101 protein-coding genes and 2 riboswitches (2 of these 103 only partly in view) are annotated in these 115,343 nt (G+C 36.6%); of the genes, 46 read left to right on the plus strand and 55 right to left on the minus strand.

What is annotated here, in order from left to right; genetic code table 11:
* The 7 genes from DYR29_RS13525 to DYR29_RS13555 form a co-directional block, all read right to left on the minus strand.
* Positions 1–682 carry the 5' portion of a glycosyltransferase family 2 protein gene (locus DYR29_RS13525; protein ID WP_213277290.1) on the minus strand. It extends 320 nt beyond the left edge of the window, so 682 of the gene's 1,002 nt are visible here — the first part of the coding sequence; the start codon lies at positions 680–682; its stop codon lies off the left edge, out of view.
* Between the two features lie 3 nt (positions 683–685).
* Positions 686–1,756 carry a formimidoylglutamase gene (locus DYR29_RS13530; protein WP_213277291.1) on the minus strand — a complete coding sequence of 357 codons (1,071 nt, stop codon included), beginning with the start codon at positions 1,754–1,756 and terminating at the stop codon, positions 686–688.
* A gap of 258 nt (positions 1,757–2,014) precedes the next feature.
* Entirely contained in the window at positions 2,015–2,389 is a 375-nt protein-coding gene (locus DYR29_RS13535; RefSeq protein ID WP_047424833.1) for a hypothetical protein, read from the minus strand.
* A gap of 358 nt (positions 2,390–2,747) precedes the next feature.
* On the minus strand, positions 2,748–5,324 hold the full coding sequence (gene topA / locus DYR29_RS13540; RefSeq protein WP_213277292.1) for a type I DNA topoisomerase: 2,577 nt from the start codon (positions 5,322–5,324) through the stop codon (positions 2,748–2,750).
* Positions 5,325–5,601: 277 nt separating this feature from the next.
* Positions 5,602–9,021, minus strand: coding sequence for a T9SS type A sorting domain-containing protein (locus tag DYR29_RS13545; RefSeq protein WP_213277293.1), 3,420 nt, complete (start codon positions 9,019–9,021; stop codon positions 5,602–5,604).
* A gap of 203 nt (positions 9,022–9,224) precedes the next feature.
* Positions 9,225–10,364, minus strand: coding sequence for an EpsG family protein (locus tag DYR29_RS13550; RefSeq protein ID WP_249413501.1), 1,140 nt, complete (start codon positions 10,362–10,364; stop codon positions 9,225–9,227).
* A gap of 1 nt (position 10,365) precedes the next feature.
* Positions 10,366–11,373, minus strand: a complete 1,008-nt coding sequence (locus DYR29_RS13555) for a hypothetical protein (protein WP_213277294.1) — start codon at positions 11,371–11,373, stop codon at positions 10,366–10,368.
* A gap of 193 nt (positions 11,374–11,566) precedes the next feature.
* Between DYR29_RS13555 and DYR29_RS13560 the strand changes: the two genes are divergently transcribed.
* From DYR29_RS13560 to DYR29_RS13580, 5 genes are read left to right on the plus strand one after another with little or no spacing between them, the layout of a single operon-like run.
* On the plus strand, positions 11,567–15,220 hold the full coding sequence (locus DYR29_RS13560; RefSeq protein ID WP_213277295.1) for an MMPL family transporter: 3,654 nt from the start codon (positions 11,567–11,569) through the stop codon (positions 15,218–15,220).
* A 42-nt stretch (positions 15,221–15,262) separates the two neighbouring features.
* Positions 15,263–16,177, plus strand: coding sequence for a hypothetical protein (locus DYR29_RS13565; RefSeq protein WP_047424827.1), 915 nt, complete (start codon positions 15,263–15,265; stop codon positions 16,175–16,177).
* A 1-nt stretch (position 16,178) separates the two neighbouring features.
* Complete coding sequence (locus DYR29_RS13570) at positions 16,179–17,318, plus strand: beta-ketoacyl-ACP synthase III (RefSeq protein WP_047424825.1); 1,140 nt, start codon at positions 16,179–16,181, stop codon at positions 17,316–17,318.
* A complete protein-coding gene (locus DYR29_RS13575) occupies positions 17,318–17,749 on the plus strand; it encodes a hypothetical protein (protein WP_213277296.1) in 432 nt (143 codons plus the stop codon). Before DYR29_RS13570 ends, DYR29_RS13575 begins: the two co-directional genes overlap by 1 nt.
* A gap of 7 nt (positions 17,750–17,756) precedes the next feature.
* The gene (locus DYR29_RS13580) at positions 17,757–18,200 is read left to right on the plus strand and encodes an ABC transporter permease (protein ID WP_213277297.1); all 444 of its coding nucleotides are present in this window, start codon (positions 17,757–17,759) and stop codon (positions 18,198–18,200) included.
* Between the two features lie 477 nt (positions 18,201–18,677).
* Here the strand turns inward: DYR29_RS13580 and DYR29_RS13585 are convergent, their stop codons facing one another.
* Positions 18,678–18,857, minus strand: coding sequence for a hypothetical protein (locus DYR29_RS13585; protein WP_180564740.1), 180 nt, complete (start codon positions 18,855–18,857; stop codon positions 18,678–18,680).
* A 313-nt stretch (positions 18,858–19,170) separates the two neighbouring features.
* On the opposite strand from DYR29_RS13585, the gene DYR29_RS13590 reads away from it, so the two are divergent.
* The 16 genes from DYR29_RS13590 to DYR29_RS13665 all read left to right on the plus strand — a co-directional run bounded on the left by DYR29_RS13590 (position 19,171) and on the right by DYR29_RS13665 (position 31,759).
* Entirely contained in the window at positions 19,171–19,575 is a 405-nt protein-coding gene (locus DYR29_RS13590; RefSeq protein WP_047424819.1) for a hypothetical protein, read from the plus strand.
* Between the two features lie 59 nt (positions 19,576–19,634).
* The gene (locus DYR29_RS13595; protein ID WP_213277298.1) at positions 19,635–20,630 is read left to right on the plus strand and encodes a BtrH N-terminal domain-containing protein; all 996 of its coding nucleotides are present in this window, start codon (positions 19,635–19,637) and stop codon (positions 20,628–20,630) included.
* 1 nt (position 20,631) lies between these two features.
* Positions 20,632–21,390: an ABC transporter ATP-binding protein gene (locus DYR29_RS13600; protein WP_213277299.1), complete on the plus strand. Its 759-nt coding sequence runs from the start codon at positions 20,632–20,634 to the stop codon at positions 21,388–21,390.
* Positions 21,377–22,645: an ABC transporter permease gene (locus tag DYR29_RS13605; protein ID WP_213277300.1), complete on the plus strand. Its 1,269-nt coding sequence runs from the start codon at positions 21,377–21,379 to the stop codon at positions 22,643–22,645. The genes DYR29_RS13600 and DYR29_RS13605 overlap by 14 nt, the downstream gene beginning before the upstream one ends.
* Positions 22,646–22,721: 76 nt before the next feature.
* Complete coding sequence (locus DYR29_RS13610) at positions 22,722–23,150, plus strand: acyl-CoA thioesterase (RefSeq protein WP_047424884.1); 429 nt, start codon at positions 22,722–22,724, stop codon at positions 23,148–23,150.
* The gene (locus tag DYR29_RS13615) at positions 23,147–24,313 is read left to right on the plus strand and encodes a beta-ketoacyl synthase N-terminal-like domain-containing protein (protein ID WP_213277301.1); all 1,167 of its coding nucleotides are present in this window, start codon (positions 23,147–23,149) and stop codon (positions 24,311–24,313) included. Before DYR29_RS13610 ends, DYR29_RS13615 begins: the two co-directional genes overlap by 4 nt.
* Positions 24,314–24,323: 10 nt before the next feature.
* A complete protein-coding gene (locus DYR29_RS13620) occupies positions 24,324–24,863 on the plus strand; it encodes a 3-oxoacyl-ACP synthase (RefSeq protein WP_213277302.1) in 540 nt (179 codons plus the stop codon).
* A 75-nt stretch (positions 24,864–24,938) separates the two neighbouring features.
* Positions 24,939–25,196, plus strand: coding sequence for a phosphopantetheine-binding protein (locus DYR29_RS13625; protein WP_034692439.1), 258 nt, complete (start codon positions 24,939–24,941; stop codon positions 25,194–25,196).
* An 84-nt stretch (positions 25,197–25,280) separates the two neighbouring features.
* Positions 25,281–26,480, plus strand: coding sequence for a beta-ketoacyl-[acyl-carrier-protein] synthase family protein (locus DYR29_RS13630; RefSeq protein WP_213277303.1), 1,200 nt, complete (start codon positions 25,281–25,283; stop codon positions 26,478–26,480).
* Positions 26,477–27,538: a beta-ketoacyl synthase N-terminal-like domain-containing protein gene (locus DYR29_RS13635; RefSeq protein ID WP_213277304.1), complete on the plus strand. Its 1,062-nt coding sequence runs from the start codon at positions 26,477–26,479 to the stop codon at positions 27,536–27,538. Before DYR29_RS13630 ends, DYR29_RS13635 begins: the two co-directional genes overlap by 4 nt.
* 132 nt (positions 27,539–27,670) lie before the next feature.
* Positions 27,671–28,426 carry a polysaccharide deacetylase family protein gene (locus DYR29_RS13640; RefSeq protein WP_213277305.1) on the plus strand — a complete coding sequence of 252 codons (756 nt, stop codon included), beginning with the start codon at positions 27,671–27,673 and terminating at the stop codon, positions 28,424–28,426.
* Entirely contained in the window at positions 28,419–29,045 is a 627-nt protein-coding gene (locus DYR29_RS13645) for a LolA family protein (RefSeq protein ID WP_213277306.1), read from the plus strand. Before DYR29_RS13640 ends, DYR29_RS13645 begins: the two co-directional genes overlap by 8 nt.
* Positions 29,011–29,646 carry a hypothetical protein gene (locus DYR29_RS13650; protein ID WP_213277307.1) on the plus strand — a complete coding sequence of 212 codons (636 nt, stop codon included), beginning with the start codon at positions 29,011–29,013 and terminating at the stop codon, positions 29,644–29,646. The genes DYR29_RS13645 and DYR29_RS13650 overlap by 35 nt, the downstream gene beginning before the upstream one ends.
* Before the next feature lie 82 nt (positions 29,647–29,728).
* Positions 29,729–30,109, plus strand: a complete 381-nt coding sequence (locus tag DYR29_RS13655) for a 3-hydroxyacyl-ACP dehydratase (RefSeq protein ID WP_142718904.1) — start codon at positions 29,729–29,731, stop codon at positions 30,107–30,109.
* Entirely contained in the window at positions 30,106–30,582 is a 477-nt protein-coding gene (locus DYR29_RS13660; RefSeq protein WP_213277308.1) for a hypothetical protein, read from the plus strand. The genes DYR29_RS13655 and DYR29_RS13660 overlap by 4 nt, the downstream gene beginning before the upstream one ends.
* 4 nt (positions 30,583–30,586) lie before the next feature.
* Positions 30,587–31,759, plus strand: coding sequence for a DUF2062 domain-containing protein (locus DYR29_RS13665; RefSeq protein WP_213277309.1), 1,173 nt, complete (start codon positions 30,587–30,589; stop codon positions 31,757–31,759).
* A gap of 51 nt (positions 31,760–31,810) precedes the next feature.
* On the opposite strand, the gene DYR29_RS13670 is transcribed toward DYR29_RS13665, so the two are convergent.
* From DYR29_RS13670 to DYR29_RS13715, 10 genes are all read right to left on the minus strand, one after another.
* Positions 31,811–34,450 (minus strand): T9SS-dependent M36 family metallopeptidase, encoded by a 2,640-nt coding sequence (locus tag DYR29_RS13670; RefSeq protein ID WP_213277310.1) that lies wholly within the window; start codon positions 34,448–34,450, stop codon positions 31,811–31,813.
* Positions 34,451–34,606: 156 nt separating this feature from the next.
* Complete coding sequence (locus DYR29_RS13675) at positions 34,607–35,863, minus strand: alpha/beta hydrolase (RefSeq protein WP_213277311.1); 1,257 nt, start codon at positions 35,861–35,863, stop codon at positions 34,607–34,609.
* A gap of 7 nt (positions 35,864–35,870) precedes the next feature.
* A complete protein-coding gene (locus tag DYR29_RS13680) occupies positions 35,871–36,236 on the minus strand; it encodes a hypothetical protein (protein ID WP_213277312.1) in 366 nt (121 codons plus the stop codon).
* Positions 36,233–37,921, minus strand: a complete 1,689-nt coding sequence (locus tag DYR29_RS13685) for a C45 family autoproteolytic acyltransferase/hydolase (protein ID WP_249413502.1) — start codon at positions 37,919–37,921, stop codon at positions 36,233–36,235. Before DYR29_RS13685 ends, DYR29_RS13680 begins: the two co-directional genes overlap by 4 nt.
* 2 nt (positions 37,922–37,923) lie before the next feature.
* Positions 37,924–39,450, minus strand: a complete 1,527-nt coding sequence (locus tag DYR29_RS13690; RefSeq protein WP_213277313.1) for a phytoene desaturase family protein — start codon at positions 39,448–39,450, stop codon at positions 37,924–37,926.
* A gap of 175 nt (positions 39,451–39,625) precedes the next feature.
* Positions 39,626–40,510: a lipid A biosynthesis acyltransferase gene (locus tag DYR29_RS13695; protein WP_213277314.1), complete on the minus strand. Its 885-nt coding sequence runs from the start codon at positions 40,508–40,510 to the stop codon at positions 39,626–39,628.
* Positions 40,511–40,631: 121 nt separating this feature from the next.
* Positions 40,632–40,886, minus strand: coding sequence for an acyl carrier protein (locus DYR29_RS13700; RefSeq protein ID WP_047377388.1), 255 nt, complete (start codon positions 40,884–40,886; stop codon positions 40,632–40,634).
* A 4-nt stretch (positions 40,887–40,890) separates the two neighbouring features.
* Entirely contained in the window at positions 40,891–42,111 is a 1,221-nt protein-coding gene (locus DYR29_RS13705) for a beta-ketoacyl-[acyl-carrier-protein] synthase family protein (RefSeq protein ID WP_213277315.1), read from the minus strand.
* Position 42,112: 1 nt separating this feature from the next.
* A complete protein-coding gene (gene fabG, locus DYR29_RS13710; protein WP_142718894.1) occupies positions 42,113–42,844 on the minus strand; it encodes a 3-oxoacyl-ACP reductase FabG in 732 nt (243 codons plus the stop codon).
* A gap of 81 nt (positions 42,845–42,925) precedes the next feature.
* Positions 42,926–44,446 (minus strand): HAL/PAL/TAL family ammonia-lyase, encoded by a 1,521-nt coding sequence (locus tag DYR29_RS13715; RefSeq protein WP_213277316.1) that lies wholly within the window; start codon positions 44,444–44,446, stop codon positions 42,926–42,928.
* A 98-nt stretch (positions 44,447–44,544) separates the two neighbouring features.
* On the opposite strand from DYR29_RS13715, the gene DYR29_RS13720 reads away from it, so the two are divergent.
* The gene (locus DYR29_RS13720; protein WP_213277317.1) at positions 44,545–45,801 is read left to right on the plus strand and encodes an NAD(P)/FAD-dependent oxidoreductase; all 1,257 of its coding nucleotides are present in this window, start codon (positions 44,545–44,547) and stop codon (positions 45,799–45,801) included.
* Positions 45,802–45,833: 32 nt separating this feature from the next.
* Here the strand turns inward: DYR29_RS13720 and DYR29_RS13725 are convergent, their stop codons facing one another.
* The 3 genes from DYR29_RS13725 to DYR29_RS13735 all read right to left on the minus strand — a co-directional run bounded on the left by DYR29_RS13725 (position 45,834) and on the right by DYR29_RS13735 (position 49,582).
* Positions 45,834–46,436 (minus strand): hypothetical protein, encoded by a 603-nt coding sequence (locus tag DYR29_RS13725; protein ID WP_213277318.1) that lies wholly within the window; start codon positions 46,434–46,436, stop codon positions 45,834–45,836.
* A 77-nt stretch (positions 46,437–46,513) separates the two neighbouring features.
* A complete protein-coding gene (locus tag DYR29_RS13730; protein ID WP_213277319.1) occupies positions 46,514–47,806 on the minus strand; it encodes a phenylacetate--CoA ligase family protein in 1,293 nt (430 codons plus the stop codon).
* Between the two features lie 90 nt (positions 47,807–47,896).
* On the minus strand, positions 47,897–49,582 hold the full coding sequence (locus DYR29_RS13735; RefSeq protein WP_213277320.1) for a M23 family metallopeptidase: 1,686 nt from the start codon (positions 49,580–49,582) through the stop codon (positions 47,897–47,899).
* Between the two features lie 226 nt (positions 49,583–49,808).
* Between DYR29_RS13735 and DYR29_RS13740 the strand changes: the two genes are divergently transcribed.
* From DYR29_RS13740 to trpS, 10 genes are all read left to right on the plus strand, one after another.
* On the plus strand, positions 49,809–52,478 hold the full coding sequence (locus DYR29_RS13740; RefSeq protein ID WP_213277321.1) for a hypothetical protein: 2,670 nt from the start codon (positions 49,809–49,811) through the stop codon (positions 52,476–52,478).
* Positions 52,479–52,492: 14 nt separating this feature from the next.
* Positions 52,493–52,816, plus strand: a complete 324-nt coding sequence (locus DYR29_RS13745) for a hypothetical protein (protein WP_213277322.1) — start codon at positions 52,493–52,495, stop codon at positions 52,814–52,816.
* A gap of 495 nt (positions 52,817–53,311) precedes the next feature.
* The gene (locus DYR29_RS13750) at positions 53,312–53,566 is read left to right on the plus strand and encodes a hypothetical protein (RefSeq protein WP_213277323.1); all 255 of its coding nucleotides are present in this window, start codon (positions 53,312–53,314) and stop codon (positions 53,564–53,566) included.
* 236 nt (positions 53,567–53,802) lie between these two features.
* Entirely contained in the window at positions 53,803–57,198 is a 3,396-nt protein-coding gene (ileS, locus tag DYR29_RS13755; protein WP_213277324.1) for an isoleucine--tRNA ligase, read from the plus strand.
* A 58-nt stretch (positions 57,199–57,256) separates the two neighbouring features.
* Positions 57,257–57,637 carry a TraR/DksA family transcriptional regulator gene (locus DYR29_RS13760; protein ID WP_002983772.1) on the plus strand — a complete coding sequence of 127 codons (381 nt, stop codon included), beginning with the start codon at positions 57,257–57,259 and terminating at the stop codon, positions 57,635–57,637.
* Positions 57,638–57,717: 80 nt separating this feature from the next.
* Positions 57,718–57,963, plus strand: coding sequence for a DUF6576 domain-containing protein (locus DYR29_RS13765; protein WP_213277325.1), 246 nt, complete (start codon positions 57,718–57,720; stop codon positions 57,961–57,963).
* Between the two features lie 17 nt (positions 57,964–57,980).
* On the plus strand, positions 57,981–58,175 hold the full coding sequence (locus tag DYR29_RS13770; RefSeq protein WP_142718886.1) for a DUF2683 family protein: 195 nt from the start codon (positions 57,981–57,983) through the stop codon (positions 58,173–58,175).
* Positions 58,175–58,813 carry a lipoprotein signal peptidase gene (locus DYR29_RS13775; protein WP_213277326.1) on the plus strand — a complete coding sequence of 213 codons (639 nt, stop codon included), beginning with the start codon at positions 58,175–58,177 and terminating at the stop codon, positions 58,811–58,813. The genes DYR29_RS13770 and DYR29_RS13775 overlap by 1 nt, the downstream gene beginning before the upstream one ends.
* Positions 58,814–58,827: 14 nt before the next feature.
* Positions 58,828–59,472 carry a SanA/YdcF family protein gene (locus DYR29_RS13780; protein ID WP_213277327.1) on the plus strand — a complete coding sequence of 215 codons (645 nt, stop codon included), beginning with the start codon at positions 58,828–58,830 and terminating at the stop codon, positions 59,470–59,472.
* A gap of 274 nt (positions 59,473–59,746) precedes the next feature.
* Positions 59,747–60,715, plus strand: coding sequence for a tryptophan--tRNA ligase (gene trpS / locus DYR29_RS13785; RefSeq protein WP_047424760.1), 969 nt, complete (start codon positions 59,747–59,749; stop codon positions 60,713–60,715).
* Between the two features lie 178 nt (positions 60,716–60,893).
* Here the strand turns inward: trpS and DYR29_RS13790 are convergent, their stop codons facing one another.
* The 9 genes from DYR29_RS13790 to DYR29_RS13830 form a co-directional block, all read right to left on the minus strand.
* Positions 60,894–62,180 (minus strand): sensor histidine kinase, encoded by a 1,287-nt coding sequence (locus DYR29_RS13790; protein ID WP_213277328.1) that lies wholly within the window; start codon positions 62,178–62,180, stop codon positions 60,894–60,896.
* The gene (locus DYR29_RS13795) at positions 62,180–62,851 is read right to left on the minus strand and encodes a response regulator transcription factor (protein WP_213277329.1); all 672 of its coding nucleotides are present in this window, start codon (positions 62,849–62,851) and stop codon (positions 62,180–62,182) included. The genes DYR29_RS13790 and DYR29_RS13795 overlap by 1 nt, the downstream gene beginning before the upstream one ends.
* Positions 62,852–63,057: 206 nt before the next feature.
* Complete coding sequence (locus DYR29_RS13800) at positions 63,058–63,264, minus strand: PepSY-like domain-containing protein (RefSeq protein ID WP_213277330.1); 207 nt, start codon at positions 63,262–63,264, stop codon at positions 63,058–63,060.
* 35 nt (positions 63,265–63,299) lie between these two features.
* The gene (locus DYR29_RS13805) at positions 63,300–63,749 is read right to left on the minus strand and encodes a PepSY-like domain-containing protein (protein ID WP_213277331.1); all 450 of its coding nucleotides are present in this window, start codon (positions 63,747–63,749) and stop codon (positions 63,300–63,302) included.
* Between the two features lie 222 nt (positions 63,750–63,971).
* Positions 63,972–64,667, minus strand: coding sequence for a YjjG family noncanonical pyrimidine nucleotidase (locus tag DYR29_RS13810; protein ID WP_142718879.1), 696 nt, complete (start codon positions 64,665–64,667; stop codon positions 63,972–63,974).
* Positions 64,668–64,869: 202 nt separating this feature from the next.
* Positions 64,870–65,460: an RNA polymerase sigma factor gene (locus tag DYR29_RS13815; RefSeq protein WP_047377368.1), complete on the minus strand. Its 591-nt coding sequence runs from the start codon at positions 65,458–65,460 to the stop codon at positions 64,870–64,872.
* A 195-nt stretch (positions 65,461–65,655) separates the two neighbouring features.
* The gene (locus tag DYR29_RS13820) at positions 65,656–66,147 is read right to left on the minus strand and encodes a hypothetical protein (protein WP_213277332.1); all 492 of its coding nucleotides are present in this window, start codon (positions 66,145–66,147) and stop codon (positions 65,656–65,658) included.
* 84 nt (positions 66,148–66,231) lie between these two features.
* On the minus strand, positions 66,232–67,512 hold the full coding sequence (gene metK / locus DYR29_RS13825; RefSeq protein WP_047424747.1) for a methionine adenosyltransferase: 1,281 nt from the start codon (positions 67,510–67,512) through the stop codon (positions 66,232–66,234).
* A gap of 237 nt (positions 67,513–67,749) precedes the next feature.
* Positions 67,750–68,700: a LysR substrate-binding domain-containing protein gene (locus tag DYR29_RS13830; RefSeq protein ID WP_047377365.1), complete on the minus strand. Its 951-nt coding sequence runs from the start codon at positions 68,698–68,700 to the stop codon at positions 67,750–67,752.
* A 134-nt stretch (positions 68,701–68,834) separates the two neighbouring features.
* On the opposite strand from DYR29_RS13830, the gene DYR29_RS13835 reads away from it, so the two are divergent.
* From DYR29_RS13835 to DYR29_RS13855, 5 genes are all read left to right on the plus strand, one after another.
* Positions 68,835–70,322 carry a catalase gene (locus tag DYR29_RS13835; protein WP_213277333.1) on the plus strand — a complete coding sequence of 496 codons (1,488 nt, stop codon included), beginning with the start codon at positions 68,835–68,837 and terminating at the stop codon, positions 70,320–70,322.
* Positions 70,323–70,427: 105 nt separating this feature from the next.
* Positions 70,428–71,195 carry an enoyl-CoA hydratase/isomerase family protein gene (locus tag DYR29_RS13840; protein WP_062675984.1) on the plus strand — a complete coding sequence of 256 codons (768 nt, stop codon included), beginning with the start codon at positions 70,428–70,430 and terminating at the stop codon, positions 71,193–71,195.
* A 53-nt stretch (positions 71,196–71,248) separates the two neighbouring features.
* Positions 71,249–71,671 (plus strand): deoxycytidylate deaminase, encoded by a 423-nt coding sequence (locus DYR29_RS13845; RefSeq protein WP_034692520.1) that lies wholly within the window; start codon positions 71,249–71,251, stop codon positions 71,669–71,671.
* A gap of 6 nt (positions 71,672–71,677) precedes the next feature.
* Positions 71,678–72,592: a site-specific tyrosine recombinase XerD gene (xerD, locus tag DYR29_RS13850; RefSeq protein WP_142718876.1), complete on the plus strand. Its 915-nt coding sequence runs from the start codon at positions 71,678–71,680 to the stop codon at positions 72,590–72,592.
* Positions 72,589–73,101 (plus strand): NUDIX hydrolase, encoded by a 513-nt coding sequence (locus tag DYR29_RS13855; RefSeq protein WP_213277334.1) that lies wholly within the window; start codon positions 72,589–72,591, stop codon positions 73,099–73,101. The genes xerD and DYR29_RS13855 overlap by 4 nt, the downstream gene beginning before the upstream one ends.
* A 103-nt stretch (positions 73,102–73,204) precedes the next feature.
* On the opposite strand, the gene DYR29_RS13860 is transcribed toward DYR29_RS13855, so the two are convergent.
* The 9 genes from DYR29_RS13860 to DYR29_RS13900 form a co-directional block, all read right to left on the minus strand.
* On the minus strand, positions 73,205–73,663 hold the full coding sequence (locus DYR29_RS13860) for a heme-binding domain-containing protein (protein WP_052186499.1): 459 nt from the start codon (positions 73,661–73,663) through the stop codon (positions 73,205–73,207).
* A gap of 4 nt (positions 73,664–73,667) precedes the next feature.
* Positions 73,668–75,479, minus strand: coding sequence for an Ig-like domain-containing protein (locus DYR29_RS13865; RefSeq protein WP_213277335.1), 1,812 nt, complete (start codon positions 75,477–75,479; stop codon positions 73,668–73,670).
* Positions 75,480–75,504: 25 nt separating this feature from the next.
* On the minus strand, positions 75,505–76,767 hold the full coding sequence (locus tag DYR29_RS13870; RefSeq protein ID WP_213277336.1) for a serine hydrolase domain-containing protein: 1,263 nt from the start codon (positions 76,765–76,767) through the stop codon (positions 75,505–75,507).
* Positions 76,768–76,912: 145 nt separating this feature from the next.
* Positions 76,913–77,269: a hypothetical protein gene (locus DYR29_RS13875; protein ID WP_249413503.1), complete on the minus strand. Its 357-nt coding sequence runs from the start codon at positions 77,267–77,269 to the stop codon at positions 76,913–76,915.
* Between the two features lie 115 nt (positions 77,270–77,384).
* On the minus strand, positions 77,385–78,314 hold the full coding sequence (locus DYR29_RS13880; protein ID WP_213277337.1) for a 2-hydroxyacid dehydrogenase: 930 nt from the start codon (positions 78,312–78,314) through the stop codon (positions 77,385–77,387).
* A 163-nt stretch (positions 78,315–78,477) separates the two neighbouring features.
* A complete protein-coding gene (locus tag DYR29_RS13885; protein ID WP_105702355.1) occupies positions 78,478–79,020 on the minus strand; it encodes an acyl-CoA thioesterase in 543 nt (180 codons plus the stop codon).
* Complete coding sequence (locus tag DYR29_RS13890; protein ID WP_213277338.1) at positions 79,008–79,760, minus strand: hypothetical protein; 753 nt, start codon at positions 79,758–79,760, stop codon at positions 79,008–79,010. The genes DYR29_RS13885 and DYR29_RS13890 overlap by 13 nt, the downstream gene beginning before the upstream one ends.
* A gap of 203 nt (positions 79,761–79,963) precedes the next feature.
* Positions 79,964–82,081: a TonB-dependent receptor gene (locus tag DYR29_RS13895; RefSeq protein WP_213277339.1), complete on the minus strand. Its 2,118-nt coding sequence runs from the start codon at positions 82,079–82,081 to the stop codon at positions 79,964–79,966.
* A gap of 278 nt (positions 82,082–82,359) precedes the next feature.
* Positions 82,360–83,130 (minus strand): WG repeat-containing protein, encoded by a 771-nt coding sequence (locus tag DYR29_RS13900; RefSeq protein WP_249413504.1) that lies wholly within the window; start codon positions 83,128–83,130, stop codon positions 82,360–82,362.
* A 288-nt stretch (positions 83,131–83,418) separates the two neighbouring features.
* Here DYR29_RS13900 and DYR29_RS13905 point away from each other — a divergent pair, with 288 nt between their 5' ends.
* Both DYR29_RS13905 and DYR29_RS13910 read left to right on the plus strand, forming a co-directional pair.
* On the plus strand, positions 83,419–86,202 hold the full coding sequence (locus DYR29_RS13905) for a bifunctional aconitate hydratase 2/2-methylisocitrate dehydratase (protein ID WP_213277341.1): 2,784 nt from the start codon (positions 83,419–83,421) through the stop codon (positions 86,200–86,202).
* Positions 86,203–86,520: 318 nt separating this feature from the next.
* Entirely contained in the window at positions 86,521–88,788 is a 2,268-nt protein-coding gene (locus tag DYR29_RS13910) for an aconitate hydratase (protein ID WP_213277342.1), read from the plus strand.
* A gap of 140 nt (positions 88,789–88,928) precedes the next feature.
* Here DYR29_RS13910 and DYR29_RS13915 read toward each other — a convergent pair whose 3' ends face one another.
* Together DYR29_RS13915 and DYR29_RS13920 are read right to left on the minus strand one after the other, a co-directional pair.
* A complete protein-coding gene (locus DYR29_RS13915; protein ID WP_213277343.1) occupies positions 88,929–89,606 on the minus strand; it encodes a LytR/AlgR family response regulator transcription factor in 678 nt (225 codons plus the stop codon).
* Positions 89,599–90,618 carry a sensor histidine kinase gene (locus DYR29_RS13920; protein ID WP_213277344.1) on the minus strand — a complete coding sequence of 340 codons (1,020 nt, stop codon included), beginning with the start codon at positions 90,616–90,618 and terminating at the stop codon, positions 89,599–89,601. The genes DYR29_RS13915 and DYR29_RS13920 overlap by 8 nt, the downstream gene beginning before the upstream one ends.
* A gap of 191 nt (positions 90,619–90,809) precedes the next feature.
* Here DYR29_RS13920 and DYR29_RS13925 point away from each other — a divergent pair, with 191 nt between their 5' ends.
* Both DYR29_RS13925 and DYR29_RS13930 read left to right on the plus strand, forming a co-directional pair.
* Complete coding sequence (locus tag DYR29_RS13925) at positions 90,810–92,933, plus strand: outer membrane beta-barrel family protein (RefSeq protein WP_213277345.1); 2,124 nt, start codon at positions 90,810–90,812, stop codon at positions 92,931–92,933.
* A 28-nt stretch (positions 92,934–92,961) separates the two neighbouring features.
* Entirely contained in the window at positions 92,962–93,801 is an 840-nt protein-coding gene (locus tag DYR29_RS13930; protein ID WP_213277346.1) for a DUF5694 domain-containing protein, read from the plus strand.
* Between the two features lie 111 nt (positions 93,802–93,912).
* Here the strand turns inward: DYR29_RS13930 and DYR29_RS13935 are convergent, their stop codons facing one another.
* Positions 93,913–96,657, minus strand: a complete 2,745-nt coding sequence (locus DYR29_RS13935; RefSeq protein ID WP_213277347.1) for a TonB-dependent receptor plug domain-containing protein — start codon at positions 96,655–96,657, stop codon at positions 93,913–93,915.
* Positions 96,658–96,953: 296 nt separating this feature from the next.
* Positions 96,954–97,051: riboswitch (SAM-I-IV-variant riboswitch) on the minus strand.
* 118 nt (positions 97,052–97,169) lie between these two features.
* On the opposite strand from DYR29_RS13935, the gene DYR29_RS13940 reads away from it, so the two are divergent.
* Positions 97,170–99,395: an outer membrane beta-barrel protein gene (locus DYR29_RS13940; RefSeq protein WP_213277348.1), complete on the plus strand. Its 2,226-nt coding sequence runs from the start codon at positions 97,170–97,172 to the stop codon at positions 99,393–99,395.
* Between the two features lie 273 nt (positions 99,396–99,668).
* On the opposite strand, the gene DYR29_RS13945 is transcribed toward DYR29_RS13940, so the two are convergent.
* The 13 genes from DYR29_RS13945 to DYR29_RS14005 form a co-directional block, all read right to left on the minus strand.
* The gene (locus DYR29_RS13945) at positions 99,669–100,379 is read right to left on the minus strand and encodes a HesA/MoeB/ThiF family protein (RefSeq protein ID WP_213277349.1); all 711 of its coding nucleotides are present in this window, start codon (positions 100,377–100,379) and stop codon (positions 99,669–99,671) included.
* Positions 100,380–100,526: 147 nt separating this feature from the next.
* Entirely contained in the window at positions 100,527–101,645 is a 1,119-nt protein-coding gene (gene thiH / locus DYR29_RS13950; RefSeq protein ID WP_213277350.1) for a 2-iminoacetate synthase ThiH, read from the minus strand.
* A gap of 9 nt (positions 101,646–101,654) precedes the next feature.
* Positions 101,655–102,431 (minus strand): thiazole synthase, encoded by a 777-nt coding sequence (locus DYR29_RS13955; RefSeq protein WP_213277351.1) that lies wholly within the window; start codon positions 102,429–102,431, stop codon positions 101,655–101,657.
* On the minus strand, positions 102,428–103,042 hold the full coding sequence (locus DYR29_RS13960) for a thiamine phosphate synthase (RefSeq protein ID WP_213277352.1): 615 nt from the start codon (positions 103,040–103,042) through the stop codon (positions 102,428–102,430). Before DYR29_RS13960 ends, DYR29_RS13955 begins: the two co-directional genes overlap by 4 nt.
* A 5-nt stretch (positions 103,043–103,047) precedes the next feature.
* Complete coding sequence (locus DYR29_RS13965; RefSeq protein WP_213277353.1) at positions 103,048–103,785, minus strand: hydroxymethylpyrimidine/phosphomethylpyrimidine kinase; 738 nt, start codon at positions 103,783–103,785, stop codon at positions 103,048–103,050.
* Positions 103,761–104,348 (minus strand): thiamine phosphate synthase, encoded by a 588-nt coding sequence (locus DYR29_RS13970; protein WP_213277354.1) that lies wholly within the window; start codon positions 104,346–104,348, stop codon positions 103,761–103,763. Before DYR29_RS13970 ends, DYR29_RS13965 begins: the two co-directional genes overlap by 25 nt.
* Complete coding sequence (gene thiC / locus DYR29_RS13975) at positions 104,345–106,156, minus strand: phosphomethylpyrimidine synthase ThiC (protein ID WP_213277355.1); 1,812 nt, start codon at positions 106,154–106,156, stop codon at positions 104,345–104,347. Before thiC ends, DYR29_RS13970 begins: the two co-directional genes overlap by 4 nt.
* Positions 106,157–106,180: 24 nt before the next feature.
* Complete coding sequence (gene thiS, locus DYR29_RS13980) at positions 106,181–106,387, minus strand: sulfur carrier protein ThiS (protein ID WP_047377339.1); 207 nt, start codon at positions 106,385–106,387, stop codon at positions 106,181–106,183.
* Positions 106,388–106,445: 58 nt separating this feature from the next.
* A riboswitch (TPP riboswitch) is annotated at positions 106,446–106,541 on the minus strand.
* A gap of 105 nt (positions 106,542–106,646) precedes the next feature.
* Positions 106,647–107,489 (minus strand): hypothetical protein, encoded by an 843-nt coding sequence (locus tag DYR29_RS13985; RefSeq protein WP_213277356.1) that lies wholly within the window; start codon positions 107,487–107,489, stop codon positions 106,647–106,649.
* A gap of 22 nt (positions 107,490–107,511) precedes the next feature.
* Entirely contained in the window at positions 107,512–108,189 is a 678-nt protein-coding gene (locus DYR29_RS13990) for an RluA family pseudouridine synthase (protein ID WP_213277357.1), read from the minus strand.
* An 11-nt stretch (positions 108,190–108,200) separates the two neighbouring features.
* Entirely contained in the window at positions 108,201–108,515 is a 315-nt protein-coding gene (locus DYR29_RS13995) for a hypothetical protein (protein ID WP_047424697.1), read from the minus strand.
* Between the two features lie 3 nt (positions 108,516–108,518).
* The gene (gene panB / locus DYR29_RS14000; protein ID WP_047381678.1) at positions 108,519–109,334 is read right to left on the minus strand and encodes a 3-methyl-2-oxobutanoate hydroxymethyltransferase; all 816 of its coding nucleotides are present in this window, start codon (positions 109,332–109,334) and stop codon (positions 108,519–108,521) included.
* 61 nt (positions 109,335–109,395) lie between these two features.
* Positions 109,396–110,109 carry a Crp/Fnr family transcriptional regulator gene (locus DYR29_RS14005; RefSeq protein WP_047424695.1) on the minus strand — a complete coding sequence of 238 codons (714 nt, stop codon included), beginning with the start codon at positions 110,107–110,109 and terminating at the stop codon, positions 109,396–109,398.
* An 88-nt stretch (positions 110,110–110,197) separates the two neighbouring features.
* Between DYR29_RS14005 and DYR29_RS14010 the strand changes: the two genes are divergently transcribed.
* The 4 genes from DYR29_RS14010 to DYR29_RS14025 form a co-directional block, all read left to right on the plus strand.
* On the plus strand, positions 110,198–112,576 hold the full coding sequence (locus DYR29_RS14010) for a heavy metal translocating P-type ATPase (RefSeq protein WP_213277358.1): 2,379 nt from the start codon (positions 110,198–110,200) through the stop codon (positions 112,574–112,576).
* Between the two features lie 109 nt (positions 112,577–112,685).
* Positions 112,686–112,898: a cbb3-type cytochrome oxidase assembly protein CcoS gene (ccoS, locus tag DYR29_RS14015; RefSeq protein WP_213277359.1), complete on the plus strand. Its 213-nt coding sequence runs from the start codon at positions 112,686–112,688 to the stop codon at positions 112,896–112,898.
* Between the two features lie 21 nt (positions 112,899–112,919).
* Positions 112,920–115,181: a cytochrome-c oxidase, cbb3-type subunit I gene (ccoN, locus tag DYR29_RS14020; protein WP_213277360.1), complete on the plus strand. Its 2,262-nt coding sequence runs from the start codon at positions 112,920–112,922 to the stop codon at positions 115,179–115,181.
* Between the two features lie 22 nt (positions 115,182–115,203).
* Positions 115,204–115,343, plus strand: partial view of a cbb3-type cytochrome oxidase subunit 3 gene (locus tag DYR29_RS14025; RefSeq protein ID WP_002983870.1) — the 5' portion only. Its footprint extends 61 nt past the window's final position; the window shows 140 of its 201 coding nt (coding positions 1–140); the start codon lies at positions 115,204–115,206; the stop codon falls past the right edge of the window.

A 115,343-nucleotide genomic window follows, 5' to 3' on the forward strand; every position in this document is an offset into this window, starting at 1 on the left:
GCATATCAAGTCCTTTTTCCGTATGAGTTTTTGTAATAGAATCGGTACGTTCAAGATATTGATAATGGAAACTTTGGGTCTGTGCAATGGTATCACATTCCAGTAAAAGTTGTGGAATGAGCTGAATATCTTCAAAATGAACTCCTTTTTTAAATCTTCTCTGATTAAAAAGTTCTTTTTTGAACAGTTTATTGCATGCAAAATAGCTGATATCCGAGAACACTGAAAAATTATTTTCAAGAACTATTTTCTCGGACATATTAGGAAGCTGAGTCAGTTTTTGGGTAATTTTCCCTGTTTCGTCAACTTTCTGAATATTGCAGATCACCATTTTTGCCTGATGCTTCTCGCCTAACAGAAGCATTTCTTCAAACATTGTTTCGGAAACATAGTCATCACTGTCTACGAAACCTATATAATCTCCGGCAGCTCTGTCAATACCAAAATTACGGGCATCGCTTAAACCTCCGTTTTCTTTGGTAAAAGCTTTTATTTTTTCCGGATATCTTTGTGCATATTCTTCAATTATTTTTCCTGAATTATCTTTACTCCCATCATTCACTACAAGAATCTCAATACTGGAAAGACTCTGGTTCACCAAAGAGTCAAGGCATTTTGTCAGATAGTTTTCGACATTGTAAACAGGAACAATAATGGATACTTTTGGGGGAACATTTGTCATACATTAAATTTTCGTCAGCCTTGCATTCAGCCAGCCTTTTTTAGCTTCATCAAAATCCTTTCTGGAACACGGAATGCAGTTCTCTATATTTTCATCATCACCAAAATACCACAAATTACTGAAAGTATCACGCTTGAAAGCATATTGTCTGTCATCTATCAAAACATAAAACAGCTCATAATGTCTTTCCTTCGGATGGGAATGCTGTATATTGATTCCTTCAATCAGATACCATAACATCTGTGCTAAAAGCTGGTGGTTCAACTGATTTTCTGAATAAATATTATAATTAAAAATCCCTACAGATTTCAGGTTTTCACTTAATCCGATTTCTTTCATGTAGGCACAAATCTCTCTTCTGTTTAATCCATTGACCTGTGGATTCATAGAAAAAGGTTCGCTGAAACTTTCCACAGCATCACAATTTAAGGTTACAAGATCTGCTTTTCTGAAGAAAGGTTCTGTTTTTTCTGTAGAATTCATCATTTCAGCAAGACGGACGATGTCAAACTCCACTTCTTTGATCAGTCTTACAGAATCCATTTCATTCAAATGTTTCTGATATCCTAAATGATGGTAATTTTTAATGGAAAAATTCTTGGCACCGAAAATTTTGCCCAGAAAAGTATGTTCGTTAATTGTTTCACCCTGTTGAAGGGAAATAATATTACTGATTTGGGTATAATTGATGTTTTTCTGATGAAAGTTCAAAGCAGAAAATAATGAGAAGGCAAAATCATTTGAGCCGCCCACAATTACCGGAATTGCTCTTTTGTAATGGCATGCCGACAAGACTTCCTGCAAAATATAATGAGTATCCTGAACAGATTTCCCGGACACCAGATCTCCAAGATCTACAACAGGAATTTCAAAATCCATCTGCGAAAGTTTATAAAACTCATTTCTCACCGCTGTAAAATCTTGCACTTCTGCATCTCCGCCCACACCTCTGTAATCAGACACAAACAAAAGAACAATACTGTCTTCTTTGATCTCTTTTGTAATCCGATTTCCTATCTGCCAGTTTTCTGTTTTAAAATTTCTTGGTGAAATGATAAAGTCTTCGAAATCCATATTTGAATATAATAATTTATTAATTGCTTGATATAACAAACATACAAAAAACATAGGAACTGAATAGGGTGTATTCTTTTTGTTCACAAAAAAGCCATCAACATTTGTTAACTGTTTTGTATTTTTTCAGCCTTATTTTTCATCAGCCTTGTCAAAGTTTTAAACATTGACAAGGTTTTATTCATGACACTTGCAAAAACAAATCCGCCTCATACATTGCATGAGACGGACTTTTATTCTAATTCGGTTGTTAACTGATTAGCATTTCCCGAATGACTGACTAATAATCGTTATTCCACCTATAATAATAGTAACTCTGATTCCTGTTGGGATTCCCCAGGTAGTACAGATAGATAAACAAGCCTGGCCAGCTGTTCCATTAGGAATACTTAATGGTATACTGAAACAATATTTCCCGAAACCTAATGGTAGGTTGATACAAACTTTGTTGTTCTCAACAGTAATTGATATACATTCTGCTGTTACAAGAAGATACCCTGCGCTGGCGTTGGCAAGGCTTAAGTCTGAATCCGCCCCGGATGAACGGCGACTTGCCTGACTGTCTTCGTGTGATCTTTTTGCTGCTTCTAATGCATGCGAAATTGCTTCTTCGCTAAATTTAAATTCTGGCATGATTTTATAGTTTTGTTTTCTTACTCGTTTGGCTTTTCAGAATCCGCCTCGTTTTTTAAAGTGGTTTCTGAGCTCCACCGTTTGTAATATTACGATGTAAAACTAAAGAATTAAAACACTGAATATCATAGTCTTATTACTGAATTTTCCATTTGCGTATTTGTACTTAGAGCTAAGTAATCATGGTCATTCGCAAAGTTATTTCTCGATATAGGGAAATTTATTTAACATATTATTCTATCCAGTTTTATTTTTTTTAATGATTTTCAATGAAAATCAAAATCCATAAAACCTGTGTCATGACAAATAAAAAAAGCACAGACCTAAATCTGTGCTTTCCTATTTTATTAAAAAATATTTATTTTTTAGCTGCCGGTTTCTTAGCCGCAGGCTTTTTCGCTGTTGTAGTAGCTTTTTTAGTTGTGGCTGCTTTTTTAGCGGCAGGTTTTTTCTTTTCTGCAAAAGCTTTGGGATCCTGATCTGTAATCCATTTCTTAACCTCATCTAAAGAAAGTTCTTTCAATTCATCAGCTTCGTATTTTGTATCGTCTGCTTTCTTCGGAATTTTGAACATTGCTTTTCCGAATTTGATGAAAGGTCCCCACCTTCCGTTTTCAATGGAAATTTTTTCTTTTTCCCACTGCTGGATATATCGGTTGGCTTCTTTTTCAAGCTTCGCATCAATTAATTCATTGATATCACTCTGAGAAAGATTTTCAAAGTCATATTTCTTTGGAACATTTACGAAAATAGCTTTGTATTTGATAAATGGTCCGAATCTTCCTGTTCCTTTAGTAACGGGCTCTCCTTTATAAGTTGCGATAGGAGCATCAGCAATTTTCTTTTCGTTGATAATTTCCTCCGCACGTTTCTGATCTACAGAAAGAGGGTCTTCTCCTTTCGGAATGCTGATATAAGTTTCTCCCCATTTTACATAAGGTCCAAATCTACCAACTCCTACAGAAACGGACTGTCCATCAACTTCATTTAAATCGAAAGGTAATTTGAATAGCTCCAATGCCTCTTCAAAAGTAATGGTTGCAATATTCTGACCCGTCATTAAGGAAGCAAAAATTGGTTTTTCTTCATCATCAGTTTCTCCAATCTGGATCATCGCTCCAAATCTTCCGATTCTTGCATGAACATTTTTACCTGTTTTTGGATCTACCCCTAATAGTCTGTCTCCAGTTGCACGGTCAGCATTTTCTTCTACATCTTCAATTCTCGGGTGGAATTTTGAGTAGAAATTCGTCATCATCTCCTTCCATTTCTGATCACCACTTGCAATTTCGTCAAAACTTTCTTCTACTCTTGCTGTGAAACCGTAGTCAAGGATTTCTCTGAAGTTATCCGTCAGGAAATCATTTACCACTTCACCTATATCTGTAGGAATGAATTTATTTTTATCGCCTCCGAATTTCTCTTCAAGAACTACTTTTTTGATCTTATCTTTTGTTAAAGACATTTTGATCACTTCACGGGTATGCGGTTCAATCTCTCTCTTATCCACATATTCTCTGTTTTGAATCGTTTGAATCGTCGGAGCATAAGTAGATGGTCTACCAATCCCTAATTCTTCAAGCTTTCTCACCAATCCGGCTTCTGTATATCTTGCACTTGGTCTCGTGAATTTTTCAGTAGCGGTAATGGTTTTATAGTTCAGTATCTCTCCTACAGTTACTTTTGGAAGTAGTTTATCATTGTTCTCCTCATCTTCATCTTCTGTCTTCACAATACCATAAGCTTTCAGGAAACCGTCAAATATGATTACTTCTCCCTGAGCCTCAAAATGATGGGGTAATGATGCATTCCCGATTTCGATCACCGTCTTTTCAATTTTGGCATTAGCCATCTGAGAAGCAAGTGTTCTTCTGTATATTAATTGGTATAACTTATTCAGCTGTGCATCTCCTATGCTTTTCACTCCAAAATCCGTAGGACGGATCGCTTCGTGGGCTTCCTGTGCTGAAGCTGATTTTGTAGTATAATTTCTTGGAGAAGAATATTCTGCTCCGTATTCTGATGTAATTTGTTTTTTAGCTCCTTCAATCGCTTCCTGAGAAAGGTTTACGGAGTCTGTTCTCATATAGGTAATGTATCCTTCTTCATACAGTCTTTGTGCCAGACGCATAGTATTGGTTACATTATATCCAAGTCTTGAGGAAGCTTCCTGCTGTAGTGTGGAAGTGGTAAATGGAGCTGAAGCGGAACGTGTACCCGGCTTGGTTTCAACATTCAGAACTTTAAATTCTGTAGTTTTTGCCTGCTCAAGGAATTTTTCTGCTTCTTCTTCTTTTTCGAAGTCTTTTTTAAGTTTGGCAGCTATTTCCTGCTCTGTTTTATTTAAAAAGATTCCATCAAGTTTAAAGCTTGCTTTTGGTTTAAACTCACGAATCTCCTTTTCTCTTTCAACAATTAATCGTACTGCCACAGATTGTACTCTTCCGGCAGATAATCCCGGTTTTACTTTCTTCCATAAAACGGGTGACATTTCAAAACCAACAATTCTGTCCAGCACTCTTCTTGCCTGCTGGGCATTTACTAAGTTCTGATCTATATCTCTAGGATTGTCAATTGCTTTTAGAATGGCGTTTTTGGTAATCTCATGGAAAACAATTCTTTTTCTGTTTTCAGGCTTCAGCTTCAGTTCATCCGCCAGGTGCCATGCAATAGCCTCCCCTTCGCGGTCCTCATCGGAAGCGAGCCATACCATATCGGCTTTCTTTACTGCAGCCTTTAATTCGGTTACCAATTTCTTCTTTTCTGCGGAAACTTCGTAATCAGGACTGAATGTAGTAAGGTCTATCCCCATTCCTTTTTTAGGAAGGTCCCGGATATGCCCGAAACTAGATTTCACTTCAAAATCCTTTCCTAAATATTTCTGAATAGTTTTTGCTTTTGCCGGGGACTCTACGATTACTAAATTTTTCGACATTCTAACTAAAAATTTTTGCAAAAGTAAAGCTTTTTTATTATATACTTTTTGTAAAACGGGTTTAATTTAACAATTCAGCTGGTTTATACCCCTTTTCAGCAACCATTTTTTAAAGAATCAAGTCCTTTGTAGTATAGGTTTTAGAGCGTTATATAGTTATCCACATTTTATGATATAGAATTTTTCATCAGCCATCATAGACGTAAGAGATATGCTTATATATAAAAAAGCAGAACAAGAAACCTCATTCTGCTTTTTAAATCTTCCTCTTCGGAATTTATCGTTTTAAAATTTTGACAACTGCTTCCGAATTATTTATCCTTAGCAGATACACTCCTGCATTTAAGGATGACACATCTGTCTGATTATTTATAAACTGTCCGGATTTCACAAGCTGCCCTAAAGCATTAAAAATCTGGTAACGATATTCTTTATTCTCCGTAGCCTTGATATAGAGAATATTAGAAACCGGACTTGGGTATAAAGAAATCTTATTATCAGTCATTTTAAGTGCTGCATTAGCCGTACTTAATGTTGAGCCGCCAGGAATTACTATGGTTCTTGAGGCAGGTCCTTCTTCATTACCATTTGCATCATATTCTATTTTCACACATCGGCATCCCGTACCAAAATACGGATCATTGTTATCATGAAAAGCTATCATCCTGTTGGTAGTAGAAGCAGCATCAAAAAGGACATTAACCGGTCTTCCCAAATAATTTGAATTTAAAGCTGACGTCCACACCGCCGGGTATTGAAAATTAAGGATATTAAAAGTTCCCTGAGCCGCCTGATTGGCAATCACACTTCTGAAACCTCTTGATCCGGAATCAGGGTAGTTTCCTAAAGGATATGCAGGATTATTAAACATATATCCTACGGTGGCGTTGGTTGAATTTCTCACTCTGGTTCCTAAGTAATCATTTGCTATAGTATATGATGTGGCTATATTTTTATCTTTTTTATACCATGGAGTCTGCCCGAAATCACTTCCTGAAACCAAAGCAACATTCATCAGATCGGGAATTCGCCAGCCTGCCGGGCAAGGATCGAAAGGAGATTTCTCTCCTCCTCTTCCCCATCTGTCAGGCGCCAGATTTGGTTCCGTTGCCAGCCAGTCTGTTCCGTTGGTATAGTTAGGAGTTGTGCTGTTATAAGGAGCAAACGTACTCGGAATCATATATACCAAAGGATTTTTAACGGAATAAGACAGTATCTTGGAAATCTTATCTACCGGCTTGTCTGTAATCTGTACGTTTGATGCAGCAGCATAGGTATTGTAAGGAACAATATAACTACCGGAAAGATTGTTATAATCAGCCGGAGTAAGTGCGGCGTAGGAAACAGTTCCATTGGCAGCAGCAGTTCCTAAAGAAATATTGTAGAAACTTCTGTCATCTGCATTTTGGAAAGCAGGAATAGGATCTTTTCTTCCCCATTGATAATGTAATCCCGTAGAAGCCCGGATCTTCATCAGCTCTTCGGCGGTGGGTGCGAGAGGATTCGCAACGTTAGGAAAAGCATCTGTTGCCCCAAGGTTACGATCCATAAAAGTAGTCTGCAATATCACATCTGCTTTATTCACATAATTTACATAATTTGTCACGACTTCCGGAGATTCTGTAGTATAAGTGTAAGATTGTACAGGAGAATCTGTAACCCAGATATGCCAGCTCCAATACACCGCAGCTGATATACTACCGTTATGTAGGGTTACCACAGCATTTCCGCTCTGATTAGGAGCTATTTCTACAGCTATTTTTGAATTAGTAAGATCCTGCAGTGACGAAGGTGACGGATTGACTATTGAAATTTTACTGATAAGACCGGTATTCGTAGTCCAGAGAACATTTCCTTTTAAATTATTAAAATTAGAAGAGTTTAGTATTTCTGCATTATTCAACAATTGACTTTGTACTGAAAATGCCTTACTTACTGGTATTTCAATGACGGCAGCGGTTCCGCTTTTAACAATCTGGTAAGTATTGGGGTTGTCGATTCCATCTTTATATTCTGTGGCTGCAGGCAGATATTCTGTAGGAAAATCATAATCATTGACAAGATATAAAGGATCTTTTATACATCTGCATCCGTTGGCATCTGAGGTATACATTACCGACATAGGAAAGTAATAATAACGCCCTTTGACATTGGGATAATTGGCGTCCGGAATATCAGGCTGCGTTTTATCCGGAATCATAGAAAGTCCTCTAACGGTAACAGCGGGAGAAGCATCAAACTGCCGTGCCATGGTAGCCGTCCACAATGCAATATGATGCTGATCACTATACTGTCCCGCATGAGCCCCTCTGATAAGCTGGCCATTTCCTGGAAAGATTCCCATATTGTATCCTCCAACTGCAGAAAGATCAAAACCAAGATTAGGATACACCTTAAACCCTGTCATGAATGCAGGAATTCCCGCATTGGTAGGTTTTACAATATGGTATTTATTGGTTTCAAAAACATTTTTCGCCATATTGGTTTTTACGCCGAAAGGTGAAAAGTCTATTCTGATATCATCCACATAAGATCCGGAGGCCAGATTTGCTACCAGCATAGAGGGTATACGCCATCCGTTGGGACATGGGTCATATGAAGATTTATCCCGATAAGGTTTTGCTTTGTCATCGGTATTGTAAACAGCTTCTATTTTTCCCTGTGCATTATCAGACCAAAGATTAAGCTCTGAAAGCCGGTTAGTAGGCAAGGTTGTAGATTTCCCAAACCAATTGACAGGCAGATTGACATTATTATTGTAATAAGCCTGGCCGGAATTATCTTCCTTATTGACATAGATAAGACTCAGCGGATTCTTCACAGAAAGCCTTAAGTTATTGGTTACCTCTGCCCCGGAAAGTAAGACAAATTTTCTAAGATCATCAATACTCACAGCATTGGTCATATTTTTTGCTCCTCTATGTCTGACTCTTCCTATAGATCCTGAAGCCTCATAGAAATCATTTCCTCTGGTAACCAATGGCGGAATTGGATCTTTTCTTCCCCACTGATAAAGAAGTCCTATACTTTTGTTCCAGTCTGATGCGGTGATAGAACTTGTAAGTGCGCCCAGATTCCTGTCCATCCATTTCCAATCTGTATCTGGAATCACTTCGGTTGTTCCGTCTGATTTCATTCTTTTAACAGGATTGAAACTTCGGTAGGTTGCTCCATTTGTAGGATCGTCAGTAACCCAAATATGCCAGCTCCAATAGATTTCACCATTTACTTTAAAGGCAACCACTGCATTTCCTTCTTTTGTTTTGTTAATAGGAACTTTGATCTTAGCATCCTGACCTGTCCCTATTATTTCGAGAGCATAATTTACTCCGGATTTTATGAGACCATGAGCATCTTCCCAAAGTACATCTGCAGTTACTGTTCCTGCCGGAATCCCATTTCCGTTGAGATATCCGCCTCCTTCCCACATCGCATATGCTTTCTTTACCGGAACCAGCAAGCCTTCACTATTCTGACCGGGGTCAAAGATGTAGCTATTGGGTGCTTTTTTCCAATCCGGAAGAAATTTTTTTTTCAATTCGTACGCCGGCCTGACCAGTGAGTCCACATTTTTAGCAACTGATATTGCTCTTATATGCTCACCCAAAGAAAGACTTCCTCTGATATTACCTTTCAAACAAATACTGAATGGTATCAGACAGAAGACTGCCGCTAATTTTCCAGCTAACCTTTTCATACCTTATAATTTAGTGTCATTATCCAAATACAATTTTTAAGCCTATTTCAACAAAAAGAGATTTATTTTATAAATATTAATAACATATTCGAATTATGATATTAATAATTCAAAACAAAACTAATAAACGGTACAAACATGAACAACCTTTTTACAAAAAAAGACAGCTAAAAAGCTGTCTTTATATTTTCATCTTATAAATATTATGGAAGAATGTGGTTTTGATAACGGTCTATCGAAAATCGCCCCGCTTTAATATTATTAAAGAGTGAGAAGACGACAAAATTGAAGACAACGAGTGAAATAATAAATGCATAAATCATGTTCTTGGTCCTCGCTGAAACAACATACATGGCATTCGGAATAATTATATATGAGAACCCGATGAACGCTCCTGCAAGCCTCGATGAGAAAATAGGGTTATTTCTAAAGATAAAGTACATACAAATCCCAATCACAGCATAGTTTCTATGGTATTCATAATAAGGGTAAAGCTCTTTCATCTTAGTATCAAAGACAAAAAGGAAGAAGGTCAGAATCGCCATCATCACCTCCGGGATCCCGATGCCACCATTTAATCGCTGTACTGTTTCATCCATATATCCGTTGAAACCTTCTACAAGCGAACTGTTTGATGCCATCCCATCCAGGAAACCGCCAAAACTCCTGTATATTTCAAACGGAGATAGAAATACAGAGCCTATGATCATAATCAGCATCACCGTTTTGTTCAGTGGGACACGAGCCAGCCAATACATAGGCAGGAATAAATAACATACACTGTGTATACCCGATCCTATGAATATAAAAAATAAATAATGCCAGAATTTCCGTTCTTTGATATACCGTATCGCAAAGTAAACGATAAAGGTGCCCAGGTTTTGTCTGATCTGCCCACTTTCTCCGATAAAAAAGTTGGGAATAAACATAAAAAGGGTAAAAGTAAATGGATAAAACGTATTGTCTTCTGTATATTCTACTTTAAAGATCATCGCAAAAATAGCAATGACCAGAGTCAACATATAAAAAGGTGCGTTAAAAAAATTGAGGAGTATTTTATTAATCAGCGTGTAAAGCCATTCTACATCCAGGTTTTCAGATCCTTCCATATGGAGCATCTTCATAAATATACTGTAATAGCTTTTGGTGTCAGAGTAAATATAAATTCCTTTGTAACTTCCGTAGTCAGGACCTACCTCATTTCTAAGCCCGACAATAATAATGAAATACACAGCAAGGAACCAGAACCATTTTTTATCAACCTTCTTTCCATAGACCTCCTGAATACTGAAGAACAGCATATAGAGGATTGCAATAATATAATATGGGTGTAATAAACTCATGCTAAATCTCTGATGTTTTTTTAAACTGATGATATGCTGTGATAATTCCCGTTAGAATTAATGGCAGAAAAAGTCTCACCTCCCAAAACAATCCTACTAAAGTGATCATGATAAGGTAAGGAATTGAAAAGAAAAAATATTTCCCAAAAACAGACCTGTTTTCTTCGTCAATACAAAGCCTGTATATAAAGTAAATCACAATGATGGCAAAGATCAATCCCGCAAGATTGAAAGGACTGGAAAAGTTCCTGTTGATATAAAAACCTTCTACAAACGTTGTTTCATCCTGAACAAGAAAAGCTCTTAATCCCAGATAAGGAACAAGAAAAGCAACAACCAGCGGTATTATTTTCCATATCACCTGATAATTCCCTTTTTTCAATTCGTCAATATTGAAAAATACGGCAGCAAAAAAAGCAATATTCAGACAGGCGGTCTCTCTTACCAAGGTAGAGATCACGATAAGACCAATGAGAGCAAAAAAGAATACATTTTTTCTTGTATCTAAATATTTCAGGGTTAAAAACACACCAGCCAGATAGCAGAAAAGTGCAATGGTATCACAATTTGTCGGTGCATACTGAGTAATTACGATAAAAAAAACAGATAAAAGATGAATAATTCTTCTTACATTAAGATTAAGCAGAAGACCTATAGACTTCAGTTTAAATACAGCATCTAAGATCAGGGAGCATCCAATGAAAAACACACTATTCATCAGGAAAAGTCCATGATAAAAAGGTGTTCCGTTTTTTGTCAGAAAATCTTTGAAGAAAGAAAGAGGACCATTGATCAGGTTATACATCAGATCTGTCATCTGCACACTCAGGTAATTGGGAATTACCCTGTAGGCGTATACCGAGGAAAATAAGAAGTCGGGAGTTGTTTCTGATGTTTTCAGTCTTGTATAGGAAGATTCAAATCCATAATAAGACATGGCAAACAGCAGAAGCGGAAGTACTATTACAAATAGAAATCCGTTTATTTTTTCATCATTTCTTTTCAACATATCTAAAACAGATTCTTATTTTTTTAATAATAATTGTGATTTAAAATACATTTTTCTAAAGGGGAACTTTTGCAAAAGTAGAATATTTTTTCATTCTTCCTAGAATATTTTATTGATTTTCAGTCAAAACTTCTCTCCAACTATTTTGAACTAATGCTTAAAAAATTAAATTTGCAGACTTGATTTACATGCAATGCATCGTTTTTTTATATTTTTATATTATCTGATTTCCAGAAATAAAATCCTATCTGTACTTACAGCCTTAGGAATTGCTGTTTTTTGCCTGTTTTTTGCATCAAAAATCAATTTTGAGGAAGATATCAACCAGATCATTCCTAAAAATGAAAAATCTGATCTTACAGCCAAGGTTCTTAAGCAGCTTAATTTTTCGGATAAGATCATCGTTATTATAGAGAATAAATCCGGTGAAGACAGCTTCCAGCTTTCCGAAACGGCAGATACTTTTTTACAGAAAATAGAGCCTTTACAAAAATATATAGGTTCTGTTCAGGGCAAAGTGAATGATAATGAGATTTCGGAAACATTTGATTTCGTCAGTCAAAACTTACCATTATTCCTTAATGAAAATGATTACAGGGAAATAGACCGCAAACTTCAGAAAGACAGCATTGCCAAGCAGGTAGAGAATAATTACATTTCGCTGGTTTCTCCCACAAGTCTTGTGACAAAAGAATTTATAAAAAAAGACCCCTTGGGACTTACTTTTTTAGGGATTAAAAAATTAAACGCGTTAAATATCAGCAAGGATTTCAAGCTTGAAGACAGCTATATTGTAACCAAAGACGGAAAAAACCTGTTACTTTTTATTGATCCTAAAAATAAAAGCAATGACACGAAAGCCAATGAAGTTTTTGTAGACCAGCTCAATTCAATAAAAGACGGCATTAACAAACAGTTCAAAGGAAAAACAGAAATCAGTTATTTTGGTTCTCCGGTGATTGCCGTAGCCAATGCCAAACAGATCAAAAAAGACATTCAGAATACGGTAGTAATCTCTATGACGGTTCTTTTGATCCTTCTGATCTATTATTTCAGGAATTTTTTTACTCCCATCATTGTCTTTTTACCAACAGTATTCTCTGTACTTCTTGCCTTATTGGTCCTTTATTTTATTAAAGATAAAATTTCAGCAATCTCATTAAGTGTGGGCGCTATTCTGATTGGGATTACGATAGATTATGCCCTCCATATTCTTACTCATTATAAGCACAACAATAATATTGAAGAGCTTTATAAGGAAATCACCCAGCCTATTATATTGAGCAGTGCAACGACAGCCGTTTCATTCCTGTGTCTGGTTTTCGTGCGTTCTGAGGCATTGAAAGACCTGGGACTTTTTGCTGCTATCACCGTTATTCTCTCCTCAGTTTCAGCATTGATTATTGTTCCTCAGCTGTATAAACCAAAAGAAAAAGGAGAACACCTCAACACGAATTTCATCGACAAAATAGGATCTTACCCTTATGAGAAAAACAAGCCTTTGATTATAGGATGCTCTGTCATCATTCTTGCCTGCTTGTTCGGATTCCGACATGTAGGTTTTAATGAAGATATTGGCGACCTTAATTATATTCCAAAAGATCTGAAAATAAGTGAAGCCAAACTGCAAAAGCTTTCTGATATTACTTCAAAATCTATTTACACCATCTCTTATGGAAATTCTGAAGAGCAGGCATTAACCCGAAATTCTGAGTTAAGCAGCTTCCTTGAAAAAGAGAAAAAAGAGGGTAAAATATTAAGTTACAATTCTATCGGAAGCATTGTTCTTTCGGAAAAAGACCAGCAAAAAAAGATTGAGAAATGGAACAGCTTCTGGAATGACTCTAAAAAGAATCAGACTATTTCTGAGCTGATCAGTAACGGGAATAAATTTGGATTCAACGGTTCAGCCTTTGATACCTTCAATGAAGCTTTGCATAAAAACTATACTTCATTAAGCCTGAAAGACTATGAAAAGATAAAGGCTCTTCAGATCTCAGAGTTCATGAGCAGTGAAAATGGTTTTTACACCGTTTCCAATGTGGTAAAAGTGGACGAAAACAAAAGAGATGCTTTTATTAAAGATATTGAAAAGAAACATGATGCTCTTGCGATTGATCGCCAGCAGATGAACGAAAATTTCCTCGGCTTGCTGAAAAGAGATTTCAATACGCTGATCAATTATTCTCTTTTAGCAATTATTCTTACCATAATTGTGTTCTTCAGAAATCTTGAACTCACCATTCTTACCATGTTCCCGATTGTTTTAACGGGAATTGTAACAGCGGGGATACTTTATTTCCTAGGATTAGAGCTCAATATTTTCAGTACTGTAGTATGTACACTGGTCTTTGGAGTGGGGGATGATTTCAGTATCTTCCTGACACAGGCTATGCAAAAAGAGCACACAACAGGAAAAAATGAATTGCCAACCTACAGAACATCCATCATTCTTGCGGTTTTCACCACCATTCTTTCCATTGGCTCACTGATCTTTGCCAAGCATCCTGCGCTGCATTCTTTAGCATTAGTAGCCCTGATCGGAATGTTCTCCGTGATCATCATCACTTCTACCTTATATCCTTTCTGGTTCAGATTATTCATTATCAACCGGGCAAAAAAAGGTTTATCACCCATTACCCTCAGGTTATTTTTAAGGGCCGTGTTTTCGTTTTTATACTACGGATTGGGTGGATTAATATTTTCAGCTTTCGGAAGTTTATTTATTAAAAACGCGAAAGGAAAAACACTAGACATCATCAAACTGATTCTGGCTAAATTTTTAACATCGGTACTTTATATAACACCTTTTGTAAAGAAAAGAGTCATTAAAAACACCGCTGAAGACTTCAGCAAGCCGGCCGTTATTATTGCCAACCATACTTCTTTCTTAGATACTCTGGCGATTGCCATGGCTACTCATAAAATCATCTATCTGGTGAATGACTGGGTATACGATTCTCCTGTTTTCGGAAAACTGGTAAAGGCACTGGGCTTCTATCCGGTTTCCCAGGGAATTGAGAATGGAATGGATAAGCTGAAGGAAAAAATCGCACAGGGATATTCTCTTGTTGTTTTCCCTGAAGCAGAGCGTTCATATACCAATGATGTCAAAAGATTCCATAAGGGTGCATTTTATCTTGCTGAGCAGTTTGAACTGGATATCCTTCCGCTTTACATTCATGGCAATTCTGAAGTATTACCAAAAGGAGATTTTATTATCTATAACGGAAGCATTACTGTAAAAGTAGGCAGCAGAATCAGCAAAGACGATATGAGTTTCGGAAAAAACTATTCTGAAAGAACAAAGAAGATCAACGCTTATTTCAGGGAAGAGTTTGCAAAACTGAGAGAAGAAATCGAGGATGAAAATTATTTTAAAAATAAATTATTCCTGAGCTATCTTTATAAAGACAGTGAAGTAGTAAATGAAGTAAAAGAAGACTTCAACACCAAAAAATCAGTATATTTCGAACTGAATAAGCATATTTCCAATGAAGCCAACATCCTTCACATGGCGGATGACTTCGGACAAAAAGATGCATTATTGACTTTATATCAGGCCAGCCGAAGAATTTTTTCTCTGATAAAAAGTGATGAAAAAAGAGCAATAGCCGCGCACAGCTACCTGGTAAAAAGAAGAAAAATACAGTATATAAAAGACCTTTCGGAGGTGAATAAAAAGATTGATGTTCTTTTGATCTCGCATGATGATTTCAACCTTAATGAGATTCAGGATCTTCCTGACACCATTATTTTTGTCAATACAAAGAATGCTTCGTTTGAAAATGAAAATTATATACTAGAATTTAGTTCTGAATCATTAAAAGTATTTAAAACTAAATAATAAATATGAAAAACATACTTTTGTAAACGCTAAAGAAAACTAATGAAGAAAAATATACTTGTCATATATTATTCACAAACCGGACAACTCGAAGATATTGTGAGGAACATTGCAAAACCTTTTGAAGCTCAGAAGGAAAAATACGATGTAACTTATTATAATATTCAGCTAAAGGAAGATTTTCCTTTTCCCTGGCCAGGAGATGTTTTTTTCAATACCTTTCCAGAGTCTTATTTACAGATTCCAAAAGAAATTCTGCCTCCTTCGGAAGAAATTCTGAACAAAAAGTATGACCTTATTCTTTTCGGGTATCAGGTATGGTATCTCACACCATCCATTCCTATCATTTCATTTTTAAAGAGTGGTTATGCAGAACGTATTCTTAAAGATACACCTGTAGTCACTATTTCCGGAACCAGAAATATGTGGATGCTCTCGCAGGAGAAATTAAAGGTATACTTAAGAGATTTACAAGCTAAACTTGTAGGGAATATTGCACTGGTAGACAGACATGACAATTATACGAGTGTATTAACTATCCTTCGATGGCTTACAACAGGACAGAAAGAAAAATCCGGAATGCTTCCCGCTGCGGGGGTTTCTGATGAAGAAATTACAGGCTCGGTAAAGTATGGCGAGATTATTGAAAGACATTTTAATAATAATGACCTTAATAATTTACAGCCGGATCTTGTGAAAAACGGAGCCATTGAAATCCGTGCGTTTTTAGTACGCGTGGAAAAGGTAGGAAATAAAATTTTCACTGTATGGTCTAATCTGATTATAAAGAAAAAAGAGAAACGCCCATTGCTGATAAAATTCTTTAAGGTATATTTGATGGCAGCGATATGGATTATCTCACCTGTCGTTTTGGTTTTACACCTGCTTACAACCCCTATATTTTGGTTTAAAAGACAAAAACAAAAAAGATATTTACAAGGAATTAATTTAAAATAGAATGTACGACGTATTTATAACAAAAGCATCAAAATACTTACCCAATGAGCCGGTAGCGAATGATGAAATGGAGACTTATCTTGGGCTTATCAATGATGCGCCATCTAAAGCAAAATCACTTATCCTAAGAAATAATAAAATCACAACAAGATACTACGCTTTAGACAAAGAGGGAAATCCTACACACTCTAATGCGCAGCTTACTGCAAAAGCAATTGAAGGACTTTTTGACGAAAATTTCAAAAAGGAAGATATGAAATTATTATCCGTAGGAACTACTTCGCCAGACCAGATCCAGCCTTCTCACGCTTCTATGGTACATGGTGAACTGAACATCGGAAAATCTATTGAGATTAATACTTCCACAGGTCTTTGCAACTCAGGGATGAATGCCCTGAACTATGGATTCCTTTCTGTAAAAGCCGGTGTACAGGAAAATGCAGTATGTGCAGGTTCCGAAAGAATGTCTGCATGGATGACTGCTGATAAATTCAACCATGAGGCTGAAAATTTAAAATTACTGGAAGAAAGACCCATCATTGCTTTCAAAAGAGAATTCCTGAGATGGATGCTTTCTGATGGAGCAGGAGCTTTCCTTTTAGAAAATAAACCGAGAGAAAACAGCACTTCCTTAAAAGTGGAATTCATTGATTTCTATTCTTATGCACATGAAATTGAAGCTTGTATGTATGCCGGATGTGACAAACTGGAAGACGGAAGCCTGAAATCATGGGCGGATTACCCTTCTGATGAATGGCTGAAGCAATCTATCTTTGCCATCAAACAGGATACTAAAATCCTTGATAAATATATTCTTGTAAAAGGAGCGGAAAGTTTAAGATCTTCCTTCGACAAACACAATCTGGATCCGGAAAAAATTGACCACGTATTGGCTCACATTTCTTCAGGATATTTCAAAGACGGACTGAAGGAAGAATTTGCTAAAAAAGGAATGGATTTCCCTGCAGAAAAATGGTTCTATAACCTTTCTGAAGTTGGAAATATCGGAGCAGGATCTATATTTATTGCCCTTGAAGAACTCATGAATTCCGGAACATTGAAAAAGGGAGAAAAAGTACTTCTTTGCGTCCCTGAAAGTGGAAGATTCGCTTATTCTTGTGCTCTATTAACTGTTTGCTAATGGAAAACAGACTTCCGACTTCCGATAAAGATTTTGTAGAAAGCCTTATTCCGCAACGGTTTCCTTTTGTGATGGTGCATGAGTTATCAGAATATTCTGAAAACCATCTTTTATCCGGTTTTGAGATCAAAGAAGATAATCTTTTTATCCAGGATGGTTTTTTTCAGGCTTCGGGACTGATTGAGCATCAGGCACAGAGCGTTGCACTGCATACCGGATATAAATATTATCTGCTGGGAAAAGATGCTCCTACCGGATATATTGGAGCTATTAAATCATTTGAAGCTGAAACACTGCCCAAAACAGGAGATCATCTGATATCTGAAGTAACAATCCTTAATGAAGTAATGGGTGTGACTCTGGTAGATATCGTTACGAAACTGAACGGTGAAGTGATTGCAAAATCTCAAATGAAAACCGCTGTAAAATAAACTGTAAATGGAAATAAAGGAAGAGAATATCATCAATATACACAACTTTTTACCGCATCGCGAACCGATGCTAATGGCAGACTATATCCTGGAACTGACCAAAGAAAAAGTAGTGACTTCCTTTGAAATAAAAGAAGATAATATATTTGTTCACAACAATGAGTTTGCTGAAGCAGGATTAATTGAAAATCTGGCACAAACCTGCTCATCTATCCTTGGACAAAGCTTCTTTGAAAATCCTGAAGCAGATACAAAAGTGATAGGGTTTATTACCAATATCAAGAAGATTGAAGTTTTTGCCCTTCCGAAAGTAAATGATAAAATCATTTCCAGGGCTTCACTTATTTCTCAGTTCGAGAACATCTGTCATATCTTCTGTGAAACATTTCATAATGATGAATTATTGATTAGAGCGGAAATCAACCTGTTTATTCAGGAAGTAACATCTTAAAGATCAATTCAACATAGATATAAAAGCTGTACAGAAACGTGCAGCTTTTTTATTTTTGATCTTATGGCTTGTGAATATTTGTGCAATTCATTGGTACCATTTGTGTTTAAAATATAGGTTTTGGCTAAAGCCAGTTAATCTTTTTCTTTTTGCAAGTGAGCTAAAGCTCACCTCTATTGAATTGACTATAACTGTTTTACAATAAAAAAAATCATTTTTATATATTTTCAGACTAAATCAAACATACCACAATACAGCTGAAAACCAATACAATACAAATCAAAAACATCCTCACAAGAGGAATTATTTCACGTGAAACATTATTAAAATCTGTGAAACTCTGATCATCAGGGAGAAACAGCTTTAAACAAGAAAAAAGCGGAACATTTCTGTCCCGCCTATTATTTTTACTTAAAGGTTTTATTTTTCATAAAACAATAAAGTATAATTAGATTTTATCTGAGGTATTGAATATCCTTAGATAATCACCTCATAATCATTTCCACCGCAAATCTGCTCTGCAGAAGAAGCAATATCAGTATTTACATTCACATTACGGATTTGACCATTGGTTCCATTAGCACATGAAATGTAAGCAGTTAGCCCTCCTTTCACTTCTTTTAACTCATTTTTTGTAAGTAACTTTAAATTTTTCATGAAATTTAATTTGTTGTTGATTATTAGTTTTTGTTGTTTAACACAAACAAATATAGATAAAACAATCAAATAAAAAATACATCCCTGATAATTAACAAAATTTTATAAAAATCTGCAATTTACATAATCAGATTGGATCATCAGTATCCATGGAATAGTTTTGGTATAGCCTCTGTGTCAAAGCAGTAGCTCCCTCAGATTTAATATGATTTACATATAATGTATTTTCACTATTTTAGCCACCTGATTATAAGAATCAGAAAACAGGTGAAGATTTTTTCATCTGGAATCTAAAAAAATTGACATTATTTAGATGAAAAAACAAGACCTGCCTCAAGACGAAAGTAACCTGAAATCCGCCAACATGACTGAAGTTCTGTATGTGACGGACGAGAATGACAACTACACGACAGCGAACAGTACCGGCTGGGATGCCAAGAAAGCTGCTCTGGATGAATCGATGGAACTTATTTATGAAAGAATTGAGGAAGCAAAACAAAATGTTGCCAATCATAAGGTAAGTCCTATTGTTTATTTTATGGAACTGAATAAAATGGATCTGGGTGTCCTTTCTTCTTATGTTGGAATGTGGCAATGGAGGGTAAAGAGACATTTTAAGCCCAAAGTATTTAACACACTAAGCGAAACTGCACTGAAAAAATATGCCGAAGCATTCGGGATTTCAGTGGATGAATTAAAAAACTTCAACGGGAAATAAATGAAATAAGGCGATATACTGCCTGTTCCATTTGACCCATGAAAAGATACAATCAGCAAATGAAATTAAACTTTGAACACCATCAGACTGCGCATTGCGAAAACGGTGTTGCTTCTAATCTACTGCTTAATAAAGGCCTGAAACTAAGTGAACCCATGATCTTCGGGATCGGTTCCGGATTGTTTTTTGTCTATCTTCCTTTTTTAAAGGTGAATTTTGCTCCGGGCTTCAGCTATCGTCCTATGCCGGGTGCCATTTTCAGCAAAGCAGCAAAAAGATTAGGAATTAAAATAAAAAGAGAGAAGTTCTCAAATCCTCAAGACGCCCAAAAAGCTCTTGAGAGAAATTTGGAACAAAATATTCCTACAGGACTTCAGGTAGGCGTTTTTAACCTTACCTATTTCCCTGAAGAATATAAATTCCACTTCAATGCCCACAATCTTGTAGTGTATGGAAAAGAAGACGGGAAATTCCTTATCAGTGACCCTGTGATGGATTATACCACTTCCCTTTCCGAAGCAGAACTGGAAAAAGTAAGATACGCCAAAGGAGCGCTGCCTCCAAAAGGACATATGTACTACCCTGTTTATGTTCCGGAAAATGTAAACCTTGAAGAAGCCATCAAAAAAGGGATCAAAGACACCTGCAAAAACATGCTGGCTCCGGTACCGCTTATCGGGGTAAAAGCCATGAGATGGGTCGCAAAAAGCATCCCGAAATGGGCAGAAAAGAAAGGAACGAAAGTAACCAATCATTATTTGGGACAGCTAATCAGAATGCAGGAAGAAATCGGAACAGGAGGCGGAGGTTTCAGATTTATCTACGGAGCATTTCTTCAGGAAGCATCTGTGATTCTTAAAAATGATGAATTAAAAGAATTATCCAAAGAAATCACTGCTATTGGTGACCTTTGGCGAGACTTTGCCGTAGATATTGCCAGAGTGTACAAAAACAGAAACTCAAAAAGTAATATCTACAATGAACTTTCAAAAACGATGCTTCATATTGCAGATTTGGAAGAAGCTTTCTATAAAAAACTGAGAAAAGCGATCTGATATGGCAGAAAATATGATCGAAATTAAAAACCTATATAAGAAGTACAAAAATTCTGATGAGTTTTCTGTAAATGATATCTCTTTGAATATCAGTAAAAATGAAATTTACGGAATTCTCGGACCCAACGGAGCAGGAAAAACAACTTTGATTTCCATGCTTTCTGGACTGATAAAACCTACTTCAGGACAATTTTCAATCAATGGCTTATCTCCACACAAGGATGGATTTAAAATAAGACAGATTATTGGAATTGTGCCTCAGGAATATGCATTATACCCAACGCTTACAGCCAAAGAAAACCTGATGTTTTTTGGAAGTCTATATGGCTTAAAGCATAACCAGCTTAAGAAGGTCATTGATGAATCTCTGGAAATCATGGGGCTTTCAAAGTTTGCCAACAAACAGGTAGGACAATTTTCAGGTGGAATGAAACGCCGATGCAACCTCATTGCCGGAACGCTTCACAATCCTAAAGTTCTATTCTTAGATGAACCAACCGTAGGAGTTGATGTTCAGTCTAAAAAAGCAATTATTGACTATCTTTTAAATTTAAATAAACAGGGTACCTGCATTATTTATACTTCCCATCACCTTTCGGAAGCAGAAGAATTCTGTACTAAAATTGCCATTATAGACCATGGAAAGATCCATGCAGTAGGAACTCCTGAAGAATTGGTGAACAGAGTAGCAAGTGCTGAAAACCTTGAAGATGTTTTCATTTCATTAACCGGAAAAGAATTAAGAGATGTTGTTGTATAAACTGTGGAGAAGCTTTATTAAAGAAATTCTTCTGTTGAAAAGAGATATCGGAGGGATTGTCATCATCTTTGTGATGCCGCTGCTTTTGATTGTTACCATTACCCTTATTCAGGATTCTACCTTTAAAAACCTTGAAGGATCAAAGATTCCGATTATATTCATTGACAATGACAAGTCTGAAGTTTCAAAGAATATAAAAGCAGAACTGGAAAACAGCAAAACGTTTCAGCTGCTGACCAATTTCAATGAAAAGTCTGCTCAGGATGCTGTTTTTTCCGGAGATTACCAGATGGCGATCGTCATTCCTGATAATTTAACGAAAGATTTAAATTCCAATATTGATTCTAAAGTTCAGACCATTGTAAGTTCATTCGGACTGGAAGGAGATTCGGCAAAAGTAAAAACAGCAGCTCCAAAGGCCAAAGAAATTCATTTGTACTTTGACCCTGCTACTAATGCAGGATTCAAAAACTCAGTAATGAATTCTGTCAACAAAATGGTTTTTGAGATTGAAAATAAAAAGATTTACAAAGCATTCCAGGAGCAACTGGGAACAACAGAAAATCTTGATGAAAATAAAAACCTGATCAGCTTTAAGGAAATCACACCAAAGAAAGGTGCAATGGACGTCATGCCGAATTCTGTTCAGCACAACGTTCCCGCCTGGACTCTTTTTGCGATCTTCTTTATTGTAGTTCCTTTATCCATCAATCTGGTGAAGGAAAAAAGCCAGGGAACAAGTGTAAGAGCAAGAATAAGCCCTACTCCCTATTTTGTTCATATTTTAGGAAAAACATTTACCTATCTTATCATTTGTATCATTCAGTTTTTACTGATGGTTGCAGTAGGAATTTATCTTTTCCCCTATATGGATCTTCCGGCCTTTGATGTATCCGGAAAAATGTTCCAGCTTGTTACTGTAACATTATTTGCGGGATTGGCTGCCATTGGATTTGGAGTATTATTAGGAACCATTGCCGATACACAGGAACAATCTGCTCCATTTGGTGCAACGTCTGTAGTGGTTTTGGCTGCTATCGGCGGAATCTGGGTCCCTGTATTTTTAATGCCGGAATTCATGCAGACTATAGCGAAATTCTCTCCTATGAACTGGGGTCTGAATGCCTATTATGATATTATTTTAAGAAACAGCGGAATTGGAGGAATAGCGAAAGAATTACTGTTCTTACTGTTATTTTATTTTGCTACCGTAGCGATTTCCATTTTTTACGAAAGAAAACTCCAAAATATTTAATTTATTTTATGTCAAATATTACCAGAAGTTTCCTGACGACCAAAAAAAAACAATAAAAATTCCGGAAGAAAACAAAATGCAGTCTAAAGAAAATATACTAACGTGTACTGAAGAAGTAAGAGTACGGTTCAATGAGACAGATCCACTGGGAATTGTCTGGCATGGGCATTATATCGTTTATTTTGAAGACGGAAGAGAAGCTTTTGGTCGTCAGCATGGCTTAACCTATCTTGATATTCAGAATGCAGGATTTGTAACGCCTATTGTAAAAAGTACCTGTGAGCATTTTCTTCCTTTAAAATATGGGGAAACTTTCAGAATTGTAACCACTTATGTAAATTCAATATCTGCCAAACTGATATACAGATATGAAATCTTCAACAAGGAAGATCAATTGGTATGCAGCGGAGAAACCATCCAGGTATTTCTGGACAGTAACGGAAGCCTATGTCTGTACAATCCGGAATTTTTTCAAAACTGGAAAGATAAAATGGGATTATCATGAGGAAAGAAGTCTACATCACAGATTACAATTGTGTAACTCCGCTGGGATTCACAGCAGATGCCAACTGGAAGGCTCTTTTGGAAGGAAAATCCGGAGTTGCTTTACATAAAATCATAGACAATCAGGATGCTTTTTATGCTTCTATGATTGATTCTGAAAAACTGAATGAAGAATTTAATAGATTCTTCGACAATGCTCAGAATAACATGCTCAATTTCACAAGACTTGAAAAAATGCTTCTTTTAAGCTTAAGACCTCTTGTTGAAAAGCATACCCCATCAGATGACACCGCTTTTATCCTTTCAACAACAAAAGGAAATATCAGCCTTTTAAAAAACCAGTCTGAGTTGCCGGAAGGCGTTTATTTGTCAAAATTAGCACAGAAAATAGCAGATTTCTTTGGATTCACAACAAAGCCTATTGTTGTTTCCAATGCCTGTGTTTCAGGAGTAATGGCGATTGCAGTGGCGAAGAATATGATTCAGGCAGGAAAGTATAAAGATGCTTTTGTCATTGCGGGGGATGAACTTTCTGAATTTGTTATTTCAGGATTCAATTCATTTCAGGCTATAGGATCAGGGCCATGCAAGCCTTATGATAAAAACAGAGATGGGATCAATATCGGTGAAGCGGCAGCAGCTGTCTATGTAACCAGCTGTCATTCTGACGAAGGAAGAATCTCACAAAATGAAAAATTCAGATTTAAAGTTCTGGGAGATTCTGCAGTGAATGATGCCAACCACATCTCCGGACCTTCAAGAACCGGTGACGGTTTGTATGCCAGTATCAGAAATGCAATGAAAGAAGCGAATGTTTCTTCAGAACAGATTGATTTTATTTCTGCCCACGGAACGGCAACTTTATATAACGACGAAATGGAAGCCATTGCCTTCAACAGAATGGATCTTCAGAATATTCCTCTCAATAGTATGAAAGGCTATTATGGACATTGTCTGGGTGCATCCGGACTACTTGAAAGCATTATTTCTATGGAAAGTGCTCTTCATAACACACTGCTTCCCTCAAAGAATTTTGAAGAAACAGGAGTAACCCAGCCTTTGAATATCATCAAAGAAAACCAGTCTGCAGCTGTAAGATACATTCTGAAGACGGCTTCAGGTTTTGGTGGCTGCAATGCAGCTGTTGTGCTGGAAAAATGTTAAAATGAACGTCATGAAGAAAACAAGCATCTGCACCATAGAACATTCAAAAATAACCGTTGACGGAAATCTTATTTTTGAAAGCCCAAGCGAAACCTTTCAGGAATTTGCCAAAGAAGCTTATAAAAGTTTAGACCTCAGCTATCCAAAGTTTCATAAAATGGATAATCTGAGCAAGCTGGCTTTTCTTTCCGCTGAAACCATTTTGAAAGATGAAGATCACAGCAGAACCGCCATCGTTTTTGCCAACAGATCTTCCAGCCTGGATACGGATTTCAAATATCAGGAAAGCATCAATGATCAGGATAACTTTTATCCGAGTCCGGCCGTTTTTGTCTACACTCTTCCTAATATCTGTGTAGGTGAAATCAGCATTAAACACAAAATGCAGACAGAAAATGCTTTTTTCGTTTTGGATGAATCTGATGAAAAATTTTTAAACAATTATTCAGAACAAATCCTGCTGTCCGGGAAGGCTGACAAAGTATTGTGCGGCTGGGTGGAATTGTATCAGGAAAATTACAAAGCTTTTGTATATTTGCTAACCTTATAAAAATGTAACAATATAACAGTGTGATGATATAATGATCTTAATGATATACTGAAGCACTGATAAACCAACTTAATTATGGAAAACTTAAAAACAGAATTGAAACACAAAATTATTGAAGTTCTTAATCTTGAAGATGTATCTGTAGAGGAAATCAAAGATACTGATCCATTATTCGGAGGAGGATTGGGACTGGATTCTATTGACGCTTTGGAACTGATCGTTCTTCTTGATAAAGACTACGGAATAAAATTAGCTGATCCTAAAAAAGGAAAGGAAATCTTTCAATCTATTGACACGATGGCAAAATTCATCGAAGACAACAGAACGAAATAAATTAATATAACAATCTAACAGTGTAGCCATGTAGCAATTATTGATCAATTGTTAGATCGCTGCACTGTTACATTATGTAATACCATGAGTCAAAAAATTGCCATAACGGGAATGGGCATCATTTCCTCCATCGGAAACAATGTGGAGGAAAATTTTATTTCATTACAATCCGGAAAACATGGAATTTCAGACATTGAAATGTTTGAAACCCGACATGCCGGAATTATTAAGACAGGTGAAATAAAATTATCCAACAAAGAACTTGTACAACAGCTTCAACTTGATGAAGACAACAATGTGACAAGAACTTCTTTATTGGGGATGGTTGCTGCTAAAGAAGCTGTAGAAAGTGCAGGAATTTCAGATATCAACGGCTACAAAACCGGATTAATCTGTTCCACCAGTGTAGGAGGTATGGATATTACTGAAAAATATTTCTACTCTTACGAAGACTTTCCTGAAGAGCAAAAATATATTGACGCCCACGATGCCGGAAATTCTTCATTGGCAATTGCCGATTATCTGGGATTAAAAGGAATGGTATCTACCATCAGTACAGCCTGCTCATCAGCAGCTAATGCCATTATGATGGGGGCTAAACTGATCAAAAACGGAGTTTTGGACCGTGTTATTGTAGGAGGAACAGATTCTCTTTCAAAGTTTACACTGAATGGATTCAATACCCTGATGATCCTTACAGATTCTTACAATACTCCCTTTGACAACAACAGAAAAGGGCTCAATCTTGGGGAAGCAGCCGCTTTCTTAGTTCTTGAATCTGAAGAAGTAGTCAAAAAAGAAAATAAAAAGGTTCTTGCTTATCTTTCCGGATACGGAAATGCCAATGATGCACACCATCAGACAGCCTCTTCTGAAAACGGACAGGGTGCATTTTTAGCCATGCAGCAAGCATTAAAAATTTCAGGATTAGAAAAAGAAAATATAGATTATATCAATGTTCATGGAACAGCTACTCCTAATAATGATTTATCAGAAGGAATTGCTATGATCAGAATCTTTGGTGAAAACCAGGTTCCCGAATTCAGCTCTACAAAAGCATTTACGGGCCATACGCTGGCAGCGGCGGCAGGAATTGAAGCCGTATTTTCAATATTAGCCATGCAAAACAGTGTTATCTTCCCGAATCTGAATTTCAAAACAAAAATGGAAGAATTTGATCTTACTCCTGTTACCGAACTGAAAGAAAAAAATATCAATCATGTACTATCCAATTCATTTGGGTTTGGAGGAAACTGTTCAACCTTAATTCTTTCAAAATCATGAGTGCAGTATACATCAACAGTGCATCCTGTATCTCAGTTCAGGACACTTTAAACGAAAATATTCTTCAGAACCTTACTCCTGAGAATTCTTCCAATATCATCAAAGCGGTAGAGCCCAATTATAAAGAGTTCATTCCGCCAGCCATGATCAGAAGAATGTCTAAAACGGTAAAAATGAGTTCTGTAGCCTCACATTATGCTTTAAAAGAAGCAGGTATTGAACAGCCGGATGCCATCATCGTAGGAACAGGAATGGGATGCTCGCAGGATTCTGAAAAGTTTTTGAAAAATGTGATTGATAATCATGAAGAGTTCCTTACTCCTACCTTTTTTATTCAGTCTACCCACAATACGGTAGCAGGGCAAATTGCTCTGGGACTACAATGTCATGCTTATAATTTCACCTATGTAAATACCTCCTCGTCACTGGAGTTTTCATTACTGGATGCTCAGCTTCAGATCAATGACGGAGAAGCAGAAAATGTTTTGGTAGGTTCTACAGATGAACAGACTGCCAGAACAATGGAGCTTTACTGTTTAAATAATACGATAAAAAAAGAAGCAGATCTTCCTGCCGATTATTTGCATTCCACTACCAATGGAGTTATTTGGGGTGAAGGTGCCAGCTTCTTTGTTGTAGGAAAAGATAAAACTGAAAGTTCTTACGCAAAACTTAAGAATATTAATATCAGTAACAAAGTTGAGTTAGATGAAGTACAGGACTTTATCCAAAATTTCTTAGCTCAGAATAATCTTTCAACCGGAGATATTGATGCTGTTATTTTAGGATTCAGTGGAGATGCAGATTCTGACGTTTACTACACAAAAGCAATGGATATTTTGCCTGCTTCCTCACAATTGTATTATAAACATCTGAGTGGGGAATTCAATACAGCGAGTGGTTTTTCAACATTTATCGCCTGTCATATCCTTAAGGAACAGCAGATCCCGGAAGTAATGATGATCAATGCAGAAAAAAAGGAAAGTATAAAGAATGTACTTCTTTACAACCATCTGGCGGGTAATGATCACAGTCTGGTATTATTGGAAAAGGCATAATTGTTGAAATTGAAAATTAAACAGTGTATTGTCATTCAGAGCGAAACGAAGTGAAGCGTGGAATCTAAAATTAGTCCAGACTCTACAGAGTGACAACGGTAGACGAGTTCAATATAAATACAGCAACCAGCAATGAAACATTATCCATTCATACTGTTCTATCTTTTTTGTAACGTTTTTATTTATGCGTTTCATGGAAGCTTTTGGGTGTATCTGTTTTGTTTTTTTGCTTTTTCCGCAGTCGTAGTCTGGGGTTCTTTTGATATTGAACTGGGATATTTCGTTAACAGTATCACTCATAAACGCACAAAGATCAAAGAAGTAGCTCTTACTTTTGACGATGGTCCCACTGAATTTACCCCAAAGTTTTTAGATTTACTTAAAGAACATCAGGTAAAAGCCACTTTCTTCTGTATCGGAAAACAGATTGAAAAATACCCTGAAACTTTTCAGAGAATCATTGCAGAAGGTCATACAATCGGAAATCATACGTTATCACACTCCAATTCAACTGGATTTTTATCTACCTCAAAAATGATTGAGGAAATTAAAAAGTGTGATGAAGCCATAAAAAATACGGGAAATATTAGCACTAGCCTGTACAGACCACCTTTCGGAGTAACGAATCCTAATATTGCAAAAGCCATCAAAAGAACGAATAAAATAAGCACAGGATGGAATGTACGGTCTTTAGATACCATCATTGATGATGAAAAGAAAATCTACCGCAGAGTGACCAAAGGCTTGAAGAAAGGCAGTATTATCCTGCTTCATGATACTTCAGAAAAGACCTGTCGCGTGCTGGCCAATTTATTAGTATTTTTGAAGGACAAAAAATATTCAACATTTACTGTTGATACAATTATAAATTCAAATAGAAATGATTAAAAATATTGCTTTCGGAGCATTCTTACTGGTTTCCGGTTTCTTTTTTGCACAAAATACGGCCATGTCAGGAGCTGAAGCCAAAGCATTTGTGTCGAAGGTATCTTCGGAAACTAAAGAAATCAAAACTTTACAGAGTGATTTTACCCAGACCAAAAAAATGGACTTTCTGGATAAAAGCATTGTTACTTATGGGAGAATGTCACTTCAGACTCCCAACATGCTGAGCTGGAAATATACCAAACCTTATCAGTACAGCATTGTTTTTAAAAGCAATAAAATCTACATCAATGATCAGGGAAAGAAGTCATCTGTAGATGCCAAAAGCAAAACATTTGAAAAGATTAACAAACTGATTGTAGGAAGTTCAAACGGAACGATGTTCAATGATCCTGAATTTACGGTAACGTATTTTAAGAACGGAAATTATAATGTCGCGAAGTTTATTCCTAAAACATCACAGCTGTTGAAATATATCAAACAGATTGAGCTGTATTTTCCAAAGAATCAGTCTACGGTTTCTCAGGTTAATATGACGGAAGCTTCCGGAGATACTACAAATATTGTTTTTAAAAATACCAAGATCAATGCGTCAATTCCAGCGTCAGAGTTTTCTTTATAGCCTGATCCTGAGTCTGGCTGTTTCCTGTAAAACGTATAAGCTAACTGATGCTAAACCAGTTTCTACATCTGAAAAGACGGTTGAAAATTTATATTTCTCTTCCGGTGAAGATTATGTCTACAAATGCCAGATGGACATTTATAAAAACCATGTAAGCGGTATTCTGATCATCAAAAAACTGAACGAAACAACGCATCGTGTGGCATTAACATCAGATTTTGGGAATAAACTGATTGATTTTGAAGTTTCTGACAATAATTTCAAACTGAATTATGTACTTCCTGATCTGGATAAAAAAATAGTCATCAATTTCCTGAAAAATGACTTCCAGCAGCTTTTGAAAAGACAGTACCCGGTGAACGAAAGTTTTGAGAATGATAATGCTAAAATCTTTCTTTCCAAAATTGAGAATAAAAGCTATTATTTATTCTTCAACAAGGAAAACGGTTTACTGAAACAGATTATTTATACGAAAAATAATAAGGAAAAAATCGATTTTACTTTTGATGCAAAAAAACCTATCTTCGCGGATAGCTTAAACTTACAGCACAAAGATTTTAAGATCAATATAAAACTATTTCAAATAACCGAAACAGAATAATTTCCAACAGGAAAACTGCACAATAAGTAGTGTCATTTTTCAGACCGGACTGTATTGTACATTTAATCTTAAAAATAAGATCATGCAAACCATTCTTACAGACTTTTATACTTTAACATCTTATGAGAAAGCAGAAGACGGAAAGTTTACTGCTCACATTCATCTTAATAAAGACCACGATATTTTCAAAGGACATTTTCCTGGAAACCCGGTAACTCCCGGCGTTTGCATGATGCAGATCATCAAAGAACTTACTGAGGAATTTACAGGTTCAAAATTGTTCTTAAAAACCGCATCCAATGTAAAATTCATGGCAATCATCAATCCTTTTGAGACTCCTGACTTACAGCTTCAACTGGATATTAACGAAAATGAAGAAGACGTTAAAGTAAAAAATACAACTTCTTTTGGCGAGACTATTGCATTAAAACTGTCTGTAAGCTATAAAAAAATACCATCATGAAACTTATCTTATCATTCATAGCAGCATTTGTTTTTTTCTTTCAGTCTGATCTTGAAACGCTGAGAAACAGTTATGCTAAAGCCAATGAATCCAATACCAATACCGCAAGCTTTATCGAAACTGCAGAAAAACAATCCGGTTCTGATGCCGTAACTGTTGGATACAAAGCTGCAGCAAAGATTATGGAGGCCAAAATTACCAAAAACAACAGAAAGTCTCTTGTAAAAACAGGCGCTACAAGCCTTGAAAGCATTATCAAAAGTAATCCTAACAATGCTGAACTTCGTCTGATAAGAATGAGTGTTCAGGAAAACATCCCGAAAATTGTCGGATACCGCGGAAGCCTGAAAGATGATAAAGCATTCCTTCTGAATAATTACAGCAAACAGAATACAGCATTAAAAAGCTATATCAAAAGGTTTGCAATGCAGTCTAAAACTATTACAGAGGCGGAAAGAGCCACTTTAAAATAAAAGAATGTCCCTTGCTGAAGTACAAAATGCAATTTCTGAAAAGAAGATATGCGTTTTAATACCTACCTACAACAATGAAAAGACCCTGAACAGGGTTATTGACGGTGTTCTCAACTACACCGGAAGTATTATTGTGGTCAATGACGGTTCCACAGATTCTACGCCTGAAATTCTTACTCAATATCCTCAGATTACGATTATCTCATTACCGGAGAACAAAGGAAAAGGGAATGCCCTTAAAACAGGTTTCAGAACGGCAAAGAAGGCAGGATATGATTACGCCATCACCATTGATTCAGACGGACAGCATTATCCGGATGATATTCCTGTATTTGTAGAGGCTCTGCTTCAGGAAAAAGAAGAGGTTCTTCTGATTGGAAACAGAAATATGTCTCAGGATGGTATTCCCAAGAAAAGCAGTTTCGGAAACCGTTTTTCCAATTTCTGGTTTTGGTTTGAAACCGGCATTAAGCTGGAAGATACACAATCCGGTTACAGACTTTATCCTTTACATAAAATTCCAAAGAAATATTTTACGCCTAAGTTTGAATTTGAGATCGAAATCATTGTAAGAACCGCATGGAGACATGTTCCTGTAAAGAATGTGCCGATCAAAGTTTTATATGATCCGGCAGAACGGGTTTCACATTTCAGACCTTTTAAAGATTTTACGAGAATAAGTATTTTGAATACGATTCTGGTAACAATCACCCTATTTTATATTATTCCGAGAAATTTTCTGAATAATTTCAAAAAAAAAAGCTTTAAAAAATTCATACAGGAAGATGTCTTAGAAAGTGACGGAAGTAATCGTACTAAAGCATTTTCTATAGCTTTGGGAGTGTTTATAGGACTTTCGCCTTTCTGGGGATTTCAGACGCTTTTAGTGATCAGTTTATCTGTACTTTTTAAACTCAATAAAGTACTTGCATTTGTAGCCTCCAATGTGAGCCTTCCTCCTTTTATTCCTTTTATTATTGCAGCTTCTCTGTTTCTGGGAGCACCATTTGTAAGTGGTGACAGCGATATTTTAAGCCAGGATTTAAATTTTGAACTGATAAAAAATAATTTGGTTCAATATATCATCGGCAGTTTTATCTTAAGCACTTCACTTTCTGCTCTTGCCGGAGTGGCATCTTTTCTATTTTTGAATAAAGTGAGCCCTGAAAACAATTAAAAAAGCCCGGAACAAAATTCCAGGCTTATCACAATTATTTACTATAATTTCTTATTTAGAAACAATAATCTTTTGAGAATAATCAATTGAGTCATTGCTTACTTTCACTATATAAGCACCATTGATTAGTTTTTCTGCGCTGATGGTATTCTGCTTATTAAGATTAACGTTTTCCTGCGAAATTAGTTTTCCTGTAAAATCATAAATAGAAACCGTAGTAATTCCTGATAATTTCATATCGGATGGAGTTTTTATCGTAAATTCATTTCTTACAGGATTTGGATAGATGGATATTCCTTTAGAATTGTTGACTTCTTTTACGGCTAATGCCAAACATTCTGCAGGAACAGTAAAATCTTCCACTTGATCGCTTATGTCTGCCAAAGGTTGATTGGCACCGAATTCCAGCCCGTTAAGAGCTCCCGCAGAAGCATTTACTCCCAGTCCTCGTTTAGCGAAAGTAGTCCAGATCATACATTTATTTTGTCCTCCCGTAGATGCCTGATCAGCAGCAAGAATTGCATCTCTTCCCTGTACAAAAGTAGGATTACATGGCTGTAATTTAAGAGCATCCATTACCAACTGTAAAACTTTTGCGCTTCCGCTGTTAGGGTCAGCAAGAACATTACTGTTATATCCATATTTATCCACATACTTCCAGTTAAGGTCCCAAAGCATACTTGCCCAGATAAAACCAATACTGTGAACATCCGGCACTGTAACAGGAATTCCTGAAATACTTGTGCTTATTTTCATTCCATTTGTGCGTCCATAGGTATAATCATTAATGGCAAAATCCGGTGAATATTTTGCAGGTCTTATTCCTCCACCAGTGGTAGTTTGTCCTGAAACATAGCTTCCTACTCCTCTGGCCATAGCAGAAGTATCCCCAGGTCTGATTGTCATCATCAAAGCAAAGAAATCAGACCACCCTTCTCCCATTTGTTCATTAGACGAAATATAAGATAAACAAGAGCTACCTGTTCCTGTAAGTCGGTTAGAAATACCATGTCCATATTCGTGACTGATTACTCCATTATCTAAACTCGCATCTTTATAAACCGCAGTCGTTTTGATGGTTGCATTTCCAACAGTACCGTTCGTCAACTCATTCACTAGAAACTGACCTTCTGACATGCCCACCATAATGGTAGGAATTGTGATTGTAGCATCAGTTCCTCCCATTCCTACAGGTGTGTTACTTGATGGGTGATATTGTATAACCCCTACTGCTCCTGCATTCTGTAAATTCTTTGTTTTGACAGCAAAACCACATCCTGCAGCATTTACTACTGCAATCTTTCCTGTTAGACTTCCGGCCGTAACTGCAGTACATGCATCAGCTGGGGTTGAAAGAGCAAGATCTCCTGTTACTGGAGGATTACCCATAATCTGAGGACCAAAATTAGCAGTAGTAGCCATTGGCGCTCTGGCAGTATAATTGGATGGCGAGTTATAATAAAGATATCTTACGTTTCCAGCTGGTGAGAAAAGGAACATCTGCATTCTTCCGCTTGTTCCATCAACCCCTGGGTTAAAGTTGGCATTATTAAGACCACTTCCATCCCTTGATTCTGCAAGAACAGGATCGTTACCTGCACCTCCGTTTCCAAAATTGTTTACCTGATAATTCCTTGCAGATTCCGTAAATCCGAATTTATAGAATACATCATGCATTTTATTCGAATTGTAGAATAAATTGGTTACAGCTGCTGAAGTATAAGTAGTGTGGGCGGCTGTTACATCTAGAGGAAAATCAAATGCTCTGTTTGCCCCTCCATCAGGAGAGAACTGTGGTGTATTAGTAGCATTCTCATCAGTATATGCAAAGGCATTATTCCCTCTTGTTATTGTATAATGGTTGGTACCGTCAGAATGCCAACCTTCCGGTGAAGCTGTCAGATCCCACGGATTTGTTAATAATGTTCTTGCACCAAATGTAGGCGCTTCTGTAGGAAATGCAAACACATTATAAGATGCATTATCCGGTACTAATACGAAATTGGCAGGGTTCTGCTGATTTGGAGCAGTTATATTGGCAGGAAAAACTGTCGAAATATTTTGTTGGGCTGATCCTGTATGATGATCGAAGGATTCATCGTGAAAACTACATGATAAAGTGGTATTTTCCTGGTATAAAATAGTGCCATCCTCTGCACTTACAATGGTATTCCAGACATTACCCGTTCCTTTTTCTTCAACAAAAAACTGATAACCAAGGATCAGCTCCCCACTTTTTGCAAAGTAAACAGTATTAGCCACTATCGGGCTTTCTTTTCCATCTATATTCTTTACTGAAGATAAGCCATTCAATTTTGTAACAGTTTCGGCTACTAATGCAGCTTTTCTGCTATTTTCTTTTCCTTTAACAGCGGTAGGATAAGTTTTAATAAAAGTATCAGTAAAACTCAATACTTTCCCATCTCTGATCAAAACATTGGCAGAACTTCCAAAAACAGGAATATCATTAATCGTTTGCTGTATCCCTACAACCTCCCCTTTTAAGCTTACTGAAGGATCTACATTAATGATTTTAAATGCTTTCAGTTCTGGGTTTACTCTCTGAAATGATCCTTGAGCAGAATTAACATAATCCTTAATTGTTTGTTCATATTTTTGTGCAGATATTACACCTGCGCTTAAAAGTGAACAAAACAACAGCAGCTTAACACTAAGTCGAATTTTTTTCATTTAGATTACTTTTTTAACAAATATTAATAGATTTAATAGTTAGTAGGAAAATAATCTGAAATGTTACATAATTACACAGGACTTATTTAAAATACATGTATCACACTAAATAAATGTATTTATTTAGTTTAAATTCCATAAAAAAAAGAAAATAAATTATTTCAGGATAGACTGTACAAGATCTTTCAAAAACTGTTCATCAACTTTTCCTTTTGTTTCATAATCTTTTGGAGATGGTTTTCCGGAACCTGCTATGAATAAGTGGCTTAAAGTTGGGTACAATTTAAACACTGCTGTTTTATCATTTTTCAATGTTTCTTTCCAAAGGTTGAAATCTTTCTCGGTGACCTGGTAATCTCTTCCGCCTTGTGCAAAAAACATGGGAACTTTTACTTTTTTAACCTCATTAAGCTGATTGTAGTCTTTTAAATATTTCCAATAGGCAGCAGATTGTCCCAACGGGAGTTCTGATGTCGGTGAACTTAAACTGAATTGAGATGAATTTAAATAAGCTACCTGTTTTTTTACTTCCTGAACAACTTCAGCAGGAACTTTGGCCGGATCTATGGAATGAAGATAATCATACTGTTCTATCAACAAATCCTGTAGCGGTCTGGCATTACCCGCCATGAAAACATATTTTGAAACCTGAGCTTCCTCAGCAATTTCAGGCATCAAATAAGCTCCCTGGCTATGCCCTAGAATAATGATCTGATACCCTTTATAATCTACACTGCTTTTAAAATATTGAGCAACATTTACTGCATCATTGATGGTTTCCTCCTCTACAGTAGACTTTTCGTTGAATGCTTCCGGATAAGTATATGTTCTTTTATCATATCTGTAGGAAGCAATTCCGTTGTTTAAAAGGTATTCCGCAATATCTTTAAATGGTTTATTTTCGCCCACTGTTTCATCCCTGTCATGCGCTCCTGAACCATGAACAAAAATGACTAACTTTTTTTTATCGTTGGAAGAAGTAGGAATCAATAGAGTTCCATTCAATTCCAGGGCATCGCTTTTTATTTTTAATGTGGTCTTTTCATCCCGCTTTTCAAATGGTTTATGGGGAACTAAAAAGAAACCGAACATTTTATTATTTTCTCCAAAGGTAAGCTGGACATCCAGTTTGGCCTTTTCAAACTCTGAATAATAATAGTAGATATTCCCTTCATTGTTCACTTCAAGAACTGTTTTAAAACTTCCAATCTGTCCCTGGAGCTGTTCTGTAACAGCCTTAAGCTGATCTACCGGAATCTGCCCCGCTATGGAAGGATCAAAATAAGAATGTGCCTTTTCAATATTTTTATCTACCAATAACGTTTTGATGAAAGTATTTCCGATCTCTTTTCTGTCCTGAGAAAAGGATAATAGAAAACATACGGTAAAGCATAGGGTTAAAAGTTTTTTCATAGATCAATTATTTATAAACCACATCAGAAAATGCTAACGGAGTTATCATGATGGTGACAAATATCGCAATAATTACCAGAGCTAACTGCGTTATATGATAAATTTTTTCTCTTTCGTTTTCGTTAATATCAAAAGTAAATTTTATTTTATCAGGTCTTCTGATAATTAACCAGATAAACAGGAGAATCACAAGATTCATAAGTACCGGCATCACAAGAAATATTTTGCTTCCGTAATTGTCTTTCATATTTCCATACCCATGGATGGTTATGGTTTCAGGTATTGAGCTGTAAACCGTACACAAATAAACTGAATAGCAAATAATGATGATAAAGGGAATGCAGAACAGCAGTTTTATATATTTAGGAATCATTTCAGTCTCTTTAAAGTTTTCTTCAGGTATTTTTCTACATTTCTTCTGTCCGGAACCGTTGTAATCTCTTTCGTCAAAGCTTTTTCAAATTCAGTTTTTGCCTTTGAGTATTCTTTTTTGCTAAAATAATATTTTCCTGACTGATAATAAACCAGCCAAAAATCCGGATTCATAGATTGATAGGAAGAAATAGCGTCATCTGTCAACAGTGTATTTTTATCATCGGCAGCCTCATTGACCTCTTTTCCGTGCATTTTAGACAGTTCATAGTTTTTAAATTCTTCAGAGTCTGCGAAGGGATCACGTGGAATATTCAAACTTGATTTTGAAAAGTCATCAGGCTGCAGTCCCTTGTCTGAAAAGATTTTGTTCAGATCATAGCAAACAAATTCTCCCAGTTGATAAGGATTGGAAGACACCCAAACCAGTTTTTTCTGAGGCGAAAATATAACAGCATGGTGCGCCAGAAGTTGGTTAAGTGCTTTTTCATTGCCATAACCAATAGATTCATCTTTTAATCCGGATCTGTTCCTTAAAATGGATGCCATCTTTTCCGGAGTGATTTTTTTTTCTTCCTGCAAGAGCTCCTGAAGTTTCTCATATCGGTATTCCGAATGGCTTTCTTCTATATGCTTCTGATTTCTTTTGTCATCTTTATAGGCTTCTGACTGGAAATGGTTGGTACAAAGAACCCTGCTGGTATTCTGCACTCTGTATACACCGAAATTTTTAGGTGAAACTTCAATGATAACTGCATTTTTATCATTAGCACTTCCTACAAGAATAGATTCAGATACAAAAACTTTTCTTTTTTTAGCAATAGCAATGGCTTCATCAATATTTTTAGCATACTGCAGGATTTCTCTTGTAACAAAGGAAATAGGTGTTTTTGCAGTCAAAGGAATTTTTGATTTTCCAGCATTAATGGTTACTGTAATTCCTTCTTTATTCATCCCGGATACAACACCAATCATTCCCGGCCAGCTTACCGACATATAGGGAATTCCTTCTTCCGGCTGAACAAACTCTACCAGTTTATTTTTCGCAAAATCATCACCTACATAAAAATCGAAATTTCTTCCGATCAACAGATCACCGTCTTCCGTATTTTCATTCCATACCGCAAGGGAAGTACATCCCACCATAGCGAGATCCTGCATCGCATGCCCAATATCATGAGCTCCGTGCAGATAAAGGTTTCTTAAATATTTGGGAGCAATAAAATCATACTGATCAGAGGAATATTGTGCTAAACCATATAATTCTGCCTGATAGTCTTCTCTTACATTGAGGTACATTTTTCTGTTGTACCATTTTAAAAAGCCTCTCAGCAGCCTCTGTTTAAATTTTGACGGTACAAACCCCTCTACTTTTGAAAAGAAAATACTTTCCTGCTTCTGCATTAAACTTTGGGTGAGGGCTCCATTATTATAACCCAACTGTAATGGGTTTCCTTTGATATAGAGTTCCCAGAGCTGCTGTTTATTTTTCGTAAGGTAATTCTGGTTATAGCTGAATGTACTGTCATTGATACGGGTTACTTCCGGAACCTCGAGTGAATAGTGTTTTACATTAGGAAGATGATGAATAGATTTTGATATTCCGCAGGCAGTGAGGGAAAAACAAAAAGTAAGGTAAAGAAGAGTTCTTTTATAGGATGAATAAATGGTTTTCGTTTTTTTCACTTTTAGTTTTTATTAATCATTTGTGTCAACCGCATGTCAATCGTTTCTTTTCCCAGAATCTCTGCGCAGGTATTAAAAGCACCGATGGTTACTCCTAAAATCCCATGCATATTCACAGATTGTCCTGTCAGAAAAAGATTGTCAATTTTGGTGCGGGGAGACACCATTGTTTTAAGGGGATTCTCTGAGCTTTTCATGTATCCATACATATTTCCTTCAAAATTCCCGATATAGTCCCGGTAAGACAAGGGAGAAGAAGTATATATGGTTTTGATGGCATGCCTTAGATTAGGAATTTTCTTTTCCAGGGCATCCAGCATTTTCTCGGTCTTTTCAAGCTTAAATCTTTCATACGCCTCTCCTCTTTCATGCTCATCTGCTACAGTATTGAATGTATTTTCCCATTCTCTCACCTCATCAAAATCCATATAGGAAATTGCAGTAAGACTTTCTGCAAATTCAGGATGATGTTTTGAAGGGGTAGATGAAAGCATATAGGTTTCCGGCCAGGCTTCTTTCCGGTAACGGAATGCATTCCAGACCTGTTCTTCGGATGAATAGTGGTATCTGTTGTAATTGAAATTCGGAAGACTCTGAGGTCTTAAAACCAAATAAATACTAAAGCATGATGAAACCGGTTTCCAGCTCAAAACCCTGTTCAGAAAGGATTTTTTAAGTCTATCCTCTCCGATTAGTTGAATAGTGGAACGAATCTCTATATTTGAAATAAACTGTTTCGCGGAATATTCTTTCCCTGTTTTCGTTTTAACGGATTGCAATACGTTATTTTCATTAAAAACAAATTCAGAAACTTCTGAATGCTTGTGAACTTCCGCACCATACTCCCGAAGTTTTCTGATCAGAAGTTTAGATATCTGACTTCCTCCTTTTACACATTTATAAGCACTTTGGATATAAGAGTTTACTGTTAAAGCATGTACGTAGAAAGGTACATCTTCAGAGTCTCCGGCATATAAAAAATTAGAACCCAGTAGAACAGCCTGAAGCCTTTTGTTCTGGGTAACGGATTCTATAAATCTTTTGGTATTCAGATGCAGTATTTCCTCGTTGTAATTGTCTTTTCCTACTACATGGTATCTTGGAAACTGGCTGCAGACATACTGAATCTCTTCGCAGTAGTTTTCAAGGTTTCCTTTCTCTTCGGGGAAATATCTAGAAAGCTGTTCAACAAAATTCTGATAGCCCTGAGCATGCGGATATTCTATTTCCTCTTCTCCGAAACTGATTTTGTCATATCCATCTTCATCCATCTGCTGAAGCTCGAGATCATTCATAATTTCCAGATAGGAAAAGAACTGGTTCAGATTCTGACCTTTGGATAAACCTCCGAGATAATGTACTCCCGTATCAAAAATCAGTTTATCCCTTGAAAAAGTCTGCAGATTTCCTCCGTATTGATTATTTTTCTCAAGAACGCACACTTTCATACCTTCTTTCGCCAAAATAAGAGCCGAAACAAGACCTCCCAATCCGCTGCCGATTACAAGTATGTCATATGCTTTCTTCAAAAGAGAATGTGCTTTTAATAATTAAGAAACAGGGAATTTAAGATATTTAAAGTTTACTTTGGTACAGTAAACCAAGAAATTTTATTTGGAAAATACTATTTAATGATCTTAATTCTTAGTACATCTTAATGGTTTTTAGTTTTTCGTTTGTTTTTTCGGGATAAAAATAGAAAAATTAATCAACATCATCCCAAAAATCAAAATAATTAAACCACTGAAGAGGATATTTTTTCACCATTGTTTCAAGATTCTGAACATATGACTGTAAAAGCCCCTGTGAATCACGATTTTTGATATTCTGAGCCACTCTCGCGTATAAGTGGTAATGAAGATTATTCTCTTTCATCACATAGACATATACTACCGGAACGCCTAATCTTGAAGCGATCAAAAACGGACCCGCCGGAAACTTTGCACTTTTTCCCATCAGTTCTGCTTCCAGATATTTGGATCCTTCAAAATAGCGGTCTCCGGTGAAGCAGATCAACTCGTTTTCTGACAAAGCTTTGTTAATTTCAAAGATATGCGACATATCTTCTTTTACATAAATAAACTTGATATTGCTTTTTTTTACGGCAACACTTTCCAGGTATTCCTTGATTACGGTAACCTCCTGATCTGTAGTTACAAGATTGATCTGGCAGTCGAAGTCGATATCAGCAAAGAAATGTTCTGCAATTTCAAAATTACCGATATGGGCACTGATCAGTACTCCTCCTTTTTTAGCAGCTAAAAGATTTCTGAGGTTTTCAATACCGTCAAACTCATAGGTATATTTTTCTCTGAGCCCGGCAGAAATAGCTGTTTTATCAATCAGAACTTTTCCGAAGGTAAAGTAGCTCTTAAAGATTGAAGTTTTGGATTTCCAGTATCCATAATTCAGTCTTTTCCGGAAGTAATAAAGAATATACTGGTTGCTTTTTTTCTGAAACAGAGAATAATAAGCGGCTACAAAATACAACACACCATATGAACTTCTGATTCCGATATTTCTAATACACCAGACGAATATTCTGTATCCGAGTACTGTTCCTTTAGATTTACCTTTCCACTTGTTCATATATGCAATTTAATATAACAGAGAACCAATGTAATAATATCATTTTTAAAAGTGACCGTTACCGGAACACGATGAGATTATTACATTGGCTCATTTTATAGAATAAAGATTTACTCAATAACTATGCGTTTTTTTCAGCAATCTTATTTTCAATCGTAGTATAGAAATCATCAAATGTTACCATTTTCTTGAAATCTGCTTCTCCTAATTTCACGCCGAAATTGGATTCGATCACGACTACCATGTCGATATAATCCAGGCTGTCTAAGCCCAGTGTATTTTTAAGGTTGGCATCGTTACTGATTTCGTCTCCGTCTACCTCGAATTCATTTACCAGAAAATCATTAACAATAGCAACAATTTTTTCCCTTTCCATGTTTTTAATCAAATTTTTTAACTATTAGTGCAGAATTGGTTCCCCCAAACCCAAAAGAATTCGACAAAAATACATCAATTTTTTGATTTTTTGTTTTTGCGACTAAATTTATCTTTTGTGCTTCATTATCAGGATTTTCCAGGTTAATATTTGGCGCTACAAAATCGTTCTGCATCATCAGAATTGAGTAGATCACTTCACTTGCTCCTGCCATCCAGCACTCATGTCCTGTCATAGATTTGGTAGAACTTACCGGAACTTCACTTCCGAAAATCTCATAGATTGCTTTTGCCTCGTTGGCATCACCAATAGGAGTAGAAGTTGCATGAGCATTGATATAATCGATGTCCGAAGCTTTTAATCCTGATTGTTTAAGCGCTCTGTCCATTGCCAAAGCAGGCCCATCCACATTGGGTGTTGAAATATGTCCTCCGTTTGAAGAAAAACCATATCCGATAATTTCTGCAATGATTGGAGCTCCTCTTCTTTGGGCGGATTCTAAACTCTCAACAATCAGACTGGCAGCTCCTCCGCTTGGGATCAATCCGTCTCTTTCTGCATCGAAAGGTCTGGATGCTTTCGTAGGCTCATCTTCTCTCACTGAGAAAACGCCCAATCCGTCAAAGCTAGCCATAGAATATTTATTAGTTTCCTGAGCTCCTCCGCAGATGATCATATCCTGAAAACCATTCTTAATCATCATATAAGCCAGTCCCAATGAATGAGAACCGCTTGCGCATGCTGCACTTATGGTAAGATTGATTCCTTTCAGTTTAAAGATGGTAGAAAGGTTCATCGTCACCGTTGAATTCATTGATTTGAAGATCGCTCCCGATCCCATCAATGTAGTATCTTTCTTTTCTCTTGCAATATCAATAGATTCTACGACTGCCTGAGAAACACTGTCATTTCCGTATAAAATTCCCACTTCATGAGAATCCAGGAACGTTTCATCCAGATTTGCCTGCTTCAATGCATCCATAGTCGCTAGATAAGCATATTCGCTTTCTTCTCCCATACTGACACGCTGGCGTCTGTTTAAGAGGTTTTTCAGATCGGGTTTTGGAACAACGCCCGTAAGGCCGGACCTGAAACCAAATTCTTTTCTGTCCGGATCTAACACAATACCGGATTTTCCTTGATATAGGGATTCCCTGACCTCTTCTAAAGATGTCCCGATGCAGGAATAAATTCCCATTCCGGTAATTACAACCCTATTTTCCATGTTATGAATAAATTCCTCCGTTAATATTAATCACTTCTCCTGTAATGTAAGAAGATTTTTTAGATGCTAAAAATGCGACAAGATCTGCCACTTCTTCTGCTTCTCCGAATCTGTTGGCAGGAATCATGGCTTTCAATTCTTCTTCATTGAATTCCTGAGTCATATCCGTTTTGATAAAGCCCGGAGCTACTGCATTTACAGTAACGTTTCTTTTGGCAACTTCCTGAGCCAAAGCTTTTGTAGCCCCTACTACAGCGCCTTTTGCCGCGGAATAATTCGTTTGTCCGGCTGTTCCTTTTACTCCGGATACCGAAACCATATTGATGATTCTTCCGTACTTGTTACGAAGCAGCTTTTGGATAAAGAAATTGGTTACATTGAAAAACCCGTCCAGACTTGTATTGATCACACTGTTCCAGTCTTCTTTCTGCATCCACATAAAAAGACCGTCTCTTGTGATTCCGGCATTATTGACGATCACTTCTACTACTGCATCAGGATTCTTCTCCTGCCAGTCCGTTAAAACAGTCTTTGTCTCTTCGGTATTTCCTACATCAAATTTAAGGATTTCTCCGGTAGCACCCAATTCCTCCACTTTAGCCAACGTTTCGTTTGCTGCGGTTTCGTTTGAAGCGTAGTTGATAAGGATATGATAGTTTTTCTCTTCAGCCAGTTTTATACAGATTGCCCTCCCGATTCCTCTGGAGCCTCCTGTTACAATTGCACATTTCATGCGTTAGTGTTTATATCGTTTTTAGTTTTTTTAAGTTGAGAGGATGTCTTTATTGAATAGACAATTCATGACAGCCAATAGTTACATTCCCTTCAGATATTTCTTCACTTCCTCCAGATACGGATACATCACCATATCATCTGAGAAAGCAGGAATTATTTTTCTGATTTCATCATACAGTTCTTTTGTAGAGGATGAAACTTTATCCTGGAAACCAAGATATTCAACAGCCTGAATAATCGTAATAGCTTCGATCGCTAATACTTCAAAAGCATTTTCAATCACTTTTCTGCAGATCACCGCAGCATTTGTTCCCATGCTAACGATATCCTGATTGTCATTGTTGTTTGGAATACTATGAACATACATAGAGTTCGATAACATCTGACTTTCTGCTGTGGTAGAAGTTGCTGTAAACTGTACTCCCTGCATTCCGAAATTGAAACCTAATTTACCTAGATTCACAAAAGGAGGCAAAATTTCATTGATTTTAGCATTGAGAAGATAGTTTAACTGTCTTTCTGCAAGCATTGTCAGTTTGGTTACCACAATCTTAAGTTTGTCCATTTCCAGAGAGATGTAATCTCCGTGGAAATTTCCTCCGTGATAAACATGTTGGTCTTCAACGTTGATAATCGGGTTATCATTGGCAGAATTAATCTCATTTTCAAGAACTTTCTCTGTATATTCCAACGTATCCAATACCGGGCCTAAGATCTGAGGAACACATCGTAAAGAATAATATTCCTGAACTTTTTCTTTAAATACTTTCTCCTGTTCTTCAAAGTGGGTATAAAGGTGATCTTCTCTTTTTCTGATCAGTTTACTGTCTGCCAGATGAGCTCTCATTCTTTCTGCTACTTTCTGCTGACCATAATGCTTTTTCGTTCCGTTCAATGCTTCTGACAGGTGATCATCATAAGCCTGTACAATTTCATTGATCGCACAAGAAAGTCTCAGAGAAATATCTGTAAGCTGATTCGCTTTATAAGCATTCACAATACCGATTCCTGACATCACGGAAGTTCCGTTCATCAAAGCAAGTCCTTCACGAATTTCTACTTTTATGGGTTCTAATCCTTCTGTTTCAAAAACCTCTTTGGTAGATTTTCTTTCTCCTTTATAAAAGACTTCTCCTTCACCGATCAGTACCAAAGCAAGGTGAGCCAGCTGAACAAGGTCACCGCTTGCTCCTACCCCTCCATGTTCAAAGATCAATGGAATAATATCCCTGTTGATCAGCTCCTGAAGAAGATAAATAACAGATTGGTGTACTCCTGAATTCCCTAATGACAAAGTATTCAGCCTTGCCAGCATACATGCTTTTACCTCATCTGCAGGCAAAGGGTTTCCGATTCCTGAAGAGTGGCTTCTGATCAGGTTATACTGAAGCTGGTGTGTATCTTCATCACTGATTTTGAACTGAGCCATCGGTCCAAAGCCGGTGTTCACACCATATATTACTTTATTTTTTGAAAACTCCTTTAAAAACTGAAAACTCTTATCCACTCTTGATAAAAGTGATTCATCCAGTTCTATTTTTTCATTCTCAATGATAATTTTTTGAAAGTCTTTCAGTTCTAAAAAGTTATTTATTTTCATCAATTAAAAGTAATAGTTGATAATTTTGTAAAATATTAATTATTTGTCACTAATTTTGCGGCAAAGATAAAAGTTATTATTAAAATAAAAAATCAAAGATGAGCAAAGAATTTGTTGACGTTCTTGTAATCGGAGCCGGACCTTCCGGATGCGTGTCTTCTTCATACCTGAAGAACAATAACGTCAGCGTGAAAGTAGTCGAAAAGACAAAATTCCCCAGACTGGTAGTGGGTGAAAGCTTAATTCCGAGGGTAATGGATCACTTTGAAGAGGCTGGACTTTTCCCCGCATTAGACAAAATGGGCTTTGAAAAAAAGCTTGGGGCACGTTTCCTTCGTGGTGATGAGGTCTGCATTTTTGATTTCAGCAACAAATTCGGGGAAGGCTGGGACTGGACCTGGCAGGTTCCGAGAGCTGATTTTGATAATACTCTTGCTCAGGAAGTCATTAATAAAGGAGTTGATCTTGAATTTGAGACTGAAGTTATTGGCATACAATTTAACGGAACAGATTCTGTAACTACAGTAAAAAATAAGGATGGAGAAACGAAAGAGATCCATGCGAAGTTTGTGATTGACTCCAGCGGTTACGGAAGAGTGTTGCCTCGTCTGCTAGATCTTGAAAAACCATCAAAACTGTCTCCTCACTCTGCGATTTTCTCTCATGTACATGATATTAACAGAGCGCCGGGAGAAGAAGGGACTTTAATTTCTTTTGACATTATTGAAACAGAAGTATGGCTTTGGGTAATTCCTTTTTCCAACGGAAATACAAGTTTAGGAATTGTAGGCCCTACTGAATATATTGATAAATTATCTGAAAACGGAGATACAGCCGAAGCTTTAAGAAAAGCTATTTCTCTATCCGATTATTATGTAAAACGTTTTGGGAATGTAGATTTTCTTTTTGAACCTAAACATCTGAAAGATTATTCATGTTCAGTTAAAAGTTTATTCGGGGACGGATTTGCTTTAACCGGGAATGCATCAGAATTCCTTGATCCGGTATTTTCTTCGGGAATGGCTTTTGCCACAGAATCCGGAATGCTGGCAGCAAAACTGGCATTAAGACAATTAAACGGAGAAAAGATCAACTGGCAGACAGAATACACGGATTATATTTTATACGGCGTGGATGTTTTCACCACATATGTAAAGGAATGGTATACCGGAAATCTTCAGGAACTATTTTTCCATCAGCCGGAAAATCCGGATGTAAAGAAAAAGATCTGTGCTGTTTTAGCAGGATATGTCTGGAATAAAGACAATCCTTTTGTGAAAAAGCATTATACTGTGATTAAAAACCTTGCGAACCTGATCAAACTAGAAAAACAGGAACAGCAAAACCAAGCATAAAAAAACGGTCTGAATTTTCAGACCGTTTTTTATTATTTTATAACTTCTTTGATTTTTTTCCCTAAATCTTTTCCAGTTTGTTCATATGCCCCTGCAATTCTTCCATATTCCATTACAAAATCCTTATTTTGTGGTTTTCCAAGAATTTTATCTCCTTTTAGTTTCATCACCACATTTGACGGATTATCTGTTTCTACGAAAATCAGATCTGAAGTTAATTTAGCTTCCTGTCCTATCAATCCACCATGCCATCCCGCATAAATCCATTTTGCATCAACAATTAGTGTATACTTAGCATGAGTATCTTTTTTGAAGGCAATTTTTTTAGACTTTCTGTTGATTCCTTTCAGGAAATAATCCAAATATTCCGTGTTTTTAAACGTTTCCCATGCACCGATCCATTTTCCCCAGGCCTCTTCACTCTTTTTAGCTATGGTTTCTGTTTTTCTTTTCTCAAGATACTGAGCTTCAGTATAATTCTCTACCTGAAAAGCAACATTTTCAAATTTCACCTGAACATTTACTTCTGTCTGATCTTTCAGAAAGTCAAAATTCCCGGATTCTACATTAATCTGATTTTGTCCAAATGTTACTACACCGATTACTACAAAGAGTAACAATAATAATTTTTTCATGTTTTTTTATTAGCTTTATATATTCAAGGGCTCAAAGATATTATAAAAAAGAAATCTTCCGCTCTTTATTTTTAATTTTATCTCAGATCAATAAAAGTGATTGGTTTCCTGCTGTTTGGATTAAAAACAGTTTTAGACAAAATGTCAAAATCAATAATTTCAATCTTCGGACTTACTCTCAATTTTGCCCGGAAATGGTCTCTCACTTCATTGACAAAGCTATCGTGCTCTTCTTCTGTACTTAGTTTAATGATAATTTCGTCAAGACCTATTTCGTTGGCCTGAATGACAATCTGATAGCATAAGATATTATTGAAATCATTTAAAATATCATTCATTGCCGGCGGATACAGCGTTGTTCCTTTATATTTGATCATCTGTTGTTTCCTTCCTACTACAGGTCCTAACCTCATCGTATTTCTTCCACACAGGCATGGCTCATGGTGTGCTTTTACAATATCTCCGGTTTTAAATCTTAGCAAAGGGATGGCTTCAACGCCTAAAGTTGTGATCGTAAGCTCTCCACTTTCTCCTTCTTTAACCGGATTTCCGTTATCGTCCAGAATTTCGGTGATAATTAATTCCGGATGGTGATGCCCTCCTATCTGGAATTCGCATTCTGTGAAAGCAGTGCTCATTTCGGTAGAAGCATAGGTGGAAAAAAGTTTTATATTCCACTTTTCTTTGATCTTCTGTGAAAGAATATTATCTGTAAAATCCTGATTTTTGATGCTTTCTCCAATACATACAGCACCATAAACACTTGAGTTTTTATAATCCAATCCATGCTTTTCAGCATAATCAATCATCTTCAGTAGAAAAGAAGGAACAGTAATCAGATACTTTGGTTTGTATCTGAAAATGGAATCCCACTGCAGTTCTGGAATTCCTGGCCCCATTCTCACTACGCTTGCGCCCATTTTCCTTAAACCCAGAAAGTAAGCAAGACCTGCCATAAACCTTTTGTCTATGGTAGTAATCATCTGAACAACATCTCCTTTTTGAATGCCGGCACAGGCAAAAGAAATTGCTTCATTATATGCCAGCCTTTCAAGATCATTATCTGAAAGTCCAAAAGTAACCGGATCTCCTAAAGTCCCGGAAGTGGTACTGTAATCAACAATTTTATCTGGTGTTATACAGAAAAAATCATGATTGTACTGCTGAAGCTCATTCTTCGTCGTGGTAGGAATCTTCTGAAGATCCTCCAAAGTACGAATGTCAGCAATATGAATATTATTTTCTTTAAACAGTTTCTGATAAAAGGGTGAATGAGTTTCAAGATAGATCAAAAGCTCACGAAGTTTTTCTTCCTGAAATATTTTGATTTCCTGAATGCCTGCTTTCTCGATTAACGGACGAAATTCCAATGATTTTAATTTTAAAGAACAAATTTATTTAAAATTACATGATTGTAGATGTATTCATGTAAAATGTATTCATGATTTCTACCACAGCTTTTATCTCTGGAAGGCAAAAGTTTGTGTATTGGTATTTCCGGCAGTATTTATGGTGGTTACTTTTAAAGTATGAGCACCTGATCCTTTCGGACATTTTTCATCAAAAATATAGACAAAATTATCTTTTACACGGGCAAAGCGAAGCCATTTTCCATCCAGCTCAGCCCGGAATGAAATAATATCACCCACTTTCGTTGTTCCTTTTAACAATATAGAACTGCTATTTACCAATGCTCCTTCTGCCCATCCAGATGAAACAGACGGCAGGGTATTGTCTATTAATAATTTCGCCGTACCCAATCTGTTGAACTGCCCTTCTGCCCTGTCACCACTCCATTTTGCTTTTACCACAACCTTATCACTTCCATAATCAAGAAGGATAACGGCTTTATCTTTTTCAGCGTCAGATAACTTCCTATTGGGTTTTATTTTCAAAGTATATTCATCCTGAACAGGAATGTATGGATTTTGTAAAACAATGCTGTTTGAAACTGCATTCTGATCGGCATCCGCCATTTCATACATATTGAAATTTACAGCATCATATACCGCATTTTTACTGAAATCAATCTCTGCATTTTCGGTGGAAATTGTTTTTCCTTCATTAGGCATTACCGTTTTCCCTGTAGCAGATATTTTTTCTGAAGTTTTATTTAACTGGAGTTTTGTTATTAATCGACTGGTATTTCCTTTAACATCTTTCAGGACTATTTCAATGTTATGAACCTCCTCATCCTGAAGATTGATAATCCCAGTCAAATTCGGGGTACTGTAATTCTGAAGTTTCATTCCCGGTAAATCAGCCAGGTGCTGAATTCCCATTTTATCCCTGATGAATTTGGTATAATCTATACAGCCGTTGATATAGCGGGTATCATCATAGTGTATTTTATCAATTTTAAAACTGTAAATCAGCTTGTCATCCATCAATAATTCTGCATTATAAATCCCCAGATTAAAACCCTGATTGGCCTTGTCTACAGCTTTAATGGCAAAACTTATTTCCGGAGAATTAACCTGAACGAGATTAGCCGTATAAACATTTCCTGCTTTCTTCACTGCAATTCCGTTCGTTCCAGGTTCATAAGTGCTGAAACGTCTGTCATACCAGTAGAGTCCACTGATAATCGGTGCAACAGTATCAGGAATGGCAAAACCGAAAAGTAACGGGTTGAGACATTCTTCTGTTTTGGTATCTCTTATTTCAAAATGCAGATGCGGACCTGCAGATCCTCCGGTATTTCCACTTAACGCAATTTGTTGCCCTTTATCCACTGGAAACTGTCCGGGTTGAAAAGTAATATCCTGTTCCCATTTTTCATCTTTGTATTGTCTCTCCTTCACATATTCATCAAGCTTACTGAAGTATTTATTCAAATGAGCATACACTGTGGTATAACCGTTGGGATGAGTAATGTACACAGCGTTTCCAAATCCGTAGCGCTCTACTTTTATCCTGCTGACATAACCTTCTGCAGCTGCAAGAACAGGCAGATTTTCCTGACTGTTGGTTCTCAAATCCAATCCCATATGAAAATGATTTGTACGGATCGTCCCAAAGTTGGCAGCCAGCTGCATGGGAATGTTTAATGGGTTCCGAAAATAATTTTGAGGATAATTTTGAGCGTGTGTGATGATGTTATTAATTAAACAAATAATAAGCATCATTTTTGGAAAGATTTTCATACAGCATTTGGTTTATAGGTCTATTTAAATGTACAAAATCCCGGCCAATAAGCAGTTCTTTCCACAAACTATTTTTAAATCACTTTTATTTTTATACGCCAAGTTTTGTCGTTTCCAGCATTGATATTTGCCTTATAAAGGTTCAGATAAAAGAGTGATTTCTTTTAGCTGAATTTATTTATCACCAACCAGAACATGAAAATATTATTAATGAAAAAACTTAAAGATGAATTTTAAAGACCCTTTAAAAAGGATGGACGATTTTGATAAGATAAGTCGCGAAATATGGGCAGACATGAAAGGAGAAAAAGTCGCTACCAATTCCATAGAACCTTTTTTTACCAACCTGTGGGTGGACGAGGGAAAGCTTTTCAGATTGCTTTCTTCTTCCACAGATTTCAATACTTATCTGTTTGATGCCAAGAAAAACTTTATAGATTATTCGCAGGAGGTAGAAAAAGTAAACCTGAAAGAAATACCTCCTGAAAAAATTGACAATGTAAGAGTAAAGACCAAAATGGTTGAAAAACTGATCATCCAGGAACCTAAAATAGATCCGAAACAATTTCAAAACACTTTTTTAGAACGTATTGACAGAAAGGTATGGGTCAATGTGAGCCCCGGTTATATTGATCCTAAAAATTATACCCATCATACGGAAATAGGAATCAGAGAGAGAAAAATTGACTGTACCATCAATATTCCTTATCGTGAATATTACAGGGAAGCCACACAGACTGTGCTCAATGAAGTAGAAACCAGCTTAACCTATTCTTCAAAATCTCCTGATGCCATAAAAATCTGCCTCAGTGATGTGGAAGACTATATGGATGTAATCACGTATCTTTTCCCTTATCACCGGGAAATGGCTCAGGTGGGTATCATTGCTCATTTTGAAGAGGCAGGAAGCAACCTTACCACAATTGACGATCTGATATTCTTCTATAATCAGCTTCCCAATTTTGCCCTGACAGGGGTAGATTACAAAGGTAAAGCAAAGAAACTTTCAGATGAGATGTTATGGAATCACTTTTTACAGTTTCTAAATTTTGATTCCCAATTGCTTCGTGATATAGATTCAGTAGGCAAAGCGGCGGCTTTGGCAGTAGAACCTTTCAGAGATAAAAGCCGATATGCCATTCGTATTCTTACTGCTATTTCCGGAGAGTTCGTTTATAAAAAAATTAAAAATGATCCCAAACTCATCCTTCATATTTATCATTCTTTAGATGGGGAAAGTGTATACATGGGAAAAGGTATCATTTCAGATACTCATCAGGCCGCTCCCGGGCAAATGTTTGAAAATAAAGAGCTTTTTGTCATTTATGTAACGGCTTTTATGCAGGCTCAGCACGCAATGGATGACGCTCATCAGCCACTGCTGAGAGGTTCTCTTTTTGCGTTTGGTGTGAGCAGAGATTCTGATACAATAGAAAGACACTGTGAGCTAACAGGATATTTTATGGAAGGAGATGTTGATAATATCGTAACGCTGATCAATACCGTAAAAGTCTTTAATCTGAAAAACAAGGAAATAGAAGCTGAAAATGAGATTGAAAACGGAGAATTTAGACCTCTGGACATGTTGCATCTTAAAGTTTATGAAAAGGCAAAACTTCCTTCCGGCAAAATTCAAACTATTGAAACGGACACGGAAGTTCCGGCATTATTTCTTTATCACATCGCGCAAAAGAAAGCAGTGGAGGATGCATTGAGATGTTTACGTGTTGCCGCTGATCTCATGATAATATCAGCCAGTCTTGCAACCATAGAATCTGGAGTTTCGGGATTACCTCTATATGTAGCGTATGCTGATATCGGGATTGCTCTTTCAGATTTTTATATAGAAACTCAACTTAGAGATGAGCTTAAAATGACCCCAAAGGGAGAAAAGCTTTTAGAATTATGGGATAATATTTATATGGTTCAGGGCACGACAAGTGCCATGGCGAGCATGCTGCCTAAGGCAGAAAAAGCACTGGATGCCACCGTAGAAGTATTATACACTTCCAGATATCCGCGTCAACAGGAAAGCATACAAAAGTTAATCAAAAATACATTATATTCGTTTCCTTTAAGGAATTATTCTAAAAATGGATTAAAAGTTCTTTCAAAGGCCAGTGTTGAAAAGGCTATCACACATTCTTCTGATTTTGAGAAGCTGAGAGTGCTTTTTGTAGAGAATGCGGCGAAGGAGATTGGTGTACTTCATAAAGGGAAATTATTTTTCCAGGGAAAGTCTCCTACAATGACAAATACCTTTTTAGATTATATCTACAGAAAAGCAGGAGGAAATGTAGCTAAGCTTGAAGAAGAGTTTAGCAGGCTTACAGGAATGGCAGAAAACCTTCCCATTTCTAACAAAATTATAACTGTAGAAAAGTTCGAGTCAGGATTAAAGGCACTTCAAGAGTCTAATATTACAGCTGAAAATGCAATAGACTTCTTTAATGAAGCAAGAATTTATTTTAATCATAAAATAGCATTAAATGAGGAGGGTAAAAAAATTGTTGTGCAAATAGCAAGTCATAATTGTGTAGAAGTGGTAAAAGTAGTAGAAGAATTTTTTAGAACTGGAAATATTCATACTGCTGCTGTTTCTGAAGCTCAAGACTATTTGGTAGATCTTAGTTTATGGTTTCAAAATAATTATGGAATTAAGAGAGGTCTTGAACATATTGACAATGTTGGGGTCTTACATACAAGGATGATTAATAATGAAAGAGGAATTCTTCTTTGTATAAGGGGAGGTAGAAAACAACATCATGTCATAAATGTTATTAAAAAAAGTGATAGTAAAATTGCAACCTTTATTGATTTACAGACTATCGAAGGGAAAATAAATCTTAAAAAAGGAGAAGAATTCATCAAATTTAAATATATGAAAACAAATTAAAAATTAATAAAGTAATGTTAACAGAACAACAAGTTATAGAAATCGCAAAAAATTACGTAAAAGAAAGAAAAGAAAAGAGTGGATTAGACCTTGTCATTTTAGATAACGAAGCAATAAAAAAGCCTTATGGTATTATATTTTTCTACAATACAAAAAAATATAATGATACTAGAAATGATGATGATAATACTTTACTTGGGAATGCTCCTTTCTTGGTAGAAAACAAAACAGGAAATATTGTAGTATTTGGAACCAGTAAGTCTGAAGAATATTACATACAAGAATATGAAGCAGGAAGATTTACTAACACATTAGGATTTAACAGTAGCCTGGAATAATTAATTAACCACCTTCGGGTGGTTTTCGTATTTTTAACAAATAGATTATTATTGCTAGATAAATAAGAGAAGAGTCTATTGATAAGTCATATAATAAATTAATATGTTAACAGACAACAAAATGCTAGAAATAGCCAATAAGTATATAAAGCAAATAGGGCAAAGAATAAATATTGAACTTGAAATTCCTCACTAATTCATTAAGAAAAGCTATGGCAATGTTTATGATTATGTTGCGAAGGACTCTACAAAACATCGCTTAGCAGGCAATGGCCCATTCCTCGTAAGAAATGACACCGGTATAGTCATTCAGTTTGGAACATCTGACGATGTAGAGTATTATTTAAATGGATATGAAAATGGCACATGGAAACCTAGCATTCATGGAGTTTGGGATCCTAACCAGAATTAATATCAAACTCACTCTTGTATTAAAATAAAAACCTACATGTTGACGGAGCAAAAAGCAGAAAATATGTAAAAGAAAAGAGTGGATTGGATCTTGTTATTTTAGATACGAAGCAATTAAAAAATCCTATGGATTCATATTCTTTTACAACACAAAAAAAATTTAATCATACAAGGGATTTTAATGATAATACTCTTGTGGGCAATTCTCCTTTTTTAGTTGAAAATAAAACTGGAAATATAGTTGTATTTGGGACGAATCAGTCTACAGCACATTATATTCAGGAATATGAAGCCGGAAGATTGTCCAATACGCAAGGTTTGAATAGTAGTTTAAAATAATTCACAGCCATCTTCGGGTGGCTATTTTTATAGATGAACAGCCTCAATTTCATACTCAAAACAGTCTGAAAAATTCACTTATTGACAATTCGTCATTCATTTTCTCCCACTTTCTTTATTATATTTCTGAAATTGAACTTTTTAATAGATGATATCAAAATAAAACATATATTATAAACCGACAAATTTTAGTAAATTTGCAGACTTAATTAATCAACGATATTGAGATATTTACAATGAGCCAATTTAAAGAATACAAAAACCTCAACCTTATTGACGTAGCAGAGAATGTAGCGGAATTTTGGAAACAAAATAAAACTTTCAATAAGAGTGTTGAGATTCGTCAGGGAAATCCTGAGTTTGTTTTTTATGAAGGTCCGCCTTCAGCAAACGGTATGCCTGGAATTCACCACGTAATGGCAAGAGCATTGAAAGATATTTTCTGCCGTTACCAGACTCAAAACGGGAAGCAGGTTTTCCGTAAAGCGGGCTGGGATACGCATGGCCTTCCTGTGGAACTGGGTGTAGAAAAAGAATTAGGAATTACTAAAGAAGATATTGGCAAAAAAATCTCTATTGAAGACTACAACAAAGCTTGTCGTGAAGCAGTAATGCGTTATACCGATGTTTGGAATAACCTTACAGAAAAAATCGGATATTGGGTAGATCTTGATGATCCGTACATTACGTACAAGTCAAAATATATGGAAACCGTTTGGTGGTTGTTGAAGCAGTTGTACAGCAAAGACCTGTTGTACAAAGGGTATACTATCCAGCCTTACTCACCGAAAGCAGGAACAGGACTTTCTTCTCACGAGCTGAATCAGCCCGGGACGTATCGTGATGTTTCAGATACAACGGTTGTTGCTCAGTTTAAAGTAAAGAAAGGCTCTTCAGCATTATTTAATGATGTTGACGGTGACGTTCATATCCTTGCATGGACGACAACTCCCTGGACATTGCCCTCCAACACTGCTCTTACCGTAGGTAGAGATATTGAATATGTTGTAGTTAAAACTTTCAACCAATATACATTTGAACCCGTAACTGTTGTTTTATCAAGAGTTCTTTTACCTAAAGTTTTCGGTAAAAAATATACAGAAGGTACAGATGAGGATTTTGCTAACTATACTCCGGAAACTAAAGTAATTCCTTTCAGAGTTTTAAAAGAATTTACAGGAGAAAAACTTGTTGACACAAGATATGAGCAATTAGTTCCTTGGTTTACACCAAACGATAATCCTGAGAATGCGTTCAGAGTAATCTTAGGAGATTTCGTAACCACTGAAGATGGTACAGGTGTAGTTCATACAGCACCTACTTTCGGTGCGGATGATGCGAGAGTTGCTAAAATGGCTCAACCTGAGATTCCGCCAATGTTGGTAAAGGATGAAAATGACAACCTTGTACCATTGGTAGATTTACAGGGTAGATTCATCAAAGGAGAAAATGTTCCTGAGGTATTCTCCGGAACCTATATCAAAAATGAATATTACGATGAAGGAACAGCTCCTGAGAAATCATGGGATGTGGAACTTGCGATCCTGTTGAAAACGGAAAACAAGGCTTTCAAAGTAGAAAAATATGTTCACTCCTATCCACACTGCTGGAGAACGGACAAACCGGTATTGTATTATCCGTTGGATTCATGGTTTGTAAAAATGACTGCTGTAAAAGACAGACTGGTTAATCTGAACAAAGAAATCAACTGGAAACCAAAAGCTACCGGAGAAGGACGTTTTGCCAACTGGCTGGAAAATGTAAACGACTGGAATCTTTCCCGTTCAAGATATTGGGGTATTCCGTTGCCAATCTGGAGAACAGATGATCTGAAAGAAGAAAAAATCATCGGTTCTGTAGAAGAATTATACAACGAAATTGAGAAATCAATTGCAGCCGGACTGATGACTGAGAACCCGTTCAAAGGGTTTATCATCGGAAATATGTCTGAGTCTAACTATGAGCTTGTGGATCTTCACAAAAACGTAGTTGACAAAGTAATATTGGTTTCTGATTCAGGAAAGGCAATGAAGCGTGAAAGCGATCTGATTGACGTTTGGTTCGATTCAGGGTCTATGCCTTATGCTCAATTGCATTATCCTTTTGAAAATAAAGAATTAATCGACAACAATAAAGCATTCCCTGCTGATTTCATCGCAGAAGGTGTTGACCAGACTCGTGGATGGTTCTATACGCTTCATGCGATCGGAACAGCTGTTTTTGATTCTGTTGCTTATAAAAATGTAATGAGTAACGGTCTTGTTCTGGATAAGAACGGACAGAAAATGTCAAAACGTTTAGGAAATGCAGTAGATCCGTTCGAAACTCTTTCTGTGTACGGACCGGATGCTACCCGTTGGTATATGATCTCTAATGCAAACCCTTGGGAAAACCTGAAGTTTGACATTGAAGGAATTGACGAAGTAAGAAGAAAGTTCTTCGGAACACTTTATAATACCTATTCATTCTTTGCTTTATACGCGAATGTGGATGGCTTCAACTATTCAGAAAAAGAAGTGGAAAACCGTCCTGAAATTGACAGGTGGGTTCTTTCTGAACTGAATCTTCTGATCAAAGAAGTAAAAGCTTTCTATGAAGATTATGAGCCAACAAGAGTAGCAAGAGCGATCAGCACTTTTGTAAACGATAACCTGAGTAACTGGTATGTAAGATTATGCAGAAGACGTTTCTGGAAAGGAGATTATTCTGATGACAAAATCTCTGCTTACCAGACTTTATATACATGTCTTGAAGTAGTTGCCAAGCTATCTGCTCCAATTGCTCCGTTTTTTATGGATCAGTTATATCAGGATTTAAATAAAGTAACAGGTAAAGAAAACTGTGAATCTGTGCACTTAACAGACTTCCCGGTAGCTGATGAAAGCTTGATCGATCAGGATCTGGTTGAGAAAACTCATTTGGCTCAGAACATTACAAGTATGGTCTTCTCTTTAAGAAAGAAAGAAAATGTAAAAGTTCGTCAGCCATTACAAAAAGTATTGGTTCCTGTATTGGATTCTAAAACAGAAGAACAGATTCTTGCTGTGGCAGAACTGATCAAACAGGAAGTCAACGTAAAAGAATTACAGTTAATCAATGCTGAAGAAGCATCTCACTTAATTGTAAAACAGATAAAGCCTAACTTCAAAGCTCTTGGTCCGAAATTAGGAAAAGACATGAAGGTGGTAGGTGCCGAGATTAGCAATCTTACTGCAGAACAGATTTCCAGTCTTGAAAAAGAAGGAAAAATAGACGTTCAGGGATATGAGATCACCATTGATGATGTAGAAATTTCTACAAAAGATATCCCGGGATGGACAGTAACTTCTGATGGAAAAACAACTGTGGCATTAGATTTGACATTAACCGATGAGTTAAAATCTGAAGGAATCGCAAGAGAATTCATCAACAGAATTCAAAACCTGCGAAAAGATAAAGACTTTGAACTGACAGACAGAATTTCAATCACATTAGAAGAAAGCTCTCCTTTCCTGAGTGATATCAAGAAAAATGAAGAATATATTTCTTCCGAAGTCTTGTCAAGTAAAATAGAAATTGTATCTTCACTTTCAAATTTTAACGAAATCGAAATAGATGAGGTTAATTTTAAGATAAATGTTGAAAAAAATTAACATGTAGTTATTATATTTCAAATTCCATTTCATAATTTTATTAAAAAAGAGAAAGAATATGTCAGACGAAAGAGTTAGATACAGCGATGCTGATTTACAGGAATTTAAAGCGATCATTAAAGAAAAAATAGAAAAGGCAGAAAAAGATCTTCAGCTTATCAGAGAAAGTTTTATCAATGACCAGAATAATGGAACTGATGATACTTCTCCTACCTTCAAAGCTTTTGAGGAAGGAGCAGAAACCCTGAGCAAAGAGCAGAACTCTATTCTGGCAGGAAGACAGGAAAAATTCGTGCGTGACCTTAAAAATGCTTTGATCAGAATCGAAAATAAAACGTATGGTGTTTGCAGAGTTACAGGAAAACTGATTCCTAAGGAAAGACTTTTGGCCGTTCCTCATGCTACGCTGAGCATCGAAGCGAAAAATATGCAAAAATAACCGCAAGGTTTGTAAAAAATAATATTGGGTTTATAACGTATTTACGAATACTTTATAAACCTAATTTTTAATGTATACCCATGAGCGAATTATTAATTTTAGGATTTATTATCGCAATAGTATTACTGTTTTTCAACAGAGAATGGATCAAAAACAGATTCTTTCCTGATCAGCAAAAAAACTATACTATTGATGACAAGTTCAATTCTGATAAACGTGACCGGGAGAAAGAGATCGACAGACTTTTAAGCAAAATGGGTAAAAACGGAGTGAATGATCTGTCTGAGAAAGACAGAAAAAGACTTGACGAATTGTCCAAAATGTAAATATTTAAATACAAGAAATGGAATCTATTATAGTACATCCAAAAAATGCAATGGAGCTAAGTGCGCTGAAAAGTGTTCTGAAGGAAATGGGCATTAAATTTGAAAAAGCTCATGTTAAAAGTTCGTATAACGGACAGAAAATAGTCAAGAAAGCAAGCGATAATAAAAATGTAAAGCCGGCTGCAAAGCCTTCAAAACCTAAAGGGCAGTAATGAAAAAGATCTTAGCGATAACATTTTTGGTGTTATTAATTGACCAGGCTTCAAAAATTTATATCAAAACTCATTTTAATCTGGATGACAGTGTCACTGTTTTGCCGGGATTTAAACTCACCTTTGTGGAAAACCCGGGAATGGCCTATGGATTTCACTTCGGAGGAATCATTGGAAAATATTTCCTGGTGATCCTAAGAATCTTCCTGATCGGAGGAATGGTGTACATGTTTAAAAAATGGCTGAAAGAAGGAGCCTCCAATTATCTTTTGATCCCTATGGCAATTATTTTTGCAGGTGCTATCGGAAACCTTATTGACGGAATGTTCTATGGAATGATTTTCGACAGCGGGACGGTATATGACCCAAGTATTGACCGATGGATCGGCTACGGAGGTATTTCTAAATTTGCTCCTTTCGGACACGGATATTCTACTTTTATGAAAGGATGTGTAGTAGATATGCTTCACTTCCCATTGGTAGACTGGAATGTTCCTGAAAGCTGGCCTTTGATAGGAGGAAAACACCTTGAGTTTTTCAAATATATTTTTAATGTTGCAGATTCTGCCATTACTATTGGTGCCGCATTCTTATTAATTTTCAGAAAAAAAGCTTTCCCTAACGGACTGGAGTTTTAAATGATCTATTACGGATGAAAAAAATAATCAAAAATATTTTTAAAATTTTCCTGCTTCTTTTAGTTGCAGGAATTATTTTTGTTGCCTGGGCGAATTACAGCATCAAAAAGGATAGTGAATCTTTCGTTTCTTATAATATCGCTGATATACCTGAAGCAAAGACAGGTCTTTTATTGGGTACAGGAAAACTTCTGAGCAACGGAACCCCAAATGCTTATTTCTATAACAGAATTAAAGCCGCAGGAGATTTATTTAAAAGTGGAAAAATACAGTACATCATCGTCAGCGGAGACAACAGTACCAAAGATTATAATGAACCCGAAGATATGCAGCTTGCATTGATGCAGGAAGGTATTCCACAGGACAAAATCATTCTAGATCATGCCGGATTCAGAACATTGGATTCTGTGGTAAGAGCAAAAGATATTTTCAGCCAAAAAAAACTGGTAATCATTTCTCAGAAATTCCATAATGAAAGAGCCGTTTTCCTGGCCAGAAAAAATGGAATGAAAGCTTTCGGATATAATGCTGCTGATGTGAATAAATATGCAGGGTTAAAAACTAATATTAGAGAGTATGCGGCCAAAGCTAAGGCATACTGGGATCTTCTTTTTGGGGTAGAACCGAAATTTGGCGGAAAAAAAATTGTAATTCCTTAATATTTCCCACAGATTTCACAGATTTTTGCGGGTGATGCGTAAAGACATATAGATTATTGAAGGTTGATAGGTTTTGGCTAAAGCCAATGGAAAGGTGATTTATCATTGGCTGGGTTAAAACCCACCCCTATTGAATTTTAATAGCAACATCTTTTATCTTTTATCTTTTATCTTTTATCTTTTATCTTTTATCTTTTATCTTTTATCTTTCGTTATTCCCGGCAAACCTCGTAAATTTGCTATTCATTAATTTTTAAATATAAATTTTAAACCAATGTCAAGAATTCTTACCGGCATTCAAGCCACCGGAACACCCCATCTTGGAAATTTATTAGGGGCCATTATTCCTGCTATCGAACTATCCAAGCAGGAAGGAAATGAATCATTTTTATTTATTGCGAATCTTCATACGCTTACACAGATTAAAGATGCGCAGACTTTAAGACAAAATACCTACGAGATTGCTGCGGCTTGGCTTGCTTGTGGACTAGATACTGAAAAAACATTTTTCTACAGACAAAGTGATATCGCTGAAACCTGTGAACTTTCTTGGCATTTATCATGTTTTTTTCCTTATCAAAGATTAACATTAGCCCATTCATTTAAGGATAAGGCTGACAGGCTTCAGGATGTGAATGCAGGACTGTTTACCTACCCTATTCTGATGGCTGCAGATATTTTACTGTATGATGCAGAGATTGTACCTGTAGGAAAAGATCAGCTTCAGCACCTGGAAATTGCAAGAGATGTAGCTTCCAGATTCAATAACCAGATGGGAGAAGTGCTTGTTTTACCACAGGCAGAACTTCAGCAGGACACGAAATATGTTCCCGGAACTGATGGACGTAAAATGTCTAAATCTATGGGAAATATTATCAATATTTTCTTACCTGAAAAGGAACTGAAAAAACAGGTGATGAGCATTGAATCTGATTCCAAATCTCTGGAGGAACCAAAAGATCCTGAAACGGATAAAACCTTCCAGATCTATGAACTTATTGCAACTCCTGAGCAGACTGAAGAGCTAAGAGCTAAATATCTTGCAGGAAATTTCGGATATGGCCACGCTAAGAAAGAATTATTGGATCTTATTCTCGTACGTTTTGAGAAAGAAAGAGAAGTATTCACTTATTATATGAATAATCTTGACGAGCTGGAAGCAAAACTACAGCAAGGAGCCGAGAAAACCAGACCTATTGCACTGGAAACTCTTAAAAGAGTAAGAACAAGCTTAGGATTTTAATTCTAAATTGTAAACATAAGAAAGAGGCTATCTCAAAAGTCAATCATTGACTTTTGTCATTCTGACGAAGGAAGAATCTTATTGATATCAGATATATTAGATTCTTCACTACATTTCATTTCGTTCAGAATGACACTTTTGAGGCAGCCTCTTTTTCTATTGATATAAGTTATAATTTTTAACGTCCGCTATTCTTTGTCAGGATAAAGTAATGCATCTGGTCTCCGAATTCATAGACAATATCCCATCCCGGGTATTGTTTTATAATGGTTTTAATGATAGATAATCCTAATCCGGTAGAGGTATGATCTGATCCTTTTTTATAGAAACGATTAAATATTCTGGATTTATCCAAAGGAACGGATGCACCACTGTTCTGGAATGTAATCCGGTTATTTTCAACAATAATATTTAACGTCCCTTCTTCATTATTATATTTAACTGCATTTTTCAGAAGATTGGACAGCAGAATATCTGCAAGATTCTGATTAAAATCTGCAACAAACTTTCCTTTCTCTATAATATTGACCTCAACTTTTTTAAATGCGATAAAATCTTCATAATTCTGAACCAAATGAGCTATCATTCCGTTAAAATCAACGTCTGACGTTTTATTAAACTGACTGTTTTCAATTTTGGAAAGCATTAATAAAGACTTGTTTAAGCCTACCATTCTTCGCAGATCATTTTTAACTTCGGTAAGGAAGGTCAGACTCTTTTTATCAAGGTCATCATTCTGAATCAGAAGATCAATTTTGTTAATAACAATAGCCAAAGGGGTCTGAAGTTCGTGGGAAGCATTTTCAATAAATTGCTTCTGCTGATAAAAAGCAAGTTCGTTACGTTCAATCATTTCATTGATTTCCACATTCAATTCTTCAAACTCGGTGATTTTATAAGTCTGCTTTTCCTGTGAAAAAGGAATTCCAAACTGATATTTTTTAAGTTTATCCAAAATCAGATAGAACGGCCTCATTGCTTTATTCAACAGATATCCGTTGATTACGACAATACTTATTACCAAAAGAAGATAAAGCACAATTAAAGCAGTCGTAAGGTCGTAGATCAATTCGTCCTCTTCAACGGTAGAGGTTCTTATGACAAGCCTCTGCTGATTTTTAAACTGATCGATAAAGTCTGCCTCAAGAACCCTGTAAGGCTGGTCTTTATCATCATATTCCATATAATACATCTTATTGTACAGCCTGCTTTTATTCTGATATTCTTCAGCTTTAATGGGATTGATTTTAAATTCATTAAATCCAAAATCATTATTTTTCAACAGCTGAGGGTTCAGGTAAACAGCTTTGATAATCTGTATTTTTCGATCTTTCAATCCGTCATCCACATTATCATGCACTTCATCCAGGATATAAGCATAAAACAGCCCTGCCCAAACTGCAATAATGAACAGCAGGATAATGATCAGGTATTTTATGGTATAATATTTTAAAGAAATTTTCATCAGATAAATTTATATCCTATTCCGTACACCGCCTGGAAATCAGCTTCGGCATTGAGCGTTTTTAATTTTTTACGAAGATTTTTAATTTGTGAATAAATAAAATCCAGACTGTCTGCCTGATCGATATAATCTCCCCAGATAGCTTCTGCCAATGTCGTTTTCTGCAAAGTTTTTTCGGGATGGATCACAAAATAGTACAACAAATCATACTCTTTACGGTTAAGGACCAATTCTTCATTTCCTACTTTCACCGTTCTGCTCTCCGGATCAATACTTATATTTTTATATCGGATGATATTTTCACCATCCTGGTTTTTTCTTCTGATCACGGATTTGATTCTCGCCATTAGTTCTGCAAGATGAAAGGGTTTGGCAAGGTAATCATCAGCCCCTATTTCCAATCCGGTTACCTTATCATCTACTGAATCTTTGGCAGAAAGGATAATTACGGGATCTTTCTTGTGCATTTTTTTTATCTCTTTCAGCAGATCCATTCCGTTTCCGTCAGGCAGCATAATATCCAGCAAAATACAGTCATATTCATAAGAAATAATTTTCTCCAGTCCGTTGCTGTAATTCTCTGCATACTCCACAATGAAATGTTCTGCCTCCAGAAATTTCTGTACCGTATCTTTCAGTTCGGGCTCATCTTCTACTATTAAAATCTTCATACCACTGGGTCTATATGCTCTGCTGCACGATTAACTTATATCAAATATAGGAAATTATAAGGAGGGAAGCTGGAGAAAGGGATATACATCCGAAAGTCTACGAAAATATGATCAATATAAGGGTTATATGATAAATTACCGATAAGATGTCTATAAAATGGAAATGTTCTCTGCCTTCTTCCCTCACGCACTTTTTCATGATTACTCTAATTTGATTTCACATTACGGCCATCTGCATCAAAAACAAGACACAGACCGTTCATCAAATGAATTTTGTAAGCATTATATTTTTTTTCAATAGATTCAATTACGCTGCAAGGATGGTTCCTTGTCATAAATGAAATCATATTCTTTCTAATCTGAGCAGAAGAAATCTTTCTTCCGTTGCTGTTTATTAAATTCCAGTTGATCATACTATTAAAATTTAGTGTTTATATTCAGTTAAGCATTAATCATCAATTCTTTTAAAATTTCCGTTTCTGTCAAATTCAAGCTCCAATCCGTTGGAAAGTTCTGCTTTATAAGACCATCTTTTCTTTTCGATCTTGATGATGTAAGTGTTGGGAAAATTCTTCGTGCTGTAGTTTCGGATTGATACCGGGATAAAACCATATGGAATTTTCTGATGTTTCCCATCCACTTCTTTCCAGTTTCCATTGCTGTCAAACTCCATTTTCATTCCGTTAGTCAGATATACTTTGTATTCATCTACTCCATAGATTTCTCTGTCTTCTATAGCAGAGTTTACAGGTATTCCTTTAAAATGGGCCGCTAGAAAGTTTTTGGCTGTTTTGGGTAGCTGATTAGCATTGATCGCTCTGTCCTGTGCAGAAACAAAGCTTCCCATCAATAAAAACATGATCATCAATACTCCTGCGATTTTCTTTACATTTTTCATACTATTACATTTTTCTGTTATTATTATGAAGCAAAGTTCTTAATCAATTTGGGAAAGAATTGGGAAAAATGATTTTGGTGGGGAATATTTAATTTAACCACAGATTGGCACAGATGACCACAGATGTTTGCCTTGATTTTTCAAAATGTATGATTAGTCCTGAAAAATAAAAGAGCCACCAAGTTGAACTTAGCGGCTCCTTTATTAGATTTTATGATCTATTTATAGATACTCTTTGATCTGCTGTAGATGGGTAATGGCTTTTAATCCTTCTTTCTGCTTATCTTCCTTATAAACATCAAAGAAAATGGCATCCATTCCAAAGTCTGTTGCTCCCATGGCATCAGCAATCCAGTCATCCCCAATCAGGATACTCTCTTCTTTTCTGGCTTCAGAAAGTCCTAAGGAGTATTCAAAAATCCTTGGATTAGGTTTTCTTACTCCCACGGAATCTGCACTGGTAATGGTTTTAAAATAAGGTGCAATTCCGGAGAGAGTACATTTTCTTTCTGTTACCTCCTGAAATCCATTGGAGATAATGTGTAATGTATAATTCTTAGCTTTCAGATATTCCAAGACATCTTCAGCTCCTTCTACCAATTCATTATGACTCACGATATTGTCAAGAAAGTGCTCTTCAAAATAAAGGGCAAGTTCTTTATCTTCTACCCCAAAATGTTTGAATGAGTCATAAAAACGGTGTTCTCTCAAATACTCTTTGCCAATAATCCCATCTCTGATCTTTTCCCATAAATCTTCATTGATGTCATGGTAAACAGAGTGAAACTCTTCAAAGTCAATATTGTACTTTGAAGTTATATCCTGTTTTTCAAAAAGTTCCCTGATGGTAAGATAGGCATTTCTACGGTGATCCCAGAGTGTATTATCCAGGTCAAAAAAAACATGCTGCATTTTCATACAGCACAAAGTTAGTCATTTTAATTTTTTGTAATAGGATAATTCTTGCTCTTGCTTTTCACAATTTCAAGGCTTTTAGAAAAATTCAGCAAAAAATCAATTGTTTGTTTCTTAGGTTTCAAAGTTTTCACTTTTAAGGAGTCATTTTTTTTCATAAGCGAAGTATGTTTTCCTTAAAACGTGAAATTTCCCGAAATATTATTTATCTGGTTAATATTATGTTATTTTCATCCATGATTTTTCTCAGGTTGATCAGTGCATACCGTACTCTTCCAAGGGTCGTATTAATGCTCATATCTGTATGATCTGCAATTTCCTTGAAACTCAGGCCGTCAAAAAATCTCAGTTTGATTACTTCTTGCTGATTTTGTGGTAAAAACTGCAGCATCCTTAAAAGATCTTCCTGTATCTGGTTTGTTACAAGCTGATCCTCGATATTTTCAGAAGGTTCTCTGATCAAATCAAAAATAGAATACTCATCGGTTTCAAAAGTAGTTTCTGAAACTTTGATATTCTTTGCTTTTGATCTGAAATGATCGATGATTAAATTATGGGAAATTCTTTTTGCCCAAAGAATAAATTTACCTTCTTCGTTATAACGCCCTTCTTTAAGCATAACAATAATTTTCATGAATGTATCCTGAAAGATATCATTAGCTAAATCTTCATCATTAATTTTGTAAAAAATGAATGTAAACAGTTCTCTCTGATGTCGGTGAATAAGGGTTGACAATGCACCCTCGTCTCCTTTCTGGTAAAGGGAAATTAGTAAACTATCCGATTTTGATTTCATAACTCTTCTCAATATAAATATTTGTAGACAGGCATTCTACCAGATATTTCATCTGGCTTTTGCTGTATAAACAAAACAGTTCTAGAGTAGAGTCTCTTCTATAGGCAGTAGTACAATTATTATGATGTAAATATAATAATTTTTTAATAACTGTTAACCTATTATTAAATTTTATAGAGAAAAATCTAAAAAAAATCATTTAAACATGTCATGAATGAACACGGTAGGGATATTTAATGTAAAATTAACATTCAGTCCTTTCATCTCTTTTCCATTCAAACGGGTGTCTCCGATGGGAAAAGCATAGCCTCCTGTAAGATCCAGCATTCCAAATAGGGTAACTCCTATTTTAGGGGCAATATATTTATTGGTTCCTTCTACTCCAGCTAAAAAGTAATAAGAGTGATAGAAATCTACATTTTTTTGAAAATTAAGAAGAACATCCGCCTGCAGCTTCGGCATAATAGCAAACTTAGAATCTACAGATCCCATTAAAGCAGATCCGCCCAATCTGTAAATCACATCATCATTTTTAAGAAAAAGTAATTTACCTCCTACTTCACCAAAACTTTGATTCTGGTAGGTATACCCCACACTGATCATTTTATGCATTGTATATTGAGCTTTTGCCAATGTACTTAGCAAAAACAGGGACAGGACAGCAACTACAGTTCGAAAATTCATCATCTTTCTATATTATTAAGGTGTAAAATTAAAAAAAACTGCCTTATCCAAAGATAAAGCAGTTCATTATTATTCTTTAAAGAGAAATTAAATTCCAAAAGCGGCTTTAATCTCCTCTACTTTGTCAAGTTTCTCCCAAGTGAAGAATTCAAGGTCTTTCAACGTAAGCTCGTTTTTATGTCCTTTATTGAACGTTTTATCAGCTACATAATGCTCTTTACCCATATGTCCGTAAGAAGCTGTTTCCTGATAAATAGGATTTCTTAATTTTAAATTCTGTTCAATAGCATAAGGTCTTAAATCGAAAATCGTAGAAACTTTTTTAGCGATATCACCATCATGAAGATCTACTTTCGCAGTTCCGTAAGTGTTGATATACAAACCACAAGGTTCAGCTACTCCGATTGCATAAGAAACCTGTACCAAAACTTCATCAGCAATTCCTGCAGCAACCAAGTTTTTAGCAATATGTCTTGTTGCATAAGCTGCACTTCTGTCTACTTTAGAAGGATCTTTTCCAGAGAAAGCACCACCACCGTGAGCTCCTTTACCACCGTAGGTATCAACGATGATTTTTCTTCCTGTAAGACCTGTATCTCCGTGAGGTCCTCCGATTACGAATTTTCCTGTAGGGTTGATGTGATATTTGATCTGATCGTTGAATAAAGCTTTGATTTCCTCTGTTTGTTGTGCTACAACTCTTGGAACCAGAATGTTCTTAATATCCTCACGGATCTTGTTCAGCATTTCCTCTTCAGCTGCGAAATCATCGTGCTGAGTAGAAACTACGATAGAATCAATTCTGATTGGCTTGTGGTCATCAGAATATTCAATAGTTACCTGGCTTTTTGCATCAGGACGAAGATAAGTGATTTCTTTATTTTCTCTTCTGATTGCAGAAAGTTCTTTCAGAATAGTGTGAGCAAGGTCCAATGCAAGAGGCATATAGTTAGCCGTTTCATTGGTAGCATACCCGAACATCATTCCCTGGTCTCCTGCTCCCTGTGCATTTGCTTTCGCTTCGAAAGACTCATCATTTACAGCTCTGTCAACTCCCTGGTTGATATCAGGTGACTGCTCATGGATGGCAGAGATTACTCCACAAGAATCTCCATTGAACATGTATTCCCCTTTTGTATACCCAATTCCGTTGATTACTTCTCTGGCAATGGTCTGTACATCAAGGTAAGCATCAGATTTTACTTCTCCTGCCAATACCACCTGTCCGGTAGTTACAAGAGTTTCACATGCTACTTTTGAGTCTTTATCATATGCTAAAAAATGGTCGATTAATGCATCGGAGATTTGGTCGGCAATTTTATCCGGATGTCCTTCTGAAACTGATTCAGATGTAAATAAATAAGACATATAATTCTTTTGTTTTTAAAGATTTAAAAATAGTATTTACGAAAAATATGAATGAAATTGCCCAGAAAAAAAGAATACTGTTTTAGCATATTTTTATAGAGGTTGCAATCAGGTCAAATTTTTCCTCGTAATAAACGTCAGCAAATTTAAGCACTATTTTCGTAATACTCAAAGATTTTGTTTATTAATTATAATTTTATTTAAATTGATGATTTCTATCACTTTAAAGCATTTCCATTACTGAGGCTTAATGCTTACAAATTCTTTTGGACTTTCGTGATAATTCAACTTAAGTTCTAAAGAAGTTTTGATAGAATGTGACAATTCATCAATAATTTTTTGCTTAAAAGTTGGCTTATAATAAATAATACTGATTTCTCTATAAGGGAAAGGTTTTTTGAATCTGAAAACATTTTTCTTCTGTTCTTCCGAAAGCTGGCTCAATGCAAGTTCCGGCAGAATACTGATTCCTCCTACTTTATCTACCATGTGTACCAGGGTCTGGATATTGGAAGCTAAGAAATCTAAGTTTTTAGGCTTTAATGTATTTTCTTTCAGATGACAGATGTTTTCAAACTGATTTCTAAGACAGTTTCCTTCTTCAAGCAGCCATACTTTTTCTACATTCAGGTCTTCCGGAATGATGTAAGAATTCTTTTTGTTGGCTTCTGTATTGGAACTGTAAATCATAAGTTCCTCATTGAATAAGAAATCCTGATAAAACTCGTCAGCAGTATCATAAGGAGTTGAGATAATTCCCGCATCCAGTTCTCCGGCTTTTAAAGCTTTAATAATATTATCCGTTGTCATTTCTTTTACATTCATCTGAATCTTTGGATTATCTTCAAGGAATTTGAAGATTTCCGTAGGCAGAATGAAAGAAGAAACCGTAGGAATAATTCCCAGATTAAGAGTTCCTCCTAAAATATTATTCAAAAGGTTTGCTTTGTTTTTCAGCTCATTGACAGACTCTATAATAACTTTTGCCTGATCAATAATCTGAAGACCTACATCTGTGGTACGGATGGGGTGAGTAGTTCTGTCGAAAACCTTCACATCCAGTTCGTCCTCAAATTTCTGTATCATGGCACTTAACGTAGGTTGTGTGATAAAACATGCCTGAGCTGCTTTACCAAAATGTTTATACTTATCAACAGCGATAAGATACTCCAGTTGCTGAATGTTCATTTGATTAATATTATCTATTACAAAGATATAACGTTTTTGTTATTAGCAATTAAAAATTCAAGTAAATTTGATATTCACTACCTTTACACTTCGATTTAGAAAAAGGAAAAAGAATTATTCAAATCATCAATTATATGGATTCTAAAAAATTAACGTTAAGCAACGGAGCACCTTACTTTGAGCATCAGGATTCACAGACGGTAGGACCAAGAGGCCCTGTATTGCTGCAAGACTTTATTCTTCAGGAAAATCTTGCGCATTTCGTTAGGGAAAGAATTCCTGAAAGAATAGTGCATGCCAAAGGAAGCGGAGCCTACGGAACCTTTACCGTAACCCATGATATCAGCCAATACACAAAGGCAAAGCTATTTTCGAAAGTAGGAAATACATGCAGAATGTTTGCCCGTTTCTCTACCGTGGGTGGAGAAAAAGGAAGCGCAGATACCGCAAGAGACCCAAGAGGTTTTGCTTTAAAATTTTACACTGAAGACGGAAACTGGGACCTTGTAGGAAATAATACGCCGGTATTCTTTATTAAGGATGCTAAAAAATTCCCGGATTTTATTCATACCCAAAAAAGGGTGCCAAAAACAAACTTAAAAAGTGCCACCATGATGTGGGATTTCTGGAGCTTAAATCCGGAATCACTTCATCAGGTTCTGATATTAATGTCAGACAGAGGAACTCCATATGGTTACAGACATATGCACGGTTTCGGGTCTCATACTTTCTCCATGATCAATGATAATAATGAAAGAGTATGGGTGAAATTCCACTTCAAGACAAAACAGGGAGTGAAAAATTTCACTGATGAAGAAGCTGTAAAAATGGCCGGAGAAAACCCGGACTTCGCCCAGGAAGATCTTTGCAATGCTATTGAAAACGGTGATTTCCCGAAATGGACTATGTACATCCAGGTGATGACCGAGGAACAGGCAAAAGATTTCAGATGGAATCCTTTCGATGTAACAAAAGTATGGTTCCATGATGATTTCCCTTTGATTGAGGTAGGAGAAATGGAGCTTAATGAAGTTCCTGTTAATTACTTTGCCCATGTTGAACAATCTACATTTTCACCAAGCAGTCTGATTAATGGAATTAGTTTCTCTCCTGATAAAATGCTGCAGGGAAGATTATTCTCTTATCCTGATGCCCACCGTTACAGAGTAGGTGTCAACGCGCATCAGCTGGAGGTGAACAGATGTCCTTTTGCTGTCAATAATTATCAGAGAGATGGCTATATGGCAGACTCAAGCTACTATCAGGACAAGCCGAATTATCATCCGAACAGTTTTGATGATATCAAAGCTGATTCTGATTACAAAAATTTTGAGTATGAATTAGACAGTGCTCATGTTGCCAGCTATAACAGAAATGACAACGACAGCGATCATTATACCCAACCTGGTTTGCTTTATTCAAAAGCAATGAATGCAGAAGACAGAGATCGTCTGATCCAAAATATTATAGGAAGCATGAAAGGCATCAGCGGCCCTAAAAAAGATGAGATCATTAACCGACAATTATGTCACTTTTTCAGAGCCAACATTGAGCTTGGCATGAAAGTGGCATCTCAGCTAAACGTCAATATTGATGCAAATATGATGAATCATTCCAAATAATCATATTGAATGATAAATTAAAAAAAAGGAAAAAAAAATAATATTTTTTCCTTTTTTTTGTAAAAAATTCATAATTTGCAAAGGATGATATTTTAAAGTGGAAAAATGAGTTACGAGAACATATTATTAAAAAAAGAAGATAAATTATCTATCATTACCATAAACAGACCTGAAAGTTTAAATGCTTTAAATGCAAAAACGATTCAGGAAATCAGTACCGCACTGGACGAGCTTAACGCTGACACTTCATGCAGGGTAATCATCCTTACCGGAAGTGGAGAAAAATCTTTTGTAGCAGGTGCTGACATCAAGGAATTCAGCGAATTCGGACAGGAAAAAGCAGAAGAACTTGCAAGAAACGGACAAAATACACTGTTCAATAAAATTGAAAATATGTCTAAGCCTGTCATTGCAGCCGTTAACGGTTTTGCATTAGGCGGAGGTTTAGAGCTTGCTATGGCATGCCACATCAGATATGCATCGGAAAACGCCAGATTAGGGCTTCCTGAAGTGACTCTTGGATTAATCCCGGGATACGGAGGAACTCAAAGGCTTCCGAAGCTTGTAGGAAAAGGTATTGCCAACGAAATGATCTTCTCTGCCAAAATGATTCCTGCCCAAAAAGCAAAAGAGATCGGCCTGGTCAATGAAGTATATCCTATTGAAGAATTATTAACCAAAACGAAAGAATTAGCAAACACTATTGCCTACAATTCACCAATGGCAATATCCAAGGCTATAAACGCCGTGAATTTATCTGACACGGAGAAAGGTTTTGAAACTGAAATTAAATATTTCGGGGAACTTTTTGAAATGGAAGATAAGAAAGAGGGAGTTACTGCGTTTCTAGAGAAGAGAAAGCCTAACTTCTAGTCTTTCTAAAAGACTTTAATCCAAATTATTTCGAAAAAAAACAATGCTGCTGTATGAATAAGTTTGATAAAGCTTATCTAAAAATGGCTCAGGAATGGGCAAAACTCTCCTACTGTAAGAGAAAACAGGTGGGAGCTCTTATCGTAAAAGATAGGATGATTATTTCAGATGGTTACAACGGGACTCCTTCGGGATTCGAAAACTGCTGTGAAGATGGAGAGGGGAAAACACACTGGTACGTATTGCATGCTGAAGCCAACGCCATATTAAAGCTGGCCGCTTCTACTCAATCTGCAAAAGGGGCAACGTTATATCTGACGTTGTCTCCCTGTAAAGAATGCAGCAAGCTGATTTTACAGGCAGGAATTACGAGACTGGTGTATATTAATGAGTATTCGGATGACGATGGAATATCGTTTCTGAGGAACCACAACATTGAAATAGAACAAATATCGGACTGTGAACTAAAAAAATAAGCACAAATGACTTGGGATGAAAAGATCAAAGATTTTGAAATATTTCTTCGTTTCGAAAGGAATTTTTCAGAAAACACTCTCGACGCCTACGTTCGGGACATTAAGAAATTAAAAGATTATGCAAAAGAAGATCTGGCAAACGTCGGTCCAGATTCTATCGGTTACGAAAACCTGCAGGAATACATTTTCAATCTTTCTAAACAGAAATTCAGTGAAAGATCACAGGCAAGATGGATATCTTCCATCAAAGCTTTTTTCAAATTTCTGCTTGAGGATGAATATCGTGAAGACAACCCTGCGGCGTTACTTGAAGGCCCTAAACTGGGATTATACCTGCCTGATACCTTAAGCCTGCCTGATATCAACAAAATTATCGCTGCTATTGAAGTCAATACAGATCTTGGAAAAAGAAACCACTGCATCATAGAGGTACTATATGGATGCGGACTCCGTGTTTCTGAACTGATTGATCTGAAAATCTCCAATATCAACTTTAAGGAGCAATACATCAAGGTACACGGAAAAGGAAACAAAACCCGTTTTGTTCCTTTGGCCGACTATACTGCTGATTTATTGGAAAGTTATATCAAAGAGGTACGTTCTAAAGGCAAAATCAATAAGAAATATGAAGACACTCTGTTTTTAAACAGTCGTGGGACATCTATGTCCAGAGTGATCGTATTTCTTATCATTAAAGAACTTACAGATAAAGCAGGGGTTAACAAAAAAATATCTCCACACACCTTCAGACATTCATTTGCTACGCATTTACTGCAGAATGGAGCAGATCTACGTTATATTCAGGAAATGCTGGGACATTCCAGTATTACCACAACGGAAATCTATACGCATCTGAAGACGGAAGAATTAAGGGATGTTATTTTGAGTTATCACCCGAGAAATATTAATATTGCTCAATGAAACTATTGAAATATTGCCCAAGCTGTGGCAAAGAGTCCTTACACTGGGACGGCGAAAAAAAATGGAGCTGTCCGGAATGTGGTTTTACTTTGTATAATAATGTAGCAGGTGCCGTAGCAGTTGTCATCAGATGTGGAGACGAAATTTACCTTACCCGAAGAAACAGAGATCCTAAAAAAGGAAAACTTGATCTTGCCGGAGGATTCGTTGACCCTAAAGAAAGTGCAGAAGAAACCTGTAAAAGAGAACTTTTTGAAGAACTTCAGCTTGATATCGATATTTCCAACCTGAAATACCTTACTAGCCTTCCAAACATCTATCAATATAAAGAAATTGATTACAACACCATCGATCTCTTTTATGAGTATCATGTTTCAGAAAAGTTTGAGGTAAATCTTGAACTCTCAGAAATTTCAGAAGCAGTCTGGATTTCCTTACAGGAGCTAGACCTTGAAGATATTGCTTTTGATTCTCAGAAGAGATTTTTTGAGGGCTATTTAAAGAAATAATTTTTGTAAATATACTCCCGTAGATTTCACAGATCAGGCAGATAATTGTTTTAAACAATATGCTTAGTTTGTAAAATCTGCGGGAGTTTTTTTATTGTAGAACCTAATACGTCTTAGTCTTCAGCATTTCTTCAAAATACTGAACCAGCAATGCTCTTTCTGCTTCTGAAAGATTGGCTTCTTTATGATAGACAATATAACCCGGCATTGGCATTGCTTTGCTTTGGATCGTCTGAATAGATTTAGTGATCATATTCTCCTTCAGATCCTTATTATAAGTTTCCCAGGTAGAAAAGTTAAGATGCTCTCTGCCTTCATTCACATGACTTTTTACAGACCATGATACAGGTGCGATAAAAGCATATTTCGGGTAAACGGTTTCATTAGAGTGACAGTCATAACATGCATTTTTAAGAAGTGTTCTGATCTTTTCGGGTGTTTTCCTTGCATCAACGAAGTTTGCCGCAGAATCAACAGGTTTATTGGTCCTGTCGATAGGAAAAAACTGAATCAGGGCAAATGCCACCAATGTCCAGAATATTATTTTCTTAGCCGTTTTCATCTGTTTACTTTGACGGAGTTAAAACAGCATTGCCAGACTTAAATTCTTTTTTCAGCACTTGTTTCGTCGTAGTAGCAGGTGCAGCAGACTGAGATTCTGATGATGAAGCAGGCGTTGATACTGGGGTTGAAGTTGGTGCTGTAGTCGGAGAAGTTGATTTAGGGCTGTCAAGTGTTCTGGTATCCTTCAGATCCCAGTCTTCTCTTGTTTCCCACAATCCTCTTACGATCACTTTTTTATGGAAAATATATGCATCTTCGGCAAAAATGTCATTGGCGAAATCGGCTTCATCCCAATATTTATTTCCGTTATTATCCACCAGAATTCTTACAATATATTCTCCTGGTTTCAGTATATCAAACTTTACTTTATCTCCTTTTAGATATTTCTGATAGCTGATTTTGTCTGAAGAATCTATCAGCTGAATCCAATAATTTGCTTCCGGAGCATTTACAATGGAAAACTCAACGCTTCCAAACTGATCTGCTTTAGCAACATCAAAATCAAATCGTTTTGACTGGCTGTTCTTTGCATAGAATGAAGATACCGTTTCCTTAGGAACAGTAAGCTCATAGCTTTTTCCCATCACAAAATCTGATTGAACATGGATCTGATAAGGATTTGTTTCTGAAATTTTAGCGGTGAATGGTAAAGCTGTTAAACTGTCACCTTTCATTTTTAATGTCCATTTTGATGGGTCTATTTTATCAACAATATAGTTTGATGCAAGCTTTAAATCTGCTTTTGGAGCGATTGAAGTTCCGTCGTTATCGCTAACAACATCCATTACATTCTTCTTATTGTATCTGTAAAATAAAGAAACGCTGTAGGCACTATCTTTTTTCGGACCTTTATTGTGAGTAAATGTGAGTTTTTCATTGGCTGTCTGGCCCACATCATCTTTTACGGCATCAAACCAGATTCTGACAGAGTCGGATTTTGGGTTGTGCGTTATTTTGATATCTTTTATTTTTTCATTCAGTGACTGAACTTTTACGTCATCCGGATTTCCTTCGAAAGACATTAAAATCCCGCCTGCAATTTCTTTCATCTCCGAATACTTCACAGCTTTTCTGGAAGGATATACTTTTAAATTCAATCCTGAAATAGATTTCTCTACTTCTATCGGATCTTTCTGGAACCCAACCTTTTCTTTTCCCGGGTCGTACATAGAATTTCCATTCTCGTCGTCAAAAGCAATAATCTTATATTTTCCAGGAGTCAGATAATTCAATTCATAATATCCGTCTTCATCTACCTTGGTGATATAGTAAGGCTTTTTCTTATAATCCATTGTATCTTTTACCTGATACAATCCAACCACAAGTTTATTTTCCGTTGTTGTTCCCGTTTTCTTTTTGGTATCCAGTGCATCTTTTACTTCACCACTGATATAAAGATCATCCAGTTTGTCTCCGGTAGAAAAAGCAAAATTGAAGTACCTCAGTATATTCGACTCATTATTATCTACAATGGAATTTCCGAAATTGAAGTTATAAGTTGTATTGGCCTGAAGAGTATCCGTCCATTGGATCAGTACAAATTTGTTGGCTATATTGGAAGGAAGAATCCTCGTTATCCCTTTAATCGGAGGTGAAATAATCAGGTTTTTATTGATGTCCTTCAATGTCACATATTCATCAAAATCCAGACGAAGCTCGTGAATATCTTTTTTAACATTAATTCTTGTAGTATCAATGTTTGAACTTAAAAACCTTGGTGCTAAAGTATCTTTAGGCCCTCCAACAGGAGATCCCACTCTTGCACATGAATGCACAAGAAAACAGATAACAAATAATAAAAGAAACCTTTTCATGAAAATGTTTAAGCAAAAATAAACATTATTCTCCAAAAACTTCCTGTCCGGAATTTAAAGTATCTTTATTGTCATGCATAACAGTGTGCAGCTTCTCTTTCTGTAAAGGAAAATCTTCGAATAATCCTGATAATGCAAGAGCTGTATATACTTTGTTTGAATATTTGTTTCCAATCGCTACAATCGTAACTTTAGATTTTAAAAGGTGTGCAAATACCGCGTTGGAGCCATGCCACCATCCATTATGATACGTTAGTTTTTCACCGTTATCAAATATTTTCATTCTAAATCCTAACCCATAGTTATTCATTCCCATCTTTTCATTGCTATAAGGCGTAAATACCATCTGCATGAGTTCAGGTTTCAGGAAGTTTTTTGAAAACATTGCTTTTGAGAAATTATATAAATCTCTTGGCGTGGTGTAAACATTTTTATCTCCGTAAATAAGATCAAGTTTGTCTAAAGGATACAGTTTGCTGCCTCCATAATAGAAAGACTGTGACGCTGTGGGAATATCTTTTTCCTGGAAGATGTAGGTGTTATTCATTTTCAACGGAGTGAAAACCATTTCTTTCATCGCCTGCGGAAAAGGAGTTTTTGTTATTTTCTCTACCAATAAAGCCAATAAAGCAAAGTTGGTATTACAGTACATAAATCCTGTATCGGTATCTCTTGCCAGATCAGGTTTGTATTTGATAATCATATCCAATACATCCTGGTTCGTAATAAACTGTTTGGAAAGTTCTGCCGGTGCAGGCTGTATTTTGGTAATAAAATATTCGTATTTCGGAAGACCGCTTCTTTGGTCCAGTAAAGTCTGAACGGTAACATCCGGATATGGAAATCCCGGAAAAAACTGGGTAAGATGATCTGTAAGTTTTATTTTTCCTGCCTCAATCAGTTTCATCATCGCCATCGCCGTTAATGTTTTTGAAACCGAAGCTACGTGCAATGGTGTATTTTTATCAATCGGCATCTGATTGCCTTCTCTTCCGAAGCCTCTGTAGTTTTCGTAAAGAATTTCATCTCCCTTAGCAACCAGAATTCCTCCGCTAAGGTTACCCTCTTCCCATATTTTTTTGTAATACTGATCTATATAGCTTACCGTTGTTTGTCTGTTCAACAGCTGGCCATCACCTTTGACGAAAATACTTCCGAAGTCTACATTTCCATAGTTGGGTAGATTGGTCGTATTTTCAGCTGAAGCTTCTTTGGTTTCAGACTTTTTTTTACAGGAAAATAGTGATAAAAGAACAGTTAGGATAAGTACAAAATTACGCTTCGTCATGAGATTCAAAATGAGCGGCAATTTAATAAAACTCAAAAATAAATAGTAAGCATGAGAGGGATATTATGAATTATTTAACATAAATGAGAGAAAAATTCGCGAACAGGCAAAACAGCCAGAATTATCAGGAACGTAAATTTGTTTTCTAAATAGGGGGCCCTGACTGTCCTATAATCCTTCCTCCGAATGTGATAATACTATAAAGACTCAAAATTGCTGTACGGAGTTCATCCTGGTTACAATAGTAATGATCGATTGTCCCGTATTCTGTATATTCTGAAATATTAAATCCTTCTTCAATATCATTATAATAGATGACTCTTCTTCCCATTAAACCTACTACCCAAAAGCCACCACCTTCTTGCCCGTAATCTTCTTCATACCATTTTTCAGGATCTATTTTGATTAGATCCCAGAAGTTTAAAAGATTACCATTTAACTCTTTTTCTGTTGAGAAAATCATTTCTAAGATTTCTTCAATTGTTATTGGTTTCCAAATCATGATCACAGAGTTTATTACTTGTTTAAAAATCAATATAAAATTGAAAATATACAAAAAAGCGAATTTACTTTTTTTGTAAATCCGCCTTTAGCTTTTATTTTCTTCGTTTATTAGCTTAACAATGTGACGCTACAATTTTATCTACAATAAACTGGGCCAGTTTTTCTTGGCTCTGATGGGTCCATCCGGCAATATGTGGTGTTACAATTGCTTTTTCAGATTCAAGAAGATATTTTAAATCTTCATTTTCTGTTTCAATATGCTCGAAAGAAGACTTTTCGTATTCCAATACATCCAGACAAGTGCCCTTTACCTTTCCTGACTTCAATGCTTCTACTAAACTTTTAGTTTTCACATTCTTTCCTCTTGCCGTATTGACAAAATAGAAGTCGTTTTTCATTTCTGCAATGAACGTTTCATCAATAAGATAATGAGTTTCTGAAGTCAAAGGAATATGAAGGCTCAAAACCTCAGCAGACTGCTTCAGTTCTTCCAGTGATACCTGTGTTGCATATTCATCCGAAAGACCAGGAAGGATATCATGGAAGATCACTTTACATCCGAATCCTGAAAGCCTTTTAGCGGTAGCTTTACCCATATTTCCATATCCGATAAGCCCTACTGTTTTTTCCAGCAATTCATCTCCTCTGTTCTCTTCTCGCTTCCATATCCCATTTTTCACTTCCTGAGAAGCAATAAAAAGTCTGTTCATAATCACAAGCAGCATTCCTACCACATGTTCTGCTACAGAATCCCTGTTTCCTTCAGGAGAATTGATCAGTTGGATTCCAAGTTTTTCAGCAACAGGAATATCTATATTTTCCATTCCGGCTCCTACTCTTGCAATAAACTTCAGGTTTTTTCCTTTCTCCAGAAAATTTTGGTCTAATGGAATACGGCTTCTGATGATAATCCCGTCATAATTTTCAATTTTATCACAAACCTCATCATAAGACGACGTAAAATCCTCTTCCAGTATAAAGTTTTTAGCAATCAACTGTTCTGTGATAAGAGGATGGTTTTTATCTAAAAGAAGTATTTTCATTTTTTATTTAATGGTTTTAGAGATAGGAACATATTCCTAAGATTACTGTTTTTATTCTACCGCAAAGTTCGCAAATTTCTGAAAAAACAAATGCTTTTAAGCTCGCAAAGGCGTTAGCACTCAGCAAAGTTTAAAAGCATTTTTATGGATAAAGTATATAACTCTATTTTTTGTCTTTCTTAGATTCCTGCGGTTCCTGGAAGAGTTTTTTAAGTTCTACAGATTCCAAAGGTTTCATTCTTCCGGAAAGGATTAATGAAAGTTCTTTTCTACGGAATGCAGCTGCAAATCTTTCTTTTTCTTCATCTGTTTCAGGAATCATTTCCGGAATAGGAATCGGGCGGTTGAATTCATCCACTGCAACGAAAGTATAAATACCTGCATTGGTGTGAATTTTCTTCTGATTGATTGGGTCATCCAACCATACATCCACATAAACTTCCATAGAAGTAGAGAACGCTCTGGAAACTTTAGATTCCAAAACCACTACTCCACCTTCCGGAATCGGGTGGTTGAAAGATACGTGGTTTACAGAAGCGGTTACAACTCTTCTCTCGCAGTGTCTTGCTGCAGAAATAGACGCACAACGATCCATTTTTGCTAACAATTCACCCCCAAAAAGATTTCTTAAAGAATTGGTTTCGTTCGGAAGAACGATATTGGTCATAATGGTCAGAGATTCTGACGCTTTTTTTATTTTTGCCATCTAGTCTTAGTGTTGTTTGGAACGGTCGGAGCTTGTTTTACAGCTTTTCCGACAGGTTTTGCTAATGAATCTTTTTTCAAAGAATCTGAAACGGTTGCTTTCGGGGTATGTACCATCACTTTAATGGTATCTTTTACAATTCTGTGGGTAGAGGTCTGTACAGAAACCTTATTGAAAGATTTCTTACCAAAAAGAAGTTCCTGCTGGGTAAAAGCAAGGTATAAAATCCCCAAAACCGGAATAATCAAAAGGAAAACCCAGAGAATCGTTTTTCTGAATTTGAAATCCTTTTCACGATTAACTGAAGGATCTACCTTTTCTCCGTTATTGATATCTGAAAATCTGATCTCTTCCAGTCCATAAAAGTCCGGACGTCCGGATTCTATTCTTTTTCCTCTGAAATGGGTATGTCCTTCTTCAATGAAAACTGTTCCAAGGTTTTGAATTTCAAGAACCTGCTCGGCCTGAAGTTTTTTCTTCCAAAAATCTGTCTGGATCTTAAGATCACTTCTTGAAGCTTCTAAGGACATCTGCTTCTGTCCTGCAATAAAAGCAGTAAGATCTTCAGCCTGTACCTCGTAGTCTATTGTAAATTCAATCTGACTGGCTGGAGGTAAGATGCTCCCGTTTTCGGAATTGATAATTGCCTTAGAATTTTTCAGTGAAAACACCCCAAAGCCTGGAACCGTGGCAGTTCCAAATTGTTTTAAGTATTCTAAAATGTATGCTGAAATATTCATTTGGCAGCAAATTTATAACTTTTTCATGACTTTTTAAGATATTTAACCTATATAAAAAAAGACTGCCGAAACAGTCTTTTGATTATTCTTTATCAAAACTGGAATACAGCTATTTAAACTTCTTTTTTTAAGCTTAACAATTATAATGAAACGAGTAAAAGGGCAAATTTTCAAATTCACTTATTTGCTCTCCAACTTTCTCATTACTGAATCTTCCAGCTCACTCCAAACATAAAATTGGTTCCTGCCTGTGAAAAATAATAAGGCTGCCCTTCGTACACAGATCCGTTGTTGACATATTTCTTGTTGAACAGGTTATTGACCAATAGTTTTAATGCAATTTCATTATTGGCAATTTTAAACTGATACTGGGCATTGAAATCGGTCAGGAAATAATCTTTAAGCTGCAGATTGGCATCTTCCGTATTGTCGAGATATTGTTTCCCGACATACTGATTCATTAAAGCAAACTGAAAGTTTTTGGTAGGGTTGAATTTCAGACTTAGATTGGCAATCACATTCGGCGAGAATGAAATCTGTGTATTTCCTAGGCTTTTAGGAACATCGCCATTTTGGATATTAAAGTCCTGATTTCTACTCTGGCTTAAGGTCACATTTCCTGAAACCTCCCATTGTTTGGATAATTTTGCCAACGCACCAAGTTCCACTCCTCTTCTGTAGCTCTTCCCTGAATTGGTTCTGATGAATGCTCCTACATTGTTAAGTTCACCATTTAAAACCAATTGGTTGACATAATACATATAATACACATTCGCAGTAAATGATACGATCCCAAACTGTTTTTCAAAACCCGCTTCAATATCATGAAGTTTTTCAGCTTTCACATCGTTATTTGCCATCAGATCATCTCTGTTCGGTTCACGGTGGGCATGAGCGTATGAAAGGAACACTTTACCTCCTTCAATTCTATAATTTACACCAGCTTTTGGATTAAAAAACAACCAGTTTTTGCTTAAATCAGCACCTTCACCATCGCCAGCCATCAAGATCTTAGTGTTGTAATTTATTTTTCTAAGCTGCAAATCACCAAAAAATTCAAAATTATCTACTATGAACAAAGCTTTTGCAAAACCGGATACTTCATTCTTTATCGAACGGCTTCTGTAATACTCGCTTTCATCAATCTGAGGAAAAAATACACCTGTAACATTTCCGTAGTGTCTACCGTAATATTGATTGGCGACAACTCCCACGTTCAGGTCTAAGTTTTCAAACTTTCCGTAAAGCGTTGAAACAACTCCATAAAAATCATTGTTCAGCCATTTTTTTCTGATAAAATCTGAATATTTTACAGTTTGCCCTCCTTCAGTCAGATCAGGTAAATTGTATCTGGAAAAAGGGTCTCCCTGCTTGTAATTTTCGTAATATCCTTTTCCTTTGGTATAGTGAAAAGTAGTTTCAAGATTCCACCGGTCACTGAATTTCTGTTCCCAAAGCAATTGATAATGGTTCTGTCTGTAATTGTCTGTTTCGTTGTCATAGAAGCTTACAATATTCTCCCAGCTGGCATCATAAATTGCACCTGAAACATTGAATTTAGGATCGGTTTCCCATGTTTTACGGTCAATCCCGTTCCATGCCTGGTAGGTTTTTTCTTTTCCACCGAAAGCCATTAACCGTAACTTGGTATTCCCTTCTTCAAATAAGGCCGTAAAATTATAAGAATGTAAATTTGAAGAAGCCCTGTCGATATAACCGTCAGAATGAATATGAGTATATCTTCCCATTACAGAAAGGCGGTTTTTCCAGAACTTACCGGAACCTATCTCAGCTGAATATTTATAGGTATTGAATGAGCCGTAGCTGTCATCTGTCTTAAAATAAAACTTTTCTTCAGGATCTTTAGAAATTACATTGATACTTGCCCCGAAAGCAGAAACACCATTATTGGAGGTTCCCACCCCTCTTTGAATAACAATCTGTGAAGCAGAACTTGTAAGGTCCGGAACATTGACAAAAAAAGTTCCCTGGCTCTCAGAATCATTATATGGAACACCATTCATCATTACATTAATCCCGCTTCCTGAAACTCCACGAATTCTAAAACCGGTATATCCTACCCCATTTCCTGCATCTGAAGTAGAAATAATGGAGGTTTGATTTTTTAAAAGAATAGGAAGATCCTGTCCTAAATTTTTCCCGTCTAAATCTTTCTGTACATTGATGATTTCCTTTGCAACTGGCAGTCTTTTGGTAAAGTTGACCGCCTCAATTTCTCTGACTTTCAGAGAATCCTTATTCTGAGCCTGCATAAAGGCTACTGAGCCTACGCTAAGCCCTAAAAAAAATAATCCTTTCATTCTATAAATCTTGACATTTAATGAATAAAAGGGGATCGATAAGATATTATACAATTCAGCGTTTTATGAAGACGCATCCCTAAACAGCATTATCTGTTCCAGGTTCATTGGGTATAATCTCAGCCTGTTAAAGCACCCCTTTATTTCAGCTGCAAAATTACAAAAAATATATCAATTGAGATTCGCGGTGTGAGGTGCGGGGTTTTGAGTAACGGGATAGAAAAAAGTAGAATGAAAAGTAGAAGTTATTGGATGAATCATTCATCATTTATAATTCTTTAGTAGGTTTTATTGTTTGAGTCAATATAATAGTAATTCGACCCATCTTTGGTCACTTCAAACATCTTACCCAGCTTCCAGCTGAAGTTTCTTTTAATATTAGCGTATTCAAAAGGAATAATGATCTTATTGTTAACATCAATCACTCCAAATTTATCATTATTGGAAGCAACAATCATAGGATTGGCCACATCATCTCCTTCCATAATATACAGATACTGATATTGAGGATAAATCTGAAACTGCCTGTAATCTGCGGCATTCACAAATTTTGATTTTTCAATAATTCCGTAAAAGCCATTCATAGTATACGCCTGAAATAGCTGCTGTTTATATTCTTCGAAGATACATTTTCCAAAATCTGCTTCTTTGAACTGGTATACTCTTTTTCCGGACTGGTCTATCCTATAAGAGATCATATCTTTTTCTACTGTAGCATATTCTTTTGTTCCAAATTTTCTGACTTTTTCATTAGGAGAATTCAAAAGGTTGCAATCTTCATAAAAAAATACGGCAATGTGGTATTCAGGTTGAATAATGAATTTCCCGTTCTGGTTAACATACCCAAAATGATCTCCTTTTTTCTTAGGAATCAAAACCGGAAGATCTTTATTGATTACTACTAAATCAGGATTAGGTTTATTGGCTGCAGGCCCTTTCTTAACCGCAGTTTTCACACCTTTCTTCACCGTTATTTTCTTCACAGATTTAGTCTGTGAAAAAACAAAAACCGAAGTAAAAATGCATAAAACATTAAGGATATTTTTCATATTCGCCATATGTCTACAAAAATATGACCAAAAATAGATATTATAAAATTCATATTTATAAAGAATCTAAATAAATTCGTTTCTATAAAATATTAAAAATTCGTAATTTTGGGAACATTTTGAATTGTTTGATAATTTAAAAAACTTTTAAAAAAAAGTGTAGATTATGCTGACTTTATTCGGTTAATGTTGCATCAAAATGCGAAAACTCAAAATGTCATTAACTGTATTTGTACAGACCGGTAAAGAAGAAGCAGGCCTACCTTTAATGTTGAAAGACCTTCTATTATGAATATTTATAAGGATTACATCAAAGAGATTGAAGAAAGAAAAACCCAGGGGCTTCATCCAAAGCCAATTGATGGTGCTGAATTACTAAGCGAAATCATTACACAGATTAAAGATTCAGGTAATGCTGACCGATCGGATTCTCTTAAATTTTTCATTTACAACACGCTACCCGGAACGACAAGTGCAGCGGGAGTGAAAGCAAAATTTTTAAAAGAAATTATTCTGGGTGAATCCATAGTAGAAGAAATTTCCCCGGCATTTGCCTTTGAATTATTATCTCATATGAAAGGCGGCCCTTCTATTGAGGTACTGCTGGACCTTGCTTTAGGTAACGATCCTGCTATTGCTAAAGAAGCTGCAGCTGTTCTTAAAACACAGGTTTTCCTTTATGAAGCAGATACAAACCGTCTGAAGGAAGCGTTCAACAGCGGTAACGAAATTGCAAAAGAAATCCTTGAAAGCTACGCAAAAGCTGAATTCTTCACTAAGCTTCCTGAAGTTGCTGAAGAAATTAAAGTTGTAACTTATATTGCTGGTGAAGGAGATATCTCTACAGATTTACTTTCTCCGGGTAACCAGGCCCACTCAAGATCAGACCGTGAACTTCATGGTAAATGTATGATCACTCCCGAAGCTCAGGAAGAAATTAAGGCTTTACAGGCAAAGCATCCTGATGCAAGCGTTATGCTTATCGCTGAAAAAGGAACAATGGGTGTAGGTTCATCTAGAATGTCCGGAGTAAATAACGTTGCTCTTTGGACAGGAAAACAGGCAAGCCCGTATGTACCGTTCGTAAACATTGCTCCAATTGTAGGAGGAACAAACGGAATTTCACCTATCTTCCTTACAACTGTAGACGTTACCGGAGGTATTGGTGTTGACCTTAAAAACTGGGTAAAGAAAGTTGACGAAAACGGAAACCCAATTCGTAACGAAAATGGTGACATTGTTCTTGAAGAAGCTTATTCAGTAGCAACCGGAACTGTTTTAACGATTAATACAAAAGAAAAGAAATTATATAACGGCGATAAAGAACTTATCGACCTTACTAAATCTTTCACTCCGCAAAAGATGGAATTCATCAAAGCGGGTGGATCTTACGCGATCGTATTTGGTAAAAAACTACAGACATTTGCAGCTCAGCTTTTAGGAATTGAAGCTCCTGCTGTTTTTGCTCCATCAAAAGAAATTTCTCATGAAGGACAAGGACTTACTGCTGTAGAAAAAATATTCAACAGAAATGCTGTTGGGACTACTCCAGGAAAAGTACTACATGCCGGTTCTGATGTTCGTGTACAGGTAAATATCGTTGGATCTCAGGATACGACAGGTCTTATGACTTCTCAGGAATTGGAGTCTATGGCAGCAACAGTGATTTCTCCAATCGTTGATGGTGCTTACCAGTCAGGATGTCACACCGCTTCTGTTTGGGATAAAAAAGCTCAGGCTAACATTCCTAAACTAATGAAGTTCATGAACGAGTTCGGTTTGATTACAGCCCGTGACCCGAAAGGTGAATACCACGCAATGACTGACGTTATCCACAAAGTTCTTAACGACATCACTGTAGATGAGTGGGCTATCATTATTGGTGGTGACTCTCACACAAGAATGTCTAAAGGAGTGGCTTTCGGAGCTGACTCAGGAACTGTGGCACTTGCATTAGCTACTGGTGAAGCATCTATGCCTATTCCTGAATCTGTGAAAGTAACCTTCAAAGGAAACATGAAAGAACACATGGACTTCCGTGATGTGGTTCATGCTACTCAGGCTCAGATGTTGAAGCAGTTTGGAGGAGAAAACGTATTCCAGGGCAGAATCATTGAGGTTCATATCGGAACACTTCCTGCTGACCAGGCATTTACCTTTACAGACTGGACTGCTGAAATGAAAGCAAAAGCTTCTATCAACATTTCTGAAGACAATACTTTGATTGAATCACTGGAAATTGCAAAAGGCAGAATCCAGATCATGATTGACAAGGGTATGGATAACCATAATAAAGTTCTTCAGGGATTAATTGACAAAGCTGATAAGAGAATTGCAGAGATCAGATCAGGAGAGAAGCATGCCTTGACTCCGGATGCAAATGCTAAATATTACGCTGAAGTAGTAGTAGATCTTGACGTAATCGTTGAACCAATGATTGCTGACCCGGATGTAAACAACGATGATGTTTCTAAGAGATATACTCACGATACCATCAGAGACCTTTCTTATTATGGAGGGGAGAAAAAAGTAGACCTTGGTTTCGTAGGATCTTGTATGGTTCACAAAGGTGACCTTAAGATTGTTTCTCAGATGCTTAGAAACATTGAAAAGCAACAAGGGAAGGTAGAATTTAGCGCTCCTCTTGTAGTAGCAGCACCTACTTATAACATCATTGATGAACTGAAGGCAGAAGGAGACTGGGAATTATTAGAGAAATATTCAGCTTTTGAATTTGATGATAATGCTCCAAAAGGAGAAGCTCGTGTTGAATACAAAAATGTAATGTATCTTGAGCGTCCAGGATGTAACCTTTGTATGGGTAACCAGGAAAAAGCAGCTAAAGGAGATACCGTTTTAGCAACGTCTACACGTCTTTTCCAGGGAAGAGTCGTTGAAGATTCTGAACGTAAAAAAGGAGAATCCCTGCTTGCTTCAACTCCGGTTGTTGTTCTTTCTGCAATCATCGGAAGAATTCCTAACATTGATGAGTATAAAGCAGCTGTTGAAGGCATTGACCTTACAACTTTTATACCTTCTATTAAAGAATTAACAAGTACAAGCGCTCACTAAGAGATTTATAGATACGTCGAAAGACTATTGAAAATTATACAATTGGAAGATTTTAGCCCTTTAGGATTTAAAATCTTCCAATTTTTTGTTTAGAATGTTTCTATTTTAAGATAAATACATTTTTTTTCTGACAAAATCTTGAAAACAGAATCTATTTTTTCTTAAATTGAAAGTTATAAAATCTCTTAAAATCACACCCAAAATCGTCCTGCTGATGGATTATAGGAACGTTTTTTGATGTATAGAGAATTGATTTTTCTTTTTCAAACATGAGAAAAAGAAGCATTAAACGGAAAAAGAACAAAATTAAAATACGATATGACTTTTGATATTGATATGATCAAAAAAGTGTACGAGCGTTACCCTGAAAGAATTGCTGCGGCAAGACAAATCGTGGGAAAACCTCTTACCCTTTCAGAAAAAATCCTTTACACCCACCTTTGGGAAGGAAATGCGACACAGGCTTATGAAAGAGGAAATTCTTATGTAGACTTCGCACCAGACCGAGTAGCAATGCAGGATGCCACTGCACAGATGGCACTTTTACAGTTCATGCAGGCAGGAAAAACCAAAGTTGCTGTTCCTTCCACTGCTCACGCGGATCACCTGATCCAGGCGAAGGTAGGCGCTGATAAAGATTTACAGGAAGGTATCAACAAAAACTCCGAAGTATTCAACTTCCTGAGCTCTGTATGTGATAAATACGGAATCGGATTCTGGAAGCCGGGAGCGGGTATCATCCACCAGGTAGTATTAGAAAATTATGCCTTCCCTGGAGGAATGATGATTGGTACTGACTCTCACACCGTAAATGCAGGAGGGCTTGGAATGGTGGCTATCGGTGTAGGTGGTGCTGATGCAGTAGATGTAATGGCAGGAATGGCCTGGGAGCTTAAAATGCCAAAACTTATCGGAGTAAAATTAACCGGTAAAATGAGCGGATGGACTTCTGCAAAAGACGTTATCTTAAAAGTAGCCGGAATCCTTACCGTAAAAGGAGGAACAGGATGCATCGTAGAATATTTCGGTGAAGGAGCAGAATCTCTTTCAGCTACAGGTAAAGGAACTATCTGTAACATGGGTGCAGAAATCGGAGCAACAACTTCTACTTTCGGATATGACGATTCTATGAGAAGATATCTTGCTGCTACCGGAAGACAGGATGTGGTAGATGCTGCCGATAAAATTGCTGAGCATTTAACAGGTGATGCAGAAGTATATGCAAACCCTGAACAATATTTTGACCAATTAATAGAAATCAACCTTTCTGAACTGGCTCCACACTTAAACGGACCTTTCACTCCGGATTTGGCGACTCCTGTTTCTGAATTCAGAGCTAAAGCTGAGGCTAACGGATGGCCTCTAGAAGTGGAATGGGCACTTATCGGATCTTGTACCAACTCTTCTTATGAAGATTTATCAAGAGCTGCTTCTATTGTAGAGGATGCTGTTTCAAAAGGAGTAAAACCTAAAGCTATCCTGGGGATCAACCCAGGTTCTGAGCAGGTGAAATTCACAGCAGAAAGAGACGGATTCTTAGATTCTTTCAGAAAATTTGAAAACGCAAGAATCTTTACCAATGCCTGTGGACCTTGTATCGGGCAATGGGACAGAGAAGGTGCTGAAAAAGGAGAGAAAAACTCAATTATTCACTCTTTCAACAGAAACTTTGCAAAAAGAGCGGATGGTAACCCAAATACCCATGCATTTGTAGCTTCTCCTGAAATGGTAGCAGCTGTTGCAATCTCAGGTAGATTAGACTTTAACCCAATTACAGATACATTAACTAACGAATCAGGTGAGCAGGTGAAACTTGACGAGCCTAAAGGTTTCGAGCTTCCTTCAAAAGGATTTGCTGTAGATGACAACGGATATCAGGCTCCATCAGAAGATGGTTCCAGCGTTGTTGTTAACGTAAATCCTACTTCAGACAGACTTCAGCTACTGGAAGAATTCCCGGCTTGGGATGGTAAAAATATTGTGGGAGCCAGAGTATTGATCAAAGCTTTCGGAAAATGTACCACTGACCATATTTCTATGGCTGGCCCATGGCTGAAATACAGAGGACACCTGGATAATATTTCAAACAACATGTTGATCGGAGCAGTGAATGCTTACAACATGGAAACCAATAAAGTTAAAAATGAATTAACCGGTGAATACGGTGAAGTTCCGGCTGTACAGAGAGCTTACAAAGCAGCAGGCATTCCAACGATTGTTGTAGGAGACCAGAACTATGGTGAAGGCTCATCAAGAGAGCACGCAGCCATGGAGCCAAGACACCTTGGGGTGAAAGCTGTATTGGTAAAATCATTCGCGAGAATCCACGAAACCAACCTTAAGAAACAAGGGATGCTTGGAATCACTTTCGCTAATGAAGCAGATTACGACAAGATCCTGGAAGATGATGTTGTTAATTTCTTAGATCTTGACCAGTTCGCTCCGGGAAAACAACTGACTTTAGAATTCATTCATACCGATGGAACTAAAGACATCATCATGGCTAACCATACTTACAACGATCAGCAGATTGACTGGTTTAAGGCTGGTTCTGCCCTGAATCTGATCAAACAACAGGAAAAATAAAATTAATTGTTAGATTAATTAATATAAAGGCGGCTTCAATTGAAGTCGTCTTTTTATTTACCAAAAAATCCTGCTTTAAACAATTGGAGCAGTCAGCTTTTAAAATCATAAAATACATAGCTTCAGACAAATCTACAATCTTACTTTAATCTATCCAGAAGACCTGCTCTATAACTTTCTCCAATGGGAATTTCAAACTCGGGAAGAATAACTTTTTTTGCCCCGATGCTTTTGATTTTATCAAGATTGACAATAAAGGATTTGTGAATTCTTACAAATTTTTCAGAAAGCTGATTTTCCATAGATTTAAGAGTGTCCAGGACGATATATTCATTATTTTCTGTTCGGATATTGACATAGTCTTTGATGCTTTCAACGTAAAGAATTTCATGAAAACCGATACGATGCCTTTGCCCCGAAGATTTCACAAAGAAATGTGTATTTTCTTCCTGTGGAAAAGAGAAACGTTCCTGAGCTTTTAATACGCTTTTCTGAAACCTGTCGAAGGAAATAGGCTTCAGAAGGTAATCTACCACATTATGTTCATAGCCTTCCAGTGCATATTCCGAATAAGCGGTTGTTAAAATATATTTTTGATTGGTTCCCACGATCTTCATAAAATTGATTCCCGTAAGTTCCGGCATCTGAATATCCAGAAAGATGAGGTCAGAATCATTTTTCTGCAGATATTCTAAAGCCAGAATTGGGTTTTCTGTAGAGAAAACCAGTTCAAGAAAAGGAACTTTCTCCACATAATGCTCCAGAAGAGACATTGCTAATGGCTCGTCATCAACGATAATACATTTTATCTTATTCATCTCTTAAATCAATTTTTAAATCTACAATAAATTCCGTTTCCGAATCTTTGATTTCCAGCTGATGTTTAGGATATAAAATTTCCAATCTTTTCTTCACATTCTGAATTCCTATTCCGGAAACAGTATCTTTCATTTTCTGTGTCTTAAAATTTAAAAGATAAAAATGCAGCACCTTGTCATGATCTGAAATTTTCATCTCAAACCCTTTATTACGGAAATCACCGTGTTTAAAAGCATTCTCAACAAATGGAACCAACAGCATCGGTGAAATCTTCAGATGAGGATGCTGAATATTTTTTTCTATAATCAATAACTCAGGATTCCTGATTCTAAGTTTCTCCAAAGCAATAAGACTGTCAATATATCCGATTTCTTTATCCAGAGAAATAGTGTCTCTTTCTAGGTCTTTTGTGCTATACCTCAGCAATTGCCCAAGTTCTTCAATAGCAGGCAATGCTTTATCTGATTTTTGATATACGAGGGAGTAGATATTATTTAATGAGTTAAAAATAAAATGCGGATTAATCTGAGTTTTCAGTGCCTGAAGTTCTGCCTGTTTCTTTTCGATCAGAAGCTGCTTTTTATCATTTTCCGCAACTCCATATTTTTCCAGAATCCAAAGAATACCCGCTATAAAAGTAGTCAGAGAACTGTTGTATATATTATCGAAGAAATAGTAGAGAAGCCCGGTTCCTTCATCATAATTCCGGAAGCCGAGAGTAGAAGGCAGAATCATTTCTTCCAAAGCATATCTCATGCTGGCAAAACATAACAATGTCAGGATAAAAACAAAGACCGCCGAATACAGTTTCTCAAGTTTAAAAATCTTTGGAAATATAAACAGATAGGAAATATAGAATGTGGTAATTTTTACAATAAAATAGGTAATTCTCAGAATATGCAATTCAGGACGATTGGTCTCTGGGACAAAAAAATTAGGTGTAATGACGGTTCCAAAAAAATTGAACCCCCAGTAAATAATTTGAAGCCAGATAATTTGCTTTTTATTCATATTCAAATATAAATCTCTGCACGGATAATTCATCAACCCTTTTCGATAAAAACCTGTTTTTTTCCGACGAAACTATTTTGACATCCATAATCATCGCCTTCATCTAAATGCTATTTCCTTTCAAAGGGCCTTATTATACTTTTGTCAGAGAAATTTAACACAATTATCATTTAACCTGTTATTTACATCTTATGAAAAAACAGTTTTTATTTATAACTACCCTTGTATGTTCTTTGGTAACCGCACAGACAAAAGATACTGCTAATGTCAACAAAATTGAAGCAGTAACGGTAAATGGTAAAAAAGTTCTGGTAGAGCGAAAAGTGGATCGTCTTGTTTATAATGTTCAGAATTCTATGCTTTCACAGGGAAGCTCCGGAGCTGAGGTTTTGGCAGGAACACCTTTATTACAGATAGATGAAAACAAAGGTCTGCTTTCTATTGCAGGAAAAAATGGAGTTTCCGTGATGGTGAATGACCGCATGCTCAATCTTTCCGGATCTGAACTGATTAATTATCTGAGAAATCTTCGTTCTGAAAACATCCTTAAAATTGAAGTGATAACCACGCCGCCTGCCAAATATGAGGCTCAGGGAAACAGCGGGATTATCAATATTGTTCTTAAAAAGAATCAGAATCTCGGGTGGAACGGTTATCTGACTACAAATTATACTCAAAAAACATACGCTGCATTCGGCACAGTAGCAGGAATAAACTATCAGAATGAAAAGATGAAAGCTTCGGTAAAAATCCAGGGATATGACGGAGCCAAAAGATCAGTAGAAAACTATAAAATAATAGGCGAAAAATCCTCTATCAGCAGAGATGAAAGGAGAGATATGAATGATGGATTAGGTCTGAATGCCAATTTTGATTATTCCCTCACTAAAAATTCCAATATCGGATTGGTATATGATATTTCGAAAGGACATTCTGATATGGATATCAATTCAAAACAGAACTACTTCACCGGAAGCAATCCCACATTGCAGACAATTACGGATTCAAAACATCGCTCTTCTTTTACTTCACAAATGCTGAATTTATATTTTGATCAGAAATTCGGGGAACATAAGCTAAGTCTGGGTGCCAATTACTATGGGAATCTTCCCAATACTGAAGTTAACTTTACCACAAAAAACATTGCCAGCAATTCAACACAGGTTGTCAAGAATCTTTCGTCAGTAGATTATAAAATCTATTCCGGACAGGCAGATTTAACTTTAAACTTCAAAAAAATTCAGTTAGAAACCGGTGCGAAATTCAGTCAGTTTTCTAATAATTCAGAGATTGGATATTTTGATGTTATCAATGGAAATTACATTATAGATCCTGCAAAAAGCAATCTTTTTGATTATAATGAAAAGAATTATGCGGCGTATATCAGCGCCAGTAAAGATCTGGGTGAAAAATGGTCTGTGAAGGCAGGTCTCCGTTATGAATATTCGCAAACCAACGGTTTCTCTCCCACTACACAATCAAAATCTGAGAATAATTACGGAAAATTTTTCCCGACAGCTTATGTATCTTATAAAGCCAATCACGATAATCAGTTCAGCATTAATTATTCCCGAAGAATAAACCGTCCCTATTTCCGGGCTTTAGACCCGTTCCGATGGTATTCTAATCCAAACACTTACTATTCAGGAAATCCAAGCCTGCAGCCTTCTTTCAATCACAATATTGAATTCAATTATATTTTTAAAAATAAATTTTCTGCCAATCTTTATTACCAGAGAACAACGAATAATTTTGATCAGATCTCCTTCCTGAACGGAATTGATCTCACCAGCACTTTTGAAAATTACTACAATCAGAATATTTACGGAATCAATTTGAATTATACCGATACGTTCTTCAAAATCTGGGAAAGTAATATTTCCACTTCGTTCAGTTATAATGAGACTCAAATTACGAGGTTCAACCTGGTTCCTAAAAACGGACAGTCATTTTATTATTCTCTCAACAATACATTCCAGCTGAATAAGGCTAAAACATTTATGCTGTTTATCAACTACTGGAATAATCTGCCTTCCCGGGACGGATACCTTTCTGTGAAGAACAGAGCAAGTCTTGATGCCGGAGTAAAGATGAGCTTTGCGGAAAAAGCGCTTCAGGTTAATCTTTCGGTGAGTGATATTTTCAAGCAGTCCGGATTTAAGGCTGATATGTATTTTACTGATAATACACAGTCGTTCAACAACTATTGGGATGCCAGAAGAATGACACTCAGCATCACATACAATTTTGGAAATCAGAAAGTAAAATCAAACAACAGAGCGGTGAATTTTGAAGAGAAAAACCGTGCTCAATAATTTAATACAAACAAAAAATAATAATCCTATGAAAACCATTATTTATATTTTCCTATTATGCCTGTCTACATCTGTTTTTGCTCAGACAAAACCTTCAGATTATTTTAAAAATCCAAAGACTAAAGTGCTGGTGGTGGGTTCTTTCCATTTTGATTATCCTAATCTTGATGCTAATAAAATCAATAAGGAAGATCAGATAGATGTTCTTTCACCCAAAACCGCAAAGGAAGTCACTGAGCTCGTAGAATATATCAAAAAATTTAAGCCTACGAAGATTGCTATTGAAGCCTGGCCAAACTGGAATGCCAATCAAAAGCTTAAAGAATACAGCGAGGGCAAACTCCGGGACAAAAGAGACGAACGGTATCAGCTTGCTATGAGAATCGCCAATGAACTTAAAATCAATGAACTTTTCAGCATTGATGCGGAATCTATTTGGGATGATCTTCAGAAGCAGTTTGGAAAAACCGATTCTACATTTTTTAATAACCTCAGCAAAGATTATGATTTTAGTAGTGATGATGTGATTTCCCAGCAGTTTAACCGTTTCTTCAAGAGTTCTGAACCTAAGAATTTCAAATCGCTCTTAGACACTTTTATTTATATGAATTCAAAAGAAAGTCATCAATACGGATATGGTGCTTATTTAAGCGGAGATTTTAAACTAAGAGAACATGATGGTGCCGATATGCTTGCCCTTTACTGGTACAGCAGAAACCTGAGAATGTTCCGCAATATTCAAAACATACCGCACAACAGCGAAGACAGAATTCTTGTGATTGCAGGAAATGGCCATGCGGCAGTATTAAGACAGCTTTTCACATCTTCAGCAGAATATGAATTTATCGAATTTTCTTCATTGAAATAAATAAAATTACAACAACGGCGACAACAAAAAACTCATTTTTTATTGAGTAACAGGATATAAAAAAACAGAGAATAAATCTCTGTTTTTTACTAAATTTCCAAGCTTTATTGATTAGAATCTGAATTCAATTCTTGCAAATAAGAACCTTCCTCCTATCCCATATTGGGAAACCTGTCTGGAATAGACAAACTGATTATCAGCTGTTAAAGAGCTTATACCTGGGCTTTTGGAAGGCAGTATATTTAAGATATTATTACTTCCGATGGTGGCAGAAATATTTTTATTAAAATCATATCCTACAGATAAATCTGTCACCAGACGGCTATTCAGAATGAAATGCTCTGTGCTTCCTGTTACCCCATCAAAATTAGCATCCACAACATCTGCATCTGTCACTTTACCGAAGAAAGAATTACGCAGTACAAAAGTAAAGGCGGAAAATCTTAAAGTATTGGATAAGGTAGCTTTTACACGTGGAACAGCTTCTTCAAAATACACTCTGTTCGGTTCTGAGAAATAATTATCGATCTGGCTCACCAATTTAGGAGATGCATGGATATCCCCGATTCTTTTGGTTTGATTAAAATTGACTCCTAAATTATTCTCCAAAGAAACTGCCGATGAGATTTTTGAGTTCTGAGAAATGGTAATATCCAAACCTTTCGTCTGAGAATCTACAGCATTGGCAAAAAAGTTAGCAGCACTTGCTCTCGCCAGATCAAAAGCACTCTGCAGAACAGCCTGATCAGAACCTGGAGTAAAACTACCATCAGGACGATAGAAAAGATCTGTAAGCACTACCCTATCTTTAATCTTTATTAAATAAGCATCTGCTGTGAAGGTCAGGCTTAATGCCGGAATCTTCCAGGTAATTCCCGTGCTGTAAGATTGTGAAGTCTCCTGTTTTAATTTGGGAATGCCCAATGCCTGTGCAGCCTCAGAATTATTTCTGAAAGTACCTACTTGTGTTGTTTTCCCCTGCTGAATCAACGTAGAAGTGGAACTATAATAGATTTGTGCTAAAGAAGGCGCTCTGAATCCTGTGGAAACCGCTCCTCTCCAGTTCAGATTGGGAGCCAGCTTTACATTCGTTGCCACCTTATAATTAAATGTAGACCCGAAGTCTGAATAGTTCTCATATCGTAAGGCTCCTTCCAACAGCCATCCGTCAGTAACCTCTAGCTCTGCATCAGCATAAGCAGCGACACTGTTTCTGTTTCCTGAAACTGCATTTTCCGGACTGAAGCCTGGAAAAACCTGAGCCCCAGCTGGTCTTACTTTGTCAAAGAAATCGGTAACTTTTTCATTTTCAGGAGTGTTAGCGGTTACTACACGTCCATAAATGTCGTAAGAAGCATAAGAATTTTCTTTTCCTGCATTGACTTTATAATTTTCATGTCGGTATTCACCTCCGAATGCTATATTCAAACCTTTCAGCACATCGTATTTTTTGGAGAAATCCAGATTGACGGTATTTTGTGAAAATTCAGATCCTCCGGCATCAAATGTTCTTGGAGAACTGTCTGTAAGCGAAGCATTATAGGTATTTACCACTCCGAAACCAAAGGTATTTTTCCCGAATGTATTACTGAAATCCACATTCCAGCCATTCCATTTTCCTTTAATTCCGGCAGCAAGTGAATAATCATTTACGGTTGCTTCAATCTGAGGAAGATATCCATTGGGAGTAACGGCATTGATGTTTCTTTCATTATTAGGAAGACGGTAAAAGCCTCCTGCATTTCCAAGACGATAGCTGTAGCCTCCAAATGAATAAATCTTCCATTCATCATTCACAGGAATTTCAGAGTTGAAAAAGAGCTGCCCTGACTGTAGTTTAGATTGTCCTGCCCTCAGACTGAAATCTTTTCTCTCCAATCCTCTGTGATTAAGCTCCTGGGAGGTAAAATCTCTCCTTAATAAATCTTGAAGCTCAGAAATGCTGTTTGCCCCTGAGATCTGAGACTGAAAATCATTCCCAAAATAATCTACTTGGGCTGCATACTGTTTAATCGTGTTGATAATCTGCTGAGTATTGGGAGTATTGGTAATATTTTTATATAATCCATCAATATTAACTCCATCCTGTAATGCTCTGTAATTAATTGCATTATAAGCATTAAAGATATCTCCTTCCCTCACTCCTGCTCTGGAATATGGATCACGATATTGGGCAGAACCGGTAACATTAAAAAACCCGGACTTTCCTATTTTAGCTCCATAATTAAGATCCACAGAAATGGTCTGTCCATCCACTCCTCCGGAGAAATTATTGGCAACAGGTGAAGCATATCCACCTAAAAATACCTGTCCGGAAAGTCCAAGTCTTTTTTTCAATCCCAGGTTAACGACTCCGGCAATAGCATCGGAACCATATTGGGCAGAAGCACCGTCTCTTAAAACTTCAATTTTCTCTAAAGCAAAAGCTGGAATGGCATTAAGATCAGTTCCCACAGAACCTCTTCCCGGCGTAAGGGTAACATTAATCAATGAAGATTGGTATCTTCTTTTTCCGTTTAACAAAACTAAAACCTGATCTGGACCTAACCCTCTTAAAAGAGCTGGATCTACGAAATCAGTTCCATCATTAACGGTGTGAGAAGTGGATGAAAATGAGGGTACGATATAATTTAAAGCCTGGCTGATATTATTAGTAGGACTCTGTTTTAAAATTTTTGATATGTTAATGATATCTACAGGAACAGGGGTCTCCGTCAATGATCTTCCGGAGCCTCTTGATCCAAGGATTACTACATCTTCTATTTTTTTAGATTGTAAAGTGTCCGTCTGTGCGTAATAAAATGTAGAAATGAGCGCGATAGAAGGAACAAAGATTCTTTTTTTGAAATTGTGCATAGTATTGTTGTGTTCTTTTTGTTGTTAAAATTATTTTTGAGCAATACAAATCCTGTAGCCTTAATTTTAAGGTTACCATTGGTCTTTGAAAATGTTTGTATTATTTTTTAGAAATAGAAATGGCTAGAAGCAACAACACATGCGCATGTAGAAATGGCATGAAAACATATGGGAATAATGAAGATTCACTTCATGATCCGAAGAATAAAAAATTACTGATGGAATGTGATTTCCCTTGTCTTTAAACATTTGGCTTTAACTTTAAAACAAAAATTCAAGATGGGAGTAATGATAGAATGATAAACATTTTTTCCGGAAGATCCGGCTTATCGATTGCAGCACCTTGCTTGTTTTTGCAGGTTGCTATCCCATCTAGAGATTCTTGATAATTACCTGGCAAAGATATAATTATTTCGGAAATAAAAAAATATTTAGCCTAAATTTTCGATTTTCAACATTTTAGCGTAACAAATTATGTTTTTCAGCGTCTAACCGGATATCAGTAAAACATTATGAAAAAAACGATTTTCGCTTTATCTTTATTAAGCTCTATTTTTGTTTTTTCACAGGAAAAAAATAATAAACCTCAGGAAAAGCAAATTGAAGGTGTAGTCATCACCAAAACTAAAAAAGCCGTTGAACAAAAGGCAGACCGTACCATTTTTGACTTTTCCGAGCAACCTCAGCTGAACAACGGAAACGTTTTGGAGGGAATTAAAAAACTTCCGGGACTTGTATCTACCGACATCGCAGGAATGATGTATCAGGGAAAAATGCTTGAAGTATATCTTAACGGAAGACCACTGAATATCACATCCAATGAATTGAACTCTTTCCTGGAAGGAATGCCTGCCAATTCTGTAGAAAGAATTGAAGTGATCACTCAGCCCGGCGCTGAATTTCCAGCCACTTCCGGAGGTGCGATCATGAATATCATCACGAACAAAAATGCCAATAAATATTTAACTGCTACTTATTCAGGTAATTATTCTTTTACAAATTACGACAAGTATAGAAGCAGAACGACCAACTCCGTTAATTTAAATGCCAGAAATAAATATTTCGGATGGCAGCTGAATGTAGGACAAAACTACCGTGAAAGCATGTTAAACGGTCAGCAGGATGAACTTTTAACGAGTCATACGGACAGATACGGACGCGGATATTTTGCAAAGTCAGGATTAACTTTTGATTTAGGGCAGGACAGATTATTATTAAACTATGACATTTACCACAACAATAATGACAACTACACTTTAAGTAACGGTCATGGAGATTTGCCTTTTGAAAATAATCCAAAGGATTTAAGAGAGGCATTTTATACTTCTTCGGATGTTGCCCATACCAATAGTTTGAGACAGGAAGCAGTTGTAACCTATCAGAAACGCTTTGCTGACAAATCTCAGAAGCTGGATTTCCAATTTGGTTATACAAGGTCTAACAGCAAGTTCGCTCAGGACAATTATTTCCAGAACGGTACATTTGTAATACCTGCAAACACTCCTATCAATAGCGCTATGAGTGGCTTAAAAGATATTCTGAACAATGAATCTGTGATGAATATTGCCAACTTCAAAGTAGATTATGCCCAGCCTATCAAGCTTCTTGATGGCGGAAAAGTAAGCTTTGGAGGATTATATGAGAAGCAGGATTATGATACGGAAAGTTTTGGCTTAACCAATCTTGAATATCAGAGACAGACGGCTTCAACTTATCTGGAGTTCCAAGCTAAATTGAAAAAGTTTGATTTTACATTGGGTTCCCGTGCTGAAAACTATGATATTTCCGGGGTAACAAGATATTTTGATAAGGATGCAAAACTTGTAGAGGCTAATCTGATTCCCTTCAATAAATTTAAATTTTTCCCGAACGCAAGTGTGCAGTATAACATGATGAATCAGGTTTATATTGCTGCGAACTACAACAGAAAAATCAGTTTACCAAGTATTTCTGCCCTGAACCCGAATAACGTAACGTTCTCCGGACCAAGTACGGAGGTAAACGGTAACCCGAATCTGCAGCCCACAATTTTTGATAATTATGAAATAAAAGTATCTGCATTTGATTATGCATTTATCGGGTATAGCGTAAGCTCGGCAAGTAATCAGGTGGCACAGATCATCAGAAAAGACGGAAGAAAACTCTTTAATGAACAGGTGAATATTTCAAATATGAAAATTCACAATTTCAACGTTGGGCTACCTGTCCCTTTTATGATTTTCAGTAAGCCTTTGAGTGAGATCATGAAATTTGATTTCAATCCCGACAAAATCAACTTCATGTACTTATACGCAGGTTATCAGAAACATGAAATCGACAATCTGAATAATAAAGGATTCTGGATTTTCAATATCATGACTCAGATTCTTTTGCCTAAAGACATCAAAATGACAGCCAATTACAGCTATCTGACGCCAAAAGCAGGATATTTCTACTTCACGGCAGAGAAACCATTCAACAACTCTCTTGATATCACATTGACGAAGAAGTTTATGAATAACCGTCTGACACTATCTGTTTTTGCGAATGATATTTTCAACGGACAGATGATGCAGGTACGTTCTAACCCGCCATCTGGAACTCCGGTAATGATCAGCAGCAAGTATGACACGAGAAATTTCGGATTTTCTATCAACTATAAAATTCCAACGAGAAATAAGCTGGCGAAAGAAGACCCGAATATCCTAAATCAGACGAAAAAAGAGGATAACGGAGGCGTAATGCAGCAGGCACAATAATTCTTCTTTTTTTATACAACAAAGTAAAAATAGGCAGTAAAATTTTACCGCCTATTTTTTTTATAGGTTTTGGCTAAAGCCATTGGAGGTACTTTTAAAAGTAAAATAAATTGTCTTTTTGTCATTCTGACGAAGGAAGAATCTTATTAATAAAAGCGTATGAGATTCTTCACTACACTTCATTTCGTTCAGAATGACACTTTTGAGACAGCCATTTCTATTGATAGTAAAATAGTGTTATTTGTGAAAATATTTGTGATATTAGTGTTTACATCAAAAATCTATCGTCTGAAATCTCCAGTCCAGCGTATCTACCAATGTCAGCTGATTAATACTCACCGGAAGATCCGTGATAATTTTCAGCGTCTGAAAAGCCATCATGCTGCCTATGATTCCGGGAAGAGCTCCCAATACACCAAGGCTGTCACAATCCGGCACATCTTTATCGAAAGGCGGTTCAGGAAAAATATCTCTTAAATTTTTACTTCCGTTATGATTAAATACAGATATCTGTCCTGAGAATCCCAGAATGCTTCCGTAGACCAAAGTCTTTTTTAAATTCACGCAGGTATCATTTACAAGATATCTTGTTGAAAAATTGTCTGAACCATCCACGATAACATCGTACTGAGAAAGAATTTCTTCAGCGTTTCTTTCATTGAGTTTTTCCTCAATCCCATTCAATGTAACCTGATGATTAAGATTTTCTACAAATTTCTTAGCACTCTTTACTTTTGAAAATCCTACCCTTTCTTCAGTATGAATGATCTGTCGGTTCAGATTATGAAGTTCAACCTCATCAAAGTCTGCAATTCCCAGAGTTCCTACTCCTGCAGCGGCCAGATATTGAATAACAGGACTTCCCAAGCCTCCTGCACCTATGACAAGGACTTTTGAAGCCATTATTTTCTTTTGTCCTTCCAATCCTATTTCTTCAATAAATATCTGCCGGCTGTACCGTGAAAAATAGTCTTCTTTTTTCATACTTTATGATAATTGAACCATTAAGATTCTTTAAGTTTTTAAGGAAAGTTAAGCTGAGCTTCGCTTTAAAGAGATGTTATCTTAAAAATCTTCGATTTTTTCTTAATTAAACTTTACTTCTTCAAAGTCCTTAATGGTTTAAAAATTTTAAATTCCACTATAAACAGAATCCCAATCTTTCATGACAGGATCGTAACCTGCTTTTTTGATCATGAGTCTGATTTCATCCATACTTCGTTCGTCACTGGTTTCAAACTGTTCCAGAGATTCTTTATCTACGGCATAGCCACCCGGATTGGTTTTTGAGCCTGCACTCATTGCAGTAGCCCCCAGAGACACTATATTATTTCTGAAGACTTCATTTTCTCTGGTAGAAATGGAAATTTCAAGGTCTTCATTCCAGATTCTGTAGGCACAAATGAGTTGAAGAAGGTCTTTGTCTTCCATGATAAAATTGGGTTCGATAATTCCTTCTGCTGGTCTGAGCCTTGGAAAGGAAACAGAGAATTTACTTTTCCAATACTGTTTCTGAAGATAATCAATGTGTAAAGCATTGAAAAAACTATCTACTCTCCAATCTTCAAGTCCAAGGAGAACTCCGAGTCCAATTTTATGAATGCCCGCTCTTCCTATTCTATCCGGAGTCTCCAGGCGAAAATGGAAATTTGATTTTTTACCTTTCGGATGATATTCTCTGTAAACATCCTGATGATAGGTTTCCTGATATACCAAAACAGAATGTACTCCCTCCTCATGAAGCAATCTGTATTCTTCTTCCATTAAGGGTTGAACTTCAATGGAAATATTGGAAAAATGAGGTTTTAACTTACGGACAGCATTCTGAAAGTAAGGAACTCCAACTATTTTATTGGCTTCACCACTCACCAGCAATACATGATTCACTCCCATAGATTTCAATACTGATGCTTCGATCATCAGCTCCATATCGGAAAGTGTTTTCCTTTTCAGTTGATTATCAAGACTGAATCCGCAGTAGGTGCAGATATTCTGGCATTCATTGCTGAGATACAACGGAGCATAGAGCTGAATGGTTTTTCCGAATCGTTTTTGGGTAAGGATCTGTGTCATTCCCGCCATCAGTTCCAATTCCTGAGAAGCGGCTGGTGAAAGCAAATTCAGAAAGTCATCAAGGTTTTTAGTCTTTTTCTGAAGACTGTTTCTTACATCAGCCAGAGTTACTTTTTCAAGCTTATTCTTTACTTCCTCCCATTGATAACGTTCAAAAACATCTTTAAAGCTTTTCATAATTTTGATTTATTCAAACAAAAACGAAGTAAGCGGACTTGAAGCTTCAGCATGATTAGCAATGGCTCCCAACCCTGATTCAAAAGCTCTTCTTCCGGCAATAACTCCTTCTTTAAAAGCCACAGCCATATTCAACGGATTTTTAGCAACAGCAATGGCGGTATTCACCAAAACTGCATCTGCTCCCATTTCCATGGCTTTTGCTGCATCTGATGGTGCCCCGATTCCTGCATCTACTACGACAGGAACGTTACTCTGACTGATGATTATTTCCAGAAAATCCTGTGTTCTTAATCCTTTATTCGTTCCGATGGGTGCTCCCAAAGGCATTACCACAGCGGTTCCGGCATCTTCAAGACGTTTGCATAAAACAGGATCGGCATGAATGTAAGGCATCACCACAAATCCCAGTTTCGCAAGTTCTTCAGTTGCATATAAAGTTTCAATAGGATCTGGTAACAAATATTTCGGATCGGGATGAATTTCCAGTTTTACCCAGTTTGTTTCCAGTGCTTCCCTGGCCAATTGTGCTGCTAATACAGCTTCCTTTGCGGTTCTGGCTCCTGAAGTATTAGGCAGAAGATGAACATTTGTTTCTCTTAATGAATCGAGAAGATCATCTTCACTGGATTGTGCATCAATTCTTTTTAATGCCATAGTCACCATATCAGTTTCGGATGCGATGACAGACTGTACCATATCTCTCAGACTTCCAAATTTTCCTGTTCCTAAAAACAGTCTTGATTCAAAAGTTCTTCCTGCTATTTCTAATTTCTGATGGTTCATATCATTACTTTTTTTAGTTCATTAATAATGGTCGGCTTCTTTGTAATAATCCCGGATATGGCAACACCATAAATTCCGATCTCCTGTAACGGGAAAATATCTTCAAGGCCAACACTTCCGATCGCAAATATTTTGGGAATATCTATTGATTTTTCTCTTAATCCGTTAATGATATTCTGGTAGCCTTCAAACCCGAGAACAGGGCTTAGTTTTTCTTTGGTTGTAGTAAATCTCAATGGTCCTAAACCGATATAATCACAAGATTCATTGATTCTCTGGATAACGTCTGAAAGGGTATTGGCTGTTCCACCAATGATTTTATTTTCACCTAAGATCAATCTTGCTTCTTCGATGGCGCTGTCATTTAAGCCTAAGTGCACACCATCGGCGTCAATTTCTTTCGCTATTTGTACATGATCATTGATGATGCAAACCGATTGATATTCTGAACAAAGTTGTTTTGATATTTCACAAAGATGAATCAATTCATTTTCAGGAGCATTTTTCCATCTTACCTGTACCCATTTGATTCCGTTATCAAGGGCTTTTCGGATATGAAATTCCTGTTCCTGTATTGTGTTTCCTTGTGATATGTATTGTAATTTTTCCATATTTTCTATGAATGCGTTCCCAGTAAAGAGGAATTGCTTTTTAAAAATTTTTCGATGTATAGTTTCCCATTTCGGCAGGCAGTTTTCATATTTTCACCTTTGGCGAGTTCTGCTGTAATGGCTGATGATAAAACACAGCCCGAACCATGTTTAGGAAAGTATTCTTCATTATGGCTGTTGGGTTGTAAAACAATTTCTTTTTCGTTTTCAACTAAAACATCCGTTCCTAAATGATCATCTCTATGCCCTCCTTTGATCAGCAATGAGCATTTATTGGAATCCGGTAAAAGATTCTTTTCCTTTAAAACATTGTACTCATTGTAATTGGGAGTTATCAAACTGAGTTTATTAACAACCGTTTTTAATTGAGAAAGGGTTTCAAGATCAAAGAAATTGAATTCGGAAGTGCTTTTCAGAACGGGGTCCCAGACGACTTTCACATGAAGATTTCCTTTTTGAACAGTTTCTACAATTTTATTCAGAAATTCAGCATCCTTCACTATTCCTATTTTCACGGCAGATACGGGATAGGTTTCCATCAACACGTGAATGGCTTCGGTGACTTCATCTATAGGTCGCCATTCCAGACTTAAGCATTTGGAAGCAGTTTGTAATGTCAATGCTGTACATACTCCCAACCCCATTACTTTTGATTGCTCAAAGGTTTTACTATCTGATAATAAGCCTGCTCCACCGCTGGGATCGAAACCAGCGATACTTATGACATAAGGACGTTCCTGCATTTTTTAAATACTTTTAAAGGTTCTTCACTTTCCCAGATGGCACCTAATAAAGCCGCTCCATCTACATCTGATTCGAAAACTTCATGAATATTATCCTCATCAATTCCCCCAAGAGCAATCAATTTCACGTCCAGATTATTCCTATGGATTATTTCTTCTTTAATGGTAGAATCCAAACCATATCCTTTTTTGGAAATACTTGGAAAGAATGGGCTTATGAAAGCATATTCCCATTCTTTCTCCAACGTATTGTAGGCTGTGATATCATGTACTGAAGTTGAAATATTATTTTCCTCTGCAAAAGATTGATATCTCCCTTGCTTCCGATCCATTTCCCTGAAGTGAAACCTTGAAATATTATATTCCTTTCCGAGATCGTAATGCGTATGCAGTACCAGCTGAGGATAGAAAGCTTCATCAATCCGGGTAATCAATTCAGTCATTTCATTCCTGCTGATCCATGGTTTTCGGATATGAAGCAAATCAAGTCCTTCCTGAAACATCTGATTGATACTATCAGTTTCCTTTGGAACCATCAGCTCAGGAGTGATAACGAGGATCATATATAAATTTCTTTGCCTTTCTCAATGAATTCCTGTGATTTATCCAGCATTCCCTGTTCTGCAGATTCACGAATTTCCTGTGTAATTTTCATCGAGCAGAATTTCGGTCCGCACATTGAACAGAAATGGGCAATTTTTGCACCTTCTGCCGGTAAGGTCTCATCGTGATAAGCTCTTGCCGTTTCAGGATCTAATGAAAGATTGAACTGATCTTCCCATCTGAATTCAAATCTGGCTTTACTTAATGCATTGTCTCTATACTGTACTCCCGGATGACCTTTTGCCAAATCTGCGGCATGAGCAGCCAGTTTATAGGTTATTACTCCAACTTTTACATCATCTTTATTCGGAAGCCCTAAATGTTCCTTCGGAGTTACATAGCAAAGCATTGCACAGCCAAACCATCCAATCATGGCTGCCCCGATTCCGGAAGTGATGTGATCATAACCAGGTGCGATGTCTGTTGTTAATGGTCCTAAGGTATAGAATGGAGCTTCATGGCATTCTTCCAGTTGCTTTTCCATATTTTCTTTGATCATATGCATCGGAACATGCCCCGGGCCTTCAATCATGACCTGTACATTATGTTTCCAGGCAATTTTTGTCAGTTCACCTAAAGTTTCCAGTTCTGCAAACTGAGCGGCATCATTAGCATCTGCAATAGATCCGGGACGAAGACCATCTCCAAGAGAGAAAGCGACATCATACTTCTTCATGATCTCACAAATCTCCTCAAAATGAGTGTACAGGAAGCTTTCTTTATGATGGAATAAACACCATTTCGCCATAATAGATCCTCCTCTGGAAACAATTCCGGTCACTCTTTTTGCGGTTAAATGAATGTATCTCAACAAAACTCCTGCGTGGATTGTAAAGTAGGAAACCCCTTGTTCTGCCTGTTCAATAAGGGTATCTCTGAAAATTTCCCATGTCAGGTCTTCCGGAACTCCTTTTACTTTTTCCAATGCCTGATAGATCGGAACAGTACCAATAGGAACCGGACTGTTTCTGATGATCCACTCTCTTGTTTCGTGAATATTTTTCCCGGTTGAAAGATCCATAATGGTATCAGCTCCCCATCGGCAAGCCCATACTGCTTTTTCTACTTCCTCTTCAATACTGGATGAAACAGCGCTGTTTCCGATATTAGCATTGATTTTCACCAGGAAATTTCTTCCGATGATCATCGGTTCACTTTCCGGATGGTTGATGTTATTGGGAATAATGGCTCTTCCGGCAGCTATTTCGTCTCTTACAAACTCCGGAGTGATTTTACTTTTAGGAGTATTGGCTCCAAAGCTATGTCCGGGGTGCTGAAAAGCCATTTCTTTAGATACTGATTCCAGCTGTTCTATTCTTTGATTTTCTCTGATCGCCACATATTCCATTTCCGGAGTGATGATTCCCTGTTTTGCGTAGTAAAGCTGTGTAACTTCTTTTCCTTCCTGTGCTACTTTAGGTTTATGATCGTAAGAAAATCTTAATTCATCAAGACGCGGATCTGCCAAACGGGCTTTTCCGTATTCTGAAGTGATTCCTTCCAGGGTATTCACATCATTTCTGTCCAGAATCCATTGTTCCCTGATTCTTGGCAGTCCTTTCTGAATGTCAATAACTGCATTTTCATCTGTATAAGGTCCCGAAGTGTCGTAGATTGTTACCGGAGCATTATGTTCAAAGCCGCCATTGCTAAGTTTGGTGGGGCTAAGCTGTATTTCACGCATTGCTACATTGATAGGATGTATTGTTCCTTCAACATAGATTTTCTTTGAGTTCGGAAATGGCGAACATGTAATGGAGTGAGCCATAAGTATTGGTATTAAATATGAGAATTAACCGCCCTGAGTGGCAGTGATGATTAAAACTGAATCGTTGTTGTTGAGAATGGTTTCCGCCCAGACTGATAGCGGGATAATGCGATTATTAAGCGCTACAGCAATACCTTTTTTCTTTCCGGGTAATTCAATAGCCAGTAATGCTTCCAGGTTGGCAGGAAGTACATCAAATGTTTTTCGGGTGTGGTTGATTATAAGTTCCATTCCTAATAATTTTAAATATACTTTAGGAATGGCCATTATTGTACAATAGAATGTACAGCAAAAGTCATCTACTTTTCCCTACGCTGGTATGATCCAGATCAGGTTCAAAGGGTAAAGTCTCAGTCTGTTGATACAGACACCCCTAAAGTTGGGAACGAAGTTAGACATTATTTTGAAATAAGCAAAATTGATTTTTGTTTATAATGAAAAAAGACCATCTCGGTTTTGAGACAGTCTTCATTTTATTTTAAATAGTTCTTTAGTAAAACAGCTTCAAGCTTCCATTAGAATTATATTGATTAGTCCAATTGGATTGGCTCAGAAAAAATTCGGAGCTGTAAGGTTTATATTCTTTTGAAATCATTCTTTGAGGATTATTTTTTGATAATGAAAAGTAGAAATAATCTTCAAAAACACCCAGATTCTTAAATGGATTTTGTGCAGCATCAAAGTTATCCAATGTAATTTCATTTGTAACATAAGCATCAATATTATTATGCTTTTCAGTTTTAATTGCCTTTTCTAAATTTCCTGAGGTGTTATAAATAAACTTTTCTACGTAGGTCAAAATATAATCTTGTGGATCAGTCGGATCGTATGGAGCATTAGGATATTGAGTTAAGATCTCAATTAACTTTCCTGAAGCATCATAAGTATAGGTCAAATACTTATCCATATATTGATTATTAGCCTGTGGAATAACTACTTTAATAACTCTACCCTGATTATCAAATTCAAATTTCCTTTCATTCAATGGAACATTAAATGATGGATCTGAGCTATAATTTCCTACAACAGCTGTATTTCCTGTATAAGATATTTTAGTATAAATCAGATTTGTAAATCGGTCCGGAGCTCCCGAAGCTCCTGAGGACTTCAAAATTCCTCCATTTTTTTTATAAACTCTTCCCTGAGCATCATATTCGAACATATAATTTTGTTCCAATCCATTAAAAACAGGTGATAAAAAAGGATAATTCCACGATATTTTACTAGTATTTTCAGTAATCGTCTGTTGTGAATTATCAACCGGCAATTCATCATTGTCTGAACAAGATGCCATAACCAGCAATGTGGCTAATAAAAGTGATTTGAATTTCATGGTATAGTTTTTTATGATATGCTTATTCTTCACAAGCTCTCCAGATCGCATCATTCTGCGGAACGGGAGCTGTAATTTCAATATTTTCTTTGGTAACGGGATGAATAAATTCCAGCTTTCTTGCATGAAGATTGATTCCTCCATCCGGATTGGAACGTGGGGCTCCATATTTCAGGTCTCCTTTAATCGGAACTCCTGTTTTAGATAATTGTGCTCTGATCTGATGGTGTCTTCCGGTTTCAAGGTCAATTTCAAGCAGCAAATAATTGTCTAATGTTTTGATCACATGATAAGTCAAGATTGCTTCTTTGGCTCCTTCCGTAGCTTTAGGAAAGACGATGGCCTTATTATTTTTTTCGTTTTTCTTTAAATAATGTACCAGTCTCTGACTTTGGGGAATCATTTCTTTACCCACAACTGCCCAATATGTTTTTTTTACCTCTCGGTTTTTCACCATCTGCGTAAGACGGGAAAGTGCTTTGGAAGTCTTAGCATAGATCACCAGCCCGGAAGTTGGACGGTCTATACGATGAACCAAGCCGAGAAAAACATTTCCCGGCTTAGCATCTCTTATTTTTATAAAATTCTTGATGGATTCTAACAGTGATTCATCACCGGTCTTATCACCCTGAACGAGCTGGCCAATCTTTTTATTAATCACCAGAAGATGGTTGTCTTCATATATAATCTGCTCCTTCATATTTCTTCAGTCTATCTTCTTCTATTGGATAATGATAGGATGATTCCTGCCAGAAGTCCTACTGTTTTTACTGCAGAAAGTTTTGAACCTTCCGGAATGAATGCTCCCAATACACAGATAGCAGCGGCAGCATACATAGCATAGACAAAATTCTTATTGGTAAGCAGTGGAGCCTGGATAAAGAAGCTTGCACCTATCAGAACATAAAAAACTTTTCTTGAAAGTAAATGATTGATTTCCGGAGAAAATAAATTAAACCATCCCACAGCAAGACAAATCAGTGCTGCAATAGATAATATTCCCTGGATAGATTGTTGATTCTGCATAGATTAATAGCTTTCATTTTCGTTTGGAAACTCTACGTTCTTCACATCTTTTACATATTGAGAAACGGCTCCTGTAATTTCTGTGTAAAGGTCAAGGTATCTTCTTAAGAATTTCGGGCTGAAACCTTTGTTCATTCCTACCATATCGTGATATACCAAAACCTGCCCATCACAATCTGCTCCGGCCCCGATTCCGATAGTAGGAATGGAAATGCTTTCAGTCACTTTTTTCGCCAATTCTGCAGGTATTTTTTCCAATACAACAGAAAAACAGCCTAATTCTTCCAAAAGCTGTGCATCAGCAATGAGTTTTTCAGCTTCTGCCTCTTCTTTAGCTCTTACTTTATACGTTCCGAATTTATAGATAGACTGTGGTGTTAATCCCAAGTGTCCCATCACTGGAATTCCGGCATTGATGATTTTCTTAATAGACTTGGAAATTTCTTTTCCGCCTTCAATTTTCACGGCATGCGCTCCACCTTCCTTCATCATTCTTACCGCAGACTCCAATGCTTTTTCAGGATTACTCTGATAAGTTCCGAAAGGTAAATCTGCTACTACCAAAGCTCTGTCGGTTCCTCTTACCACACTTTGAGCATGATAGATCATTTGATCCAGCGTAATAGGTAATGTAGTTTCAAAACCGGCCATTACATTCGCTGCAGAGTCTCCAATCAAAATAGCGTCTACTCCACCTGCATCTACCATCTTTGCCGTGGTAAAATCATAGGCTGTAAGCATTGTTATTTTTTCCTTGTCGAATTTCATTTTACGCAAGGTTTCAGTCGTAACTTTTTTAATTTCAGAGTGAACAGACATAATTTATCTATTTTTAAAAGTTAAAAAGTCGGCCTTGAGCCGACTTAAGTTTTTGTATGATTTATAAAACTACGTGACCGAGTTTCATGAGTTTGTCGTGATTTAAGATCTTGATATTTCTTCCGTCTACTTCAATGAGACTATCCTGTTTGAATTCTGAAATCAGACGGATGGCACTTTCTGTAGCGGTACCGATGATATTGGCAATTTCTTCTCTCGTTAATGAGATCTTGATAAAGCCTTCAGGGTCTACTCCCAGCTTCTGTTCCAAAAGCAGCAGTATTTCAGCCAGTCTTTCTCTTACCGTTTTCTGGGCAAGGAAAGTAATGGTATTTGAAGATTCTCCTAATTCGTATGAGATTTTTTGAAGCATTACGAAAGACAGCTGCGGATCTACTTCCAGAAGATACATGAAAATATCTGCGGGTAAGAAAACACATTCAATATCTGTCATTGCTTCTGCTTTGGCCTGGAAATTTTCCCCGCAAAGCAAAGAACGATAGCCGATGATATCCCCTTCTTTGATAAATCTTAAAATTTGGTCTTTCCCGAACGCTCCTGATTTCGAAAGTTTGGCAGCCCCTTTTTCCAGGACAAATACTCCTTTTGGAGTTTCCCCATCCTCGAAAATGGTTTCATGTTTCTGAAAACTCAGTTTCTTTTTGCCATTAATGTATTTTTCAAAATCTGCGCTAGAAAGTCTTTCTTTAAATGATTTATCATTAAAAACTCTGGCGAACCTCTCTTCAATTGCTATCTGTTGTTCCTGCGGCATTTTATATGATATTTATCACAAAAATAGAACTTTTTAACGCGATAAACAAAAAAATTTGTTATAATTTTGTAGTTCAATATTTTATGGGGTGAGCGAGAACTGTTTTCATTGTGGTCAAGGGATAGAAAAAGAGAGAATTTTATTTGATGAAAAGACTTTCTGTTGTAATGGATGTAAATCTGTTTATGAAATTCTAAATTTAAATAATTTAAGCAATTTCTATGAGCTTAATAAAGGGGCAGGAATTCGTCCGAATGACGAAAATTCTACTCAATTTGACTACTTAGATACACCGGAAATTTTTGAAAAAGTGACTGATTTCTCTGAAGGAAGTACCAGTCTCGTAACATTCAAAATCCCTGTAATTCACTGTTCTTCTTGCATCTGGCTATTAGAAAGCCTTCACACGTTAAATAAGCATATTAAATATTCGCAGGTTAATTTTACAAGAAAGACCTTACAGATCTCATTCAACCATAACGATCTGAAATTAAGCGAACTCGCTAAATTTTTAACCAACCTAGGATATAAACCGATCATCAGCCTTGAAACCGCTGATAAAAATGAAGATCATCTCGACAAATCTTTATTGGTAAAATTTGCCATTGCTGCCTTTGCTTTCGGTAACGGAATGTTCCTTGCTTTTCCCGAATATATCGGAGGTGAAGATTATTGGATGGACCATTATAAAGGCTTATTCAGAACCTTGATATTCCTTCTGGCAACACCTGTTGTTTTTTACTCAGCTTCAGATTATTATAAATCTGCATGGTATGGTTTAAAAAATAAAATCGTCAACATTGATGTTCCGATTGTCTTAGGAATTTTCGTTTTATATGGAAGAAGCATTTATGAAGTTGTAACAGATTATGGTCCAGGATATTTCGATACTCTTTGCGGACTTTTATTCTTCATGCTTCTTGGTAAAATTTTCCAAAAAAGAACATACAACGCTCTTTCCTATGACAGAGATTACAAATCTTTCTATCCTATTGCTGTAACGAAAGTTGATTTTGAAGGAAAACAGGATAATATTTTATTGTCTGAAATAAAAGTGGGTGACAGAATTCTTGTTAGAAATCAGGAAATTATCCCGGTAGATGCTATTCTGATCAACGGAGAAGGAAACATCGACAACAGTTTCATCACAGGAGAAAGTGAAAGTATCAGCAAACAGCCTGGTGATAAGATCTTTGCCGGAGGTAAGCAAATAGGTTCGTCTCTGGAGCTGGAGGTCATCAAAAATGTTGACCAAAGTTATCTTACCCAGCTATGGAATAAGGAAGCCTTTAAGAAACATGAGACCGGACTTGACACGTTGACAAACAACATCAGTAAATATTTCACATTCATCATTTTAGGCATTGCTCTTGTTGCAGGAATTTATTGGGCATTTATTGATTTAGAGAAGATGTTCCAGGTAATTTCAGCCATTCTGATCATTGCATGTCCTTGTGCTCTTGCACTCTCTGCACCGTTCACTTTCGGTCACATTATGAGAATCTTAGGCCGGAATAAGTTTTATGTAAAGGACACTTTAACGATTGAAAAAATCGCGAAGCTTGATACGATTGTCTTTGACAAAACCGGAACGATTACCCACAGAAAAAAATCAAATATCAAATACGAAGGACCTGAGATCAATGAATTTGATTCTCTAAATATTAAAACGTTATTAAAGAACTCCAACCACCCTCTTTCAAAATCATTATATGAATTCATTGAAGTAAATGATGATTATTTCCCAGTAGAAAATTTTGTTGAAATTTCAGGAAAGGGATATGAAGCCAATGTAAGAGGAAATATTTATAAAATTGGCTCTGCCCGTTATAATGGTCAAGAGCCTAAAAATCTGGAAACAGCGGTTTATATCAGCAAAAACGGAGCGTATTTGGGTAAATTCATCTTTAAAAATGAATACCGTCCGAAACTAAAAGAACTTTTCACAAAACTTACCAACTACAAAATATTTATTCTGAGTGGAGATAATTCCTCAGAAGAAAACCAGCTTAAAGAACTTATTCCAAATTATAAAGGAATGGCCTTTAATCAGAACCCGGAAGACAAGCTGAATTACATTAAAAACCTTCAGGATCAACATATGAAAGTTGCAATGCTGGGAGATGGGCTTAATGATGCAGGAGCTTTAAAACAAAGTAATGTAGGGATTGCAATTGCTGACGACACAAACAGTTTCACGCCATCTTCCGATGTGATTATGAACGGCGACAAAGTGGTTACACTTGACAATTACCTGAACGTTTGTAAGGGCTCTATCACCATTGTGAAAATGACATTTATAATCAGTTTTCTATACAATATCGTTGGTTTAAGTTACGCTGTTACAGGACATATGCATCCGCTCTTCGCTGCAATCATCATGCCAATCAGTTCGATCACAGTGGTTACATTTACCACACTTTCAACCTGGATTTTAGGTCGGAAATATTTTAAAAAACGGGCTTAAAAGCCGTTATTTAGACTGATTTTAAATTAGCTGAAATCGTCTTTTCGTGATGAAAGTCATTATTTTTCACTAAATTTGAACCCCGAAAATAGGTTAATTTTGTTGTCCAATGGATATTCTATATTTAATGATCCTCTGCAGTGTTTCTTTGGCTGCGATTTTCTTGGTCGTATTTATAGTGTATGCCCGAAAAGGACAGTTTGAAGATGATGAATCTCCGGCTGTCAGAATCCTTTTTGATGATGAAAAAATCAAAGAAAATGATGAACCTGGCAACAAAGATAAAGACGAGAAAGAAATAGGAGAAAATAATAAAAATTGAGAAAAATAGTGAATAGTTGATATGGAAACACAGAAGTTTAGTTATGACAATAGTATTGTCCGTGCGTTCCTTTATGCGACCTTAGTTTTCGGTCTTATAGGGTTTACGTTCGGGCTTACGGCGGCATTAATGCTTTTCTACCCTGAATTACCTGAATTCTTTTTCGGGACAGATGACACAACCATCAAAAGTTTGGCATCAGGAAATATTCAAGGTTTAATAAACACTCATGGTGCATTTGGTTTTGGTAGAATCAGAATGCTGCACACCAACACCGTAATCTTTGCATTCGTTTGTAACATTGTTTACACGGGTATTTATTACTCATTACAGAGATTATTAAAAACAAGAATGTACAGTGACACATTGTCTTGGTTACATTTCTGGACTTGGCAGTTTATGATCGTTGCTACGTTCATTACGTTCTTTATGGGAATCAATACCTCTAAGGAATATGCTGAACACGAGTGGCCGATCGACATATTGATCGCATTCTCATGGATCATTTTTGGTATCAATATGTTCCTGACTATTTCAAAGAGAAGAGTGAGACACCTTTATGTAGCAATCTGGTTCTATATCGGTACATGGATTGCAGTAGCAATGCTTCACATCTTCAACAATCTTGAAGTACCTTTATCTTTCACAGGCTGGAAATCTTATTCAGCATATGCAGGGGTAAAAGATGCTATTGTACAGTGGTGGTATGGACACAATGCGGTTGCATTCGTATTGACGACTCCGGTTCTAGGTTTAATGTATTACTTCCTTCCGAAGGCTGCAGACAGACCGGTATTCTCTTATAAACTGTCTATTATTCACTTCTGGTCATTAATTTTCGTATATATCTGGGCTGGTCCTCACCATCTTCAGTATACAGCTCTTCCGGCTTGGGCTCAGGCGGTAGGAACCGGGTTCTCTATCATGCTTATTGCACCATCTTGGGGAGGAATGTTAAATGGTCTTCTTACGTTAAGAGGAGCTTGGGATAAAGTAAGAGAAAATCCTATCCTTAAGTTCTTCGTAGTAGCTGTTACCTGTTATGGTATGGCAACGTTTGAAGGACCACTTTTGGCAACTAAAAACATCAACAAAATTGGTCACTTTACAGACTGGGTTATCGGTCACGTACACTTAGGAGCTCTTGGATGGAATGGTTTCATGGCATTCGGGGTTATCTATTATCTGGTACCAATTATGTGGAGAACAAAACTTTGGTCTGTAAAATTAGCTAACTGGCATTTCTGGTTAGGTACTTTAGGAATTATTTTCTATGCAGTTCCAATGTATATTTCAGGATTTACACAAGGATTAATGTGGAAGCAATTCAACCCGGACGGAACATTATTATGGAAAAACTGGTTGGATACGGTAACGGCTATTATTCCTTACTTCAAAATGAGATTCGTAGGAGGTTTATTCTATATCTCAGGATCTATCCTAATGATCGTAAACGTAATTGCTACGGTAAGAAAAGGATCATTCCAGAAAGAAGTTCCTGCTGAAGCTCCTGCATTAGCAAACATCAGTAAAAACAGAAAAGAAGGAGAAGGTACTCACCTTTGGTTAGAAAGAACTCCGGTATTATTAGGTATTTTATCTTTTATCACAATATCTATTGGTAGTTCAATTGAGATCATCCCTACTCTATCTCTTAAGAAAAGTGTACCTACGATTTCAGCGGTAAAACCTTATTCACCACTTGAACTTGAAGGTAGAGATATTTATATCCGTGAAGGATGTAACGCTTGTCACTCTCAGATGATCAGACCGTTCAGAGATGAGATCACAAGATTCAACGGTAAAAACGGACAATACTCCAAAGCTGGAGAATTCGTATACGACAGACCGTTCTTATGGGGTTCTAAAAGAACTGGACCGGATTTACATAGAGAAGGTGGTAAAAACCCAAGTTCTTGGCACTACAAGCACATGTACAACCCAAGATCAACTTCTGCAGGTTCCATCATGCCTCGTTACCCTTGGTTAATTGCTACTGACTTAGACAGAACTAAGATGGTAGACAAAATGAAGCTGATGAAAAATGTATTCGATGTACCTTATTCTAAGGCTGAAATCGATTCTGCAGATAAATGGGCAAACAACCAATCAGCAAAAATTGTAAAAGATATCTTCTCTGAAGCAAATGACCTTAAGCAGGCTTATGCTAAGAGACCTCAGGGAGAATTAGAGAAAAAAGAAATTGTAGCTCTTATTTCTTATCTTCAGAGATTAGGTACAGATATTAAAACAACTGAAATCAAAACAGCAAGTAATAACTAAAAAACATTAAAAGGCTCATATTATGATTCCTCAGAACTTTAAAGATATATTATCCAATACAGAAAACGCTGGTTTCTACCAGACGCTGGCTCTGATTTTCTTTATGCTGTTCTTCATAGCTTTGGTAATCTATGTTTTTAGCAGACCTAAAAAATATTACAA

This window comes from Chryseobacterium indologenes, assembly GCF_018362995.1.
GTDB lineage: Bacteria > Bacteroidota > Bacteroidia > Flavobacteriales > Weeksellaceae > Chryseobacterium > Chryseobacterium indologenes_G.

Coding starts and splice junctions, on each gene's coding strand:
- DYR29_RS13530 (WP_213277291.1), bottom strand. CDS start 1,756: ATGGATTTCGAAGACTTTATCATTTCACCAAGAAATTTTAAAACAGAA.
- DYR29_RS13535 (WP_047424833.1), bottom strand. CDS start 2,389: ATGCCAGAATTTAAATTTAGCGAAGAAGCAATTTCGCATGCATTAGAA.
- topA (WP_213277292.1), bottom strand. CDS start 5,324: ATGTCGAAAAATTTAGTAATCGTAGAGTCCCCGGCAAAAGCAAAAACT.
- DYR29_RS13545 (WP_213277293.1), bottom strand. CDS start 9,021: ATGAAAAGGTTAGCTGGAAAATTAGCGGCAGTCTTCTGTCTGATACCA.
- DYR29_RS13550 (WP_249413501.1), bottom strand. CDS start 10,364: ATGAGTTTATTACACCCATATTATATTATTGCAATCCTCTATATGCTG.
- DYR29_RS13555 (WP_213277294.1), bottom strand. CDS start 11,373: ATGTTGAAAAGAAATGATGAAAAAATAAACGGATTTCTATTTGTAATA.
- DYR29_RS13560 (WP_213277295.1), top strand. CDS start 11,567: ATGCATCGTTTTTTTATATTTTTATATTATCTGATTTCCAGAAATAAA.
- DYR29_RS13565 (WP_047424827.1), top strand. CDS start 15,263: ATGAAGAAAAATATACTTGTCATATATTATTCACAAACCGGACAACTC.
- DYR29_RS13570 (WP_047424825.1), top strand. CDS start 16,179: ATGTACGACGTATTTATAACAAAAGCATCAAAATACTTACCCAATGAG.
- DYR29_RS13575 (WP_213277296.1), top strand. CDS start 17,318: ATGGAAAACAGACTTCCGACTTCCGATAAAGATTTTGTAGAAAGCCTT.
- DYR29_RS13580 (WP_213277297.1), top strand. CDS start 17,757: ATGGAAATAAAGGAAGAGAATATCATCAATATACACAACTTTTTACCG.
- DYR29_RS13585 (WP_180564740.1), bottom strand. CDS start 18,857: ATGAAAAATTTAAAGTTACTTACAAAAAATGAGTTAAAAGAAGTGAAA.
- DYR29_RS13590 (WP_047424819.1), top strand. CDS start 19,171: ATGAAAAAACAAGACCTGCCTCAAGACGAAAGTAACCTGAAATCCGCC.
- DYR29_RS13595 (WP_213277298.1), top strand. CDS start 19,635: ATGAAATTAAACTTTGAACACCATCAGACTGCGCATTGCGAAAACGGT.
- DYR29_RS13600 (WP_213277299.1), top strand. CDS start 20,632: ATGGCAGAAAATATGATCGAAATTAAAAACCTATATAAGAAGTACAAA.
- DYR29_RS13605 (WP_213277300.1), top strand. CDS start 21,377: ATGTTGTTGTATAAACTGTGGAGAAGCTTTATTAAAGAAATTCTTCTG.
- DYR29_RS13610 (WP_047424884.1), top strand. CDS start 22,722: ATGCAGTCTAAAGAAAATATACTAACGTGTACTGAAGAAGTAAGAGTA.
- DYR29_RS13615 (WP_213277301.1), top strand. CDS start 23,147: ATGAGGAAAGAAGTCTACATCACAGATTACAATTGTGTAACTCCGCTG.
- DYR29_RS13620 (WP_213277302.1), top strand. CDS start 24,324: ATGAAGAAAACAAGCATCTGCACCATAGAACATTCAAAAATAACCGTT.
- DYR29_RS13625 (WP_034692439.1), top strand. CDS start 24,939: ATGGAAAACTTAAAAACAGAATTGAAACACAAAATTATTGAAGTTCTT.
- DYR29_RS13630 (WP_213277303.1), top strand. CDS start 25,281: ATGAGTCAAAAAATTGCCATAACGGGAATGGGCATCATTTCCTCCATC.
- DYR29_RS13635 (WP_213277304.1), top strand. CDS start 26,477: ATGAGTGCAGTATACATCAACAGTGCATCCTGTATCTCAGTTCAGGAC.
- DYR29_RS13640 (WP_213277305.1), top strand. CDS start 27,671: ATGAAACATTATCCATTCATACTGTTCTATCTTTTTTGTAACGTTTTT.
- DYR29_RS13645 (WP_213277306.1), top strand. CDS start 28,419: ATGATTAAAAATATTGCTTTCGGAGCATTCTTACTGGTTTCCGGTTTC.
- DYR29_RS13650 (WP_213277307.1), top strand. CDS start 29,011: ATGCGTCAATTCCAGCGTCAGAGTTTTCTTTATAGCCTGATCCTGAGT.
- DYR29_RS13655 (WP_142718904.1), top strand. CDS start 29,729: ATGCAAACCATTCTTACAGACTTTTATACTTTAACATCTTATGAGAAA.
- DYR29_RS13660 (WP_213277308.1), top strand. CDS start 30,106: ATGAAACTTATCTTATCATTCATAGCAGCATTTGTTTTTTTCTTTCAG.
- DYR29_RS13665 (WP_213277309.1), top strand. CDS start 30,587: ATGTCCCTTGCTGAAGTACAAAATGCAATTTCTGAAAAGAAGATATGC.
- DYR29_RS13670 (WP_213277310.1), bottom strand. CDS start 34,450: ATGAAAAAAATTCGACTTAGTGTTAAGCTGCTGTTGTTTTGTTCACTT.
- DYR29_RS13675 (WP_213277311.1), bottom strand. CDS start 35,863: ATGAAAAAACTTTTAACCCTATGCTTTACCGTATGTTTTCTATTATCC.
- DYR29_RS13680 (WP_213277312.1), bottom strand. CDS start 36,236: ATGATTCCTAAATATATAAAACTGCTGTTCTGCATTCCCTTTATCATC.
- DYR29_RS13695 (WP_213277314.1), bottom strand. CDS start 40,510: ATGAACAAGTGGAAAGGTAAATCTAAAGGAACAGTACTCGGATACAGA.
- DYR29_RS13700 (WP_047377388.1), bottom strand. CDS start 40,886: ATGGAAAGGGAAAAAATTGTTGCTATTGTTAATGATTTTCTGGTAAAT.
- DYR29_RS13705 (WP_213277315.1), bottom strand. CDS start 42,111: ATGGAAAATAGGGTTGTAATTACCGGAATGGGAATTTATTCCTGCATC.
- fabG (WP_142718894.1), bottom strand. CDS start 42,844: ATGAAATGTGCAATTGTAACAGGAGGCTCCAGAGGAATCGGGAGGGCA.
- DYR29_RS13715 (WP_213277316.1), bottom strand. CDS start 44,446: ATGAAAATAAATAACTTTTTAGAACTGAAAGACTTTCAAAAAATTATC.
- DYR29_RS13720 (WP_213277317.1), top strand. CDS start 44,545: ATGAGCAAAGAATTTGTTGACGTTCTTGTAATCGGAGCCGGACCTTCC.
- DYR29_RS13725 (WP_213277318.1), bottom strand. CDS start 46,436: ATGAAAAAATTATTATTGTTACTCTTTGTAGTAATCGGTGTAGTAACA.
- DYR29_RS13735 (WP_213277320.1), bottom strand. CDS start 49,582: ATGAAAATCTTTCCAAAAATGATGCTTATTATTTGTTTAATTAATAAC.
- DYR29_RS13740 (WP_213277321.1), top strand. CDS start 49,809: ATGAATTTTAAAGACCCTTTAAAAAGGATGGACGATTTTGATAAGATA.
- DYR29_RS13745 (WP_213277322.1), top strand. CDS start 52,493: ATGTTAACAGAACAACAAGTTATAGAAATCGCAAAAAATTACGTAAAA.
- ileS (WP_213277324.1), top strand. CDS start 53,803: ATGAGCCAATTTAAAGAATACAAAAACCTCAACCTTATTGACGTAGCA.
- DYR29_RS13760 (WP_002983772.1), top strand. CDS start 57,257: ATGTCAGACGAAAGAGTTAGATACAGCGATGCTGATTTACAGGAATTT.
- DYR29_RS13765 (WP_213277325.1), top strand. CDS start 57,718: ATGAGCGAATTATTAATTTTAGGATTTATTATCGCAATAGTATTACTG.
- DYR29_RS13770 (WP_142718886.1), top strand. CDS start 57,981: ATGGAATCTATTATAGTACATCCAAAAAATGCAATGGAGCTAAGTGCG.
- DYR29_RS13775 (WP_213277326.1), top strand. CDS start 58,175: ATGAAAAAGATCTTAGCGATAACATTTTTGGTGTTATTAATTGACCAG.
- DYR29_RS13780 (WP_213277327.1), top strand. CDS start 58,828: ATGAAAAAAATAATCAAAAATATTTTTAAAATTTTCCTGCTTCTTTTA.
- trpS (WP_047424760.1), top strand. CDS start 59,747: ATGTCAAGAATTCTTACCGGCATTCAAGCCACCGGAACACCCCATCTT.
- DYR29_RS13790 (WP_213277328.1), bottom strand. CDS start 62,180: ATGAAAATTTCTTTAAAATATTATACCATAAAATACCTGATCATTATC.
- DYR29_RS13795 (WP_213277329.1), bottom strand. CDS start 62,851: ATGAAGATTTTAATAGTAGAAGATGAGCCCGAACTGAAAGATACGGTA.
- DYR29_RS13800 (WP_213277330.1), bottom strand. CDS start 63,264: ATGATCAACTGGAATTTAATAAACAGCAACGGAAGAAAGATTTCTTCT.
- DYR29_RS13805 (WP_213277331.1), bottom strand. CDS start 63,749: ATGAAAAATGTAAAGAAAATCGCAGGAGTATTGATGATCATGTTTTTA.
- DYR29_RS13810 (WP_142718879.1), bottom strand. CDS start 64,667: ATGAAAATGCAGCATGTTTTTTTTGACCTGGATAATACACTCTGGGAT.
- DYR29_RS13815 (WP_047377368.1), bottom strand. CDS start 65,460: ATGAAATCAAAATCGGATAGTTTACTAATTTCCCTTTACCAGAAAGGA.
- DYR29_RS13820 (WP_213277332.1), bottom strand. CDS start 66,147: ATGATGAATTTTCGAACTGTAGTTGCTGTCCTGTCCCTGTTTTTGCTA.
- metK (WP_047424747.1), bottom strand. CDS start 67,512: ATGTCTTATTTATTTACATCTGAATCAGTTTCAGAAGGACATCCGGAT.
- DYR29_RS13830 (WP_047377365.1), bottom strand. CDS start 68,700: ATGAACATTCAGCAACTGGAGTATCTTATCGCTGTTGATAAGTATAAA.
- DYR29_RS13835 (WP_213277333.1), top strand. CDS start 68,835: ATGGATTCTAAAAAATTAACGTTAAGCAACGGAGCACCTTACTTTGAG.
- DYR29_RS13840 (WP_062675984.1), top strand. CDS start 70,428: ATGAGTTACGAGAACATATTATTAAAAAAAGAAGATAAATTATCTATC.
- DYR29_RS13845 (WP_034692520.1), top strand. CDS start 71,249: ATGAATAAGTTTGATAAAGCTTATCTAAAAATGGCTCAGGAATGGGCA.
- xerD (WP_142718876.1), top strand. CDS start 71,678: ATGACTTGGGATGAAAAGATCAAAGATTTTGAAATATTTCTTCGTTTC.
- DYR29_RS13855 (WP_213277334.1), top strand. CDS start 72,589: ATGAAACTATTGAAATATTGCCCAAGCTGTGGCAAAGAGTCCTTACAC.
- DYR29_RS13860 (WP_052186499.1), bottom strand. CDS start 73,663: ATGAAAACGGCTAAGAAAATAATATTCTGGACATTGGTGGCATTTGCC.
- DYR29_RS13865 (WP_213277335.1), bottom strand. CDS start 75,479: ATGAAAAGGTTTCTTTTATTATTTGTTATCTGTTTTCTTGTGCATTCA.
- DYR29_RS13870 (WP_213277336.1), bottom strand. CDS start 76,767: ATGACGAAGCGTAATTTTGTACTTATCCTAACTGTTCTTTTATCACTA.
- DYR29_RS13875 (WP_249413503.1), bottom strand. CDS start 77,269: ATGATTTGGAAACCAATAACAATTGAAGAAATCTTAGAAATGATTTTC.
- DYR29_RS13880 (WP_213277337.1), bottom strand. CDS start 78,314: ATGAAAATACTTCTTTTAGATAAAAACCATCCTCTTATCACAGAACAG.
- DYR29_RS13885 (WP_105702355.1), bottom strand. CDS start 79,020: ATGGCAAAAATAAAAAAAGCGTCAGAATCTCTGACCATTATGACCAAT.
- DYR29_RS13890 (WP_213277338.1), bottom strand. CDS start 79,760: ATGAATATTTCAGCATACATTTTAGAATACTTAAAACAATTTGGAACT.
- DYR29_RS13895 (WP_213277339.1), bottom strand. CDS start 82,081: ATGAAAGGATTATTTTTTTTAGGGCTTAGCGTAGGCTCAGTAGCCTTT.
- DYR29_RS13900 (WP_249413504.1), bottom strand. CDS start 83,130: ATGAAAAATATCCTTAATGTTTTATGCATTTTTACTTCGGTTTTTGTT.
- DYR29_RS13905 (WP_213277341.1), top strand. CDS start 83,419: ATGAATATTTATAAGGATTACATCAAAGAGATTGAAGAAAGAAAAACC.
- DYR29_RS13910 (WP_213277342.1), top strand. CDS start 86,521: ATGACTTTTGATATTGATATGATCAAAAAAGTGTACGAGCGTTACCCT.
- DYR29_RS13915 (WP_213277343.1), bottom strand. CDS start 89,606: ATGAATAAGATAAAATGTATTATCGTTGATGACGAGCCATTAGCAATG.
- DYR29_RS13920 (WP_213277344.1), bottom strand. CDS start 90,618: ATGAATAAAAAGCAAATTATCTGGCTTCAAATTATTTACTGGGGGTTC.
- DYR29_RS13925 (WP_213277345.1), top strand. CDS start 90,810: ATGAAAAAACAGTTTTTATTTATAACTACCCTTGTATGTTCTTTGGTA.
- DYR29_RS13930 (WP_213277346.1), top strand. CDS start 92,962: ATGAAAACCATTATTTATATTTTCCTATTATGCCTGTCTACATCTGTT.
- DYR29_RS13935 (WP_213277347.1), bottom strand. CDS start 96,657: ATGCACAATTTCAAAAAAAGAATCTTTGTTCCTTCTATCGCGCTCATT.
- DYR29_RS13940 (WP_213277348.1), top strand. CDS start 97,170: ATGAAAAAAACGATTTTCGCTTTATCTTTATTAAGCTCTATTTTTGTT.
- DYR29_RS13945 (WP_213277349.1), bottom strand. CDS start 100,379: ATGAAAAAAGAAGACTATTTTTCACGGTACAGCCGGCAGATATTTATT.
- thiH (WP_213277350.1), bottom strand. CDS start 101,645: ATGAAAAGCTTTAAAGATGTTTTTGAACGTTATCAATGGGAGGAAGTA.
- DYR29_RS13955 (WP_213277351.1), bottom strand. CDS start 102,431: ATGAACCATCAGAAATTAGAAATAGCAGGAAGAACTTTTGAATCAAGA.
- DYR29_RS13960 (WP_213277352.1), bottom strand. CDS start 103,042: ATGGAAAAATTACAATACATATCACAAGGAAACACAATACAGGAACAG.
- DYR29_RS13965 (WP_213277353.1), bottom strand. CDS start 103,785: ATGCAGGAACGTCCTTATGTCATAAGTATCGCTGGTTTCGATCCCAGC.
- DYR29_RS13970 (WP_213277354.1), bottom strand. CDS start 104,348: ATGATCCTCGTTATCACTCCTGAGCTGATGGTTCCAAAGGAAACTGAT.
- thiC (WP_213277355.1), bottom strand. CDS start 106,156: ATGGCTCACTCCATTACATGTTCGCCATTTCCGAACTCAAAGAAAATC.
- thiS (WP_047377339.1), bottom strand. CDS start 106,387: ATGGAACTTATAATCAACCACACCCGAAAAACATTTGATGTACTTCCT.
- DYR29_RS13985 (WP_213277356.1), bottom strand. CDS start 107,489: ATGAAATTCAAATCACTTTTATTAGCCACATTGCTGGTTATGGCATCT.
- DYR29_RS13990 (WP_213277357.1), bottom strand. CDS start 108,189: ATGAAGGAGCAGATTATATATGAAGACAACCATCTTCTGGTGATTAAT.
- DYR29_RS13995 (WP_047424697.1), bottom strand. CDS start 108,515: ATGCAGAATCAACAATCTATCCAGGGAATATTATCTATTGCAGCACTG.
- panB (WP_047381678.1), bottom strand. CDS start 109,334: ATGTCTGTTCACTCTGAAATTAAAAAAGTTACGACTGAAACCTTGCGT.
- DYR29_RS14005 (WP_047424695.1), bottom strand. CDS start 110,109: ATGCCGCAGGAACAACAGATAGCAATTGAAGAGAGGTTCGCCAGAGTT.
- ccoS (WP_213277359.1), top strand. CDS start 112,686: ATGGATATTCTATATTTAATGATCCTCTGCAGTGTTTCTTTGGCTGCG.
- ccoN (WP_213277360.1), top strand. CDS start 112,920: ATGGAAACACAGAAGTTTAGTTATGACAATAGTATTGTCCGTGCGTTC.